This is a genomic window from Aestuariibaculum sp. M13, from assembly GCF_024723255.1.
Taxonomy (GTDB): domain Bacteria; phylum Bacteroidota; class Bacteroidia; order Flavobacteriales; family Flavobacteriaceae; genus Aestuariibaculum; species Aestuariibaculum lutulentum.
The window spans coordinates 1,119,959-1,235,301 of record NZ_JANIAC010000001.1 but is presented as its reverse complement, the minus strand read 5'-3'; the positions used below and the strand labels follow the sequence as shown (position 1 = coordinate 1,235,301).

Genomic DNA, 115,343 nt, shown 5'->3' with positions numbered 1-115,343 from the left:
TTATAAAACTCCACAATTGGAATTGCCTAATAATATTTCAAATTTAACACAATGCGATAATTCAGACTCAGGGTCTGATACAGATGGAATTGTTGTTTTTGATCTAACAGAAAAGGAACAATATCTATTGCTTAACGGAATAGATTCAGAAGTGCACTATAATTATTATACAGATGAAGACCTCAAACAGCCAATAGCTTCGCCAAATACCTTTGTTAATAGTCAAAGCTCGCAAACCATTTATGTGGAATGTGTTAGTAATTTAAATAGTGAATGTAAAGCAATAACGTCCTTTATAGTTGAAGTTTTAAAATTACCGTCGGTGACTCCAATTGTTGAACTAAAACAATGTGATGATGATTTAGATGGTCTTTACAGTGCATTTAATTTAAATGAAGTTATAAATGAAATAACTACTAATGCAGACGAAGAGAAAGTTTCATTTTACGAATCGGAGTTAAAAGCTGAAAATGATCAAGATCCAATAACTAATTTAACAACATATTCTAATAATACACCTAGTCTAGATGTGGTTTGGGCTAGAGTTGAAAATAAAAATGGATGTTTTAGGGTCTCAAAAGTTAATTTAATAGTAACTACAACAAAGATTCCATTGGATTTTAAAAGGGAGTTTTATACTTGTGATGATGATTTTGATGGGATTTCAAATTTTAGTTTTGAAACTGTTCATGATGAAATTGCCAGTCTATTTCCTGCAGGACAGGAATTAATAATTACTTATTACCGAAATGAACCTGATGCATTGGCTGAAGTTAATAAAATAGAGAATATAACAGATTATAGTAATATTGGATATCCTTATACACAAGATATTTATGTTAGGGTAGATAGTAAGCTAAATAACGATTGTTTAGGTTTAGGAGCACATATAACATTGCATGTTGAAGCTAATCCTGTTGCTAATCCAGTTACAATAACAAGAGAATGTGATGATGATTTTGATGGTAAATATCCTTTTGATGTATCTGAAGTAGAGTTAACCGTTTTAGGAAGTCAGTCTTTAAGTGATGTTTCCATTTTCTATTATGACGAAAATGATAATCCTTTACCTAGCCCTTTGCCTAATCCGTTTTTAACCTCTAGTCAAATTATAAAAGTTGTTGTAGAAAATAATAATATAGCTGATGGAAGTTGTTTTGATGAGACGACTTTAGAATTTATTGTAGATAAGAAGCCTGTAGCTAATATGGTATCAGATCTAATATCATGTGACGATGGTATAAATGATTCGGATGGGCTGCATGATTTTGATACATCATTAATAGAAAGTTCTGTTTTAAATGGACAAACAGGCATGGAGGTTCATTATTATAATAGTCTAGGTATAGAATTACCAAGTCCCTTACCAAATCCATTTAGGTCGAATACTCAAACTGTAACAGTTAAAGTAGTAAATCCCTTAAATTCTAATTGTATTGCATCTACAGATATTCAGTTTATAGTTAATCCTTTGCCTGATTTTACAATTGAAAATTATCAAATAGTTTGTTCATCAGACCCTACGTTTACAATTGTTCTAGATCCTTTAGAGTCAAATGCAAATGAAATTTTTAATTATGAGTGGGTGTATGAAGATGGTACAGTACTCTCTAATGCGCCTACTTTAACGGTGTCAACGCCTGGAACCTATTTTATAACTTTAACCAAGACTGATGGAACTGGGTGTTCTAGAACTAGAGATGTTTTTGTAAATGCTTCTGAATTAGCTAATATTATTCCAGAGGACATAGTTATAGAAGATGTTTCAAATAATAATAAAGTTATAATTAATACTAATAACTTAGGACAGGGAGAATATGAATATGCTTTAGATGATGAATTTTCAACTTTTCAGGATAGCCCTATATTTGAAAATGTTAGTTCAGGTATTCATACGGTTTATGTAAGAGATAAAAAAGGCTGTGGAACAGCTTCAATAGAAGTTTCGGTAATAGGTTTTCTAAGATACTTTACGCCTAATGGAGATGGTATTAATGATACTTGGTATATTCCTGGTGTTAATGATCAGTTTCAAATTCAAAGTGATATTTTTATTTATAACCGTTATGGTAAATTGTTAAAGCAGTTAAATCCAAGCTCTAATGGATGGGATGGTACCTTTAAAGGTGAAATGCTTCCTACAGATGATTATTGGTTCAGTGTTATTTTAGAAGACGGTAGAGTTTTCAAAGGGCATTTTGCTCTAAAACGTTAAAAAAGGAATTATTAAACGTACCTAATTTTATTTATTTAAGGGTGTGTTTAAAGGTGAAATGTAAAGATGCAGTCTTGTTAAGTATCTGATTATTAATATTTTGTGTTATATAGAAAAACCCAAGAGGGGGAGCAAAATTTAAGCCTTACAGAAATGTGAGGCTTTTTTTGTGAAGTAAATTTTATGACTTTATTAGAACTCTCGAAAAACATAAAAGGGAGCTTATAGCTCCCTTTTTTTGAATAGTAATTCAATATTTATTTTACACCTCCTATTTCACCACTTAAAATTTTAGCGCCTAAAATAGATTCAAGCATACTTGCTTGTTTATTATCTGTGCTGCCGCTAAATACGGTGTTAGGTAGTTGAAGGCCATTAGGGCCGGCTAAAGCTTTTGTACGTTGTACACTGGCATCTAATTCCATTTGTAATTGTTTTTCAGGGGTAATTCCGGCATTTACTTTTTTAGAAATTTCGTAAGCCTCAGCATCGGCAATAATTCTAATTTTTTCAGCCGATTTTTTTGCTGCGGCTAAAAGGTTAGATTCTTCCTGTTCTTTGTAAGAAGCGGTTTTTGCTGCAGTTTCTGCCGTAATAGTTTTTTCTAATTGTATTTTTTCAAGTTTTACGCGAGTTTCGGCTTTTTCACGTTCACCTTTTGCAATGGCTTTTTGTGTGGCATAATATTCTTTTTCGGCTTCTTGTTTTTCCAGTTGTGTTTGGGCAACCTGTTCTTTTTGATCTTTAAGTCGGTTGTCAAAACTTGCTTCCCAGTCAATACTCGTAACTGCAACTTGTTGTACTGTTAGTCCGTATCGTTTTAAAGAGTTCGAAGCATCTCGAATTGGATCTCCGTTTTTGTCTTTACGAATTCTGTATTTCTTCTCACGTTTTTCGTTGTTTATTTTTCCTTTCGCAACGGTTCTGGTAGAGTCTAAAGAGGTAATTGGGCTGATGTCAATATCTTCATAAACTTCTTCGGTTAAATACATTCCGTTTTCCATTTGATCTTTTAAATAATAATCAAATTGTGATGAAGCTCCTGAAATATAATCTTGCGCATCCATTAGTTTACAGGTGTTTTTTAAGGCTTGATCGTATACAGGGTAAATTCTTGCGTAAACAAGTTTGCTTTCCGATCGGTTTTTGTCGGCCATTTCTAAAAATAAATCTTCGTTATTGTAATCAATAGATACAATTAATGCAGCTGCAATATCTGCTTTAATAGCATCGGCGAATTCTCTGGTTTGTGCATTTCGGTGGTAGATACCTTCCTCAGCTCCGTTTTTATCGATAATTCGGTTGCCTTGTTTGTCGAATTCTATGATTTTATCCTGTAAAGCGATTTCAAAAGAAATAGGAATAGTTTTTCCCCACAGTTTTAGTTTTACACCTTGAGTGGTAACTGCTGCATCTCCTCCCCACAAATATTGAATGGCAGTTGCTGTTCCGGCAGGATTGTAGAAAAACATTCCGCTTAGACTAACAAAAAATATACCTAGTAAACCTAAGTAGATAGACTTCTTTAGAGTCCATAAATTAATTAACTTTTGAACAAGATTTGGAACTTTGGATTCCGATTCTGTTGAAGCATTAGATGAAAAAATGTTGATTGTAACAGCCAACAGAATAGCTAGTACAATTAAAGTAATACCAGTGATAGTCATGGTTAATAAAATTAAGTTAAGATGATAGTTTGTTTCAAAACCCTAAAAAGTAAGGTTTTATTGATTAGTTGTGGTTTTAAGAATTTTGTTACAAATGTTTTCGAAAATTCCTGTTTTTGGGGTAATGAAATATATTTTACAAAGCTGCTTTTATGGCTTCAACGGTTTTTTTACTATTCCCTATAAAAATGTTATTATCTATTATAATTACCGGACGACTTAAAAAGGTGTAATGCTCCAAAATGTAGTTTTTATAATCACGTTCAGTAAGATCTTGGTTCTTTAAATCCATTTCTTTGTAAAGTTTTGAACGTTTACTAAAAAGGGCTTCGTAGCTACCTGAAAGTGCATGCATCTCTTCTAATTGTTTAACGGTTATTTCTTCGGTTTTTATATCCTGTAAAATAAAGTCGGAAGGAAGATTTAACTCTTTTAAAATTCGTATACAGGTACTACATGTTTTTAGGTAATATACTTTTTTCATAATCCTATTTTTGTAAAAATTTATACCAAAATAAAAGTAATTTTGTCATTTAAAGTATATTTATCAAAAAAATAAGGTATGCAGTTTACATTAGACATTTTAGCTAAAACAAGACAATTTTTTGGACAGTTTTTAGAAAATACTTCACTTGAGGATTTAAATAAAGTTCCTGAAGGATTCAATAATAACATTATTTGGAATATTGGCCATATTGTGGTTACTCAGCAATTATTAGCATATAAGTTATCGGGTTTGCCAATGATGGTTGATGAGGTTATGATTTCAAAATATATGAAAGGAACAAAGCCTGAAGGAGTTGTTTCTCAAGAGGAAGTTAACAACATTAAAGCTTTGTTGCTTTCAACTTTAGAAAAAACAAAAGAGGATGTTGAAAATGGGGTGTTTAAAACGTTTAACAGTTATACGGTTTCTACAACTGGAAATACATTAAACACAATTGAAGATGCTTTCGATTTTATTTTATTTCACGAAGGTATGCATCTCGGTTATGTAATGGCTTTAGTAAGGGCTATTAATAGCTAATAAGGAATTGACCTCTTCGGCGGGAATTGTATATTCTATAATTCCTGCTGAATATGGTGCTATTTCGTAGGTGTTGTAAAGCATAATAAGTCCTTCTTCACTGAATCCTATATTTTGAGCAAGTTGAAAGTTTTCAGGTTCAAAAAGCGTATTTTTATCTTCAATCGATTTATCGAAATAGGTTTTGGCTATAGTTTCAAAATCCTTTTCATTATTAAACAGTTCTTCATTTGCAATTCGGTTGCCTGTTCGAGCGTCCAAATTTAAAAACGAAATAAGAACATTGCCGTGAGCACCGCCTGTATTTGTATAAGAGGTAATTGATATACTGATTAGTTCAGGTGATTGAAATATAACTTCGCCATCAATTTGAGCTTCCCAAGGGAAAGTGCTTTCAGGAAAATCTTTTGCAAAATCATTGTATTCGGTATTAAACTTTTCAATGTTTTCTTCAATTGAAGCTTCAGCATTAGGCGTTTCTTCTCCAATGTGTAATGATGCCGAAACAACTTTGTTTATTTCATTATTTATGTTTTTTGAAATCTCGTTGGAGCCCTCGGCTTTGGGAATGTTTATTTCAACTAATTTGTTATTGTCTGTAGTAACCGTAATAATTGAAAATGTTGTATTACTATCTTCATTACATGAAAACAATAATAAGACAATACAAAAGGCTGTGAGTAATGGTTTAAAAGACATGTCAAGAGGCTTAATTAAGATATATGATAAAGGTAACTATTGTTGAGAACTTCGGCAATAAATCTTAGTAAACTTGACAGTAAATAAAAGGGAACTAGTCCAGATAATATACATAGCCAAAGTTTAACCAAACCAACCAGTCGTTTTTACGGTCGTAGTTTCTCCAGTTGTGGTCAAATCCGTCAATCCAATCACTAAAGTAATATTGCCATCTTAAATCTATCATAAGATCAGATAAAATGCCAAGTTTGTAACGAGCTCCAATACTACTTACAACAGACCAAGTACTGCCACCGTCAATGTTAATTGGGTAAGGTGCTTCTCCTGCATTATAGGCATTGAACCAATAGGGGTAAAGGTTAGATTGGTCATAAATATCACCATAAGCATCAGGATTCGGATTATTATATCTGGTACTTGCTTTTGGATGGTAAGAGGTATAATGAACTCCTAAACTAACAAAAGGAGCGACTCTGTAAGCAAAGGCTTGAAATGAACGAATACTCAAAGGAAAATATTCCAATTGCATACCAATATCGAAATTCTCTGCTGCGCCACTATGTGCTCTTAGTTTGTCAGCTTCAACACTTGTTTTATCTGGAGCGACCCAAAAACCATGATGGTCCAAGCGTGTGTAGTTATATGAGATTTCACTTCGTAGTTTAAAATGGTCATTAAAATAAGTGTCGGTAGAGTAGCAGTTACAATCTGCAGTATAAGCAAAACTGATGTAATGAATGAGTCCAATGCCGATACCTGAATTGCCAAGGTTGGTAGCTTCTTCATTACGGCTTCCAAAATCTGATCGAAACTCCACGGGACCAATAATAGCACCAATTTCGTGAGAAAACCCAAGCTGAGAAAACATAGTTTGAGTTGTAACAAACATAAAAAAAAGCAGGGCTAAACACTTAAAGTTAAGCATGATAGTAGTTTGTTTAATGGAGCCATTGTTAAAACAAATATAAAAAAACTGCCCTTAGAAACAAATATTATAACTTGGTACAAGATTAAATGAAAAATATATGTTATCAAATTCAAAAAATAAATGCATTATTTTTAAAGATAACGTATATTTGTGGCGATAAATTGTATATTCAATAATTTGACGGCTTTTTTGAAGGGATTGAAACTCGTAAATAAAATTTCGTCTTAAACCAAAATTGAGCTTTTTATACAGTTTTTTGTTAAACTAAAACATTAAAGTAATTGATGAAAAGTAACATTGAAGCTTTTTTAGATCAAGTTAAAGAGCGTAATGGTCATGAACCAGAGTTTTTACAGGCTGTAGAGGAAGTAGCAGAAACAGTTATTCCTTACATTGTAGAGCATGATATTTATTATGGTAAAAACATTCTTTTAAGAATGGTTGAGCCAGAGCGTGTTATCACGTTTAGAGTTTGTTGGGTAGATGATGCAGGAGAAATACAGGTTAACAGAGGTTACCGTATTCAAATGAACTCCGCTATTGGACCGTATAAGGGAGGATTACGTTTTCATCCAACGGTTAATTTAAGTATTTTGAAATTCTTGGCTTTCGAGCAGGTATTTAAAAATAGTTTAACCACATTACCAATGGGTGGTGGTAAAGGAGGAAGTGATTTCGATCCTAAAGGAAAGAGCGATAATGAAATCATGCGTTTCTGCCACGCCTTTATGAGTGAATTATTCAGACATATTGGACCAAATACCGATGTTCCTGCTGGAGATATTGGTGTTGGAGCTCGTGAAATTGGATACCTTTTCGGAATGTATAAAAAACTAAGAAATGAGTTTACTGGGGTTTTAACTGGTAAAGGATTGTCTTGGGGAGGTTCGTTAATCAGACCTGAAGCAACGGGTTACGGTGCGGTATATTTTGCAGAAAATATGCTTAAAACTAAAAATGACACGATTGAAGGTAAAAATGTTGTGATTTCAGGTTCAGGAAACGTTGCGCAATATGCTGCCGAGAAAATTTTACAACTAGGAGGTAAAGTGTTAACCCTATCAGATTCTTCAGGATACATTTATGATGCTGATGGTATTGATGCTGAGAAGTTGGCATATGTTATGAATCTTAAAAACGTAAAAAGAGAAAGAATTAGCGAGTATGTTAAGGTTTATCCTTCTGCTCAATTTGTTGAAGGTAAAACACCTTGGGGTGTAAAATGTGATATTGCATTACCATGTGCTACACAAAACGAACTTCATGAAGAGGATGCAAAAATGCTTTTAGCAAATGGTTGTATCTGCGTTAGTGAGGGAGCAAATATGCCATCTACTAAAGAAGCAATTGTAGCATTCCATGAAGCAAGAATCTTATTTGCTCCAGGTAAGGCATCAAATGCAGGTGGTGTTGCAACTTCAGGATTGGAGATGACTCAGAACTCGTTACGATTCAACTGGACAAGAGAAGAAGTTGATAAGAAATTAAAAGAGATTATGGCTAATATTCACGATGCTTGTATTACTTACGGAAAAGGTGAAGATGGTTACATCGATTATGTAAAAGGTGCAAATATTGCAGGATTTGTTAAAGTTGCCGATGCTATGTTAGCACAAGGTGTTGTTTAATAGATTAACCTAATTAAATAGTTTAAAAGCTTTCTGAATTTCAGGAAGCTTTTTTATTTGAATTTATATGATTTTCAGGTAAAACTCGTTAGTAATAAATATATTTGACCAATTAAAAGGTTTATATGTTCAAAAAGTTAGTCCTATTTATATTTTTCATAATTCCTGTTTGTCACTTCGCTCAAGATTTTTCCGCATCTTGGCAAGGTCATTTTTCATATTATAACATTAAGGAAGTCGCTCAAGGGAACAATAAAGTTTATGCGGCTTCAGAAAATGCGATTTTTAGTTTAGATACAGAAACTAATCAATTAGAAGAAATTACAACGGTTAATGGTTTGTCTGGAGAAACTATTTCAACGATTTATTACAGTGATGTTTACGAACTTTTAGTTGTTGGGTATGAAAATGGCTTGATGGAAATTGTTTTTGATAATAGTGAGAATGTTTTAACCGTAGTAGATATTATTGATAAGCCAACAATTCCGCCAACAAGTAAAAGAATTAATCATTTTAGCGCTTATAATAATTTAGTATACATTTCAACTAATTATGGAATTTCAGTGTTCGATTTAGCACGATTAGAATTCGGAGACACTTATTTTATTGGTGATGGAGGTTCTCAGATTCAAGTAAATCAAACCACAATTTATCAGGATTATATATATGCTGCTTGTTCTGGAAGCAATGGAATAAGAAGAGCATTGACAACTAACACAAATCTAATTGATTTTAGTAATTGGGAAACAGTAACGACAGGGAATTTTACAGGAATAGAGTCTCAAACAGATGATTTATATGCAGTAAGGTCAGATAAAAGACTTTTTAGAGTAGAAAATGGTATTTTAACTGAATTATCATTATATCAAGATCAGCCATTGGATTTGCGAAAAGTGAATGAAAATATGATAGTTACAACTAAAAATCAAGTTTTTTTTTATGATTCGACCTTTAATCTTTTGTCTCAAGCGGTAGTAGATACAAATAATTTTCCAACTGAGTTTACGTCAGCGACAATTGGGGATAGCTATGTATACATTGGAACCAAAAATTTTGGAGTTTTAAAGACAGAATTATTAAACCCAGTTGCTTTTGAGGAAGTACATCCGCAAGGCCCACTTTTAAATATCCCTTTTTCCTTACAGGCAACACCTAATGGTGTGTGGGTTGTTTATGGAGAATATGATTTATTTTATAACCCTTATACTAATGGAGGACCACATAGGAGGGGTATTAGTCATTTAATTCGAGAAGAATGGATAAATACATCTTATAGCGATGTATTAGAAGCTAAATCTTTAAATTATATAGCTGTTAATCCTTTTAAAGATAGTCAGGTGTTCATTAGTTCTTTTTTCAATGGGTTGCTAGAAATAAACGAAGAGACTCCCACTTTTTTATATAACGAAACTAACAGTGGTTTAGAGTCGTTAGTGTTGTCTAATAATCCAAACTATATTGATGTTAGGGTAGGAGCAATTAGTTTCGATAATCAAGGAGTTTTATGGACAACCTCAGGTATAGTAGACAATCAACTTAAATCTTTTAATATTAGTAATAATAAATGGACATCATATACTTTGAATAAAATTATTCCAGATGCGTTTTCTAATAATGGATTTAAAGATATTATCGTTGATAATAATGGAACAAAGTGGATGACTGCAGGTTATTCATATGGTGTAATAGCTTTTAATGAAAATGGAGGAAATCCTTTGGTTAAAGGAATATATAAGGAAGAAGAAAATATGCCAGTTACTTTTGCTTCAGCCATAGCATTAGATAAAAGAAATCAACTTTGGATAGGAACATTTAGAGGGTTGCGTGTATTATATAATACTTCAAATTTTTTTGAAAATGACAATATTCAGGTTGATGAAATTATCATTGAAGAAGATGGTATTGCTAAAGAATTGTTGTATCAACAGTTTATTACAGATATAAAAGTGGATGGTTCGAATAATAAATGGATTGGAACTAGTGATTCTGGAATTTTTTATTTTTCATCCGACGGCCAGAAAACGATTTATCATTTTACGACAGACAATTCTCCGTTACCATCTAACAGCATTCGAGATATTTCGATAGATGATGTTAACGGTATTGTATATATAGCTACAACACGTGGATTGGTATCTTTTCAATCTGGAAGTTCTGGTGTTCTTGAAACTTTGGAAAATGCTTATGCTTATCCCAATCCTGTTAGACCCGGTTTTGATATTGTAGAAAAGAAAGTTAAAATTAAAGACATTTCAGAGAATGTTAATATCAAGATAACAGATATAGAAGGAAATCTAGTGGCCGAGGGGCAATCGAGAGTTAATCAGCGTTATAGTGGTTATAATTTGGAAATAGATGGAGGTACGGCTTATTGGAATGGTAAAAATTTAGCGAATAATGTTGTAGCTTCTGGAGTTTATTTAGTGATGCTTTCCGATTTAGATACCTATGAAACGAAAGTTCTAAAAATAATGGTAGTTCGATAATGCTTGTTACCACAAATGCCATTGTTCTTTCTAAACTAAAATATAAGGATAACGATTTAATTGTTACCTGTTACACACAGGAATTAGGTGTTGTAGGCTTTTTACTTAAAGGTGTATTAAAGAGTAAAAAATCTGTAAATAAAGTGGCTTATTTTCAGTTATTATCGCAATTGCAATTGATAATAAATTACGCAGAGAATCGCTCTTTGCAAATTGTAAAAGAATCTAAGCCTATTCATGTTTACTCTAGTTTACACACGCATATCTTAAAGAGTTCTATAGTCATGTTTCTGGCTGAGGTATTATATTCTGCTTTACGCGAAGAAGAGCAGAATGAAACATTATATAGTTACTTGGAAACAGCCCTTTTGTGGTTGGACGAACAGTCCGATTTTTCAAATTTTCATTTGTTATTTCTATTGAATCTTACAAAATACTTAGGATTTTATCCTGATACTTCAACTATCGATTTTCCATATTTTAATTTGGCTGATGGTATGTTTGATTTAAAGGAATATGGAAAGTCGTCGGTTTCAGGTGATAATTTAAAACTCTTAAAAGAACTTTTAGGCATGTCTTTTAACGATTTATCTTCTGTAAAAATCACAGGTAAACAACGCCAGTCGTTTTTGAATATGCTTTTACAGTACTACGAATTACATTTAGAAAGTTTCAGAAAACCTAAATCCCTAGAAATACTTAATCAAGTCTTTAGTTAAGGATATTTCAACAATAGTAGAATTATTATTTTAGTGCCTAAATGCAACAATCTAAAAAAACATATACGGTTCAGGAAGCTATTAGTAAGCTAGAGCATTACTGTGCTTACCAAGAGCGTTGTCATCAGGAAGTGGTTCAAAAGCTTATGCAAATGCATATGATACCTGAGGCAATAGATGTTATTGTTGTGCATTTACTTCAGCATAATTTTTTAAATGAATCTAGATATGCTAAACAGTTTGCCAGCGGAAAATTTAAAATAAAGCATTGGGGTAAGAATCGAATTTCATTTGAATTGAAGAAAAAGGATATTAGTAAAATAAATATTCAGGAAGCTCTTAATGACATTGATGATGAAGACTATTTGGAATTATTTAATACTATAGCAGAGAAGAAGGCCGAGAGCATTAAAGAAAATAATGTATATAAAAAGAAAAAGAAGTTTGCCGATTACTTTTTATACCGTGGTTGGGAATCCTATCTGGTTTACGACAAGGCCAACGAATTAATAAAATAAAAAAGGTTAAGCACTTGCTTAACCTTTTTTATAAACTATATTAAGTTTTTTTAACTATAAGCTAAAAGACATACCAAAACTAACAGTAAACTGGTTGTGTAACTTTTCAGCAGGGGTTAAATCTTCAGTTTTGTACTTTGCTAATGGAGTGTTTAATTCAGTGTAAACTCCGAAACCTTCAGTAAAGAAATATCGAGCTCCTAAATGACCACCAAAATTTTTAAGGCTTAAGTTTAGACCAGGGTATAAATCGAAGTTTTCATCAATGTTAATAACGTTTCCTAAGTTTGCATTAAAACGTCCTTTAAGGTCAAAACGATCACCAAAATCAGCGTCGATATCTTCATTTACCCCTAATGCATAAGCCGATGATAAACCAATTGAGATATTATCTCCAAGACCATAATCGTAAGTAAGGTTAATGCTTGTTGCATTATCTTGTAGGTTAACACCAACCTGAAATTTATTATCGTTAACACCATTGTAAGCTTGAGCGTTAGCAAATGTGAAGCTAAGAACGGCAACAGTTAATAAAATTAATTTTTTCATAATTTGATTTTAGATTTTTTTGGTAAACAAATATATTATAACTTTTATAAAACGACGTATTTATTTACAGTGCTTTGTGAGTTTTAACAATTGCCCGGTTATTTTTCCAGTCAATCCATTTCTGGCCACCAATGCGGCGCATGACATTGTCGAAGCTACGCATAAAAACTAGGTTAGAAACGGCTTTGCTGAAGTTTTTTGGGTTTCTTGCTATAGCACGCAAGCTCATTGAAAAACCAGGTGTTATATATCGCATATAGTGCCAGTAACCTTCAGGCATATATAAAACTTCACCATGATTTAATTCCGTTTGAAACCCTTTTGCTTTTTTTAGCATGGGCCATTTTTTAAAATCCGGATTATTAAAGTCAATATCTTCTCGGGTAATTAATGAATATGGTATTTTGTATAAATATTGATTTTGTTTCTGGTCGAATAGTATAATCTGTTTTTTACCTTCAAAATGAAAGTGAAAAATGTTTGCCAGGTCAATATCGTAATGCATAAAAGTGTACGAATCACGTCCTCCAAAAAATAACATTGGAATCCCTTTCATTAATCGTAAACCAAAGTCAGGAAAGGTAAAATCGTCTTGTAATTGAGGAATTTCCTTAATGGCATTCCATAAAAATATGCGGAATTTCGTTGGTTCGCGTTTTAGCAAATCTATATAGTCGCCAAGTTTCATTCTGGCATGAGGCTCGTTAAACCCTTCTTTATAATCTACAGGTCTGTCGTCATACAACGGAATGGTAATATCGCCACCAAGTTCCTTCATGTAATCTAAACTCCATTTGCTGTAAGCAGGCCAGTCTTCTATAAAACGTTCAATGACCACAGGTTTTTGTGGTAAAAAATAATGCTTTATAAAGTCCTCTTTAGTAATCGTTTTTACCCGAGGAATGTCTTGTAAGTTTAACGACAAGGTGAAAAAAATTTAGTGAGCCAAAGTTAAGAAAAGGTTATGGAATTTGGAATTAGAGTTTATCGATTAAATTCCTTTTTAATTATTATTTCACTTCAAAAAAGGTATCAAATAATTTGTAAAATTTTTCAGGTTCTTCTAAATATGGATTATGACCACTATTTTCAAACATTTCAAATTGAGCCTGAGGCATAAATGTTTTATATTGGATATTGAATTCTGGAGTTGAAACTCCATCGTATCGACCTGCAATAATCATAGTTTTAGCCTTTACATTTTTTAACTCTTGGCGATAGTCCTGATTAATCATACTTCCACTAACGTAAAAATCCCCATCTCGTCCAATAATAGTTTCATAAACATCGCTAGACCAACGTCTGTAAGGTTCATTAGGGTGATTGCCTTCAATATTTGTGTTGTGATAATAAATATATTTTGTAGGAAAGCTGGCGTAAAGTGATTTTAAGGGCTCCTGACTAGAAACATACCCCAATGCTCTTAAAGAATCTACTTGTTTCCATTTTTCAGGAAAGTGTGTTTTTGTGTAGTGGTTGTAGCTATCGCAATTAGCTTGCCACATCTCTCCTCCATGAAATCCACTTATAAGCAATAATTTGTCAACATTATTGGGATATTTTATACTATATGCTTGCGCTGGAACTGTTCCGTAGGAGTGTCCTACAATCGAAATTCTATCAAAATTTAATAGTTTTCTTAGTTGTTCAATTAGGTCTACATCATTTTCGACAGAATATTCCGAAAGATCTTTGGCATCGTCACTTTTTCCTCTGCCTAAGAAATCGAAGAATACTACTTTATGGCTTTTGTAATATTGTCCAAAGTTAGCTTGCATGTAATCATGAGAATTACCCGGTCCGCCGGGAAGAAAGAAAATGGGTTGTCCTTCTCCTTTAACTTCAACATTTATTTTATAGCCATTAATTTCATGAAATTTTGATTCGAATTTGCTGAAAATATCGGGGTCTGTTTGGCCATTTAATATAGAATTAAATAGGAATAGAAAGACGATGCTAAAAAGTATAGATGGATAATTCATGATATTTGTTTGGCATAAATATAAAGAAATAAAAAAGCCTTCTCTATAACAAGAGAGGGCTTTATATGTTAATTGTGTTTAATCTGTTATTTTAAAGATTTAGCTTTTTCTTTTGCTGATTCATTTCGTTCAATGGTATGCTCTGGTCTACTCCATTTGGGTTTTTCGCCTAAGTCCTGAAATTGCGAATCTTCAGCTTCAACGGTTTCTGGTTGCATCTTTTTTATAAATGGTTTTTGCGTGGTTAAACCAAGTAATTTGAACAATTCCATATCTTCATTAACATCCGGATTGGGTGTGGTCAATAGTTTGTCGCCAGCAAAAATGGAATTCGCTCCAGCAAAGAAACATAGGGCTTGTCCTTCTTGTGACATTTGTGTTCGACCAGCACTTAAGCGTACTTGTGTTTCAGGCATAACAATACGTGTTGTGGCAACCATGCGTACCATTTCCCAGATAGAAACCGGTTTCTGGTCTTCTAATGGTGTGCCTTTAACAGCTACCAAAGCATTGATAGGTACCGATTCTGGTTGCGGATTTAAAGTGGATAAAGCCACTAACATACCTGCGCGATCGTCTTCGGTTTCTCCCATGCCTATAATGCCACCGCTACAAACGGTAACATTGGTTTTTCTAACATTATTAATTGTTTTTAGGCGATCTTCGAAGCCTCGCGTAGAAATTACTTCTTTATAATAATCTTCAGAAGAATCTAAATTGTGATTATAAGCATACAACCCAGCTTCAGCTAATCGCTTCGCCTGATTTTCGGTAAGCATGCCTAAAGTACAGCAGACCTCCATATCCAGTTTGTTAATGGTGCGCACCATTTCTAAAACCTGATCGAATTCTGCACCGTCTTTAACATTACGCCAAGCGGCTCCCATACAAACACGGGAGCTACCAGACGCTTTGGCACGTAAAGCCTGAGCCTTTACCTGCGTAACGGACATTAAATCGTTGCCTTCTATTTTGGTGTGATAGCGTGCGGCTTGCGGACAATACCCACAATCTTCAGGGCAACCCCCTGTTTTGACAGAAAGTAAAGTGCTTACCTGAACGGTATTCGGATTGTGGTGCAACCGATGTACAGTAGCTGCTTCGTAAAGTAGCTCCATCAATGGTTTGTTGTAGATTGCTAAAATCTCTTTTTGTGTCCAGTTGTGACTTGCCGCCGCCATAATTATTTATTTAAAGTTGTAACGTAAACCAAATAATACATTACTTGGAGGCATTGGTACAATACCGGTCTCGATGTAATCGGCATCGAAAATATTGTTTGCTGTAATGCTTAATTCAACTTGGTTGAAATTAAAAATCGCCGATGCATCTAATACATTATAGCTTAATCCTTGGGTACGTTCAGCGTATTTATAAATCACATTAAAGTTGATGTTTTTTGTAATGCGAGTACTTAATCGTGATGTAAAATGGTGCTTAAGAGAATTGATGGAATATTTTGAGAAATCAAGGTTGATGTCTTCAATTTTGTCTTCCATAAAGGTATATCCAACCGATAAATTTTGCTTTAAGTTGTTAACTGTGAAATTGTAAGAGGTATTAACTTCAAATCCTTTAGTTTTAGAATCTCTAATGTTTTGTGCCATAAAAGGATCGTCTGTATTAGCTTTTACATAATCAATTAAGTTTTCGGCGTCTTTATAAAATAATGCAAACGAGGCATTGAATCTTGAAGAGAAAAATTTACCTCCAATTTCACCAGAAAGTGCTTCTTCAGGTTGTAAATCTTCATTTCCAATAGAAGAAGGGTCGCTGTAATATAAATCGGTGTAGGTTGGTACACGGTAAGTATAACCTACATTACCGTAAGCTCTAAAGGTTTCAGAGATTTTATATCCTAAATCTACACCAGGGAACGCATGAAATTTAAAATCTGAAAAGTAAGTTACAGCCACACCCGGTGTAATATCTAAATTTTCAATTTTAAAGCGATGTTCTAAAAATGCTGTAGCCATCAATCTGTCACGATCCCCTAAGGTGTTACTAGTCATGTAAATTTGTGATACATCAACACCCAATCCGGTAACCCCTAAATTTGAGGTGTAAGACGTATTGATTTCAGCACCTACTTTATTACTAATGTGTAAATTTCTGTAAAAACTTGGTTCATTACGTCTTAGCAAAAACATATCCTGATTGCGTTTCCAATACAATCTCGGTTTAATTTTTAGATTATTGGTTTGAAATGCTGTGGATAAGCCAATTAAACTGTTTTGAGTTTCTTCGTATTCGTGAAATGTTGCGTTTGAGGTATAGAAGTTTTCTGCACCAAATTTTCTTTCAAAGAAAGTTGCAAGCATTTCTATTGGAAGCGTATTTTTATTGAATACACTTTTTAAGAAATAGTTTGAATTATCGTAATCTGAATTGGTTCTGTAACCGTCAGAGGATAATTTCCCCATATGTGCAATATGTGAGGAGTTTTCTAAGTCAGACCCCACAGTCACCGATCCGTTTAACTGATTGAAAGAGCCTGTTTCTATATTAGCCGAAACACTATTTTTTAGTTGGTTTTTAGTTACAATGTTTATCGCTCCGGCAAAAGCGTTTTGACCAAAAGCTCTGGCAGCCGGTCCTTTTATAATTTCAATACGTTCAATAACTTCAATTGGTAAAGCGGCGTTCATGGTGTGATGTCCGGTTTGTGCATCGTCCATTTTTATACCGTCGATAAGTAAAAGGGTTTGATCAAAACTACCACCACGAATGTATAAATCGGCTTGGCTACCTCCCGTTCCTCGTTTTCTGATGTCGATTCCAGCTACTTGTTGAAGTAAGTCTGCCACGTTAGTAGCCGCGCTATTTTTAATATCTTCAGAAGATATAATATTTATGGTTCTTGAGTTTTCTTTAAAAGGTAAATCGATACGTGTTGAGGTAATGGTAACTTCCTGTAGCGAATCTATTTTAACAGGTTCATTTTGTGCTTTAGCGAATAAGCTAAAAAGCATTATAAATGAAATGAGAGTCAGTTTGTTTTTCATGATTAAGTTTAAATTTAAAAACAGTGCAAAAGTCGTAACTTAGCGGACTATTAAAGTAGTCCAGTTTGAAAACAGTAAATAGTCCGGTTGAAAGTCTTTTTGAAAAACTTATCACTTTTGATAAAGTATTACCGAAGCCCGTATATATGCAGGTTGCCGAGCAGATTATTAATTTAATTCAACGAGGCTATGTATTAAAAGGCACACTATTACCTGGAACACGTGTATTAAGTCAGTTGTTAAAAGTGCATAGAAATACGGCTGTTGCTATTTATGATGAGTTGGCTTCACAAGGTTGGGTAGAAATTCAACCAAATAAAGGTACTTTTGTTTTAGTACCGGAACAGCATACTGCTAAGATAACCGCACCAACACAACAAATTGATCAGGCATATACGTATTCAAAAACTACAGGTTTTCCTTTTCAAACGGCATTACATTTAGCGCCTACTACTCAAATTACGAATGCCAAATACAGTATTAGCGATGGAAAACCCGATTTAAGATTACATCCAGTTCATCAGTTTTCAAAGTGGTATAGTGCGGCCATGAAACGGAAATCGTTAATACCAAAATGGAATAGAGCAGGAGAGCAGATACATTCCATTTTCGAAAATCAGCTCTGTAATTATTTGAACGCAACACGCGGATTTCACATTAATCCGGGAAATATTGTGAATACCCGAAGTACCGAAATGAGTTTATATATCGTTTCGCAGCTGCTTATAAAACCTAAGGATGTGGTATTGGTGGGGCAGTTGAGTAATTACGAATCTAATATGATTTTTCAGGAAGTTGGTGCGATTATTAAAACGATTCCTGTTGATGAGGACGGACTGGATGTAGATTATATTAAAACGCATTTTGTAAAAGGGACTATTCGGTGTGTTTATGTTTGTGCACAACGTGATTATCCAACTACAAGGACGCTTAGTGCCGAGCGACGCTTAAAATTATTGGAATTGGCTAAACAATATGGTTTTGCGATTATTGAAGATGATTACGATTATGATTTTCAATACGAAGGCTCGGCCATGCTACCCATGGCGAGTGCCGATGCTAATGGTATGGTTATCTATCTTGGTAAGTTGGGGCAATCTCTATTTCCAAGTTTTCAAACAGGGTTTGTAGTGGCACCTGATAATTTAATTTCAGAAGCCAAAAACTATTTGCAATTACTCGATAAACAAGGTGATTTAATTCAGGAACAAATGTTGGCAGAATTAATTCATGAAGGCGAAATTTCTCGGCTAATAAAAAAGAATATTATTGTTTACAAGCAACGGCGTGATGTTTTATGCGAATTATTAAAAAATCATTTTGGTGATAACGTTAGTTTTGAAATTCCTTCAGGAGGTTTGGCATTGTGGTTGCAATTTGAACCAAAAATTTCTTTAGTAAAGCTTGCTGAAGCATCTGAAAAGCATGATTTGTTCATTCCAAAAACCATTTTATATCAGGATAAAAATACCTGTGCTATTCGTTTGGGATTTGGACAGTTAAATGAAGAAGAGATTGAGGTGGTAGTAGAGAAACTTTATAGAGCATACAGTCAAGTGGTATTAAAATAAAAAGCCTCATTAATTTAATAATGAGGCTTTTATGAAAGAGAGTATTATTACTCTTTATCTGTTGGAGATTCCTCGATATCAGTACTATCTGTTATCGTTGATTCCGATTTAACTTCAATATCTTTTCCTTTTAAATACTCAGGTAATTGCATACCGGCCATATTAAACATGTCTTGTAATGGTGGCACCGATTTATACATGCCAGAAAGGAAATTTGCAGTAGATGATTTGCCATCTTTAGTACTTCCATTATCCCAAACGGTAACTTTATCAATCTTGATATTTTTAATGGCTTCAGATTGTAATTTAACCAGCTCAGGAAGTTTGTCTGCAATCAATAATAACACAGCATCTCTTGAACTGTTTCCGGCAGCTTTTACAATTTCATCAAGACCGGCTGCTTGTTTGGTTAAGACCTCGTAAATACCTTGTGCTTCGGCTTGTGCTTTAAATAAAATCGCATCGGCTTCCCCTTTAGCGCGTCTTCTAATACGTTCTGCGTCAGCTTCGGCATCAATCTCTACTTTCTTTTTGTCGATTTCGGCAGGAACGATAATATCGGCCATTTGTGATGAACGCTCACGTTCTGCTCTGGCAGTTTCGGCTTCTTTTTCAGCAGCATAAGCTTCCTCTAATGCTTTTGCACTTTGTACTTTTTCTGATGCAATAGCTACACGTTCTGCTTCTGCTTCACGTTGACGACGTAACGAATCGGAATTAGCTACCGCGATTTTTGCGGTATTCTCACCTTCAACAGCTTGAGCATTGGCGGCAGCAACTTGAGTTCTTTCGTCTTGTACTGCATTTGCCTCACCAATAGAACCGTCTCTGTTTTTCTCGGCAACCGATTTACGAGCCGCGTTTATAGCGTGTGCAGCAGCTTCTTTACCTAAAGCTTCAATATAACCCGACTCGTCAACAATATCTGTAATGTTAACGTTAATAAGTTTTAAACCTACCTTTTTAAGCTCAGACTCGACACTTTGTGAAATATTGGTTAAGAATTTATCTCTGTCGGAATTGATTTCCTCAATGTCCATAGAAGCGACTACTAAACGCAACTGACCGAAAATAATTTCTTTAGCTAACTCTTGTACATCGTTCATTGATAAACCTAATAAACGCTCGGCAGCATTTTGCATAATACCAGGTTCGGTAGATACACCAATGGTGAAACGTGAAGGAACATTAACACGGATGTTTTGTTTTGACAGGGCGTTAACCAGATTGACTTCAATAGAAATAGGTGTTAAATCCAGAAATTCGTAATCCTGAATAACCGGAAAAATAAAGGCAGCACCCCCGTGAATACATTTTGCCGATTGTCCGCCAGCTACTTTACCATAAACCACTAAAATGCGATCGGAAGGACAGCGTTTATAACGGCGAATAAGTACAATAAAAAATACAAAAATGAACATGATGGCTGCAATAACAGCCATAGGAAGCCCAAAACTAAAGGCGTCCTGAGTAATAAGTGTTAGCATTAAATTAGTTATTAAGTTGTTCTACAATTAAAATTCCGTTATCGGTAACGTCTTTTACTTTTATTACGGTTCCCGATTTTAAGGTAGTTTGTGCATCGGTTAAGGCTTCAAGTTCACGTAAAGCGCCTTGAATACGAACATGAGCTTTACCAATAGACGAGCGGTTAGCACCGATAGTTAAATAAACTTCACCAACAGCACCTATAGCATTTTTAAAGTCAAGTGTACCACTATGATTTAGTTTTTTCATATAGTAAAACATGGCCGCCATAATACTCATCATTACTAAACCAGCAATTAGAGAAATAACAACGGTAAGCGGTTTTGATACACCTGCATCAATGCATGCAATACCACTCCACCCAAAAATGGTAAAGAATCCAACCAAATTTTTAAAAGTGATGAATTGAAAACCGATTCCCGTGTCGGTTTCTATTTCGGCATCCGTTTCAAGTTCTAATCCATCAGAATCTCCTCCAACAAAGGTTAGAATCATCATAATGATAAAAATTAGTGAAGCTACCAGAGCAATACCCCAGTAAATCTGAGGAAAGAGTTCTAAGCTGTAAAACCACTCGGTCATAATTAAAAGGTTTAAATTTTATGATTCAATATAAAACCTTTTTGTGGTTTTATATGACTAATTCGAAAGTAAAATCAACATAGATTTCATGAAATTCCTATATCTAAAATTAATGTGTTCTTAATTAGGTTAATAGGAGTCTGTAAAATTTTGGTTTTCGTTATATATGTAGGTGAAATCTGTGATTTGTTACAAGGATAACTTTTATTTTCAATTTTCATTAAAACTATCGATGATTCAAAAATGTTATCTTAGTCGTTTAAAATGTTGTAATGCGTAGAATTCTTTTCATTTTCCTTTTAGTTTCAAGTTGTTTTAGAATCAAGGCACAAGTGGCCTCAAACTATAATATTTCCTTTGAAAATGCCGGACATCACGAAGCGGTTGTTGACGCCGTTTTTACGGATTTAACGGAAAAAACTGTAGAATTTAGAATGAGTAGAACCTCACCAGGTCGTTATGCTTTGCATGAATTTATGAAGAATGTTTACGGCGTTAAGGTAACCGATGGTAAAGGAAAGGTATTAAAAACATCAAGACCCGATCCGTATTCCTGGGAGGTTTCCGGACATGACGGGACCATAAAAGTGCATTATATTTTATTCGCTAATCGAGGTGGCGGCACCTATTCTCAAATAGATGATACCCATGCGCATTTAAATATGCCGGCAACTTTTTTGTATGTGCCGAGTTTAGAAGATAAAGCTATGGAAGTCACTTTTAATGTGCGTGAAGATTTGAAATGGAAAGTTGCAACACAATTAAAGCATGTAAAAGACAATACCTACTACGCCGAAAACTTGCAGTATTTTATGGATAGCCCAACCGAGATAAGCAATTTTAGTGAACGTTCTTTTCAGGTAAACGGACAAACCATAAACTTCGTATTGCATCATAACGGCACTGAAGCGGAATTAGATGAATATTTTAACCGCGTTAAGAAAATTGTTCTAGAGGAAGAACAGGTGTATGGCGAATTGCCAAAGTTCGATTATGGTGAGTATACTTTTTTGGTGTGTTATATTTCTAACGCTTCAGGCGATGGTATGGAGCATAGAAATTCAACCATTGTTACCAACACACGTAGTTTGGCCGATGGCGGAATGGATGCGAATTTAGGAACAGTCGCTCACGAGTTTTTTCATTGCTGGAACGTAGAGCGTATTCGTCCTGATACCTTGGAGCCGTTCGATTTTGAAGAGGCTAATATGAGTGGAGAACTTTGGTTTGCCGAAGGATTTACCAGTTATTACACGACATTAACCTTATGCCGATCGGGTTTAATAAGTGAAGAGCAATATTTAAATGGTATTACAGGAACCTTTAATTATGTTTGGAATTCTCCGGCGAGACAATTTTTCAATCCTATTGAAATGAGTTATCAGGCGCCGTTTGTTGATGCGACTCGTTCAGTAGATCCTGTGAATAGAGACAATACATTCATTTCTTATTATTCATACGGAAATATGCTTGGCCTGGCTTTAGACTTGTCGTTACGTCAAAACGGATTAAATCTCGATGGTTTTATGAAACTGGTTTGGAACAAATACGGTAAAAATGAAAAGTCATATACCGTTGAAGATTTGCATAATACGTTAAATGAATATGCCGGAGAAGCTTTTGGATCTCACTTTTTTAAGAATTACATCTATAAAAGTGATATGCCAGATATGAAGGCTTTATTAAGTTCTGTAGGTGTGACTTTAACTCAGGATTTAGATAAACCCGATTTTGGAGTTTCAGTAAACGACGAAGGTTTTATTTCCAAAAACACCATTATCGGAACAGCAGCATATAACGCCGGACTGGAAGAAGGTGATAAAATTTTAAAGGTAGATGGAATAGATTTCACAACTTCTAATAACTTTAATGTTTTAATAGCTAGTTTAAAGCCAAATGATAGTATTCAAATTGAGTTTGAACGGTTTGGTGTGCCGAAGAGAACAAAAGTGACTTTACTACCAAACAGAGCATATAGCTTAAGCCTGTTTGAAGCTAACAATCTAAAGTTGAATGCCAAACAAAAAACGGCCAGAAAGGCTTGGTTGTCTTCTAAGCAATTAAACTAATAATTTGTACTTTTGAGTACATCCAATTATAAATATTCTATGAAATCAATAGTTTTCCTTTTATTACTTTTTATCACATCTGTATCGTTTGCTCAAAATAATTATATTGTTAAAACCGAAGATGGTCGCAGAGTTCTGTTAAAAGCTGATTACACCTGGGAATATATTGATGCCATGCCTAAGGATGTTCCCAAAAAGGATATTTCTGAAGCTATATCTGTAAAAGATGATGCTTGTAAATTGGGTGAAGGTTTTGAAGAACCTAAACTAAACAATAAAATTCAATCGCAGTTAAAGAAAGGCCGAGCGACTATTGATGATGTAAAAGCTAAAGTCGCTAAAGATTATAATTGTTCAGTAGAAGAGGTGATCCTGTTATCTGCCTCAGAGCAAAAATCTAAAGGCAGATATCAGTTTTGTGCCAATGGGAAAAAGGTCGATTATAAGCGAACCGGGTTTACCATTATTGAAGCAGGTAAATTATTTTAAGGCTTCAAATAGTTTTTCCATATCGTTTACAATAACCAATTCAACATCTGCGAAAGGTTGTTTTAAGGTTTCTATTCGAGATTTGAATGATTTTATGTCATTCTTCGATAGCTTTTCTTTTTGTGACAGCTTCAATAAAAACTTAGCACTTTCCGAAAGGTTAAACGATAAAGATTCCAGCGGTGCTATCTTAGGGCTTTTATCTATTTTTTGAAAAGCTTTATGGTTTTTTGACCAAGCTTCCAATAGTGTAATAATATCCGATTTGTGCGCTTCGTTAGGTGATTCAGTATAGTTTGTAACGGCTTTTTTAAATTTTAAAGCATCGTTGGCGTCTACATTACAGGCATCGGCAAATAGGGTGAAAGGCGAGTAGGTTTTATACTCGGTACCGCCTTCATTTCGGCTGTAAATTTTAAGTGGTTCACAAACATTAGAAAGTATTTCCAATCCTGAAATATCCTGATTATTACTCAGGTTTCTTAAAATTACCCCTTTGTTTCTAATATGGGTAATGCCAACCTCTTCCAATCTATAATTAATAACTTCTAAACGTTTCAGCATCTTATCAACATCCGTAATGTCTTTTTGTGACCATAAGCGCTCGGCTATGGCAGCTGTTCTTGGCCAGATTCTGGAGTCGATGGTTAATGGTGTTACCAGTTCGCTCCACATGGTGACTTCGCCACCTAAAATACGGTTTCGTTCGTCTTCGGTTAGTTGTACATCTCCAATCGGTTCGGTTTGGTAATGTTTCACCACAGATTCCATGCGGTCAATATAAAATCCGTTAGATAAAATGGTGTTATACCCTTTTTTAGCAGCTTCAATTAAGGTTCCGCCCTTTGCTAAGCCTTCATGTTCACCTCTCCACGAATGAATAATGGCTGTTTTCGGCATATTTGGTGTCATAATTTCATCCCAGCCAACCAGTTTTTTATCTAGTTTTTTCAGAATTTTTTCTAATCGGATATTAAAATAGGTTTGTAAATCGTGATTAGTAGCAAGATTATGTTCTTTTTTAAACTGTTGAATATGCTCGTTAGCATCCCAGTGTTTGCCTTCGTTTTCATCGCCGCCAATATGAAAATAACTGTCAGGGAATAAGGGGGCTATTTCAGTAAATAAGTTTTCTAAAAAAACATATACATCCTCTTTTGTAGGATCTAAAGTCGGATCGAAAACACCCGCATAACGTTCAATTTTATAGGTTGCTCCGGGTTTACTTCCAAGTTCAGGATAGGCCGTTAAAATGGCTGTAGCGTGACCAGGAACATCAAATTCCGGAATTACTCGAATGCCAAGAATAGAGGCATACTCTACAATGTCCTTGATTTGTTCTTGAGTATAGTATAGTCTGTCGGAAGCCAATTCGTGTAGTTTGGGATAGGTTTTCGACTCAATTCTAAAGCCTTGGTCGTCTGTTAAATGCCAGTGAAAGACATTCATTTTTACAGAAGCCATAGCGTCGAGATTGCGTTTTATAACGTCTATGGGATGAAAGTGTCTGGAAACGTCAATCATTAAACCACGCCATACAAAACGTGGGGCATCGGAGATAGAAACACCGGGTAGATAGTATTCAGAATTGGTGTTCGTTAATAATTGTAAAAGTGTTTCCAATCCTCGAATGGCCCCAACATCTGTATTGGCAACAAGTGTTACTTTGTTAGAATTTATATCTAATTGGTAAGACTCGTCATCTTGAATAATTAACTCAGCAGACTTTTTATAAGTTATTTGAATTGATGCTTGTTGATTGTTAGATAGTGGTACGGCGAAACCTTCATTTATAAAGACACCACTTCGGTTAGATAAACGTCTTAAAAATGAAGTGACGCCGTGCTGAACCCGTTTTTGATTTTTACCGTCAATAGACACGGTTAGGTTTTCATCTATAATGAAACGTTGGTTATTTTCCTGTATCGATTTTGGCCATGGCATTAAATTGTAGGTTTCCATTAAATTGGATTGAGAGAAACAATTTAAAGTGATTAGGTAAAGTATAGCAAGTAATCTAGTCATGTTAATTTTTAAAAGTGGTAGCGTTTAAAGGCTTCAATAGCCGCATATTCGGCTAAGCCTAAATCATTGTATTTTTTTGCAGTCAAGCGGTTGCGGTCTTCGGCACGTACCCAGAATTCTCTGGAATCGTCGCCTTGAAACATCACACCGTCTTTTTGCGATTGGTGGTAAAAAATAGCATGACGTTTTTTAAGCACCTGATCGGGACTCATAGGTATGGCCATATCAATTTCATATGATTCCCATTCATGCCAGGCGCCACGATACAACCAAACCCAACAGTCGTTCATGTGGGGTACTGATTTTAATTCTTCCAAAGCCATAAACAAGGCATTTAAACACACACGATGTGTACCATGCGGATCGGCTAAATCGCCGGCGGCATATATTTGATGCGGTTTTATGCTTTCAATCAGGTTACACATGATACTGATATCAGCTGAAGTTAAATGCCCTTTTTTAATGGTTCCGGTTTCGTAAAACGGAAGATCTAAAAAGTGTACATTTTCATCTTTTAAACCTAAATAACGTGTAGCACCAAGCGATTCGCCACGGCGTATTTTCCCTTTAAGGTTTCGCACTTCCAAGCAATCGATGTCGCTTTCTCGTTTTGTTTTTAGGTATGAAATAATTTTATCTATTTCTGAATTCGGTTCGAAAAGGTTTGCTATTTCTGCAAATTTTAATGTCTCTTCGTCTGAAACAGCAATGTTTCCTGAAGTTTGGTAAGCCACATGCACTTCGTGACCTTGCTCTACAAGGCGATCGAAGGTGCCTCCCATTGAAATGACATCGTCGTCGGGGTGTGGACTAAATATAATAATGCGCTTTTTTTCTGGTGTAGCGCGTTCAGGACGGTAGGTGTCATCGGCATTTGGTTTTCCTCCAGGCCATCCTGTTATGGTATGTTGTAATTGATTAAACATTTTAATGTTTAAATCGTAAGCAGTGCCTTCTTCGGTTAATAAGCCAGACATGCCATTATCGTTATAATCCTTATCAGTTAGTTTTAGAATAGGTTTATTTAGTAATTCACTTAGCCAAACCACAGCTTTTAATTTTAAAATATTGGTCCATAAGCAAGAAGTAACTAACCAAGGGGTTTTTACACGGGTTAGTTCTAAAGCAGCTTCATGGTCTAACACAAAGGTTGTGTTGTGGTGTTCCTGTAAATAGGTTGCTGGAATGTTTGGGGTTATGTCGCCCTCAATGGCTTGTTGTATAATTTCAGCTTTATTGTTTCCCCAAGCCAATAAAACAATACGTTTAGCACTTTTTATGGTGCCAATTCCCATAGTAATGGCTTTACGCGGAACGTTATCTATTCCTAAAAATGACGAAGCAGCATCAACACGTGTAATGTGATCTAAAGTGATGCTTCGTGTACCGGAGTTGAGGTGTGATCCGGGTTCGTTAAAACCGATATGTCCTGTACGTCCAATACCTAACAATTGAAAGTCTAATCCGCCATAAGATTTGATTTTCATTTCATAATCAATACAGAATTGATAAAGTTCGTCGGTAGGCACTTTGCCATCTGGAATATTAATGTTTTCTGAAAGTATATCTATGTGGTTGAACAAGTGTTCATGCATAAAGTAGTAGTAACTCTGAATATTATTTTTATCCATTGGATAGTATTCATCGAGATTAAAAGTAACTACATTAGAGAAACTTAAACCTTCTTCTTTGTGCATACGAACCAGTTCTTCGTAAACTTTAATAGGAGATGATCCGGTTGCTAAGCCAAGTATACATGGTTGTCCTTGCGACTGTTTATCACGAATTAATGTGGCTATTTCCTGAGCAACAATTAATGAAGCTTCATGAGAAGATTCGAAAATAACATTGTGAATTTTTTCAAAGCGCGTTTCTTCAAATTTTCCAGCCTCCCTGTAGGCGATACTTTTATAATCAGTAATATCTACTCTCATTTTCATCTGTTTTTTAAAAGCAAGCAGAACAATGTTCTGCTTGCTTGTTAAGAGCTCTCTTTCAAATTAAAAAACGCTCTGTTTAAACTAAACCAAAAAATATATGCTTATGAAAATCTTAAAAATTTGCAGCACCTGTATCCCACCATAATCTGGTGCCTCCGTTGTCTGGGCCTTTTAACATACCTACAGCAGTTTGTACATTAGCACCATTGGTGTTTTTTTCAACATCTACGAAGTTGATTCTACGGATTTGAATATCGGTATCTATTGTACCACCACTGTTATTTATAACTACAGGGAATACTCTTGGGTAACCAGTGCGTCTAAATTCACTCCAGGCTTCCTGACCATCAGGGAACATAGCAATCCATTTTTGAGTAATGATTTGCTCCAGTTTCTCTTCGTTGGTTCCAGCATCATCAAAAGCAATCGTAACATCACTTGGATACGTATAATCATTAGCAGCGTTTAATGCATCAACAAAATCGTTAGGTGTACTTGTACTATCAGCTAAATATGTGTCAACACCGCCAACACCAAATTGTGAAAATGATGCTTTAACTCCCATTTCGTAGTTTGTTTTTGCATCGCCTGCGCCTGCCCAGCCACGTAAAGCAGCTTCTGCTTTCAAAAAATAAACTTCGGCAGATGTCATCCATATTTTGTCGGTGCCTTCAACCACCTGACCAATAGTAGAGTGACTTCCGTATTGCCCTTTAGCTTCTATTTCAATACCTTGACGAATACCTTTGTAATCACCTAAAGACGCATCAGCAGGAGCGTTAAAGTATTTTTCAATTCTACCGTCGTTAAATCCTTTTAAGATAGATTCCATTTCGGCACTCATGCAAATGTCTCCCCATACATTACTAATGGTGTATACTGGGTGAACGAATCCGCCCATATCAATTAACATGTTTTCTGTTTCCATTAAACCAGCGTTACTCGATAAGGATTTTTCACCTTCGGTTTTGGCTAATGCCGCATCAACTTTCGATACGCGAATGGCTAAACGTAAACGTAATGAGTTTGCGAACATACGCCACTTAGCAATATCGCCACCTAAAGACGATTGATCGAAAGGAATGAATTGTGCATCACCTTCGTAAGCTTCAAGTCCGTCGATAGCTTCGCCTAATTGAGCAAAGAACGTTTTATAAGCGGTTTCCTGAGAATCGTATTCTCCAGTGGTTGCAAAGTCATTGAATTTTGAATATCTGATTGGTCCGAATACATCCGATACACGGTGCATGGCCATAACTTTAATGATGTCTCCTAAGAAGACAAATTTTTCTCCTGAAGGATCGCCGGTTAATTCAACCATTTGAGCAATGTCTCTGGCATATGGCATGACACCATTACCATTTTGAGAATCGTATGCATCTCCCCAAATGAAACCGTTCCAACCATTAACCAAAGCATAAGTCTGGTTATTAATGTTACCAGCAAAAGGCGTTGGAGCCGTCATATAACCTGAAAATATATCGGCATTCAGGTTTTGTTGTAACTGGTAGTTCCAGGCTGGTTCTACACGTATAACATTAGCGAACATTGGAGCAAAATTAGACCCGATGTGGTTGTTTTGTTGTGTTAACCCACCAACTAGTTCTTCACCATAAGGATCGGTATTTAAGTCTTCAAAGTGGTCGGTACAATTTGTTAAGCTTATGGCCACAACCGAAGCCAGAGTATATTTTAATATATTTTTCATCTTTCTTAGAAATTTATGTTAATGTTTAACCCTACGCTTCTTGTAGAAGGCTGGTTATAAATATCTACACCTTGTAATCCTAAACCGGTACTTGCTGCAATATTCGGATCGAACGGTGCATCTTTATAAAAGAAGAATAAGTTGTTTGCGATGATTGAGAAGTTAATATTATCAATAAAGCCACCTTGACTCATGATTAATTTGTAACCAACAGAAAGTTCTCTTAAGCTCACGTTTGTTGCATCATAAACATACTCACCTAATATACCTGCTCTTCCGCCAACAGCACTGTAGTAGTCTTGTGCCGTTATTTGAGAGGCATTTCCAGCTTCGTCAACCACATTAATCATTCCGCCATTATTATTTCTGGCATCGGCAGACGCTTGAGATACACCGTAATAATCGTTTACTGCTTCAGTAACACTCATAACATCTCCTCCAAATTTACCATCGATAAGGAAGTTAAAGTTGAAATTTCCAAAAGTGAAATTGTTGTTCCATCCTAATGTGAAATCTGGTTGTGCATGTGCTACTGTTTCAAAATCGGTAGACATTAATGATCCAGAATCATTGATTACAGGTGTGCCATTTTCATCTCTGATTAATGAACGTGCTTTTATACTACCAAAATCTTCTCCTTCAATTAAAGAATACTCATAACCATTTACACCACGAGCTGTTATTATAGCATCACCATTTTGTAAGGCAGGGTGAACAGATACGACTTTGTTATCGTTTTGAGCAAAGTTGAAAGCTGTATCCCAGTTAAAGTTATCTCCAACTACTGGTTTTCCGTTAAGCACAACTTCGAATCCTTTATTAGAAATCTCACCAGCGTTTACAATGTTTTGAGAATAACCATATGGGTTAGGTTCTGCCTGAATGTAGAAAATCTGGTTTGTAGTTTTAGTGTCATAGTAGGTAAAATCGAATCCTAAACGATTACCTAAGAAACGCCACTCAGTACCAAACTCTAAAGATTGTTGAAGCTGAGGTTTTAAAGTTTCACCTTCTTTAGGTCCAACAGATGGCTTAAGAATGTTTGATGAGGTTGCACTGATTTTATATAAAGGAATCGTTGCATAGTTTGGAATATCGGTTCCTACTTCAGCATACGAAACTCTCGCTTTAGCAAATGAAATAGCTTTTGGTAATTCAACCATATCACTAATAATTCCTGTTAAACCAACAGAAGGATAGAAGAATGAATAGCTATCTGTAAGTGCTAAGGTTGAAGACCAGTCGTTTCTTCCGGTTACATCTAAAAATAATAAGTTTTTATAACCAAAATTTACAGATGCAAATACCGACTGCATTTCTTTTCTACCAACACTTTGAGAGATGTTGTTAGTTGTTAAAAAGTTTGCAATAGTGAAATAGTTAGGGTATTTAAGACCAGCACCATCACGACCAGAATCTAAAAGAATTTGATCTCCAATGGTGTATTTTGTTAAACTGGTTCCTAATAGCCCAGAGAAAGTGAAATTATCTCCGAAATCTTTGTTGTAGTTCGCAATGAAATCGACATACTGTTGATTGTTTTCGGTTTTTTCTAAAATGTATCTTCCGTTATCACCAGAGTTTACAGGATCTGTTCCGGCGTATTGTTTTTTCTCGTAAGTAAAGAATGATTTATCGTAGCTAGCTCTCGATTGTAAAGAGAACGCATCGGTAATTTGATATTTTAATGAAGCGTTAATTAAAACACGTTGAGCGATATCTTTTCCAGGTGTTCTGTAAGCTAACCAATATGGATTTTGTTGAATGTTTTCATCAAACGATGTTGCGTACTGATCCATTTGATTTAAGGCCGTATTGAAATATTCAAATTTCTCTTTGTAACTATTTCTATCGATACCCACAGGGTTTAAATAGTGTCCTGTTAAAGGATTGGCATATAAGCCATTTGTAGGACGGTTCCAGATGCGTTGGTCTGATAAGTTTACACTTGCAGATACATCCATTTTTTCATTTAAAAACTTAGCTGTTTCCCTTAAAGTAATGTTGTTTCTTGTTAATCGGTTTTCAGGGATAACACCTTCACCAATAGTATTTGCATAAGATAAGTATGTCTGTGCTTTTTGGTTTCCAGCTGTTAACGATAAAGCGTTAATTGAAGTGAATCCTGTATTGAAGAACGATTCAGCATCGTTGTTTAAGCCAGATGTTTTAGCTCCCCACGATTTTGGGTCAGTTACATTTCCATTTTCTGCAATAGCCTGTCCAACAGAATTACTTTGGTATTCCGATTGTAATTTAGGTAAGGACATAACATTGTCGGCTGTAAAGCTTGAGTTAAAGTTTACAGTTAAAGCGCCTTCTTTACCTTTTTTAGTGGTAATTAAAATAACCCCGTTAGCACCTTGACTACCGTAAAGTGCAGAAGCCGATGCTCCTTTTAAAACGGTCATACTTTCAATGTCATCAGGGTTAATTAATGACATGGCATCACCACCATCACGGTTACCAGTCTGACTACCAAAAATATCGGTTCCAGGTTCGTTTCCGTTAGCGCCGTTACCTGAGTTTAACATAGGGATACCATCGATAACGTAAAGAGGATCGTTATAAGAAGTCGAGGCATTACCTCTTAAAACTACTTTAGTAGCTCCCCCTAAGCCAGATGAACTTCTGGCAATGGTAATACCGGCAGATTTACCAGATAAACTGTTAATTGGGTTGGTTTGTTTAACACGAGTAAGCTCGTCGCCACCAACTTCCTGAGCAGAATAAGTAAGTGCTTTTTTCTCTTTCTTAATACCTAAGGCAGTAACTACAACTTCCGCAAGTTGTTCGTTGTCTTCTGCTAATTGCACATTGATAGTGTTTGAATCGGCAACAGTTACCTTTTCAGTCGTCATTCCTAAGAAGGAGAATGTTAATACATCACCGGCTTTTGCCATAATGGTATATTTTCCATCGAAGTCGGTAAGTGTACCGGTAGAGGTGCCTTGAATAATTACGTTACCCCCGGCGATAGGCATACCGTCTGTTTTGGAGGTAACAGTTCCTTTAATTTCCTTTTCCTGGGCAAACAATTGTATGCTGAAGAATAAGAAGGAAAACAAGAGAGTTGTTTTTAAGTAATACTTCATAATTTTGAATGTTTAGTCTTGTTATTTGCTATCAATGTTATTTATTATAAAAATTGTTTTAAAAAAAAATATCTGAACTACATCATTTTACACACAGAAGACAGATAATTATCGATAAGCGATTTTGAGAATATAAACTCTTGATGAAATTATTGTTAATTAATTATTATATTCTTAAAATTGCTTTAGATAGTTTAATCCTTTTATCGATTTTTTAATAATAATTTAAACCAAGACCCTTGTTGAAGCTTAAGATAAAGAATACCATTTCACCTAAATATCATGTGCTTTTTTGGCTGTTTTACTTCATGTTTAATGTGGTAAGATGGGGGAGTTATTTTAACGATTACTGGTATTCTGTTAAATCTAATCTTGTAGAATTTCCAATTCATATTATCGTTGTTTATATAAACATTTACTACCTAATCCCTAGGTTAATTTTAAAGCGACGGTATTTAACTTATGTGCTAAGTCTGGTTTTTATGTTGGCCATGGTATATTTGGTAAGAACAGGCTTAAATTATGTTTTAGTAACCAAAGATATTTGGCCAGAAGCCGGAGGATCAGGTGAATTTATGCAGCTTAATCATATTATAGCTGTTGTTTTAGGGGAACTTTATGTGATAGGTTTTGTTTCTGCAATAAAACTGGTTATTGACTGGAGTCTGGAAAAGCGCCGTAATGAAAAGTTGGCAAAGCTTCAATTAAGTACCGAATTGAAATACTTACGAACCCAGATACAACCCCATTTCTTTTTTAATACCTTGAATAATTTATATGCACTTACGTTGAAAAAGTCTGATAGCGCGCCGCAAATGGTGATTAAAATATCAGATCTTATGCAATACGTGTTGTATGAAGTGAATAGTTCCAAGGCCGATTTATTAGAGGAAATCAATCATATTAATACCTATATTGATGTCGAACGTTTACGTTTTAATGAGCGTGTAGAATGTGAAATGGATATTATTGGTGATATTGAAGATGTAAGCGTGCCACCCCTGTTATTCCTGACGTTTATCGAAAATTGTTTCAAGCACGGATTAAAAGGTTGCGAAAATGTAAGGGTAAACATGAGTTTTGAAGTACTTAATAAAGACTATTTAGAATTTAAACTGTCGAATACTTTTAATGCCAAATCTAGTATAAACAATAATCAAGGTATTGGTATTGCCAATACCAAACGCAGGTTAAGCTTATTGTTTAATAGTGATTATGAGTTTAAAACTACTATAGAAAACAATGTGTATAACCTGTACTTAAAAATACCTATTCGATGAAAATAAAATGTGTAATCATTGACGATGAAGCCCTGGCTATTGAGGTGATTGAAGATCATTTAAAGAACTTCGATCATATTGAAATTGTCGGAACTTTTACCAATCCTTTGAAAGCCTATGGTGTTTTAGAGCAGGAAAAAATTGATGTGGTTTTCCTCGATATTAATATGCCGCAGCTTAACGGTTTTGCATTTATCGAAAATCTCAGTTATAAACCTCACATTGTTATAACAACTGCGTACAGGGAATACGCCGTAAAGAGTTTTGAACTTGATGTTTTAGACTATCTTGTAAAGCCAATTCCCTTTAATCGATTTTTAAAAACCATTAATAAAGTCTATCAGCAGGTATATTTAAATAGTTCTTCATCTGATATAGGATTTCAGCAGGAACCGCATTTATTTTTAAAGGTGGGTAAGAAATTAGTTAAGGTGAATTTGAATGATATTTTATACATAGAAAGTTTAAAGGATTATATTAAGGTTATAACGACGCTGGGTGATTACGTGGTACATAAGTCTTTGACGGCGATTTCGGAAGAATTACCACAATCCAATTTTCTGCGTGTTCATCGTTCTTATACCATTTCAATAAATAAAGTAAATTCGGTTGAAGGTAATATGGTAGAAATTTCAAATAGAAAGATTCCCATTGGAAGAAATTATGTGAAAATTACACGAGAACGCATTTTAAATACTGTTGAAGATTCTGAAAATTAAAGTGTTTTAAATGTCTGCAAGCCAAAGAATTCAATCAGTAGATTTGTTGAGAGGTGTGACCATTGTTGCCATGATTTTAGTTAATAATCCGGGTAGTTGGTCTAGTGTTTACGCTCCTTTGTTACATGCCGAATGGCATGGATTAACACCAACCGATCTTGTGTTTCCTTTCTTTTTATTTATTGTGGGAATATCGATTTACTATGCTTATAAAAATAAGAAAGGTAATATTCAGACCTATAAAAAGATTGGTATACGAAGTTTAAAGTTAATAGCTTTAGGTCTTTTTTTAAGGGCATTTATGCCAACGTTTCCTTTTATTCAGAGTTGGGAAAGCTTCCGTTTTATGGGTGTTTTACAGCGTATTGGTATTGTGTTTTTTATTACAGCAGTTTTGTATTTAAATTATAATTGGAAAGTCCTTTTAGGTATTGCACTTGGTATTTTGTTAAGTTATTGGTTGTTATTGGGATTTGTACCATTGCCAAATGGTATGGCTCCAAGCTTTGATAAAGTTGCCAATAATTGGTCTATGTACATTGATTCAATAGTTTTAGGAGGCCATATGTGGAAATCTGATTATGATCCTGAAGGCATATTAGGAACGGTGTCAGCAATACCAACATGTTTACTTGGCGTGCTAATTGGTAAGGTTCTAGATAAACCTATAGAGCGAAAAGCTTCAATATTAGTAGCAATAGGGTTATTGTTTTTGGTTGTAGGTTATGTATTTAGTTTTTGGTTCCCAATAAATAAAGCGTTGTGGAGTAGCAGTTTTGTATTGGTTACCGCTGGCTATGCTACAGTTATTTTGGCAATTATTTATTATATAGTCGATGTGAAACATTGGCATTTTGGTAGTGTTTTCAAAAAGGTTGGTATGAATGCCATAACTATTTATTTTCTATCAGGATTTATAGCAAAGAGTTTTTATTTAATTCCTGTAGGAGAACATTCCAATATTCATTCCTGGTTGTATTCAACGTTTTTTCAATATGATTTTTTAGAGGCTAAATTGGCATCATTATGTTATGCTCTAGTAGTTGTTTTGTTCTATTTAGGGCTAGGAAATTACTTGTATAAAAAAGGTGTTTTTATCAAGGTTTAAGCACTGTTTTTCATTTTAAGATGAACGATGTAGTGAAAGTCAATTAAATCATTTAAATGTGTATATTTGAGGGAAATGCATGCTTATGATAGTAAACGATTCTAATAGCTTAACTTTTTTTACACCCGAAGCATCAGGCGAACTTGGTGCAATATTTTTTGATACAGGTATTTCTTGTGGATTTCCTGCGCCGGCAGAAGATTTTAGCGAACAACGGTTATCTTTAGATAAAGAGTTGGTTAGAAATAGGGAAACAACCTTTTTTGCTCGCGTTAGTGGACAAAGTATGATAGGTGCAGGGTTAGAGGATAACGACTTACTTGTTATTGACCGTAGCCTTGAACCTCAAAATAACCGAATAGCAGTTTGTTTTTTAGATGGTGAATTTACAGTAAAGCGATTACGCGTAGAGCAGGGCGAAGTGTGGTTAAAACCTGAAAATCCGAATTACCCGATTATTAAAATTACTGAAGAAAACGAATTTATCATATGGGGTATCGTCACGAATGTGATTAAGAAAGTGTAACATTCTTCAAAAGATTTATAAAACAAAAAACGCGAAACTAAATGTTTCGCGTTTTTTTTATTCTGAATAAAGGAAGTTTTAGTCAACTAAAACAATCACTTTATTATCTTTCATTTCAACAGTACCAGATTTGATTTTTAAGGTTAAAACTTTGTCATCATCATGGTGAGGATTAACTTCAGAATGTAACGCATCAAAAACCAGGTGGCTTTGTGTGTGTGTATGAATTTTAATGGTTCCTTCAGTTAAAATAGACACGATTGCGGCGTGGTCATTTAAAATCTGAAACTCACCATTAATACCAGGTAATGCTACAGAATCAACTTCTGAGTTAAATAGGGTAGCTTCTGGTGATACAATTTCTAAATTCATAATGTTTTATAATTTTCTATTGAATATTAAGCTTCAGCTAACATTTTCTCTCCAGCTTCGATGGCTTCTTCAATAGTTCCTTTAAGGTTGAACGCTGCTTCTGGTAAGTGATCTAATTCACCGTCCATAATCATGTTAAATCCTTTAATAGTTTCTTTAATATCTACTAACACACCTGGAATACCAGTAAACTGCTCTGCTACGTGGAATGGTTGAGATAAGAAACGTTGAACACGTCTAGCACGAGATACAGCTAATTTATCTTCTTCAGATAACTCCTCCATACCAAGGATAGCAATAATATCTTGTAATTCTTTGTAACGTTGTAATAACTCTTTTACACGTTGTGCACAGTCGTAGTGCTCTTTTCCTAAAATATCAGCAGTTAAGATACGAGAAGTAGAATCTAATGGATCTACCGCAGGATAAATACCTAACTCAGCAATTTTACGAGATAATACCGTAGTAGCATCTAAGTGAGCAAACGTTGTTGCAGGCGCCGGGTCAGTTAAATCATCCGCAGGTACGTAAACCGCTTGTACAGATGTAATAGATCCTTTTTTAGTTGAAGTAATACGCTCTTGCATCGCACCCATCTCTGTCGCTAATGTTGGTTGGTAACCTACTGCAGAAGGCATACGACCTAATAATGCAGATACCTCAGAACCAGCTTGTGTAAAACGGAAGATGTTATCTACGAAGAAAAGTACGTCTTTTCCTTGTCCGTCTCCAGCGCCATCACGGAAATACTCAGCGATTGTTAAACCAGATAAGGCAACACGTGCACGTGCTCCTGGTGGCTCATTCATCTGTCCGAATACGAATGTCGCTTTAGATTCTTTCATTTTTGATTTATCTACTTTAGATAAATCCCATCCTCCAGCTTCCATAGAGTGCATAAAGTCTTCACCGTAACGGATAATTCCAGACTCTAACATCTCTCTTAAAAGGTCGTTTCCTTCACGAGTTCTTTCTCCTACACCAGCGAATACTGATAAACCACCGTGACCTTTTGCAATATTGTTAATTAACTCCTGAATTAATACTGTTTTACCTACACCAGCACCACCAAATAATCCAATTTTACCTCCTTTTGCGTAAGGCTCAATTAAGTCGATTACTTTAATACCTGTAAATAAAACTTCAGTAGAAGTAGATAAATCTTCGAATTTTGGTGCTTCTCTGTGAATTGGTAAACCAGCTTCACCAGCTTTTGGTAAATTTCCAAGACCGTCGATGGCATCACCAATTACATTGAATAAACGTCCGTAAACATCATCTCCAATCGGCATTTGTATAGGTGCTCCAGTTGCAACAACCTCAGTTCCTCTGCTTAAACCATCAGAAGAATCCATAGCAATTGTACGTACGGTGTCTTCACCAATGTGAGACTGTACTTCTAATACTAATGTAGAACCATCAGCTTTCTTAATTTCTAATGAATCATAAATTTTTGGAAGTTCTGAACCAGCTCCAAACTCAACGTCGATAACCGGACCTACTATTTGTGCAACTTTACCTGTAACTTTAGACATTACTTATATGTTTAATATTATGCGTTTTAATTCAATGAAAACACTTCTAGTTTTCGGCTGCAAAGATAATTTTTTTAATTTAAAAAGAAAGTTGTTTTTTCAGGTTTTTTAGAATAAAAAAACACCCTCATTTTGAAGGTGTTAAATTTTATTATTAAAAGTCTTGTTATTGCAGTGTTGGCGAATAATTCGTTGGGTAATTTCCTATATCAACCAATTGTCCTGAATCTACAAAATTAGAATTGTAGGTCGCATCTATAGCTTTCATAAATTCGTTAGCTAAATAAGCATAACCTCTGGCAGTTAAATGCACCCCATCTAAAGAAAAGGCTCCACCAACAACTAAATTAGAGGTTAAAGTATAATCTCCACTTGTTACACCGCCATTTGCCAATTGATTTAGTATAGAATTGGTATCTACCATTGCTAATCCGGCTTGTTGTCTTACATTATCAATAATAGCATTAAAGGTTGAAGTTGCGGTAGATATTTCTTCTTGTTCTTCAGGTGTTAAAACCCATTTATCGGCTAAAGGAATGGCAACTCCATTAACGGTTTGGGGATTTCCAGGAACAGCTTCGGTACCTATAAACGTTGAAGCCGTTAGCACTAATAAGTCATCTGCAGTTGCCTGTCTCATACTTACTAAAGCTGGATTTAAACCAGTTAAATCGGTTAAGTATTCATCCATAATAACCACTGCATTGGTTGTTCCAGCTTCAAATGTTATGGTTCTTTTAGCAATTTCAGCATCTGCTGCATCCTGGGTCATTAAACCATTTCCAACGAGATAGGCAAATGCTTGAACAATACCCGCATTGTAAGCACCGTAAGCCGATGTACTATTTAAGTAAGCTGCAGTTGCAGCATCTAATGGAATTGGATTGTGAGGTACTGTTGTAAAGTGTGGAATACTAATCACATCAGGAATATTAGCCACAACACCTTTTGCTCCTTGCGAGGTTAGTGTTGCAATAATAGCGCCGTAAGTTTGAGTAAACCCAACACCTATAGCGCCATCTAAAGGCGTAATTGGACTGCTGCCATCTCCTCCAGATAAGGCATAGCCTAAAACATCGTTATTTCCTATCCACAAAGAAAAGAATGTCGGCGATTGTGCCATAGCATCACCCAATACAGTAGCGGAGGTACTCGAAGCCATACGTACAAAGTATGGATTGGCTGTCATTGGGTCTGTTAGTAACCCTGAAGGATTTCCTAAGCCATCATATAATAAATGATAGGATTTTGCTCCCGGTACGCCCATATTATTAAATGGCCCTGTTGGATTATTTAATGCTAAATCTGTTGAAACGTTTATAGAACCAATTACAGATTCTAAGGAAGCAGGACCTGAGCCGTTAAAAACTAAACGAGGCTCAGCTATTCTTGTACCTCCGTAGGCTAATCCACCATAGTTGTCGTTCATTAAAGGTTGTTTAAATTCACCTCCTCCTGCTAATGCAAATTTTGAAGCCAGGATATTGGGAATTGAATTTTCCTGAGCGGCAATAAACAGAGCGTTATCGGTATAACCAGCCGTAAGTGAATTTCCTAAAGATACATAAGTTGAAAAATCGGCTGTTCCTGATGTTAATGCCGGAAGAATAACTTCTGCTTCTTCACGGTTAACATCTTCCAAATCGTTACAAGCTGTAAGCCCGGTTGTAATTAATAACAGGGCAATATATTTTAATTTCATGATTTTCATTTTATAAGTTATTAATTACCCACGAAGCGTAGTACATAGACCCGATGTAACCCGTACCAAAGGCGGTATAATATTCTTTGCCTGTTAGGTTTGTTCCTCCTATTTTAAACTGAGATTTTAGCTTAGGAACCGTATAACTAATTTGAGCATCTAACACATGAAATTCCGGAATGGCTCCATTTCCGAAGGTCGCTTCCCAATAGTAATCATCACTAAATCTATAAGAGATATTGAATCCTAAGTTTTTAATAACTTCCGGATTACCAAATGAAGCTTTGAATTTATGCTCTGGCGTATTGAAGAACGTAGTGAAGTCTGGATATTTACTTTGATCGAAATCTAATTTAGCATAGGTGTAACTACCGCTTAAATCGTAATTACCAAAAAGTTTAGTCGATACACTTATAGATGCTCCATATGAATTAACATTAGCAGGCGAATTGGTATATGTGCTATAGGCCTGGAAGTCACCATTCGAAATTGCAGCTACTGATAAGCCTCCATCTCCCACAGTTCCATAGTAAGGAGAAACCACAACTTCTTGTGAAAGGAAGTCTTTGTAAGAGTTGTAATAAGCACTAAAATCGATTACGAAATTGTTTATTTTTCCACGATAACCAATTTCACCTGAAGTTACTTTTTCAGGTTTAACAAGTTCTGGATTAGAAATTTCTAAAACACTTGGGTCTCCGGTTTCGCCTAATAAGGCAACTGAGCTTGATGTGTAAGAGTTGTTATAAGCGACAGCTCCTGTTTGGGTAATGGTTGCAGGCTGTCCGTACAGAGTTTGCCCTGTGGCGCTAACATTATAGGTTCTTGACCATCGGTCTAAATTCTCTGGTGCCGATCCTACCAAGATGGCACGTCCGGCATCAAGTCCGATGAACAAATCCTGAGTAGTTGGATTTCTAAACCCGGTTTGAACGGAGGCTCTAATGTTATGGTCTTTATTAATCGTTAAACCTGCAGAAAGTCTTGGAGAATAAAATCCATCGAAAAATTCGGATTTATCATAACGAATAGACCCGGTTAATTTCAGATTTAAACTTTCATTTAAATCAAAGGCTTTCTGAATTTGGGAGTAAATACCATATTCTGAGTAATCAATGGTTCCGTCGGTGTCAGTATAAATAGTTCCGAAGGAGTTTAAACTGTATTTTCTGTATGAACCACCAACCTGAATTTCAGCCCAGTCTATCAAATGGCTAAAGTTGTAATTGGCATCGGTATGGTAATATTCTGAGGCATCCTGAAATTTTGATCCGGTAGATAAATCAGGGTCATTAATACTTTTGTTAAACGCTGCGATATATTGTGGAGTTCCAGGAAGGTAACGTCCTGTATCTGCAACAGACCTAGCCATAGCATGTGCCTGTTCTTCGGTAGCGCCACCAAGAGTTGCCTGGACAAAAGTTCCCGCATATTCACCAAACCAGGTTTCATCGTCCTTCCATGCACGGTTAATGTTTATTCCTGTAAATACCATGTCGTAAGAGTCTCCCGCTTTATCGGTTACAACATAGGTTCTAACGAAAAAATTATCGTTTTTAACTTCTAATTTATGTTGCTGTTGAAAGAAACCATCAATATAGTAGCGATTGGTGCCCTGATACAAGGTTGTTCCTGTACCTACTTTTCCAACATACTGAATTTCGAAATCGTTAGCCCAAGGTCTGAAATATAACCCCCAGTCGGCTTTAACACTTTCAGCATTATAATCGGTTAAATACTTTTCGTTATATCCTGTTCTACTAACATCTACTGAAGGCACAAGGGCATTAGCGCCACTTGGTAAAATACCTAAGCCTTCTAAAGCAACGGCCACTTCTTTTATATTCGTAGAAACTTCATCACCATAAACATTAATACCGTCGTAATTTGGATTTAATCTGGTGCCTCCAGGTGTCATTTTATCAGCTTCACTGGTTGCGGCCCAGTCTGTACCTTTTAAATATCCGAAATTCACTTTTGCAGCAAAGTGTTCTGTGAATTTATGAGCAGCTCTAAAACTAACATCAGTATATGGGTTGTCACCTGCGGCTTTTTGCGAAGTGATACCGCGTTTTACTGAAGCACTAATACCGTGGTGTTTAAACGGATTTTTACTTCTCATGAATAAAATACCGTTGAAGGCATTTGCTCCGTATAGTGCTGAAGAGGCACCAGGAAGTAGCTCAACGCTTTCCACATCAGTTTCAGTCATTCCCACTAAATTTCCTATAGGGAAGTTTAAGGCAGGAGTGGAGTTGTCCATACCGTCTACCAATTGCATAAAGCGATTGTTGGCAAATGTGGCAAATCCGCGCGTATTAACCGATTTAAAGGTTAAACTATTGGTGTTGATATCAACGCCTTTTAGATTTTCAAGGCCATCATAAAAATCAACAGATGTTGTATTCTTGATATCTCTTAACCCAAAACGCTCCACGGTAACGGGCGATTCAAAAATACGTTCAGGAGTTCGCGATGCTGAAATAACCACTTCATCTAATGAGGTTCCTTCTTTTAAAATGAAGGTAATTATTTGCCCGTCTTTTGTTATTTCTTCTGTAGCCGTATCAAAACCAACACTACTGGCTTGAACTTTAAACGGCGGAGTCATATTTACAGTTAAACTGAAATTTCCATCAAAATCACTCACGGTTCCTGTAGAGGTTCCTACAACCACCACGTTCGCTCCTGGAAGCGGAAGGTTGTTGTCATCCTTAACAATACCGGAAATTTTTGTTTGTGCATTGGATACAAAACACCATAGCAACAACAAGACAGGGAGAATTGTTTTCATTTAAAATTAGTTAAGTTTTAGTTTAGTAAGACACAAAAATCAATTGCGTATTGATAAAAATATAAAAAATTATGCATGCATAGTATATTTTGCAAAAAAAATCATGAAATTTTATCTATTCCATAATAGCTGTCGGAAAAATATAAAAAAAGCGCCAAAAGTAATTTTATTTTTGGCGCTTTTTAAAAATGTATTGTTGTTTTTTATTCTACGGTAACCGATTTGGCTAAATTACGAGGTTGATCCACGTTTTTACCTAATAAAACTGCAATATGATATGATAACAATTGCAGCGGAATTGTAGTTAATAAAGGTGATAATGATTCTAAAGTTTCAGGAACTTCAATCACGTGATCGGCAAGTGCTCTTACCTGTTCATCGCCTTCGGTGACAATTCCGATAATTTTTCCTTTTCTAGACTTAATCTCCTGAATGTTGCTCACTACTTTTTCGTAATGCCCTTTTTTGGTTGCGATAACGACGATTGGCATATTTTCGTCAATCAAAGCAATTGGTCCGTGCTTCATCTCTGCAGCCGGATAACCTTCAGCATGGATATATGAAATCTCCTTAAGTTTTAAAGCGCCTTCAAGTGCTACCGGAAAATTGTACCCGCGACCTAGATATAAACAGTTGCGTGAATCTTTATATAAATCTGAAATCTCTCTAATATGGGCATCGGCTTCTAAAGCTTTTTCCACCTTTTTAGGAATCATTTCTAGTTCTAATAAATGCTGACGGAATTCAGAACTACTAATAGTTCCTTTAGCTCTGGCCAACCTTAATGCCATTAGTGTTAATACAGTAATTTGGGTTGTAAAAGCTTTGGTTGAAGCTACTCCAATTTCTGGTCCCGCATGAGTGTAAGCACCTGCATCAGTTTCGCGAGCAATAGAAGATCCTACAACATTACAAACACCAAAAACAAATGCGCCTTTAGACTTGGCAAGTTTTATAGCAGCTAATGTATCGGCAGTTTCACCAGATTGTGAAATGGCGATAACAATATCGTTCTCGTTAATGATGGGATTTCTGTATCTAAACTCTGAAGCATATTCTACTTCAACCGGAATTCTTGCTAAATCTTCAAAGATATATTCAGCAACTAAACCAGCGTGCCACGACGTGCCACAAGCTACAATTATGATTCTGTTAGCATTAAGGAATTTCTTCATGTTATCCTCAACACCTGCCATTTTAATAATAGCTTCGTTTCTTAACAATCTACCGCGATAGGTATCGGTAATGGCTTTAGGTTGCTCGTGAATTTCTTTTAACATGAAATGCTCGTAACCCCCTTTTTCTATTTGTTCAAGATTTAGTTTTAATTCCTGAATATATGGATCGACTAAAGAATCGTCTTTAATTTTTCTGACTTTAATCTCACGATGCAGTCTCACAATAGCCATTTCTTCATCTTCCAGGTAAATGGCATTTTTAGTGTATTCTAAAAATGGAGAGGCATCGCTGGCGATAAAGAATTCGTCTTCACCAACACCAACCGTTAACGGACTTCCTAATCGCGCAATAACAATTTCATCCGGGTTGTTTTGGTCAAAGACAGCAATAGCGTAAGCTCCGATAACCTGATTTAACGCAATCTGTACTGCTTTACCAAGTTTTACATCTTCTTGCTTTTGAATGTCTTCAATAAGATTGATTAAAACTTCGGTATCAGTATCCGATTTAAAGGTATAACCTCTGGAGATTAATTCTTTCTTAAGCGATTCGTAATTTTCAATAATTCCGTTATGAATTATCGCCAGATTTCCTGAGTTTGATACATGAGGATGAGAATTGACATCGTTTGGGACACCATGCGTTGCCCAACGCGTATGACCAATTCCAATGTTTCCAAATGTGTTGTTTTCGTTTTTACAACGTTCTTCTAAATCGGAAACCTTTCCTTTTGTTTTAGATATTCTAAGGTTATCGCCATCATAAAGCGCTACCCCAGCACTATCGTATCCTCGATATTCAAGGCGTTTTAAGCCTTCAATAATGATAGGATAGGCTTCACGCTTGCCTATATATCCTACAATTCCACACATAAATCTTATTCCTTAGGTTCAGTGAAAAATACTTCTAATTTCATTTTTACAGTTTCAGAAACATTATCGTTCGTTCCGTGTAAAATGGTCCCTCTTGGTGTAATAATGGAAGCAGCAGGTACATTTGTTACTTCGCTACCTTCACTATCTAATATTTTAGCATTTGTGGTTGAGTTTACATTAGTCGATAAAACCAAACCAACTTTCGTATTTGTTGAATCTCTTAATAAAATATTATTCAAATGTTCTGTGATGCGGATTTTGTATTTAGCTTGTCCGTTTTCGTCGTTTTCTCTGCGTTGCCCTAAATGTACAACAATAGAATTGAAAGGATCTGCTGTATTAGAAATTGGATCTACAGAATAGTCAATTAAAGGGATGTTGTTGTTAACATCATAAGCGTATAGGCGATCGTATTTGTGGAAATCTCCATCTCCTCCGGTATTCATACTCTGGTCTTCATAAACGATTAATTGCGCATCGTTAATTAGACGTTGTAAAATATAGTTGCCTCTTTCGTCTTTTTTGTATTCTCCGCTTTCAAGTAAAACTCTGTGGTTGTCAATAAATGTTTTTAAATCTTCATCTGTTGGGAATAAATCTACAACAGCCATGGAGCCTTCTGTACCCTTTAAATATAATTTCTCATCGCCTTCTGTTGAGTTGCCATCCGCAAGAGTTTGTAAATTATAGTTATTGATAAATGTATTTAACCGTTTACCAGAAAAACTAAGAGTATAAGTGCTGTTAGACTTCGTTGTTGTTGCATTATCACCAGTTCCTGTTGTGGTATTATACGAATAGTAAATAACGATATTAGCATCAGAAGAAGCTAAGTTTAACATAAGCATATGTCCATCAGCAGAGATAGTTTCAGCTTTAAAGTATAATCCTCTGAAATAGTTTCTAAAGGCACTTGCATTTGAAAGCACGTCGTTATCTTCTTGATCAATGATGTGTGATTGCCAAAAATCTGTATCTAATTTTACGCGAAACGAAGGCGCTAAATTAGTGCTTGAAGTTACTTCATTATCTTCATCTCTTGTAACCAATAGAATTCTCTTTGCACTTGGTATAAATGAAGGAATTGCTAAGATGGTATCAGTCGTGTATTTATGGTCATCAAAATTAATTGTAGACGATCCGTTTAAAGCAAAATTATCAGTAACATTTATTTCACCATCTGCTTTTGAGTAGTAATATTGAACGTCGCCTAGCTCTGCCGTTGGGTCAAAATCTCTTAAGAAATATTCATTTTTAAAAACGGTTAATTTAATAGGAGCTTCGGCATTGCCATATAAAGAGTCGCCAATGGTATATTCGTTTAACCCTTCGTCGTCTAGACCTTTAATTCTGCTGTAGTAAGGAATGGTCATCACTACAGAATCAATAACGGTATCGTCACCAAAATCCGGACTGTAACTAGAAGGTGTAACCTGTGTTACTATACTTGCAGTGGTTTGACCAAAAGCAGGATCGTTAAAAACACCAAGAAGGTTAGATGTTAATCCATCTATTTGTAACGAGTTTAATTTTTTGTTATATGCTAGTATGGGTAAGGACTCTCTATTGGTTTGAAAGTTGGTATTGTCATCTCCAAGTACATCACTTTCTACAGATGCAAAGTCTTTATCGCAAGCCAAAAAGGAAGAGATGATTACTGAACAAACTGCACAAAATTTAAGGGCGCTAATGGTCTTTTTCATATATAGTTTTGAAAGAATATTTGGTTACTTATAACACGTGTTCATTAAAGAATGTTGTGTAAGCGGTGCCAAATTCATCTTTTGGTTTGTATTCTAAAGTAGGTTTGTTCGATGCGTCTACATAGGCTTTTAAATCTGCAGGAATTTCCTCAGATCCAATAATAAGCGCATCAGAATAATCAACAGCTACTTTCATTAAATTCACGTACGAAGGCTCTTCAAGCACTTTGATGGCATCTTCGTTAATATTGTCAAATTTAACTTTATTAACCATATCTTCATTTAATGAATTGTTAAAACTTTGACTGTAAACTGAGGTTACAATCTTACTTTCATTAAATAAAGGCTCATCTTTATAGTACTCTTTCAGATAGATTGGTAATAGGGATGCTAACCAACCGTGAACGTGAATAATATCTGGAGACCAGTTTAGTTTTTTAACAGTTTCGATAACGCCTTTGGCAAAAAAGATGGCACGTTCGTCGTTGTCAGGAAATAAGTTTCCGTCTTCATCGGTCAACGTTGCTTTTCTTTTAAAATATTCGTCGTTATCAATAAAATACACCTGGATGCGCTCTTTTGGTATCGATGCTACTTTAATAATAAGTGGCATGTCTAAATCGTTAATCACTAAATTGATACCAGAAAGTCTTATAACTTCATGTAATTGATGTCTTCTCTCGTTAATGTTGCCGTATCGTGGCATAAAAATCCTTATTTGCCCACCTTGTTGATTGACTAATCTTGGTGCTTCAAAAGACATTGAAGAAATTTCGGTTTCCGGTAAATAAGGCACTACTTCAGATGATACATACAATATCCTCTTATCTTTCATGTGTTTTTATTTATTGCTTTATAAGTACTTAATTGTGTTAAAAAGGGATTAGCCTAAATAACTTTTATTTTTGGTTTATTGTTAGTGGCCTAAAGCAACAATAATGCGGTATTCCTGCGATTTTAGAAATACAATTTACTTGTTTTAATAGGGCGCTGCTTTTTTTAATTCAAAATAAAAAACACGCAAAAGTACAAAAATTTATGCAGATTGCTTGTAAAATCTTAAGTTTGCACCCGCTAAATTTAAATCGAACCGTGGAAGTTTATTCAGAAAAACAACAAATTACGAAAGTATTAAGTGCTTTTAAAGACCAAAACTTAAGCATTGGTATGGTACCAACTATGGGAGCCTTACACCAAGGGCATTTGGCATTGGTAGAAAAGGCATTACAGGATAATGACAAGGTTGTTGTTAGTATTTTTGTGAACCCGACACAGTTTGATAATAAAGATGATTTACAGAAATACCCAAGAACATTAGAACGTGATGTAGAACTGTTAGAGGGTGTAAGTAAAAATGATATCTTGGTTTATGCACCAACGGTTGAAGATGTTTACGAAGAAAAACTGGAAGCCGAGCATTTTGATTATGACGGATTGGAACATGAAATGGAAGGACGTTTTCGTGATGGACATTTTGATGGCGTTGGAACCATAGTGAAGCGTTTATTTGAAATTGCAAAACCGGATAACGCTTATTTTGGAGAAAAAGATTTTCAGCAGTTACAAATTGTAAAAAAACTGGTTGAAAAATATAATATACCTGTAAATATTGTGGGTTGCGATATTTTCAGAGAAGATTCTGGTTTAGCGATGAGTTCTCGAAATACACGTTTAAAGCCGGAATATCTTGAGGTAGCGCCTTTTATTTACAAAACTTTAACAGCTGCCAAAGATTATTTTGGTACAAAAAGTGCTGAAGAGGTGACACAATGGGTTGAAAAAGAGTTTAAAAGTCAGGAGTTGTTGGAATTGGAATATTTTATCATCGCCGATGTTGTAACTCTTAAAACCGTAACAGAAAAAGAAAATAACAAACAATACAGAGCGTTTATTGCAGTATATGCAGATGATATAAGACTGATTGATAATATTGCTCTAAATTAATTACCTTTGCCACATGCAAATTCAAGTCGTAAAATCTAAGATTCACAGAGTTAAGTGTACCGGTGCGGAACTTAATTACATTGGTAGTATTACTATTGATGAGGATTTAATGGAAGCTGCCAATATTATACAAGGCGAAAAAGTTCAAATTGTAAATAACGACAATGGTGAGCGTTTGGAAACGTATTGTATTCCTGGTCCTCGTAATAGTGGAGAAATTACCCTTAACGGTGCAGCAGCCCGTAAAGTGGCGGTAGGAGATACGTTAATTCTTATCACTTACGCTATTATGGATTACGAAGAAGCTAAAACCTTTAAGCCTTCTTTAGTATTCCCAGATGAAGCAACAAACTTATTAAAATAAAATATTCAATTATTTGAAGCTGAAGATAACCAAGGTCTTAAAAGTAGTACTTCCTTTATTGTTAGGGGTGTTTTTAGTCTGGTATTCGTTGTCTAAAGTTTCCATAAATGAAATTTTTCAATACCTAAAAGAATCTGATTATGTTTGGATTCTTTTAGGTGTTTTTTTAGGGCTTCTAAGTCATATGTCCAGAGCGTATCGCTGGAGGTTTCAGTTAGATCCCATGGGATATCATGTTCGGTATGCGAATAGTTTTATGGCGGTGTTTGCTACCTATTTAATAAATTATACCATTCCCAGAGCCGGCGAAGTAGCTCGTGCTTCAATTCTTTCAAATTACGAAGACGTCCCGTTCGAAAAAGGGTTTGGAACCATTGTCGCCGAACGTATTGCCGATTTAATTGTTATGATGGGAATTATTATCGTGACGCTTTTTCTTCAATTCGATTTTATTTACGGCTTTTTTATTGAGCGATTAGATCCTGTGAAAATAGGTGGTTTAGCTGTCATTGGAATTTTAGGGTTATTACTGTTTTTTAATTATTTAAAGCGAAGTGATTCCAAATTTGCTCAAAAAATAAGAACCTTTGTTTCTGGTTTATTGGAAGGTTTACTGAGTATTTTTAAAATGAAGAAAAAGTGGGCTTTCATTTTTCATACCCTGTTTATCTGGGCGATGTACGTGCTCATGTTTTATGTCACGTCGTTTGCAATTCCCGATTTAAAAGGTATTTCTTTAGGAGTTGTTTTAGTAGGTTTTATTTCTGCAAGTTTTAGCATAGCAGCTACAAACGGTGGCATTGGGTCTTATCCATTGGCGGTTTATGCAGCTTTTTCATTATTTGGAATTGCTGAAGAACCTAGTATTGCATTTGGGTGGATTATGTGGGCTTCTCAAACCCTTATGATTATCATTTTTGGAGGTCTTTCATTATTTTACTTACCAATCTACAACCGAAAAAACAAAGCCTAACTCGTTTTTTAGTTGTAGTTTATTTCATAACTTGCCCTAATAAATCTCAAATCATTTTTTATCATGAAATGTATACTTTCTGTTTTAGTACTGTTAGTTTCATTAAATGTTACGCAGGCTCAGGTAAAATTCGAGAAAATTGAATCGTCAAGATTAGGCGATACCCGTGAAATTAAAATTCAGTTACCTCGTGGTTACGGAAGTGATAAAAATAAAACCTATCCGCTGTTTATCGTTTTTGATGGTGATTATTTGTTTGAAGCCGTAGTTGGAAATACAGATTATTACTCGTATTGGGAAGATATGCCGGAAGCTATTGTTGTAGGTGTTAATCAGTATGGTAAACGTTATGATGATTGCCTGTATTCCGAGCAAAATTCATTACCCATAGAATCTGGAGCAAGTTTCTTTGAATTCGTAGGCATGGAGTTAATTCCTTATATTCAGAATAAGTACAAAATAGGTAATTTTAAAGTGGCTGTAGGTCATGGGGAAACGGCTAATTTTATTAATTACTTTTTATTGAAACCACAACCAATATTCCAAGGGTATATTGCCATGAGTCCGGTTTTAGCTCCGGGTATGATTAAGTATTTACCAGGGCAGTTGAGCAAAACAGCTTCAAAAATATTTTATTATTTGTCGTATACCAATAACGATATAGGTTCTGTAAAAGAGATGGCTAAGGTGTTAAATCAAGACATGTCTACAGTGAATAATAAAAACGTCGTTTATAAATATCAGGGGTTTGAAGGGCCTTCACATTATTCGGCTCCGGCACATGCCTTACCAAATGCGATTGAAACTATTTTTAGTGTGTATAAGCCAATTAGTAAACAGGAATATCAGGATGTTATATTAAAGTTAGAGGATTCTCCGGTGGCTTATTTAGAAGCAAAATATCAGTCGATTTATGATTTATTCGGAATAAAAAAGCCAATTTTAGTAAACGATTTTAGAGCTATTGCTGCAGCAATAGAAAAGAAGGAAACTTTTGAAGATTTTGAAAGATTAGGGGATTTGGCGCGCGATGCCTATCCTGATACGTTGTTAGGAAACTACTATTTAGCTCGTTTTTATGAAGAAACAGGTGATGCTAAAAAAGCAATGAAAACCTATCAGTCTGCTTATATTTTGGACGAAATAGGAGGGATTACTAAAGATTTAATGGTAGAAAAAGCAGAGGCAATTAAAGCAGATTTTGGATATTAATGGTGAAAGTTAAAACAACGTTTTTTTGTCAGAGTTGTGGCTCACAATATGCTAAGTGGCAGGGGCAATGTAATGCGTGTAAAGAGTGGAATACAATAGTTGAAGAGGTTATTCAAACACCTGAAAAAAGTGACTGGAAATCGCCGACTTCTTCGGTTAAAAAGGCTGCGGTCCCTTTACGTGTCAAAGATATTGATGTGTCAAAAGAACCTCGATTAGATACCACTGACGGGGAGTTTAATCGTGTGCTTGGAGGAGGTTTAGTTCCTGGGTCGTTAACACTCTTAGGGGGAGAGCCTGGTATTGGAAAGAGTACGTTGCTGCTTCAAATTTCATTGAAATTACCTTATAAAACCCTTTATGTTTCTGGTGAAGAGAGTCAGAAGCAAATTAAAATGCGTGCCGAGCGTATTAATCCGAATAACAATAATTGCTACATTTTAACGGAGACCAAAACGCAGAATATCTTTAAGCAGATTGAAGCTTTAGAGCCCGATGTGGTGATTGTCGATTCTATTCAAACCTTGCACAGTGATTATATAGAATCGTCTTCAGGAAGTATTTCTCAAATTAAAGAATGTACTACTGAGCTGATAAAATTTGCAAAAGAAACGGCAACGCCTGTTATTTTAATTGGTCACATCACGAAAGATGGCAATATCGCAGGACCAAAAATTTTGGAACACATGGTTGATACAGTGCTTCAGTTTGAAGGCGACAGAAATCATATTTTCAGAATATTAAGAGCAAATAAAAACCGGTTTGGGTCAACCAACGAACTCGGAATTTACGAAATGCAGGGTTCTGGTTTACGTGAGGTTACTAATCCTTCCGAAATTCTTATTTCTAAAAAAGATGAAGAACTTTCAGGTAATGCAGTCGCTGCCACTTTAGAGGGTATGCGCCCGTTAATGATTGAAGTTCAGGCGTTGGTAAGTACCGCTGTTTATGGTACGCCACAGCGTAGTGCAACGGGATTTAATGCGAAACGATTGAATATGTTACTGGCAGTTTTAGAAAAACGAGCTGGGTTCAGACTTGGAGCAAAAGACGTCTTTTTAAACATCACCGGAGGTATTACAGTAGATGATCCAGCAATTGATTTGGCGGTGGTTGCATCCATTTTATCATCAAACGAAGATGTGGCTCTGGAAAAGGATTTTTGTTTTGCAGCCGAGGTCGGTTTGTCGGGAGAAATTCGTCCGGTACAACGTGTGGAACAACGCATTTTAGAGGCCGAAAAATTAGGATTTTCAACCATTTTTGTATCGAAATACAATAAGATTTCTCTTAAGAATACGGCGATAAAAATTCAAATGATATCAAAAATTGAGGATCTGGTAGGTTTTATTGTTTAATTTACTTCTAATCGGCACGACTATTTTGTCAAAATTCCTTAATTTCGCACCTCGAAATGAAAATTGATAAAATGAGTTCTAAATTCCCTGAATATAAAGGTCTTGACTTGCCAAAAGTAGCAGAAGAAATTCTTAACTATTGGCAGGAAAACAATATTTTTGAAAAGAGTGTTTCTACAAGAGAAAACAACGAATCGTTTGTGTTTTTTGAAGGACCACCTTCAGCAAACGGTCTTCCAGGAATACACCACGTTATGGCGCGTGCCATTAAAGATATTTTCTGTCGTTATAAAACACAAAAAGGATATCAGGTAAAACGTAAAGCAGGTTGGGATACACATGGTCTTCCAGTCGAGCTTGGTGTTGAAAAGGAATTAGGAATTACTAAAGAAGATATTGGTAAGACTATTTCTGTTGAAGAATATAACGAAGCATGTCGTAAAGCAGTAATGCGTTACACTGATATTTGGAATGACTTAACAGAAAAAATGGGGTATTGGGTAGATATGGAAGATCCATACATTACCTACAAACCAAAATACATGGAATCTGTTTGGTGGTTACTAAAACAGATTTACTCTAAAAACCTGTTATACAAAGGGTATACCATTCAGCCGTATTCTCCAAAAGCGGGTACCGGATTAAGTTCGCATGAGTTGAATCAGCCGGGAACCTATCAGGATGTTACCGATACGACAATTGTTGCACAGTTTAAAACGAAACAAGAATCGTTACCTGAGTTTTTACAAAATGAAGGCGATATTCATTTCCTAGCCTGGACGACTACACCTTGGACCTTACCAAGTAACACGGCATTAACCGTTGGGCCAAAAATTGACTACGTTTTAGTTGAAACTTTCAACCAGTATACTTTCGAGCCGGTTAAAGTAGTGTTAGCTAAAAAATTAGTAAGCTATCAGTTTGCTGGAAAATTCAAACAAGTTGAGGATCAGTCTGAAGTTGCAGCTTACAAAGAAGGTGATAAAAAAATACCATACTACATCGTTAAGGAGTTTGTTGGTAGTGATTTAGTAGGAATTACTTACGAGCAATTATTACCATATGCGTTACCAAACGACAATCCTGAAAATGCGTTTAGAGTTATTTCTGGGGATTTCGTAACTACCGAAGACGGAACAGGTATCGTACATACAGCACCTACTTTTGGTGCCGATGATGCCTTGGTAGCAAAACAAGCTACACCGGAAGTACCACCTATGTTAGTGAAAGATGAAAACGGAAACTTAGTGCCGTTAGTAGATTTACAAGGTAAATTCAGACCAGAAATGGGTGAGTATGCTGGTAAATACGTGAAGAATGAGTACTATGCTGATGGTGAAGAACCAGAAAAATCGGTTGACGTAGAAATCGCTATTCAGTTAAAAACAGAAAATAAAGCCTTTAAGGTTGAAAAATATAAACACAGTTACCCGAACTGTTGGAGAACCGATAAACCAATTCTTTATTACCCATTAGATTCTTGGTTTATTAAAGTTACCGATGTTAAAGAACGCATGTTCGAGCTTAACGAAACCATAAACTGGAAACCAAAAGCAACAGGAACAGGTCGTTTTGGGAACTGGTTGGCAAATGCGAACGACTGGAACCTATCACGTTCACGTTACTGGGGTATTCCATTACCAATCTGGAGAACAGAAGATGGTAAAGAGGAAATCTGCATCGGATCTGTAGAAGAGTTAAAAGCCGAGATGGCTAAAGCCGTTGAAGCCGGTGTAATGACTGAAGATATTTTCCAGAACTTTGAAGTTGGAAATAATTCTGAAGAAAACTACGCGCAAATCGATTTACATAAAAATATCATTGATGAAATTGTTCTAGTTTCTTCATCAGGACAGAAAATGTTCCGCGAAAGCGACCTTATTGATGTATGGTTCGATTCTGGTGCGATGCCTTATGCGCAGTGGCATTATCCATTTGAAAACAAAGAGTTAATAGACAACGGAGCATCTTATCCTGCAGATTTCATTGCTGAAGGGGTAGACCAGACCCGTGGTTGGTTCTATACACTTCACGCTATTGGAACTATGGTTTTTGATTCTGTAGCTTATAAAAACGTTGTGTCGAACGGACTGGTATTAGATAAGAACGGACAAAAAATGTCGAAACGTCTTGGTAATGCTGTCGATCCGTTTGAAACCTTAGGAAATTACGGTGCCGATGCGACGCGTTGGTACATGATTAGTAATGCGAATCCTTGGGATAACTTAAAATTCGATTTAGAAGGTGTAGAGGAAGTAAAACGTAAATTCTTCGGAACATTATATAACACGTATTCGTTCTTCACATTATATACAAATCTGGATAACTTCACATACGCTGAAGCCGATATCCCGTTAGAAGAACGTCCGGAAATAGACCGTTGGATTCTTTCAGAATTACATACGTTAATCAAGAAAGTTGACGAATTTTACGCAGAATACGAACCAACCAGAGCCGCGCGTGCCATTTCAGATTTCACTCAGGATTACGTAAGTAACTGGTTTGTGCGTTTAAGCAGAAGACGTTTCTGGAAAGGTGATTACGAAAAAGATAAGATTTCGGCGTATCAAACGTTATATACCTGTATGGTAACCATTGCTAAGTTGGGTGCGCCAATTGCGCCTTTCTTTATGGATCGTTTGTATTTAGATTTAAATTCTGTAACCAAGAAGGAAGAATTTGACAGTGTTCACTTAGCTGATTTCCCGAAATACGACGAATCGTTTGTTGATAAGTCATTAGAAAGAAAGATGGAAAGTGCTCAAACTATCTCATCTTTAGTGCTTTCGCTAAGAGCTAAAGAGAAGATAAAAGTGCGTCAACCGCTTCAAAAAATCATGATTCCTATCGACAGCGAAACTCAGAAAAATGAGATTTTAGCAGTGGCAGACCTTATAAAGTCTGAGGTTAACGTTAAAGAGATTGAAGTTTTAGAAGATGCATCAGATATTCTAGTAAAAAATATAAAACCAAACTTTAAAGTGTTAGGTCCAAGATTTGGGAAAGACATGAAAGCTGTGGCTCAGTTAGTTAATAACTTTACTGCCGATGATATCAAAAAAATCGAGCAAAATGGTATTTTAGACGTAGATATCAATGGAAAAAGTATTACTTTAGAGCGTGGAGATGTAGAGATAACATCTCAGGATATTGAAGGATGGTTAGTAGCAAATGAAGGGGCTTTAACAGTTGCACTGGATGTTGCCATAACCGACGACTTAAGAAAAGAAGGTATTGCGAGAGAGCTTATTAATCGTATTCAAAACTTAAGAAAAGATTCAGGCTTCGAGCTTACCGACAGAATAGACGTAATCCTTCAGAATGACGAGCAAGTTGCTAATGCTGTAGGTGCGAATATGGCATATATTAAAGCTGAAACATTAGCGAATGAACTCGAGATAATTGATGAATTAGAAAATGGTATAGATGTTGTGTTTGATGATGTAAATACCAAATTGTTTATACAAAAGCATTAAAGTTATGAGTTTAGATTTAAATGTTAGATATTCTGACAAGGATTTAGCGGAGTTCAAAGAACTTATTCAAGAGAAAATTGTTAAAGCACAGCACGATTTGGAGCTTATTAAAAGTGCGTATATGAACGACCATACCAATGGTACCGAAGATACGTCACCTACTTTTAAGGCTTTTGATGAAGGTAGTGAAGTAATGAGTAAAGAGTCGAATTCGGCTTTAGCAATTCGTCAGGAAAAATTTATTCGCGACTTAAAAAATGCGCTTATTAGAATTGAAAACAAAACATACGGGGTATGTCGTGTTACTGGTAAGTTAATTAATAAAGAGCGTTTAAAATTAGTCCCTCATGCGACCTTAAGTATCGAGGCCAAAAATATGCAACAATAAATCTTAACGTATACAATATTAACGTCTCGGTTTAATTATCGGGGCGTTTTCTTTTATAAAGACACCTCTTTAAGTTACAGCTAAACTATTTATGTCCTTAAAAAAATCAATAGTCTTAATCTTCATTATTTTGCTTGTCGATCAGGTAAGCAAAATTTATATTAAAACACATTTTAAATTACAGGAGAATATTGAGATTTTTAGTTGGTTTCAAATCTATTTTATTGAGAACGACGGGATGGCCTGGGGTACAAAAATTAGTGACTTTACTTCCTTTATTTCAGAACGGACTGCAAAAATAGCGTTAACCGTTTTTAGAATAGTTGCCATTTTTGGTATTGGTTATTGGCTATACGATGCAACTAAAAAGCAAGGATCTAAAATTTTAATTTTGGCCATAGCACTAATCTTCGCTGGTGCTTTAGGAAATATTTTAGATTCGGTATTTTATGGAGTTTTGTTTGATGATAGTTTTAATCAGGTAGCACAGTTTTTACCCGAAGCCGGCGGTTACGATTCACTTTTACACGGAAAAGTAGTCGATATGCTTTATTTTCCTCTGTTTTCGGTCGATTTACCCGAATGGTTTCCAATTTCAGGAGGAAAACGTTTTAATTTCTTCGAACCTGTATTCAATATTGCCGATGTGGCCATAAGTACGGGTTTTATCATGCTTATTGTTTTTAATAAAAAAGCTTTCCCTAAAAACAATAAATAAGCAAAAAATACGTATATCTACTTATTTAAAAAGTTATAGAGTTTTTTAACTTTATAAATTAATTAATCCAATTTTAAAATCTCTCAACTAAATGAAAGGAAAATCCCTCCTCCTTCTATCATTATTGCTATTATCATATTTCAATGTTTTCTCTCAACATACCTATGACATTGTTTTTCCAAGTACCGATAGAGATCAGAAATGTAAAACGTGTTTTGATGCTTTCAGACAAAAGCCTAAAGAGGTAAAGTTCTCTGTTAAACGCGATGGCGCCAAGCTGTTTTTTGAAGTTAACGACAACGATTGGTTCAATACCTTGTTTGTTAATTCAGGAGATGGTATAGCTGTCGATATTGTTGTAAAGGATCGTTACGCTTGCGCTGAAGAAACTATTGCAAATACTCAATTAAGAGGTTTTTTATTAAAACCTGTTTATGCACAAGCTTTAAAAAGTGGATTAAGGACTTCTGGCGAAAATCGTTTTAGTGTTTTTATTGGAAATATTCCTGAAGGTTTGCTTAATGATGAGATGGAGTTTAATATTTTGTTTTTAAGCAATAAGAACTTGTGTCAATATTATGTGATTTACGATTTGGAATCTTACGCTTGGGATTTACTGGATATGGGAATGTATCTTGACGATTTAACTTACGACACTAAAAAAATAGAATCGGAAACAGGTGAAGCGTATTCCATACGAAATAAAACCATGAAGTTTATTATCCCGTTTCAAAAGAATAAGTCAAATTATTCTCAAGCCGATATAAAACCAATTTACGACTCGTTGCGATTAACCGATTTTAATATAAAAACCATCGACATTAAAGCTTATTCTTCTATTGAAGGCATTCCGCAACGTAATATTGAATTGCAGGAATTGCGTGCCAATAGTATTGTGGCAGCTTTACAAACGTTTCAAAAATCGACAATAAAGACAAATGTGACGGCTTCAGAAAACTGGGTGGAGTTTTTTAATGATATTAAAGGAACCAAATACGATTATTTGTCGAACCTTACCAAAAAGGAAGTGCGTTCCAAGATTGAAGGTGCGGTTTCCAGAGAGATGGAACCTATTTTGAAAAATCATAGGAAAGCGGTTATTGAATTGGAGTTGGAAAAAAAGGATAAGTATAGTACAGCATCAGCCGACCAATTATTAGCCAAGTTTAATGCTGCAGTTACAGCTAATAATTTAACTGAAGTCGAGGAGTTGCAAAATTCGATTTTCGAGAAAATACGATCTAAAGAAACGTCTTCCGATATTTTAAATAAAATGGAGATCCCACTTCAGGATAAGTTTGTGAAGATTTTTAATAAGAATTCGGCTTATAAATATATGAACGATTTTAGAGAAGCCTTAACCGTTTATGATGAATTGGAGAAGCTTGAAAAGTTAGTGCCAAAAGATGCTGGTGTTAAATATAATATTATGGCGGTAAAGATTAAGTTATGGCGTTATAATGCTATTGAAATTGATGAGGTATCACTTAAAAATGAAATTAATGCACTTAAAAATTACGGCATCGGTAGCGGACTCATTGCCCGAATGTTGGTTAATTATCACATTATAAAAGCCGAAAATTATATGCGTTCCAGAGATTATGCCAATAAGGATCAATCGGTTCAGTATATAAATGGTAACTATAAAAAGTTCCCACTTTCAGATTACGATTATTTGAGTTTAGCGCAGTTTTTTAGTTTTTATGCGAATACCGATTTAGCTGTTGAATTGTTAGAACGAAAAGCAAGAAGTATTGATATCGATGAAGACTTATTGTTTTACTATTTGAATTTAACTTTAGTTGATCCCGACTTAACCAAAGATCCTGATTACAGAACGGTATTGCTTAATGCTACCAACATGAATAAACAGCGTTTTTGCGAATTGTTTAATGCGGTTGAAAAGGGTGGTGTTACCTTTCAGTTGTTGGAAGATGAGTATTTAAGAAAAAACTATTGCGAAAGTTGTAATAATTAAAACGTGTAAATGTTTTTAGGTGTTACACAATAGTCTAATGTAATGTCGTTGTTGTGAACATCTTGAATTTGAAGTTCGGCATCAAAAAAAGATAATCCTATTTTTATAGTTTCGGGTTTACATTGGCTTAAAAAGCGATCGTAAAATCCTTTGCCGTAACCTACACGATTCCCTTTTTGGTCAAAGGCTAAAAGCGGAATAAAGACCACGTCAATTTTATTTGCAGCAATTTCAATACCGTCAACAGGTTCGGGTATGTTGTAGCTGTTCTTTTTTATTAATGTGCTATCGGTTAAAAGATAATTAATCATCTCTCCAGTTTTAAAATCACTTTTCGATACGACAATGTGTTTGTCTTTACCGGATAGGATGTTTAAAATAAAATCGGTGTCTACTTCTTTTTGTTCAGATATAGCTAAGAAGATATGATAAAACGAATAGTCCCAAATAGGAAGTTTCAATAGCTTATTGGCAATTTCTAAACTAAGGTCTTCAATATCGTTTACCGATAAATTGTTGCGAAGCAGTTTATAGGTTTTACGTAAATCCGATTTGAGCATGTTTGAGCTTTTAGCGTTTTAATTTTTTTGAAATATGAAAAAGGGCATCACCTTGATATACGATGGGCGCTTCATTTACATTAATTATAAAGCCTGAATTTGTTGCTTTTACTTCGTGGTTTAATTTGCCGTATGGATCTGTAATATGTCCTAAAATATCACCTTTCTTTACCTGAGACCCAATAGGGATGGAAGCACGAAACATTCCGGAAAAGCTGGCACGAATCCATCGGCTTTCATTAATAAATACCGTTTCTTTTTTAGGTTTTGAAGATTTCGATTTCAGATTCAGCATTCCAAAATGACTCAGTAAGCGTTTGGAACCATTAACGCCTGAATTCGTAACCGATTCATCAATGTGAAACGATTTTCCGCCTTCAAAAAGGAGCATGGGCTTGCCTAATTTATAGCAGGTATTTCTGAACGATTTGTTTAGATTCTTTGAATATAAAACAAACGGAGCTCCAAAAACCTTAGCTAAATCATTTAACTGTTTGTTTTCTTTAGTAATACGTATTTGCGGAGCATTAAAACGTCCTGAACCTCCCGTATGAAAGTCGATAATATAGTCGACATAAGGTACAATCTCATTAATGAGCTTATGGGCAACGCGACTTGCTAATGAACCATCAATGCTTCCGGGGAAAACACGGTTTAAATCACGGCCATCGGGGAATTCACGCTTTAAGTTTATAAAACCAAAAACATTAATAACCGGAATACAAATAATGGTACCGCATTTAGGTTTATTAATGCCTTTAGCTATAAGTTGTCTTACAATTTCAACGCCATTAACTTCATCTCCATGGATGCCTGCTGTAAATAATACAACAGGTCCAGGTTTTTTAGCACGTTCAATAATAACAGGAACATTAACCGGTGATGAGGTGTGAAGGTTGGCCACATCAAAATTAACTTCTCTGCTCTCCCCTGGAAAAATGCGGGTGTCGAGAATGGTTAAAATATCCGGTTTAGTAGTGTTCATATAGTTATTTACAGGCGACGATTTCTTTCAATATAGGTAATAATGTTTTTTGCGATATTTTTTCCGGTTGCTGCTTCAATACCTTCAAGACCGGGAGTTGAATTGACTTCTAATAGTAAAGGACCACGAGCCGATTGTAGCATATCGACACCACAAACAGGTAGTTTAAGTACTTTTGAAGCGTTCATAGCCAGACGTAATTCGGCTTCGTTTAGTTTTATAATATCGGCTGTTCCGCCACGGTGTAAATTGGAACGGAATTCACCTTCCTTACCTTGACGTTTCATAGCACCTACAACTTGTCCGTCTACAATTAAAGCACGAATATCGGCACCTTTGGCTTCACCAATAAATTCCTGAACAATCACACGGGCTTCCAAGCCATTAAAGGCTTCTAAAACCGATTCGGCTGCATTTTTAGTTTCAGCTAAAACCACTCCTAATCCTTGTGTGCCTTCTAGTAATTTTATAATTACTGGTACACCCCCAACATGTTCGATAACTTCTTCAACATCGCGCGAGTAGTTTGTGAAAACAGTTTTAGGCATACCAATCCCGGCTTTACTAAGACGCTGCAAGCTACGCAATTTATCGCGAGAGCGCTGGATGGCGTCCGATGTGGCAATAGTAAATACCCCCATCATTTCAAATTGACGTACTACAGCACAACCATAAAATGTGATGGATGCCCCAATACGCGGAATTACCGCATCGACATAATCTAAATAACGATCTTTGTAAAATATGGTAGGTTTTTCCTTTTCAATAATGATGTCACATTTTAAAGGGTCAATAATTTCAATTTTATGACCTCTTTTTTCGCCTTCTTCAATAAGTCTTTCTGTTGAGTATAGATTAGGATTTCTAGAAAGAATAACTATGTTCATTTGTTTTTATAATTATAGGAAACATTTTCTAAATCTACATCAACTAAAAATTTGCGTTTTAAAAACTGTCTTCCAATTAATACGGGGAATCTCATGTCGTCGCGTGTGCTTAAAGTTAAGTTAATCTTGTAAGATTTACCAAAAAAGATAACCTCAGATTTAATTTTATATCTGTTTTCTTTAAAGCCGTTGCTGCTTTTTACGTTGGTTCGCGAATACTCGTCGAAAACGATTTCGGTTTTCCCGAAATTTTCATGAACGTCGCTATGAAACGTAACTTTAAGGGTTTTGTTCTCTTCAACAATTTCAGAACAATGAATTGCAGAGGTATAGGCACCCGTGTCAACCTTAACGTTGATGTCGAATAAGCCTAATTTAGGGAAGCTTATAATGTCTGCCCTGCCTATAATTTTTTTGCTCATCTTGTGTTTTTAAATATGGGTGCAATGTACCAAATTAGTCGATTGAAAAATGATTTGCCCATAAAAGTTTGACAGATTTAATATAGTGAATTTTATCAATAAAAAATTAAATAATTACCTTTGAATTGATGGACAAACCTGCTCTAGAAATACAACTAAAAACCCTGCCAGATCAGCCGGGGGTTTATCAGTATTATGATGCTAACGGTACCATTATTTATGTAGGTAAAGCTAAGAATTTAAAGAAACGAGTAAGTTCTTATTTCACTAAAACACATGATAATGGTAAAACAAGAGTGCTTGTAAAGAAAATTGCAAGCATAAAACATATTGTGGTTGAAACTGAGACCGATGCACTGTTGTTGGAAAACAACTTGATTAAAAAGTATCAGCCCAGATATAACGTCATGCTTAAAGATGACAAGTCTTATCCGTGGATCTGTATTAAGAAAGAACGGTTCCCCAGAGTGTTTTCTACCCGTCGTGTATTTAAAGATGGTAGCGAATATTTCGGACCATACACCAGTATGAAAACCGTTTCGACCTTACTTGATTTAATTAAAGGATTATATTCGTTGCGTACCTGCAATTACGATTTATCGGAAGCTAAGATTGACGCCGGAAAATATAAAGTCTGTTTGGAATACCATTTAGGAAACTGTAAAGGGCCTTGCGAAGGTTACGAGAGTGAAGACGTTTACCAGGGGCATATTCAGGATATAAAAGAAATTTTAAAAGGAAATTTTAAAGATTCACTCAATCAGTTTCGGGAGCAAATGAATGCCTATGCCGCTGATATGCAGTTTGAAGAAGCGCAACGCATCAAAGAAAAGATTGAAGTTTTAGAGAACTATCAGGCGAAGTCAACTATTGTTAATCCGAAGATTAGTAATGTTGATGTCTTTTCCATTGTTAGTGATGAAGGCTATGGTTATGTCAACTTTCTGCAAATTTCTTATGGATCAATCATTCGCTCACATACACTGGAAATTAAAAAGAAACTGGACGAAAGTGATTTAGAACTGTTGGAGTTAGCCATTACCGAAATCAGACAACGATTCAATTCAAAATCAAGAGAAATTTATGTGCCTTTTGAAGTTGATTTAGGTGATGATATTAAAGTAACGGTTCCTAAACTCGGAGATAAAAAGCATATTCTGGATTTATCGGTTCGCAATGCGAAATATTATCGCATGGAACGTTTTAAACAGATTAAAATTACCGATCCAGACAGGCATGCCAATCGTATTATGGCGCAAATGAAGGCCGATTTACGCTTGCATGAAGAACCCAGACATATTGAATGTTTTGATAACTCCAATATTCAAGGAACAAATCCGGTAGCGGCATGTGTGGTTTTTAAAAATGGAAAACCAAGCAAAAAAGATTACCGCCATTTTAATATAAAAACAGTTGAGGGTCCCGACGATTTTGCATCGATGGAAGAGGTGGTGTATCGTCGTTACAAACGGTTATTGGATGAAGAGCAACCTTTACCGCAACTTATCATTATTGATGGAGGAAAAGGGCAACTCGGTTCGGCTTTGAAAAGTTTGGATGCTTTAGGTTTGCGCGGAAAAATTGCCATTATAGGTATAGCGAAGCGTTTGGAAGAGCTGTTTTATCCTGGAGATCCGGTGCCTTTGTATCTGGATAAAAAAAGCGAAAGTTTGAAAATTATTCAGCAATTGCGAAATGAAGCACACAGGTTTGGAATTGAACATCATAGAAACCGTCGCAGTAAAAATGCATTGAACACAGAACTTGAAACTATTTCTGGGATAGGTGAAAAAACAATCGTAGATTTATTAAAGCATTTTAAATCGGTAAAAAGAGTCGCTAATGCCAAACTTGATGAGTTAGAAGCTGTGGTTGGAACTTCAAGAGCCGAAAAAATATATAACTATTACCATAATAATTAGCTTGAATATGAGATTCATTTTAACAGTGTGCTTTATTTGTATTTGTTTTGCAGGTTTTTCGCAAAACATACAAAACGAAGATGTTAAGGTGGGGTTGGTATTGAGTGGAGGTGGAGCTAAAGGCTTGGCGCATATTGGGGTTTTAAAAGTTTTAGATAGTTTAGGTGTTAAAGTCGATTATGTTGCAGGAACGAGTATGGGAGCGGTTGTTGGAGGGCTTTATGCTTCTGGATATACAGGCAAACAGCTCGATTCCGTTTTCAGAGAAATAGATTTTGACAAGTTGATAAACGACGACATTCCAAGATCGTCAAAGGCTTTTTTTGAGCGTAATAATTCTGAAAAATACGCTGTTTCACTTCCGTTTGAAGATTTTAAAATTAAATTACCTTCGGCATTATCAAGAGGACAGAATACTTATAATTTAATTGCAAAATTAACCTTACATGCTAACGAAATGGAAGATTTCGATAAGTTGCCAATTCCATTTTTCTGTATTGCCACAAATGTTGAAACAGGTCAGCAGGTTGTTTTAGATCATGGCAATCTGGCGCAGTCGGTTATGGCAAGTGCAGCCTTACCTTCGTTATTTCAACCGGTAACCATTAACGATGAGGTTTTGATAGATGGAGGTGTCGTTAATAATTATCCTATTGACGAATTGCGAGCTAAGGGTATGGATGTTATTATTGGAGTCGATGTCCAGGATGGATTGGCAAGTAGAGACGAGTTGGGTTCTGCTCTTGATGTTTTACTTCAGATTAATAACTTCCGAACCATTCATGATATGAAGGAGAAGGGGAAACAGACCGATGTCTATATTAAACCTAATATCAAGGAATATTCGGTAGTGTCGTTTGATGAAGGTTCAAGTATAATTGAAAATGGAGTTCAGGCAGCCTTGGAGAAACAATTCGATTTAAAAATACTCATTCATAAAAATGCAAAACCTCATAATACTTCAATTGAAATCAAGCCGCAGGATTCTATTGCCATCAAGAGTATTGTAGTTCGTGGAAATGACAAATATACCCGTGCTTATGTTTTAGGGAAGTTAAAGTTGAAAAATAATGAAACTGTTAGTTATGATAAGTTTACTAAGGGAATAAATAATTTAATAGCAAGTGATAATTTTGATTCGTTTGAATATAAATTCAAAAAGCGACCGGGAACGGAAGGTTATGATTTGGTCACTTATTTAAAGGAAACCAAAACAACCACATTTTTAAAGTTAGGGCTGCATTACGATGAATTATATAAAAGTGCAGCGTTAGTAAATCTAACTAAAAAGCGTTTGTTTTTTGATAGTGATTTGGCTTCGTTAGATTTTATTCTGGGTGATAATGTGCGTTATAATTTTGAGTATTTTATCGATAAAGGCTTTTACTGGAGTATTGGCATAAAGTCCAGATTTAATCAGTTTAACAAAAGTATCAATGCGCAATTGCTGTTAGATAACGATTTTATTGTTGAACAAGACCTTAATAAAATAGAAACAAGCTTAGAAGATCAAACCAATCAAATTTATGTGCAAACCCTGTTTAGAAAAGATTTTGCTTTGGGGATGGGGGCAGAACATAAACGTCTTGAAATGAAATCGGAAACGCTATTGGTCGATAATCAGAAAAGAGAGGCTGTTTTTGAAAGCACCGATTATTTAAGTGTTTTTGGAACTTTAAAATTAGATAGTTACGATAATAAATATTTTCCAAAACGAGGATTGTATTTTGATGGCGATTTACACATGTATTTATGGGCTTCAAGTTTTAATGAAAATTTTGAAGATTTCACCATTGCCAAAGCAGATATGGGTTATGCTTTTAGTGTTTCTAAAAAACTGGCGTTTAACATTCAGTCAAGTGGTGGATTTAAAGTAGGAGACAAGTCTACTAAATCTTTAGATTTTGCTTTGGGCGGATACGGAAACAACTTTATAAATAATTTATCGCCGTTTCTTGGTTACGATTTTATTGAGTTAACGGGAAACAGCTTTGTTAAAGCTACTTTTATTGCAAATTTTGAGCTGTTCAAAAAACAGTACATCACATTGGAAGGAAACTTTGCCAATATTGAAGATGATATTTTCGATTCTGGTGAGTGGTTTACACTTCCGGATTATAGTGGTTATGCCTTAGGTTATGCTATCGATACCTTTTTGGGGCCGGTACAGGTTAAATATAGTTATTCACCCGAACTAAAGCACGGGCAATGGTATTTTAATGTTGGTTTTTGGTTTTAAAAACTGATAAATAATTATTATTTGCATCTTTTTTTTGCGATATTTGTAAAGCTATGCAGGTATTTTGGCAAGACTTATTACTGTTTTTACACTTCCTCATCAAGAGAAATCCTGAGTGAATGGAGTTTTGTGTCTATGTATTATATGAAGTTTAATTGATTTAAACTTTTACTTTTCTTTTTAACTATAAACTTACAAATAATGCCTTTTTATCATAAATTAGGGAGCATTCCGCATAAGCGTCACACACAGTTTAGAAAACCTGATGGTAGCTTGTATTATGAGCAATTGTTTGGTACTATTGGTTTCGACGGGATGTCTACAAACAGTTATCATGAGCAACGCCCAACACAGTTAAAAGCTATAAAAAATCAATATAGTGTGGCGCCTAAAATTGCGAAGTCTAACAACATTCAATCGTACCGTTTCCGTGGGTTTCAGGTGAAGCCTGAGTCAGACTATTTAGATAGTAGAAAAACAATTTTAGTCAATAAGGATTGCGCCATTATTCTGGCAGCACCACAGCAATCAACTAACGATTACTTTTATAAAAATACTGATGCCGACGAGCTGATATTTATTCATAAAGGCTCAGGTAAACTGCGAACACATTTAGGAAATCTCGATTTCAAGTATGGTGATTATTTATTAATCCCACGTGGAATCATTTATAAAATAGATTTTGATACTGAAGATAATCGACTGTTCATAGTAGAGTCACATCGTCCAATTTATACACCAAAGCGTTATAGAAACTGGTTTGGGCAATTATTAGAGCATTCACCGTTTTGCGAGCGTGATATAAGACGTCCGGAAGAATTGGAAACCTACAATGAAACAGGCGACTTTTTAATCAAGGTTAAGAAGCAAGGCGAGATTATAGAAATGGTTTATGCCACCCATCCGTTCGATGTGGTTGGTTATGATGGCTACAATTATCCGTATGCGTTTTCTATTTATGATTTCGAACCCATAACAGGTCGTGTACACCAACCGCCACCGGTACATCAAACTTTTGAAACCGATGCCTTTGTGGTTTGCAGTTTTGTGCCAAGATTGTATGATTATCATCCGCAAGCCATTCCGGCACCATACAATCATAGTAATATTGATAGTGATGAGGTGTTGTATTATGTAGATGGCGATTTTATGAGTCGTAACGATATCGAAGCAGGCCATATTTCATTACATCCTGCTGGTATTCCACATGGTCCGCATCCGGGAGCTACTGAGCGCAGTATTGGTAAAACTGAAACTGAAGAACTGGCCGTTATGGTCGATACGTTTAAACCGCTTATGGTTACCGAAGAAGCTATGAAAATTGCTGACGACGATTATTATAAATCCTGGTTGGAATAAGAATAAAACTAAATTAAACTCATAAACAGAAATATTAAACTAATGAGCAAAGACATTAAATCCGTTGATTACGGTTTAGAAAAAATATTTAAAGGAGCGAAGGATTTTCTTCCGCTTTTAGGAACAGATTATGTCGAATTTTATGTGGGTAATGCTAAGCAGGCAGCCCATTTTTACAAAACAGCATTCGGCTTTCAGTCGTATGCTTACAAAGGATTGGAAACCGGTTCGAGAGAAACTGTGAGTTATGTGTTAAAACAAGACAAAATCAAGTTGGTACTCACCACACCGCTAAATAGTAGATCTCCAATTAACGATCATATTGTAAAGCACGGCGATGGTGTAAAAGTTGTAGCCCTTTGGGTGGATGATGCAAGACAGGCGTATAAGGAAACAACCAGTCGAGGAGCAAAATCTTTCATGGAACCTACTGTTGAGACCGATGAATATGGAGAGGTTGTGCGTTCAGGAATTTACACTTATGGTGAAACCGTGCATATGTTTGTTGAGCGTAAAAATTATACCGGCACATTTATGCCGGGATTCCGTGAGTGGAAATCAGATTATAATCCGGATTCGGTAGGTTTAAAATACATCGACCATATGGTTGGAAATGTAGGCTGGGGACAAATGAATACCTGGGTAAAATGGTATGAAGATGTTATGGGGTTTGAGAATTTCTTATCGTTCGACGATAAACAAATTCATACTGAATATTCTGCCCTTATGAGTAAGGTGATGAGTAATGGCAACGGACGTATTAAATTCCCGATTAATGAACCGGCCGAAGGCAAGAAAAAATCACAGATTGAAGAGTATCTTGATTTTTATGAAGGTGCAGGTGTACAGCATATTGCTGTCGCAACCGATGATATTATTAGTACGGTATCAAGTTTGAGAGCAAGAGGTGTAGAGTTCTTATCAACGCCTCCAGAAGCGTATTATGCAGCGGTACCAGAACGATTACAGGCGCACGATCATCAATTGCGCGAAGATATTGAAACTTTAAAAAGTCTGGGTATCATGATCGATGCCGACGAAGAAGGGTACTTATTACAAATTTTTACTAAACCGGTTGAAGACCGACCAACATTGTTTTTCGAAATTATCCAACGTATGGGTGCTAAAGGTTTCGGAGCAGGAAATTTTAAAGCCTTGTTTGAATCTATCGAGAGAGAACAGGCCAACAGAGGGACGCTTTAATTATAATTTTAAGTTTGATGAAGAGCTATCATTTATTTGATAGCTTTTTTTGTTTTCGGGTGTAACAATTTAACTTAAAGGTCTTCTTAATATTACAGGGCGAACCACTAATTTTTATATTTTTGGAATAGTAATTGTAATTCCATAATTAAAACGCAATAAAAACTTAGTTGAAAAGTTAATTACAAGCACCCGAATCACATGAAAAAAACACTACTTATATTATCCGTTTTACTAACCATGCCGCTCTCATATGCTCAGCAGGAGTCTTCCTTTGGCACCGGAGAATGGTTTAAGTTTAAAATGAGTTATAGTGGATTTTTAAAGGCAGGTAACGCAACACTTACGGTTAAAGACGCAAAGATAGATGGTAAGGACGTATATCATGTAGTAGGTAAAGGCTGGACCACCGGAATGATTAAATGGTTCTTTAGAGTAGAAGATCTTTATGAAAGTTACTTCGATAAGGAAGCTATTAAGCCTTATAAATTTATTCGTAAAATAGATGAGGGTGGCCACATAAAAGATATTGAAATTAATTTCGATCAAACTAAGAATAAAGCCCATGTGTTTAATAAAAAGCACAATACCAAAAGGGTTTTTGATACGCCTGTGAATGTTCAGGATATGGTATCGACGTATTATTACTTACGTGATAATATAGATATTAAATCCTTAAAAAAAGGTCAGGAAATTAGAACTGATATGTTTTTCGATGAAGAAAACTATGGTTTTAAATTAAAGTATTTAGGTGAAGAAGTTATTGAAACCGATTTTGGGAATGTTCTTGCTTTAAAATTCAGACCATATGTTATGGCAGGTCGTGTGTTTAAAGAGGAAGAAAGTTTAACGCTTTGGGTTTCAAAAGATAAAAATAAAGTACCTTTACGAATCAAAGCAGACCTTGCTGTAGGGTCGTTGAGAGCAGACTTAGAAGCTTACAAAGGCTTGAAACATTCATTTAAAATTATAGCTGGAAAAAACTAGAGACTTTGGATAAAAAAATAACCAATCAACTAAAGGAAAAATATGAGGCAATAGACCAGGATGTCGAAGATTATCTGGAAGGTTTGTTGCAAAGTAAGCCTTTAAACTATTGGGATTATATTCAAACCGATGCCTTATTAAATCTTCAGGTACAACGCACCACGTTTAAAGATGAAATGGTATTTATCATGTATCATCAGGTAAACGAATTATTGTTTAAAATGATACTTTGGGAAATCGATCAGGTAGCTAAAACTAAAAAAGTTGAAGCCGATTTCTATACTACAAAAATCATGCGTATTAGTCGCTATTTCGATATGCTAACCTCGTCTTTCAGTATTATGAAAGACGGTATGGATTTAGAGCAGTACAATGAGTTTAGAAAAACCTTAACGCCAGCCAGCGGATTTCAAAGTGCGCAGTACCGAAAAATAGAATTCGCTTCTACTGAATTAATCAATCTAATCGACAAGCGTTTTAGAGATACAATTGACAGAAATTCGTCTTACGAGAATGCTTTTGAACATTTATACTGGCAGGCAGCAGGAAAAGACTATAAAACAGGTAAAAAGAGTTACACTTTAACAGTTTTTGAAGAAAAATACAAAGACGAATTCATTAGATTTACCAAATTTTATTATAAAAACAATTTATACGCGAAATATAAGGCGCTTCCAAAGGAGGCTCAAGAAAATGAAGCGTTAATAAAAGCCATGCGTCATTACGATTATACCGTTAATATTAAATGGGTTATGGCACATTATAATACAGCAAATCATTATTTAAATATTGGCGGAAAGACCGCCGAAGCAACAGGAGGGAGTGAATGGGTAAAATACATGCACCCGAAATATCAAAAGAGAATATTTTTTCCAGAGTTATGGACAGAGCAAGAAAAAGAAAATTGGGGAACAGATATTTAACAATTATACCGCTATTGGCCTTAGGGTTGGTAAGCTGCAAAGACAAAGAAAAACCGGTAGTAGAGCAAAAGGAGATAGCTATAGTTGAACCAAAAGAACACATAGAATTCGGATTTAACTTTAACGATTATGTAGTTAAACGCGATACAGTAAAATCGGGAGAGAGTTTTGGCCAGATTTTAGAACGTAATAAAATAGGATACCCTCAAATTTTTCATATCGCTGAAACAGCAAAGGAGACTTACGATATTGCAAGATATCTTCAAAAAGGGAGGCCTTATACGTTACTGTGTTCTAAAGATTCGTTAGAGATTCCTGAAAAGTTTATTTATCAGCCAAGTGTAGAGGAGTATATTGTAGTTAGTTTTAAAGATTCGATTCACGCCTACAAGAGTAAAAAGCCAATAAAGTATGTAGAAAAAGTCTACACAGGTGTTATTAATAGTAACATTTCGCAAACTTTAGATGACGATGGCTTAAGTTTGGTTTTAGCCTATAAAATGTCTGATATTTATGCATGGACTATCGATTTTACAAGACTTCAAAAAGGCGATCGTTTCAAAGTTATTTACACCGATAAGTATATCGATGATACCATTTATGCAGGTATTAATAGAATAAAGGCAGCTTATTTTGAGCATAATAGCGAACCTTTTTATGCTTTTAGATTTAAAACCGATAGCGTTAAAGGGTTAACCGATTTTTATAACGAAGAAGCAAAAACATTACGTCGTGCATTTTTAAAAGCACCAGTTGAGTATAAAAGAATTTCTTCGCGTTATAATTTAAACAGAAGAATCGCTTTGTATGGTAATAAAGTACGTCCGCATAAAGGAACTGATTTTGCAGCGAATATTGGAACTCCAATTGTTGCTACAGCAAGTGGAAAGGTTACAAAATCAAGTTATACCGGCGGAAATGGTAATTATGTAAAGATTCGTCATAACAAGGTATATGAAACGCAGTATTTACACATGCAGAAACGTAAGGTAAAAGCAGGTGATTATGTGAAACAGGGCGATGTTATTGGTTGGGTAGGTATGACCGGAAATACGTCGGGGCCTCATGTGTGTTACCGTTTCTGGAAAAATGGTGTTCAGGTCGATCCGTTTAGACAAAAATTGCCGGAAGCAGAACCTATTGCCGATAGTTTAAAAGACAAATATTTAGAGTTTATAAAACCAATAAAATATCAACTTGATAATACAAACTTTAAACCTCAAAAACTTGAGGAAGACGAACTAAAACAACCAGAAATCAGACAAGCAACTTCTTAATTATGGCATTACCAAACATTAATCCAACCGAAACAAAGTCTTGGAAAAAACTTCAAGATCATTTTGAGAACATAAATGATGTGCACATGAAAGATTTGTTTGCTCAGGATGACGAGCGAGCAAATAAGTTCACTATTAAATGGGACGACTTTTATGTCGATTATTCTAAAAACCGAATAACCGAAGAAACTATAAAATATTTGTTAGAGTTGGCCGATGAGGTAAAATTAAAAGAGGCCATAAACAGTCAGTTTTCAGGAGAAACCATCAATCAAACCGAAGGGCGTGCCGTATTGCACATGGCTCTTCGTGCGCCTCAGTCTGCCGATTTTAAGGTAGATGGTGTAAATGTGATGCCTGAAATTTATGAGGTAAAAAAGAAAATTGAAAAGTTTACTAACGATGTAGTAAACGGACACCTAACGGGGTATACAGGAAAAACGTTTACCGATATTGTTAATATTGGTATTGGGGGATCAGATTTAGGACCGGCAATGGTTGTAGATGCGCTTCAGTATTACAAAAATCATTTAACCACACATTTCGTGAGTAATGTGGATGGTGATCATGTAAATGAGGTGATTAAAAAACTGAATCCTGAAACTACTCTTTTTGTAATTGTATCTAAAACCTTTACAACTCAGGAAACGCTTTCAAATGCTAATACCATAAAAACATGGTTTTTAAAATCAGCCGATGAAACAGCGATTGCTCAACATTTCGTTGCTGTATCCACCAATATTACGAATGTAAAAGCTTTCGGAATTGATGAAAATAATATTTTCCCGATGTGGGATTGGGTTGGTGGTCGTTTCTCGCTTTGGAGTGCGGTAGGTTTATCTATTAGTTTATCTATTGGTTATAATAATTTTGAAAACCTGCTGAAAGGTGCTCATAAAATGGATGAGCATTTTAAAAATGAAGATTTCAGCCAAAACATTCCGGTTATTTTAGCTTTAATAAGTGTGTGGTATAACAACTTTTTTAAAGCTGAAAGCGAAGCTATTATACCGTATTCGCAATACCTTAATCAGTTTGCAACCTATTTGCAGCAAGGTATTATGGAAAGTAATGGTAAAAGTGTTGATAGAAATGGAAACCCGATTGACTACCAAACCGGAACGATTATCTGGGGAGAGCCAGGAACCAATGCGCAGCATGCCTTTTTCCAATTAATACATCAAGGAACTAAATTGATTCCTTCCGATTTTATTGGTTTTACTCATTCGTTACATAATAACAAAGATCACCAGGATAAATTAATCTCCAACTTTTTAGCACAAACCGAAGCTTTGTTAAACGGAAAGACTAAAGAAGAAGTTTTAGCTGAAGGAACTACAGGTAGTTTGGTGCCTTTTAAAGTGTTTGAAGGTAATAAGCCTACAAATACGGTGTTTATTAACAAGTTGTCACCAGAGAGTTTAGGAAAATTAATAGCCATGTATGAGCATAAGATATTTGTACAAGGTATTATCTGGAATATCTTTAGCTATGATCAATTTGGGGTAGAATTAGGTAAACAATTAGCTAATAAAATTTTACATGAATTTAACAATAGTGCGGATTCTAAACATGATTCCTCAACACAGAATTTGTTGAATTATTATAAAGGAAATTCGTAAAACACAAAGAATTTCTCATCATAAATATGAAAACGCGTCAGTATATTTAATACTGGCGCGTTTTTTTTATCAACAATCGTTAAAATAATTAACATATTGGTAATGAATGTTTTCTGATTATCCGTATTTTTATGTCGACTAATTCAAATAATTAATTATGAAAAAAACCACTCAGTTTATAATGCTCGCGGTGGCATTATTATTTACTTCAGTTATTTTGGCACAAACTACAATTAAAGGGGTAGTTGTAGAAGCTGGAATAAACATGCCTCTTCCAGGCGCTAATGTTATAGAAAAGGGGACAACCAACGGAGTTGTAACAGATTTCGATGGAAACTTTACATTAGAAACGGAATCAAGTTCAGGAGAAATTTTAATCACTTATGTGGGGTATACTACAAAAACGATAGCTTTCTCTAAAGGCGGAGATTTAGGCACCATATCTATGGAGTCTAGTCAGGTAGGTTTACAGGAAATTCAAATTATAGCATCTGTAGCTGTAGATAGAAAAACACCTGTGGCTGTGTCTACAATTAAATCGGAAGAGATTTCCTTAAAATTAAGTACTCAAGAGTTCCCTGAAATTTTAAAAGCTACGCCAGGTGTTTATGCAACTCGTGCCGGTGGTGGTTATGGTGATGGTAGAATTAATCTTCGAGGATTTGATTCGGAGAATGTCGCTGTAATGATTAATGGGGTTCCTGTTAATGATATGGAAAACGGAGCTGTATACTGGTCTAACTGGGCTGGTTTAGGAGATGTTACATCGTCTATGCAGGTTCAAAGAGGTTTAGGGGCATCGAAAGTTGCCGTATCTTCCGTTGGTGGTACCATTAATATCATTACTAAATCTACCGATGCAGAACAAGGTGGAAATGTATATTCAAGTATTGGTAATAATGGTTATTTAAAATACGGAATGACCTATTCAACCGGATTAACCGAAAAAGGTTTTGCAGCAACTGTTAGTGCTTCTAAAATTTCTGGTGATGGTTATGTTGATGGAACCGAGTTTTCAGGATATAACTATTTTGTGAGTTTAGCACAACAGTTAAATGAACAACACAGGTTAACATTTACTGCTTTTGGAGCACAGCAAACACATGGTCAGCGTTATAATCGTTCAACAATTGCAGAATTGTTAGATACCGATTCTGGACCTAAAAAAGCGAATAAAGACTGGGGTTATAAAAATGGAGAAGTATACCATCAATCATTTAACTTCTACCATAAGCCACAAATCTCTTTAAATCATTTATGGGAGATTAATGAGAATTCTGCTTTATCTACTGCTTTATACGCATCATTTGGATCAGGGGGTGGTCGTAGAGATGAAGGTTCTAAAATTGGATCTAGCGAATATCGTATTGGAGGTTCAGGCTTACAACCTATAGATTTCGATAGAGTTATTGAAGAAAATATAGCTAACGGAGCAGCTGGTTCTACAGATATTATTTCGTCTTCCAGAAACTCTCATGAATGGTATGGTTTATTGTCAACTTATAAAAATAAAATCAACGATCAGTTAACCATTTCAGGTGGTTTAGATGGACGTTATTATATAGGGTCTCATTGGTATGAAGTTGATGATTTATTAGGTGGACAATTCTTTTTAGATAATGAAACTGATACTTTTGCGTATGGAAAGCCATTACGTGTTGGTGATAAATACAATAAAGATTACGATGGTGTGGTATTGAGAACTGGACTTTTTGGACAGGCAGAATATCAATTAACAGATGCGTTAAATTTCTTCGTTGCTGCTGATATTTCTAACAGCAGTTATAAGCAAAAGGAATTTATGAACAGTGAACTTACAGGAAGTCGTTCTTCAGATTATGTAGACTTCTTAGGCTTTGGTGTAAAAGGTGGTGGTAACTACAATTTAGACATTAATAACAATGTATTCGTAAACATTGGTTACTTCTCAAAAGCCCCATTTTTAGATAATGTATTCTTAGATGAAGATGGTAACGTTCCTAATGCCGATGCAGTAAATGAAAAGGTATTTAGTGCTGAGTTAGGCTATGGATACAGAAGTGAAAAGTTATCTGCTAATGTAAATATCTATTATACGAAATGGTTAGATAAGGCTTACAGTGGATCGCTTCAAGGCGCAAACGATGAATTATATTTTTACAATTTATTAGGTATCGATGCTTTACACCAAGGTATTGAGGTAGATTTAAGATATAAATTAACAGATAAATTATCATTTACAGGGATGGCTTCATTAGGAGACTGGAAATGGAAAAGTAATACATCTGCCCAGGTGCAAGATCAAGGTGGTACTGTTATAGATGAAGTTGTTGTAATTGCCGATGGTATTAAAGTGGGTGATGCAGCACAAACAACATTTGCTTTAGGTGCTAAATATAAACTTGCTCCTAAATCTTCAATCTACGCTGATTATAACTTTGCCGGAGATAACTATGCTTCATACGACGTTACAAACAGATCTAGTGCCGATTTACCAGACGTTTGGAAATTACCTGATTTTGGACTTTTCGACCTGGGTTTAACTCATGCTTTTGATATGGGTGGGTTTGAAGCCGTATTAAACGGTAAAATTAATAACGTGTTTAATACTGAATATATTTCTGATGCTAATGATGTTGATGGTACAGCATCTACTGCTCTAGTTTACTATGGTGCAGGAAGAACTTACAGTGTTGGTTTAAAACTTAATTTTTAAAAAGAACGATGAAAAAGATATATTATTTATACACGATATTGTTAGGAGCAATCATGGTTGGTTGTAATCCTATGGAAGATATTCATAATGAAGCTAAATCGGGAGAAACCGGTGTTGTTGAAGAAGTGTCAATTACTTTAACGGACGACGATTATGACGAGTTGGATTTAGCCTACGGAAGTTTCAATTCCGAAGATGAAGCTAAAGAGTTGTTACCAGGCTATTTAGGTGAGCTTTATCCATATTTATCAGATGGATCTTCAATTACCGTTGCCTATATGCTTTATGTAGGAGCTGCAGAAGGGGTAAGCGATTTGACAGGTTCAGATATTTATGAGTTGTCAAAAACAGATTATGCATCTGCAGGAAGTGATGCTTTTGGGTTTTACCCGAATGTTGATGCAACATCTATGATTCCGGATATTTTAGATGCTCAAATTGCAAGTCCTGAAGAAGGGCAAATAGTTTTAGCAAAATACGACCAATATTTAACCACACCGGAAGTAGGATTAGCCGATGTCGTGGCTTACGATTTTGCCGGAAGCCTTGAGGGGTGGACGCCTGCGGAAGGAGTCGGAAATTATGAAGTTTGGACATCTAATTCCAGTTATGTACAAGGAAATGCTTATGGCAGTGCCGAAGATAATACAGAATGGTTGGTGTCTCCATCTATCGATTTATCAGGAGAAAGCGATTTAAAATTCCAAATTGCACATGCAATAAAATATGCCAGCGATTTATCATTACTTCAAATTTTAGTTTCTACCGATTATTCTGGAGATGTAGCTACGGCGACATGGAATGAAATAAGTTTGGCAACGGCAGCAGGGGTTGACGATTATACAGCCTTATCTGAAGATTACGATTTTTCAGCTTATGACGGACAAACTATAAATATTGCATTTAAATATTCATCTTTAGGTACAGATGTTGGACGTTGGAGAATATCTGGTTTAGCAATTAAAACCTTAGGTGTTACTGGAGATGCAAACTCTAAAGGAGAGTATTTTATATATACTGGCGGTGCATGGGAGCTTATGGAAGGTGTTTATTATTTAAGTTCTGAAGATTTCGATTCTATGGGAGAAGGCTCTGGTCAGCCGGGTCAGTATAACAATTTTGGAAGTTCTATTCCTCCAAACAATTATTTACCAACTTTTATGAGCTTAAAGTTTCCTTATGGTCAAGAGGATGAAGAGAAGTTTGTAATTTATGATTATTATTCAAGCTCTAGCGGTGCTCAAAGACGCGGTAACTTATACACAGTAATTGATGGTATTTGGACCGGTGCTGAATCTACTATTGAAACAACATTACAGTTTGGTCTAGAAGACGGTGTTTGGGTTCCAGATAATACTATTCGTTACACATTGGTTCCTTCAGATTATGATTTAATCGTGGAATCATTAAGCAGTAAATATTCAGCAGCGACAACAAGTATGGATAATTATGGAAACTTTGAAAGACGTCCTGGAAATGCTGCAGAATGGACTGATGCTATGATTGCTGAAGCTATGGATTATGTGCTGAATGAATTAGATCCATCAGCGGAGGAAGGTCAAAAATATCTTGTAACTTTTGATATTTATAACGGATCCAGCGGAACTGAAAGCCTGTTGGTTATTAAGACCGATGGTGTTTGGCAACTTCCAACAGAATAATGGGATTTAATCTTAATAAATCTAGAAACCGCTTCATTTGAAGCGGTTTTTTTATGTTTTTAATTAGTACATTTGCTATTCAAAATTTAAAATAAAAAATTCATGTTCTACGAAGTTGTAAAAAGTCTGCACTCTTATTGGGCGTATTTAGTGTTTATTGTTTTAATTATTACGGTTGTAAATGCTATAATTAAAGTAACAGGTAAAAAGGAATACGAAGCAAAAGATTTCAGATTAGCACTTTTTACATTAATTCTAACACACACTCAATTATTAATCGGTATGATTCTGTATGTGGTTTCGCCAAGATTAGAATTGTGGGGACAATTGGGAGGTGAAGTTATGAAGAACCCTATTGCTCGTTTGTATTTGGTAGAACACCCTTTTGTAAATATTTTGGCGATAGCTGCCATTACCATAGGCTATTCTAAACATAAAAAGAAATTAACGTCTCAGGCTAAGCTAAAACCAATTGCCATTTTTTACTCTATTGGTTTAGTGTTACTATTATCAAGAATTCCATGGGATGCTTGGATAGGATAAAAAAGCATAAACAAAAAAGGCAGCTATTAGCTGCCTTTTTTGTTTTTTAATCCACTTCTTTTATCACATAAACATATACAGGAAAATGGTCGCTATAACCATCGGTAAAACCACCGTTGGCAAAACTGCGTAATGGATAGCCTTTGTATTGCCCCTTATTACCTATTAAATAGTTTTTGTTGAAAATACCGGCTTTATACAATCGAAAAGAGGAATAATCTTTTTCTAATAGAGGTTTGGTCATCATGATCTGATCAAATAAACTCCAGGCATCACGATAAGCTGTGGTTCCTAAACCTTCTTTAAAATAGGTTTCATAAGGATTATAGATGCCTTTTAGTTTTACTTTGTCGCGGTCTTTTTCAGCTTTTAAAACATCTTTTACACTGGCATTGGTAGGGTCGTCGTTTAAATCGCCCATAATAAATACTTTGGCATAAGGGTCAATGACTTGTAGGGAGTCTACCAAATGCTTAGTTAGTTTTGCCGCTGCCACACGTTTAGGTCTGCTTCGTGCTTCACCACCGCTTCGCGATGGCCAGTGATTTACAATAACGCTAATAGGGTCGTCTTCTAATTTTCCGCTAACAACTAATTGATCTCGAGTATAAACGCGTTTTCCATTTTGATCGTCGTAAATTTTTAATTCGTTACTGGTTGATGCTGTTGGTGTAAATAACTTTTTTTGATATAATAAAGCCACATCAATACCTCTGGCATCAGGCGAATGGTAATGAACAATACCGTAATCTTTGTCTACCAGTAAGGAATCGTTAACTAAGTCTTCAAGAACCTCACGATTTTCAACTTCTGAAACGCCAATAATTGCTGGAGAATTATGAGTAACTTCATTACCAATATCGGCAATAACCTTCGCCATATTTCTCACTTTTTTCTTATAAACCTCAGAACGATTCGTTTTTAATTCCATCATCGGGCTGGCTTCGTCAAATTTATTCGGATCATTTATGGTGTCAAACAAATTTTCGAGGTTATAAAATGCTATGGTATGGACTTTAAAGTTTTTTTTAGACTGTGCAAAACTTAGGCTTGTTGCCACTAAAATGGAAGTGAAAGTTAAGAGTATAAGTTTGTTCATTACAAAAAGGTTACGTTAATGTTATTTTGGCTACAAAGTTCTTATCAAATTTAAATATTAATTAGAAATAATGTAAATTAGTAGGATTAAATTGCTGTTAAATAGCATATTGACTAACTCTTATTATTAAGTATGAAAAAAAAACTACTCATGTCTTTTCTCGGGTTTTTTTCAGTTTTCATCACTTTTGCACAACAAACCATTATTACCGGTAGTGTTAAAGATGGTGTTTCCTTTAATCCTATACCCGATGTAACCATTTCAGTTGAGAAAACAATTTTATCGGCACAAACTGATGCTAAAGGAAAATTTGTTTTTTCGGGTAATGTTCCGCTTGGGGAACAAATGTTAAACGTATCGAAACCCGGATACATCACCAAGAGATTTCCCATTGTTGTAAATGAAAACAGAACGGTCGACCTTTCAGATATCACTCTGGATGTTGACATGACCACTTCCGAAGGGTTATTTACCATTACCTTGTCTGATGACGAATTAAATGATGATACCAGCGGTGCTGATAATATTTCTGGACTGTTAATGTCGTCGTTAGATGTGTTTCAACGTACGGCAGCTTTTGAATTTAGTTCTTCCTTTTTTAGAGTTCGGGGCTTGGATTCCGATAATGGTTCGGTATTGATTAACGGTGTCGAAATGAATAAAATGTATAACGGAAGGCCGCAATGGAGTAACTGGGGTGGACTAAATGATGTTGTTAGAAATCAGGAATTAACCACAGGTTTAACACCTTCGGCCTATAATTTTGGAGGAGTTTTGGGAACAACAAATATTAATACCAGAGCCACAAATTACAGACCAGGAGGGCAATTAACATATTCGTCATCTAATCGAAGTTATACCAACAGATTGATGGCAAGCTATTCAACTGGCTTAATGGATGGCGGTTGGGCTATGACGGTGATGCTGTCAAGACGCTGGGGTAACGAAGGCTATCAGGATGCTACGTTGTACGACTCTAATTCCCTTTTTGCCTCTATCGAGAAGGTTATTAACGATAAGCACAGTATTAATTTTACGTCAATTTATGCGCCAAACCGACGTGGAAAATCGGCGCCGAACACCCAGGAGGTTTTCGATTTAAAAGGTATAAAGTACAATGAATACTGGGGCTGGCAAGAAGGAGAAAAACGGAACTCACGTATTAAAGAAGTAGAAGAGCCTATTTTAATGTTGAATCATTACTGGGATATTTCAAGTAAAACCACGTTAAATACAAATATTGGTTATCAGTTTGGAAAAACCGGAAACAGCCGACTAGATTATGGAGGAACACGTCTTAATGATGATGGTTTTCCTGTTGGAGGAGGCTCTAACCCGAGTCCGGCATATTACCAAAAATTACCAAGTTTTTGGTTAGGATTAGATGATGGACCAAATTATACAAATGCTTATCTCGCTGAACAGGAATTTTTAAACGATGGTCAGATTGACTGGAACAGTTTGTACCAAACCAATTTAGAAAATATCGGTAATTATTCAACTTACGCCCTATACGAAGACAGAAACGATGATAAACAATGGACATTTAATTCCATTCTAAATTCAGAATTAAATGAAAACATTGTATTAAATGCTTCAGTAAATTATAAGAAACTAAAATCTGAGAACTTTGCTGAAATCATCGATTTATTAGGAGGTAACGGTTTTTTAAATGTCGATTCTTTTGATGGTTTTCAGTTCGATTTACAAAACCCGAACCGTATAGCTATTGAAGGCGATAAGTTTAAATACAACTATAATCTTTATGCAAATGTGTTATCGGGGTATGCTCAGGCACAGTTTAAATACAATAAAATCGATTTTTATGTAGCGGGAAGCATTTCAAAAACCGATTATCAACGGGAGGGGTTGTATGATAACGAAGCCAATACAGGTAATTCCTTAGGAAAAGGAGAAAAATTAGATTTTACTGGAATAGGAGCTAAAGGTGGATTTACTTATAAATTTACCGGGAAGCATTTGTTTGATGCCAATGCGGGTTATATTACTCGTGCACCATCCTTACGAAACACCTTTTCTAATGCTCGGGTTAATAATAACATTGTGCCTGATATTACCGAAGAAAAAATCACTTCGTTCGATGCGAGTTATATCTTCCGTTCCCCAACGATTAAAGCACGGGTTACCGGATTCTATATTAAAACGGAAGATGCCAACGAAATCTCGTTTTATTATGCCGATGGGGTAACAGGCTTTACAGAAAGTTCTGAGTTTGTGAGTGAAATTCTTCAGGGGATTGATAAAAAACATTTAGGAGTTGAAACCGGTATTGAAGCTCAGGTAACACCAACGATTAAATTAAAAGGTGCGGCTTCTATCGGGCAGTATACTTACGATAATAACCCTAATTTAATTTTAACGGCCGATGCCGCCACAGCGCCTCAGGGACCTGCAAGTATGAAAGATTATAAAGTGGCAGGTGGTCCGCAAGGAGCGTATTCTGTTGGGTTTGAATATCGCGATCCGGATTACTGGTGGTTTGGTGCAACCGCAAATTTTTTCACAAATACTTATGTAGATATAAGTCCGTTAAACAGAACGGCTAATTTTTATAAAGATCCGGTAGACGGGTTACCTTTTAATGATTACGATGAGGACATTGCCAGAGAATTGTTAAAACAAGAACAGTTTGATGATTATATGGTAGTAAACCTTATTGGGGGTAAATCTTGGAAAATAGACGATTATTATGTTGGGTTCTTTGCAAGTATTGGTAACGTGCTGGATAAAGAATATAAAACAGGTGGTTTTGAACAGGGACGTGCAGCCAATTACAGAGAGTTAAGAGACGATGTAAATAACGATACTAGGGTATTCGGACCAAAATACTGGTATGGGCGTGGTGCAAATTATTTCCTTAATCTTTATTTCAGATTTTAAAGTATAAAAACATAAAGTATATGAATTGCGAAGCATTCAAAACAAATAAAAAAAATAATATCATGAAAACGACGAATATATATATAACCTTAGCATTAAGTTTTGTGCTAGTCTTCACCTCCTGTGTGCACGACGACGATTATTCTATTCCTAATTTAGAAATAGAAGAACCTAATATTACTGCCAATACAACCATTTCTATTGTAAAAGATATGTATGCAGGGAGTTTGGTAGATTTCGACGAAGCTAATAATGGTGGAGAATTAATCATTGAAGGTTACGTGGTGTCTAACGACGAGGCGGGTAACTTTTATAAAGTGCTAATTATTCAGGATAAACCTGAAGATCCAACCGCTGCGATTCAGTTAGATGTAGATGTTACCTCCTTGTATGCCTTATACAAACCGGGTCAAAAAATCTATGTGAAGTTAAACGGTTTAGGTATGGATGAGTTAAATAGTGTATTACATATTGGAGCGATTGAAGGGACCAGTGTTGGCAGAATTTCAGCATTTAATTACGATGATTATATTGTGCGTTCTGCTGAAGTAGCTACTATTGTTCCAAAAGTTATTACCCCATCTGAGTTTAGCGACAATTATATAAACATGTTGGTTCAAATTGATAATATGCAGTTAAATAGCTCTGAAGTGGGAGAGCCTTATGCCAATGCTGATAATACGTTTACAGTTAACAGATATTTGAAAAACTGTGATGATAATTCTCAAACTATTATTAGAAATAGTGGTTTCGCCGATTTTAAAAATGAATTATTTCCGGTGGGTCAAGGTGCTATTGTAGCGGTTTTTAGCAAGTATAATTCCGATTATCAGCTGTTCATTCGTGATACCGAGGATGTGATGTTCGATGGAAGCCGTTGCGATCCGTTATTTGAAGATTCTTTCTCTTCCGGAAATTTGAATAAATGGACAACCTACAGTGTTGTTGGAGATCAGGTTTGGTATTACAATACCTTTGGAAATCCAAACGATAGTGCTACAATGTCGGGTTATAGTAGTGGTAATAAAGACAATGAAGACTGGTTAATTTCAAAAGCCATTGATTTATCAAGCGTAACTTCTGCAACCTTAACGTTCCAGACGGTGAAGCGTTATGCCGGTAACGACATTGAATTGTATATGTGTACCGACTATATGGGAGGCGATCCTACAACCGATGGTACCTGGGTGCAACTGACTGCCGATTTCGATACCAATATAAATAGCTGGTCCTCATGGACCGATTCTGGCGATGTCGATGTATCGGTCGCTGCCGGAGGAAATCTGTTTATTGCGTTTAAATATACATCTACCACTTCGGCTTCTTCAACCTATGAAATAGATAATGTTCAGGTGTTTGGTGAATAGTCTGTTGAAATTTAAATCATATAAAAGAAACCGCCCTTTCAGGCGGTTTTTTTTATGTCTTAGTTTTTCTTAAAAATAGCGTATACCGGAAAATGGTCGCTGTAACCACCGTGATATTTAGTGCCTACATACGTTCTGAATGGTGTGCCTTTAAATTTTCCATCAAATTGTTTTAAAAAGTCTTCATCGAAAATATTCGCGGAATAAAATTCTAAGCTATTAGGGGTGTTTTCGAAGAAGTTTGTAGAAATGATAATCTGGTCGAACAAATTCCATTGGCGGCTATGGTACGTTGTTCCCCGGCTATACGAGCGAAGCGTTTCCATAGGGTTGTACAGGTTTTGTGCCTCAACCAACGATTTAATACTTATGCTTGATGGATCGTCGTTAAAATCGCCCATAATAATAAGTTTGGCTTCAGGTTGTACTTGTCTTAATTCATCAATAACTTCACTTAAGCGTTTTGATGCCACAATGCGTTTAGGCTCTGTTTCTTTTTCACCTTCGCGCCTCGACGACCAGTGATTAACAAGTATCTGAACCGGTAACCCATCTAATAAACCAGAAACCAGTAAAATGTCTCGGGTATAATCCTGAGATCCATCATCGTCAAATAAAGTTATGGTATAGGTTTCAGAATTGGTGACTTCAAATACATCACGATCGTAAATTAACGCCACATCAATACCGCGCTCGTCGGGTGAGTTATAATGTACATAACCGTAATTATAATCTTGTAAGTGTTTGAATTCTATTAATGCTTTTATGGCGGTAGCATTTTCAACTTCTGCGATTCCAATTAATGCCGGATGTTTTCCAGTTTCCTTCCGACCGATATTAGAAATGGCATAACTTAATTTACGTAGCTTATTTTCATAACGCTTTGGTGTCCACTTTTTTTTAGAAATGGGTAAAAAATCGTTGTCGTTGGTATATTGATCGTCGTAAATATCGAACAGGTTTTCAAGATTGTAAAATGCCGTAGTGTGTAACTCGGGTCTTACTTCAACATCATCAAAATCGGTCATAGTATGCTTTTATTTCGGACTAAAAATATAAAAATTAAAATGGATGCAATTATGTAACTTTGCATATTATTTATAAGTATGTTAGAGAAAAAAGATATAAACTTAGAGAAAGCTGTACTAATTGGTATTGTAACTAAAGATCAGGATGAAGCCAAATCTAAAGAGTATTTAGATGAGCTAGAGTTTTTAACTTATACCGCTGGTGGTGAAGTTGTAAAACGCTTTACTCAGAAAATGGATATGCCAAATTCTAAAACTTTTATTGGTACAGGTAAGATTGAAGATGTTAAAGAGTTTATTGAAGAAAATGATATAGGTACAGCCATTTTTGATGACGAATTATCGGCAGCTCAGGAGCGTAACATTAGTAAAATATTAAATTGCAAGGTATTAGATCGAACCAATTTAATTCTTGATATTTTTGCGCAGCGAGCGCAAACCAGTTATGCCCGTACACAGGTGGAGTTGGCACAGTGTGAATACTTACTACCACGTTTAAGAGGTATGTGGACCCACCTTGAGCGTCAAAAAGGGGGTATTGGAATGCGTGGACCTGGTGAAACCGAGATAGAAACCGATAGGCGTATTGTTCGTGATAAAATTTCCTTACTTAAAGAACGTATAAAAACCATCGATAAGCAAATGTCTGTGCAACGCGGTAATCGAGGAGCTATGGTACGTGTGGCCCTTGTTGGATATACCAATGTTGGGAAATCGACTTTAATGAATGTAATAAGTAAAAGTGAAGTGTTTGCCGAAAACAAGCTGTTCGCTACGCTTGATACGACCGTTAGAAAAGTGGTGATTCAGAATTTACCGTTCTTATTAAGTGATACCGTAGGATTCATTCGAAAATTACCAACACAGCTGGTAGAGAGTTTTAAAAGTACACTTGATGAGGTTCGTGAAGCCGATTTATTATTACATGTAGTCGATATTTCACATCCTAATTTTGAAGAACATATCGAGTCAGTAAATAAAATTTTGGGAGAGATTGACAGTGTCAATAAGCCTACCATTATGGTGTTTAATAAAATTGATGCCTATAAGCCAGAACCATTTGAAAGTGATGATGAGCTTGATATCGAACGCACTAAAAGACACTATTCGCTGGAGGAATGGAAGAAAACCTGGATGAGTAAAATGGGGGAGAATGCCTTATTTATTTCGGCTGTAAATAAAGAAAATTTAGAAGATTTTAAAAAGCGAGTGTATAATGAAGTGCGTGAAATTCATATCACCCGTTTCCCTTATAATAATTTTCTTTACCCTGATTACGACGAAAATATCGATTCCTAACGTATATAATCCAGGAACCCAAAAAGGTTAGATTAATGAAATTACTATTAAAGCGAAAGTGGATTAGATGGGCGGTAATAGTAGGTGTTTCGGTTGTTGGCTTTTTTGCACTTATTTATGCGAGTGTATTTTTAGGTGTTTTTGGAAAGTTACCAACAAAGGAAGATTTAAGTTCTATTAAACAAGCCGAAGCAACGCAGCTACTTGATAAAGATGGTAAGCTTATCGGCAAGTATTACATTTACGATAGGCAACCATTGGAATTTGAAGATATTCCAAAAAATATAATTGATGCCTTAGTAGCTACTGAAGATGTTCGATTTTATGAGCATGACGGTGTCGATAATGTGAGTTTACTGCGTGTATTCGTTAAGAACATTATTCTTCGAGATAAATCTGCAGGTGGCGGAAGTACCATAACCCTTCAATTGGCTAAAAATTTATTCGGAAGGAAAAATTACGTTGTATTTAGTATGCTCATTAATAAGTTTAAGGAGTCTATTATTGCTAAACGTATCGAGGATATTTATTCTAAAAACGATATCCTCACCATGTATTTAAATACGGTACCCTTTCCTGATAATACCTACGGAATTGAAAGTGCTTCACGAAAGTTTTTCAATAAGCCAGCCATTGATTTAAATTATTCTGAGGCAGCTGCGTTAATAGGAACTTTAAAAGCCACCAGTTATTATAATCCAAGATTACATCCAGACCGCACGCAATCGCGCAGAGATGTGGTGTTTCAGCAAATGTATAAGTATGATTATTTAACAGAAGCCGAAGCTGATTCGTTAACTACTCAGGAACTGGTTTTAAATTACAAATCCTTTAATCACGATGTAGGTCTTGCTCCTTATTTCAGAGAAACTGTAAAAAAGGAACTCAAAGCAATATTAGATACATTGAAGAAACCGGATGGAGAACCTTACGACTTGTATCGAGACGGGCTGGTGGTTCATACTACTTTAGATTCCACAATGCAGGCTTTGGCTGAGGCGTCCATGACAGAACACTTAACCAGTTTACAAAAGGCACATGAGCTGTCATACGGGAAATATGCACCCTGGAACACAAAGAAAGTCGTTAATGCAGCTATAAAAACCTTACCAGCTTATAAAGCGTACAAAAGTAAGGGCTTAACCGATAAGCAGATTCAGGATTCTTTATCGGTAAAACGAAAAACCGAATTGTTCGAATGGAGAGGTGACACCATAAAAAATGTTTCAACTATTGATAGTTTAAAACATTACCTAAAATTTTTAAATACAGGTATGCTATCTATTGAGCCACAAACTGGAGCCATTAGAACCTACATTGGTGGTATTGATTACCGATTTTTTAAATACGATCACGTGTCGCAAAGTGAGCGTCAGGTGGGATCGACGTTTAAACCCTTTGTTTACACGGCGGCGATTGAAGACGGTATGAAACCGTGCACTTATTTTTCATTATCGGCAGTCACCTACACCGATTTTGACGACTGGACGCCTACCAATGCAGGAATAGATGAAAACGATGAGTATCTCAATTACAATCTGGAAACCGCTTTAAGTCAGTCGGTAAATACCATTGCCGTTAAGGTACTGAATAAAGTTGGTATTGAAAAGGTTGTTGAGCAAGCCGCTAAAATGGGCATTCAAAAGGAATTACCCGAAGAACCTTCTTTAGCTTTAGGCGTTGCTGAAATTAATCTGAAAGAATTAACCGGAGCTTACGCCAGCTATGTAAACGATAGTAAGCCAGTAAAACCGTATGCGATTACAAAAATAACCGATAAAAACGGACATGTTATTGCAGAGTTTAAACCAGATATAGCCGAAGAACAAGCCTACAGCGATTACACGCGCGAGGTGATGTTACAAATTATGCAATCGACGGTTAATACCGGAACCGCTACTCGTTTGCGTTCAAGTTATAATCTAACAAGCGACATTGCGGGAAAAACGGGAACCACGCAAAATAATAAAGATGGTTGGTTTGTTGGCATTACACCTAAACTGGTTACAGTAACCTGGGTTGGGAACGATAATCATAGCATTGGGTTTCGAACTACAGGTATTGGTCAGGGAGCAAATTCGGCATTGCCCATTTTTGCCAGATTTTATCAAAAACTAAATGCTGACTCCAATTTTAATGGAATCACTAAATCGAAGTTTGAAACACCTTCAGATGAAGTTTTACAAGACCTGGATTGTGAACCCGAAAAGCGCGATGGGTTCTTAAAACGATTGTTCGGAAACAAGAAAAAGGAACGTAAGTTTAAGAGGAAGTAGTGTTTTTTGTTAAAGTATTAGATTTTATTTTTTTCATCTAAATACTTTTCTTCTGAAATTGATTCAATAGAATCGATATTACCTTCTCTATTAATAAACACTTTAGTATACTGAGTCAAATGACTTGATGATTGATCGATTGAAGGGTCTATAACTGGGGTAGCTTCGACAACAATTTTTTCTTTTCCATATATGTAAGGAATATACCAGAATTTAGAATAAACAGTTCCATTCATTAAAGCGACACATCTAGGAAAGGCATCAATAGTGTTGCTAATGGCTCGATCAATTCTTACCTTTTTAGTAGGAAAAAGTATAATGATACTTGCTTTGTCTTCTCCTTCTGTTTTCTCAGAAGATTTTTTTAGTGAAGCTAATTTCTCAAGTTCTATATCCTTCGTTGAAACAATTGTAAAGTTAAATAAGTTTCTAGAGCATCCGGTTAGGAATGTACAAGCAATTATCAAAATGATAAATCTTTTCATTAGATATTTCAGTTATTATTGTAGAATTTGACTAAGTTTTTAGCGCGGCAAATATAATTTTAATTCTTACAAAAAAGCGGTTGATTTAAATTTAAATCAACCGCTTTTTTTTAATATTATATGTTCTTGGTTTAGAACTTATAACTTAAACCAAAGGTGTAATAGCTTTGTAATTTATTGTCTAAATCGTCAAATCCTGTAGCTGTGGCAGGGTCTTGTGCTAAAGCAAAATCAAGAGCTTCCTGTCTGTTGTTACGTAAACCAAAATCGAAACCAACACCAATCATTTTCCATAGCGTGTAGCTAAACGAGTTGGTCCAGGTCCAGTTTGAGTAGTCGTTACTCTTATAACTCTGGAACATCGATAAGTTGGTTTTAAAGTTTACAGCACCAAAAGTTCTGGTGTAATCGGCAACAATTTTAGCCCCCAGAGACGATTCGTAAATGGTTTCTCCTTTGCTAAACACAAAGTTGTAGTTTAACGGGTGAATAACCACAACTAAATTGTTAATTGGTGTCCAGGTGGCACCAATACCCAAATCTAAATATCCCGGATTGTTAAAGTTGTCTAACAAGGTGGTGCGGTATTCCATTAATCCGGAAGCCGCCAACGATTTGGTAATGTTTCTACCGTAAAGCGACGATATGTTAAACACATCTGTCGTTGGGTCGAAACTACTATCGTCATTCGGGTCGTCTTTATCGTCTAATTTTACCCAGTTTAGGTTCGTAGTTAGGGCATTTCTCCAAAAGAATTTCTCCTGAATTAAATTTGCGTAAGCATTTAAAGTAAAGCCTATATTTCCCGACTGATTGTTTGGTGTGCCTTGTGAATACCAATTGCTAAAGTTCGAGAGACTTCCCCCAATAGTACCAAAGGCACCTTTTCTCCAGCCCGGTAGGGCATCTATTTTTGCTTGTATGGCTTTAACTTCGGCAGCTAGGGCGTCGGCTTCAGCTTTTTTTTCTTTCTTTTGAGCTTCAAGTTCTTCTTTTGTTTGCGCATTAACTGATATCATACCAATAAATAATGCCAAGAGTAAAAGTGTTTTTTTCATATTGGTTTGTTTATGAATGGAGTATAAATATAATTTTAAATTAAAAGACTTACAACAGATACCGTAAATCTTACGACTTAAGACACTAGTTTTTTACGATGGTCACTTAAAATTATTTGTTTTTATAAAGCGGAACCGAAGAACAGGCCTCTCCATACATGATAGATTTTGCTACTGGTTTTAATTTTGAAGCCAGCATGATGTAGGCATTTTGTGGTACTGGTTTTTTAGAACAGCCTTTAATGATAATCGGCTTATCAGCGTATTCACTTACCTCTAAATTATTGATGATGTTTTGGTAAACACTGGTTTCTAAATCTTCTAACGAACCAATAACAATATGCTTAGCGAAAGGCTCTAAATGTAAACTGATAAGCATAAAAGCCCAACCCGGAATAATAGCATCGCTACTGCAAGATAAAGCCACATAACAGTTTTCGTATTTCGACCAGTCATGGGCAGCAACCTGATCTCTAAAATCTTTTTCACGAAGTACAAAGCCTTCAAAAAGCCAGTCTTTAATATCGAAAACGATACGTGGCCCTTTTGGATAGTAGTCTTCAAGGTCAATAGTTACCAGTTTGCTGTTCGCTACGCGATTTATAATCTCATCTGCCATAATGCAAATTTAAATAAATTAAAAAGAGTTATTGTAATAATTTGTAGGTCTCGACTGCGCTCGACCTGACACTGTTTTTTTATTGATACCCTTCAGCCTGAAGCGAGAACAAATGCGCATATAAATCGTTGTTTCTCATAAGTTCTTCGTGGGTGCCGAGTTCCAGAACTTTGCCATCTTCTAAAACCAGAATGCGATCGGCTTGTCTTACGGTACTAAAACGGTGTGAAATAATGATGCTGGTTTTGCCTTCGGTAAGGCCAATAAAACGTGTAAATACATCGCTTTCCGCTTTGGCATCTAAGGCAGAAGTTGGTTCATCTAAAATCATCACTTCGGCATTTTTCATATAGGCACGGGCCAAAGCAACCTTTTGCCATTGCCCGCCAGAAAGGTCTTGTCCGTTGGCGAAACGTTTCCCTAATTGCTGATTGTAACCATGTTTTAATTCGTTCACCACCGAATCGGCTAAACTTAATTCGGCAGCGTTTTCAATTTTTGTCTGGTTATCCAGTTCATCGATATCCCCAATTGCAATATTTTCTTTAATAGTAAATTCATATCTAAAGAAATCCTGAAAAATCACCCCAAAAAAGGCTTGGTATTCTGCTTTGTTAAATCGGTTAATGTTAATGCCATCTAACAAAATATCTCCCGAAGTTGGTTCGTAAAAGCGCAATAACAATTTGGTTAACGTGGTTTTACCGGCGCCATTTTGCCCTACAAAGGCCAATTTTTCTCCAGCTTTAAGGGTGAAATTAATGTCTTTTAAAATCTCATGATCTGAACCAGGATATGAGAAATGCACATTTTTAAATGTGAATCCTTCTTTTATTTTCTTCGGAAGCGGCATATCTTCTTCGGTTTTCGATGCAACTGAAATGTCAATAAAATCGAAATAATCTTTTAGGTATAAAGCACTTTCAGAAATTCGTGTGAAACGTGAAAAGAACTCTTGAAGGTTTTTCATTAAACGGTTGAAAGACCCTGATAAAAACGTAAGTTCACCAATAGAAATGGCACCTGAAAGTACACGGTAAATAATAAACACATAAGCGCCATAATAACTTAAAGAACCCAAAACGTTGAATAAAAATCCTAAAGCCGAGCGTTTAACGGCCAAGGTTCGGTTAAGTTCGTAATATTCTTCCGAAAGGTTTTTAAAGCGATCGACAATAAAATCGGTTAAACCAAAAAGTTTAATTTCTTTAGCGGTTTTGTCGTTGGCGCCAATAAAACGTAAATAGTCTAACTGGCGGCGTTCGGCAGTCCAGCTTCGTGCCAGAGAGTATTCTTGTTGGCTAAAACGAACTTCGTTAATAAACGATGGAATAATACTCAGGATTAACAGTAAAATTAAATACGGTTCGAAGTACACCAATCCGGCAATTAAAGTGGCTATCGAAACGGCACTTTGCGCCTGGCCAAGCACATTACTCATAAGGCCAACACGGCCTGTAGTTTGTGTTCTGGCGCGTTCCAGTTTATCATAAAATTCAGAATCTTCTAATAAACTAATATTAATTTGATTCGTTTTTTTTATGATGGTTACCGAGGTGGCAATATTGTATTCGTCGCCCAATAATCCGTCGGTTAACGAAATGGCTCTACTTATTAAATCGGATAAAATAACTAAAGCAAATTCAATGGCAACGTAAGTCCAAAGTTGGGTATAGTCGCGAACATCAAGAGCAATTTGATGTATAATTTCGTCGATAATTAATTTACCAACCCATAAAACAATAACGGGGAGTAGCGCGCCAATAAGTCGGCAAAATGCCGAGAGCAGGAATAGTTTTTTATTGACATTCCAGATTTCTTTAAAGAACCTCGGAATGTATGTAAGTGCATTAAAAGACGACTTTAAATTTGTTTTTTTACCGCCGTCTTTTAATGATTTAGGTGTGCGTTTAGCCATCTAAAATTTATTATTAAAGCATGCCCAATTCTAATTTGGCTTCTTCACTCATTAAATCCTGAGTCCATGGCGGATCGAAAGTAATTTCTACCTCGGCACTGTTTACATCGTTTAATGATTTTATTTTTTCTTCAACCTCAAGAGGTAACGTTTCTGCTACAGGGCAGTTAGGTGTGGTTAAAGTCATTAAGATTTTAACATCGTAATCTTCATTTACAAAAACATCATAGATTAACCCTAATTCATAGATGTCCACAGGAATTTCCGGGTCGTAAATGGTTTTTAAAACGTTAACTATTTTTTCGCCTAAATCGGCAGTGTCAATTGCTTCGCTCATATTTTGAATGTTTAAAGGCTTAGTCGGATTCCGATAAGCGACTTAACGAATATTATTATTTTATTTGTGTCTGGTATGCGATGGCATACATTTTAAGTTGTTTTATCATACTAACCAAACCGTTGGCTCGGGTAGGTGATAAGTGTTCTTTTAAGCCAATTTTGTCTATAAAACTCATATCGGCATCGATAATGTCTTTTGGGTGCTGGTTTGAAAAGACACGAATTAAAATAGCAATAATACCTTTAGTAATGATGGCATCACTATCGGCAGTAAATTCTACTTTATCGTCCTGCATTTCGGCATGTACCCAAACTTTACTCTGGCAACCTTTAATAATATTGCTATCGGTTTTATATTGCTCGTCAATTAGGGGTAAGTCTTTCCCTAAATCAATCATATATTGGTAACGTTCTTCCCAATCTTCAAACATTGAGAACTCGTCAATAATTTCATTCTGAATTTCTTCTATAGTCACAATCTCAAATTTTATGTAAAAATACAATAAGAAAATTAGCTATTCAATGTTTTCTGTAATAGATAGTATTTCTTTAACAAGTTCGGCGATTTCCTGTGGCGGATTACCATGATCGAACGGCTGACTTTCATAAACCGAATCCTGATAGGTGATTTTAAGTTTTGCGATGGCAGCAGCATCATACATACGTTTATCTGAAGGGGCTTTTAAATTTGGAATATAGGGAATATCGACAGTTTTTAAGGTGTTGTAAATGGAAGTCCAGTTTTCTTCAGAACAGGGTTTTACTAAAGCTTTGGAGGCTCTTTTTTTTTGAAATGATATTTCTTTTTTATTGATAATGATGTTCTTATATGTACCTCTTGATATTGCTGAATACTCTATAGAAATAGTATCCTGGTTTATGTTTGAGTCGTTACAGCCATTTAGATTTAGAGTGATAGCGATAATCAAGGTTAATAGTTTCATAGCTCAAGTTTTGTTATTTAATAATACAAAAAAGACGCCAAAGTTGGCGTCTTTTATAATTTTATGAGGGTTTTATTTAGTTTCCAACCATAGATGCTCTTGAGCCTCCATCGGTAAATATGGCACGCATTCTGTTGGTTTGACCATCGGTAAACATATACATACAGGCATCGTCGGTATAATCCATATAATTCATGGTCATATCAGGAGTTTGACAACTAACTGAAGGGTAGGTAGGGCAACCGTAGTTGGCACCTCCGGCGCTTGGTGTATCTTCCACAAAATCATCTTGACGACATCTGCCGTCACCCCAGATATGTCTGAGGTTTAAGTAGTGACCAACTTCGTGAGTTGCAGTTCTACCTTCGTTATATGGAGCAGCCTTTCCACCAGGTAAACTTTCATGTAATAAAACAATACCGTCGGTTGCTAAATTGCCTCCAGGGAATTGGGCATATCCTAAAATACCTCCGCCAATATTACAAACCCAGATGTTTAAATGTGTTTCTGGAGTTGTTGGGGGATATGCGGCTTTGACTGCATCATTGGTTCCCCAAGAACTTTTTGGATCGTCATATCTGTAGGTGCCCGCCAAGGTGAAATGAATGTCAGTTGTGGTAACATCGTTAATGAAGTCCGTAGCTCCACTTGGTAGTTGGTTTGTGTTTTTGGTGTTAAAATCATCATTCAATACTGCGATTTGTGAACTTATCTGCTGATTAGAAACTGCGTTAGCATCTGGCAATACAATATGTACATATACAGGAATATTGATTGAACCTAAGCCGTCTTCTACAAGTGTTACATCAACATCTGTGCTTCCGGTATCTCCACCGCCACCACCAGGATTGGTAGGTTTTCCTTTAGCTGTTATGAATTTACGGGTATGATACTCAATAGCGTACATTTTTTGTTCTAAACCCGGATTTTCCTGAAGCTGACGGTTAAGGACGTTCATGGTGTAGCAAGGGGTGAGCGTGTTTTTTGAAGTGGCTGATTTTGCTATGGCATCATCAAACTCGGTGTAAACATAAAAATCACTCATGTCAATTTCTTGTTCCTGAGTGAGTTCGTTTTTTTCGCTCTCACAGGCCACAAATAGTAATCCTAAAGCAGCCATGCTTAAAATTAATTTTTTCATTTTTTAAATTTAATTTGAATTAGTCGGCTTTGAAGATAGGACATTTTTAGAGTTTAATCACTCTATAGAGAAAATTATTGTTAATAATTCGACAAAATACATGTTTTTGTTAATTATATAACAATTATGAAAGAAAAATAGTGTGGCACTAATTGTTACTGATTTAAAAATCAGTTGAATAAATAAAAAAGAAAATGATTCAGAATTTAAGAAAGCATCATTTTAGCTTTTTTAACACCAGTAACTAAAGCATCGATTTCTGCTTTGGTGTTATAAAAGGCAAAAGAAGCTCTAACCGTACCAGGAATACTGTAAAAATTCATGATAGGTTGTGCACAGTGGTGACCCGTACGCACAGCAATGCCTAATTTGTCTAAAATGGTTCCTACATCGTATGGATGAATACCATCCAGATTAAACGAAATTACAGATGTTTTGTGTTTTGAAGTACCGTAGATGGTTAAGCCTTCTATGGTTAACAATTGTTTGGTCGCGTATTCTAAAAGTTCGTGTTCGTAGGCTGCTATTGCATCGAATCCAATAGCATTCATATAATCAACGGCAGCTCCAAAAGCGATACCACCACAAATATTTGGGGTTCCAGCTTCGAATTTATGAGGTAAATCGGCGTAAGTGGTTTTTTCGAAGGTCACTTCGGCAATCATTTCGCCTCCACCTTGATACGGTGGTAATTTTTTTAACCATGCTTCTTTACCATAAAGCATACCCTGACCTGTTGGTCCACACATTTTATGTGCAGAAGCAACGTAAAAATCAACATCAAGTGCCTGTACGTCGGGTTTGATATGTGGTGTTGATTGTGCACCATCAATTAAAACAGCGGCACCAACTAAGTGCGCTTGTTTGATAATATATTCAATAGGATTTATGGTTCCTAAAGCATTAGAAATATGATTGACGAAAACCAGTTTGGTTTTATTTGAAAGCAGATTGTCGAATTCAGAAATCACCAATTCACCATCCTGATTCATTGGGATGACTTTTAAGGATGCTCCTGTGCGTTCGCAAAGCATTTGCCAAGGCACAATATTACTGTGGTGCTCTAAAGCTGAAACGATAATTTCATCGTCTTTTGTTAATAGTGATGAAAATCCGTTAGCAACTAAATTGATACCATGTGTAGTACCTGATGTGAAAATGATTTCGTGCGCATGTTTCGCATTGAAATGCGCCTGAATTTTTTGTCGGGCCTGCTCGTATTTATCGGTGGCTTCCTGACTTAACGTATGTACACCACGATGAATGTTGGCATTGTAGTTTGAGTAATAGTCTACAATGGCATCAATAACCTGTTGAGGTGTTTGCGAAGTTGCAGCATTATCAAAATATACTAAAGGTTTACCGTTTACTTTTCGTGAAAGAATAGGGAAGTCTTTTCGTATGGTTTCTACATTAAACATAGTTGGTGAGTTTAGCCCCGATAGAGGTATTTGTTGAAGCTCTTCCCGACAGGTGTCGGGAAAGCGACTACCGATAGCGGGAAAAGCTTCAAAATAATTTTACAGATCGAATCCGATATTAACGCCTAATTTGTTAGCGATAAGCTTGGTGATACGTTGTTTTATTTCTGGAATCTTTACCGAACTTAAAACGTTATTACTGAACGCATACATTAAAAGTCCTTTGGCTTCTTTTTCTGGAATTCCGCGTGAACGCATGTAGAACATAGCGCTTTCGTCTAACTGACCAATCGTACAACCGTGAGAACATTTTACATCGTCGGCAAAAATCTCTAATTGTGGTTTGGTGTTAATCGTCGCTTTATCGCTAACTAAAATGTTATTGTTAGCCTGGAAGGCATTGGTTTTTTGCGCTTCTTTTTCAACAACAACTTTACCATTAAATACGCCAACGGCATTATCGTCGAAAATACCTTTGTAATCCTGGTGGCTTTCGCAGTTAGGCTCGATATGGTGTACTAAAGTGTTGTGATCTACATGTTGTTTATCGCCAATAATAGTCACACCTTTTAGCGTAGAATCGATACGTTCTCCGTTTTGGAAGAAGTTAAGGTTGTTACGTGTTAATTTACCTCCGAAACTAAACGTATGCACAGAAGCATGACTTTCGCGTTTTTGGTTGATAAAGGTATTATCAATCAATGACGCATTAAGGTTGTCATTCTGAATTTTGTAATAATCAACAATAGCGCGTTTATTAGCAAAAATTTCAGTAACACTGTTGGTTAAAACCGGGTTATCGGTTAAACTTTGGTGACGCTCGATGATTTGTACGTGAGAATTCTCGTCAACAACAATTAAGTTACGAGGTTGTAGCATAGTAGCCGCTTCACTTCCTGTAGAAAAATGTACAATTTGAATTGGTTTTTCTACCACTTTGTTTTTTGGAATGTGAATGAAAGCACCTTCGCTTGAAAATGCTGTGTTTAAAGATGTTAAACTGTCTTTGCTCGCTGCTTTGTTAAAGTAATTCTCGATAATCAAACGGTATTTAGGTTTGCTTAATGCCGCAGACATTAAACATACATCCATACCATCGTGCGTAGTTTGCGATAGGTGTGATGAATATTTACCATCGATAAAAACAATTTTATAACTGTCGATATCGTGAATGAAATATTTTTTTACATCGCTATATTCTACAGCAACTTCCTGTTTAGGGAAAATGCTATAGTCTTGTTTTAAAATACTGTTTAAAGAGGTATATTTCCAGGCTTCGTCTTTTTTAGATGGAAAACCTTGTTCCTCGAATATTTTGATAGCATCGGTTCTAACATCGTGAACGTACGCATCGACATCGACACGGTTTTCGAAGGCTAGAAATGATGATACTAATTTATCTTTTAAATCCATTTGCTCGGTTTATTTAGCGTTCACTTCTTCTTTAATCCAGTCGTAACCTTTCTCTTCTAATTCGTGAGCTAATTCTTTTCCTCCAGATTTAACAATACGTCCGTTGTATAAAACGTGAACGAAATCCGGTACGATATAATCTAATAAACGTTGGTAGTGTGTAATAACTACAACCGCATTATTTTCATTTTTTAATTTATTAACTCCGTTAGCAACAATACGTAACGCATCGATATCTAAACCAGAGTCAGTTTCATCAAGAATAGCTAATTTAGGATCTAACATAGCCATTTGGAAAATCTCGTTACGTTTCTTTTCACCACCAGAGAAACCTTCATTTAAAGAACGCGATAAAAATTTACGATCGATTTCTAAAAGCTCCGATTTCTCACGGATTAATTTTAGCATGTCTTTAGCAGGCATTTCTTCTAATCCTTGAGCTTTACGAGTTTCGTTAATAGCAGTTTTCATGAAGTTTGTTACTGAAACTCCAGGAATTTCTACAGGATATTGAAACGATAAGAAGATACCTTTGTGTGCGCGCTCTTCAGCAGCTAATTCGTCAATATCTTCACCTTCAAAAATGATGCTACCATCGGTAACTTCGTACTCTTCTTTTCCAGCGATTACAGATGATAAGGTACTTTTACCTGAACCGTTTGGTCCCATTATAGCGTGTACTTCACCTGGTTTTACTTCAAGGTTAATACCTCTTAAAATCGCTTTATCCTCAACACGAGCGTGTAAATTCTCAATTTTTAACATAACTATTCTTGTCCTAGTTTTACAACATTGTTACTCTCTGGATTGGGTTTAGAAACGTTTAATATTTCAACCACTTCAACTTTATTATCCCAAAGAATTTTATCGTCTTTTTTATTTGTGATTTTTCCTCTTATTTCTACCGGAACCATATCGGTAGGTTCCTGTTTATATTTTTCGGCAAGCTTATTAAGCTCTTTCATTTTATCGGTAATAAATACTCCATAAATATCGGCATGTGTTTGTATTACGGCTGCACCATCGAAATACACAAAGTCACCTTTTAAAAGGGTTAACCCATCGCTTTGTTTCGCGGTTCTTTCAGGGCTATCGGCTGTGATTGTTTCTTCGGTAGTTTCTGTTTTTTTATCGCTTTTACACGCCGTTAAAACAGAAAGAGTTAACAGTAAAACAAATGTTTTTTTCATGCTATAGAGATTTATCCAACACTTCCTTCTAAGCTAATTTCTAATAATTTTTGAGCCTCAACAGCGAATTCCATAGGTAACTTATTAAGTACCTCTTTACTGAATCCGTTTACGATAAGCGCAATCGCTTTTTCGGTATCAATACCACGTTGGTTACAATAAAAAATCTGGTCTTCACCAATTTTACTTGTTGTAGCCTCGTGCTCGATTTGAGCCGTTTTATTTTTAGCTTCGATGTACGGGAAGGTATGTGCACCACACTCGTTACCCATAAGTAAACTGTCACATTGCGAGAAGTTACGAGCGTTTTCGGCACGACTTGCAATTTGTACTAATCCACGGTATGAGTTTTGTGATTTACCTGCTGAAATACCTTTTGAAATAATGGTAGATTTTGTGTTTTTACCAAGGTGAATCATTTTCGTGCCAGTATCGGCTTGCTGGAAGTTGTTAGTTACCGCTATTGAGTAAAACTCACCAACCGAATTATCTCCTTTTAATACACATGAAGGGTATTTCCATGTTACAGCACTTCCGGTTTCTACCTGTGTCCAGGAGATTTTTGCGTTCTTTTCACATAAACCACGTTTGGTAACAAAGTTGTAAACCCCACCTTTACCTTCTGCATTTCCAGGGAACCAGTTTTGTACGGTACTGTATTTAATTTCAGCATCGTCTAAAGCAATAAGCTCAACAACGGCAGCATGTAGTTGGTTTTCATCACGACTTGGTGCTGTACAACCTTCAAGGTAACTTACGTAACTGCCTTCATCAGCAATCACTAAAGTTCTTTCAAACTGACCAGTTCCAGCCTGATTGATACGGAAATACGTTGATAATTCCATCGGGCATCTAACGCCTTTTGGAATGTAACAGAAACTTCCATCACTAAATACCGCACTGTTTAATGCCGCGTAGAAGTTATCTGTTTTGGGAACTACAGTTCCGATATATTTTTTAACTAATTCCGGGTGTTCTTTAATTGCCTCAGAAATCGAGCAGAAAATAATACCTTGTTCAGCTAAGGTTTTCTTGAAGGTAGTAGCTACCGATACAGAATCGACAACCACATCCATAGCTACACCAGCTAATTTCTTTTGTTCATCTAAAGAGATACCTAATTTTTCGAAAGTTGCCAGTAATTCTGGATCAACCTCGTCTAAACTATCGTATTTAGGCTTTTTATTTGGTGCTGAATAATACGAAATAGCTTGGAAATCTGGTTTTTCGTAGTGTACGTTAGCCCATTCCGGCTCGGTCATACCTTGCCAGATACGAAATGCTTCTAAACGCCACTCGGTCATCCATTCCGGCTCCTCTTTTTTTACAGAAATAGCACGTACTATGTCTTCATTTAAACCAACAGGGAATGTTTCAGATTCAATATCGGTGTAAAATCCGTATTCGTATTCTTTAGTCTTAAGTTCTTCTCTTAAATCGTCTTCAGTATATTTACTCATCAGTCTTCAATTATAGATTTAAAGTGAAAAAGATTCACCACAACCACAAGTTCTGTTGGCATTCGGGTTGTTAAATACAAATCCGGTACCGTTTAAACCTCCGGAATATTCCAGAGTCGTTCCTATTAGGTATAAAAAGCTTTTTTTGTCAACAATAATTTGAACACCATTGTCTTCAAAAACTTTATCGTCTTCCACTTTTTCTTTATCAAACTTTAAATCGTAAGATAGCCCAGAACAACCGCCACTTTTTACCCCAACACGGATATAATCGGTAGTCGGGTCAAAGCCATCTTCCTGCATAAGCTCGATAACTTTTTTCTTAGCTGTTTCAGAAACTTTTATCATAATTATCTATATAAAAATATATATTGTCAAAATTGACTGCAAATATACAATATAAGTCGCGGATTACCATAGAGCCTAACATTATATTAGTATATAGTTTTATAGGTTTTTCTTATTGTTTGAAAAATCAGGTGTTTGTTGTATATTTTTAGTTATTAGGCGAATAATTTGAATTTTTATTAGGCTTTTGATATTCCATTATCTAAATAAGCTTCTTATTTTTGCAGCATGATAGAAGATAAAAACCAGCAGCGTACAGATTTAAGTACTTTAGGAGAGTTTGGATTGATAGACCACCTGACTAAGAATTTTGTTATAAATCATAAATCGACCGTAAAAGGTATTGGTGATGACGCCGCGGTGCTTGATTTTAAGAAAAAAGTTGTTGTAACAACCGATTTATTAGTTGAAGGCGTACACTTCGATTTAAGTTATATGCCTTTAAAACACTTAGGTTATAAGTCGGTGATTGTGAATCTATCTGATGTGTATGCTATGAATGCTACGGCTACACAAATTACCGTATCTATTGCAGTTTCGAATCGTTTTCCTTTAGAGGCTTTAGAAGAAATTTATGCAGGTATTGAAACGGCTGCCAAAATTTACAATATTGATGTTATTGGAGGAGATACAACATCTTCAAATAAAGGCCTTTTAATTTCTGTAACGGCTTTAGGTGAAGTAGAAAATGAGGTATACCGCAGTGGAGCAAAACCTAACGATTTATTAGTGGTTACCGGAGATTTGGGAGCAGCGTACATGGGGTTACAAGTGTTAGAACGCGAAAAGGAAGTGTTTAAAGTTAACCCTAATATTCAACCGGATTTAGATCAGTATACATACTTAATCGAGCGTCAGTTAAAACCTGAAGCTAGAAAGGATATTGTTAAGTTGCTTAACGATTTAGATGTGAAGCCAACATCGATGATTGATATTAGCGACGGCTTGTCTTCTGAAATTATGCATATCTGTAAGCAAAGTAAGGTAGGTTGCGATTTATATGAATCTAAAATTCCTTTAGATCCTCAGGTGATTTCTACATGCGAAGAATTTAATATTGATAGTACTACAGTGGCTCTAAACGGGGGCGAGGATTATGAATTGTTAATGACGATTTCTCAAGACGATTATCCTAAAATTAAAGCAAATCCTAATTTAACCATTATTGGTTATATGACCGAGGAAAGTGCTGGAATGCATCTGGTAACAAGGGCAGAAACTAAAATTCCTATTAAAGCTCAGGGTTGGAAAAACTTTAACGAGTAATTAATTTTTAGGTATTTTTTTTTTTTTTTTTTTTGAAGCCTGATGTTTTAATAGAGGCGTAGGGAGATGTGTTTAGAGTGTTGTGAACCCTAAATTTTGTCGGAATAAAAAGCAAATTGGAATTCAGGAGGTTAATATACAGAAGAGGCGATAACTTTTCTTTGTTTACGTTCCATTCTTGAGTGGTGAATACGCTCTAAAATAGCGTTGATTTCCTGAAACTTTGGTGTTAATTCAATTAAATTGCCGTTGCTATTTGTAGTTAACTGCTTTTTGCAATGTGAACAGGTGTATTCTTTAACATGATACGTCACTTGCTTCGTTACTTTGTAGTTATGGCCGAAAAGACTACAGTACATTTTCGGTATAAATGCTGGGGTGTTTGTAGTTGTTTTCATGGTTTTTGTGGTTAATTTGTTGATTTAAACTTAGTTAAAAAAAGCAAACAAACGACAAAATGCTATAAATTTTCGATGAAATGCAATGTGTTAGATGAAAATTCTTTCATATTTTCAATATGAGCCATATGTCCGTCTGGAAATTCAACAACTTTTACATCTCTGTGTTTGGTTTGACTGATTAGGTTATTATAGTCAAGAACAGGGTCTTTTTTACTGATCATCATGAGTTTATCAAATTCATGAGCTTCCAGAATATGTTCCCGGTTTGGTCTTATTTTCATCCCTTCCAGAGCTGCAATAATCCCTTGAAGCGGTGTTAGCAAAGCATTGTCGACAACCTCTTTTATCTTTTCCGCGTATATTTTTCTGTTTTTTGGTCGGAATAAATTATTAACGGCAATCCTTATAAAGGTTCTATGGTTTTGTTTTACCGCTTCAATGGCTCGGTCTCTACCTAATTTCCTTTCAGGGTTGTCTTCTTTAGCTGTAGAATTCATTAAACAAATACCATTTACTCTTTTAGGATGTTTCTCAGCGAATGCTAAAGCTACATAGCCTCCCATAGAATGTCCGATAAATGTTGCTTTTTCAATATTTAAATGATTTAATAACGCTTCTACAGTTTCTGCCATAAGTTCCATAGAATGAACATATCCCAGACATCCGGTTTCACCATGACCTAAAAGGTCTATACAAATTATACGATGCTTTTTTGAAAATTCCGGAAGGAAAGGCTCCCACATGGTTTTGTTTTCTAAAAAGCCGTGAAGTAAAACTATCGCGTTGCCTGTCCCGTTATCGGTATAGCTTATTGAAGTGTTTTTGTAAACTAAATTCATAAACGGAGTTAAGCTTTAACCTTTTTAATGGCAGCAAAGGCTTTGTCTACAAATTCGTCTTCAACTAATATAGTAAACTCGTTTGTGGTTGAAATCACTTCATATAAAACAATGCCTTCCCAGGCTAAACGTTTAAAGAAGTGATAGTATAAACCTGCAATTTTAGAGTTGTCTTCCGGAAGGTTAACACAAATGGCCGATAACCCTGTTTGCGATGCTAAAAACGTTTCGTTACCTAAACATTCTTTAACAAAACCATCTAAACTGCTAGAAACAATCAGATTACTTTCGTGAATACCGCGGGTAAAGGTGTAGAATAATTTCGGTTCCTGATTGATGCGTTCTAAAATCTTGGCGTGATTATCAATAATCGTATCAGAATTTTTAACTGTAAAATCGGTTAGGTTTGAGCGTACGGTAATATCTCCCAAATTTTGCATTACCTTTTTCATCTTTACCGAATTGGATAATGTTGTTGGCGGATTATAACGTCTTAAAGCCATCATAATAGCGCCAGGTTTCACGTCTTTCTTTAGCATTTTACTAATAGGTTCGGTGAGCTCGATAGCTAAGGCGCTAAAATTTATTATGTTCCGCGAAAGCGCTTCCTCTAAATAAGGTTGTGTTATTAAAATGTCTTCAACACAGTTTGATACAGTCTTCATGTTAATTATTTAACAATATGTGCAAAAGTAAACATATTTTTTAATAAATATCTTTTTTATAGAAAGGAGTTATAGTTTAGCACTCAAAATAATGAAAATGAAGCTGGTAATAGGAATTTTCAACATAGTGAAAAAGTATTAGCCAGTAAAGAACACTAAATACATTAAGTATTCATTAATATGAAAGTATTAAAATTTGGAGGGACCTCGGTAGGGTCGGTAGAGAGTATTAGTAATGTGAAAAACATTATTAATGATGGAGATAAGAAAATTGTGGTATTATCGGCAATGTCTGGTACGACCAATCATTTAGTGTCTATAGCCAAGGATATTGAAGAAGGAAATGTTAGTGAAGCGGCTAATAAAGTAAATAGCCTTCATGAAACATATAAAGTAGTTGTAAATAACCTGTTAAATACCAATACAGAATTAAATGCCGATGTTCAGGCTTATGTTTCTGAAGTATTTGCTTTGTTGTTAGGAGCTACTGAAAAAGCCTTTACTCAAGTTTTAGAAAATGAAATTTTGGCACAAGGTGAAATTTTATCTACTTATATGGTAAATGCTTACTTAAAGCAAGAAGGTGTAAGTTCTACTTTATTGCCGGCTTTAAGTTTTATGCGTATTGATGCTGAAAAAGATCCGGATTTAAATTATATAAAATCGCATTTAAAAACGGTTTTAGAAAATGCTGAGGATGCTGAGATTTATATCACTCAAGGATTTATTTGTTTAGATGCTGAAGGTGAAATTTCTAACCTGCAACGTGGCGGAAGCGATTATACTGCGACTATTATTGGAGCAGCTATTATAGCTGAAGAGGTTCAAATCTGGACCGATATTGACGGTATGCATAACAACGACCCGAGATATGTTGAAAATACGAGGCCAATTTCAAATTTATCGTTTGATGAGGCGGCTGAGTTAGCGTATTTCGGAGCGAAAATTTTACATCCACAAACGGTAACGCCGGTAAGAGAAGATAATATTCCGGTGCGTTTAAAGAATACAATGAACCCTGAGGCTCATGGTACTTTAATTAACAATGATCATTCTGAAGTTGGTATTAAAGCTATTGCAGCAAAAGATGGTATCACTGCTATTAAGATTAAATCGGCGCGCATGTTAAATGCTCACGGTTTCTTAAAGAAAGTATTCGAAATATTTGAAGTTTATAAAACGTCAATCGATATGATTACAACTTCAGAAGTTGCTGTGTCGTTAACCATTGATGATGATAAAAACTTAGACAAGATTTTAGTTGAATTAGAAAAAATTGCAACTATTGAGGTCGATAAGGGACAAAGTATCGTATGTTTAGTAGGACACTCTGTGGTGAATCACCACGATACTTATAAGTTGTTCCAGATTTTACAAGATGTAAAAATTAGAATGATTTCATACGGGGGAAGTAACAATAATATTTCTCTATTAATCAATTCTAACGATAAAATAAAAACACTTAGCAAGCTAAACGATTATTTATTTGAATTAGTCACTCTGTAAATTATAATTTTAGTATTGTTAAAAAGGGTCGTTGCAAAACGACCCTTTCTTTTTTTTATAGTATTTAGATTGATGAATTAACTGTTCATTAAATCTTCAATTTCTTCAACTTCAATCGGGATGTTAGCCATTAAGTTTAATGGTTCTCCTTTTTCTTGAACTACAACATCGTCTTCTAAACGAATTCCGAAACCTTCATCAGGAATGTAAATACCAGGTTCAACAGTAAATACCATATTGGCTTGCATTGGTTCGGTTAAAATACCGTAATCGTGCGTGTCTAATCCCATGTGGTGAGATGTGCCGTGCATAAAGTATTTTTTATAAGCTGGCCAGTCTGGATTTTCGTTTTGTACATCGGCTTTGTCTAAAAGTCCTAAACCTAATAATTCCGAAGTCATCATTTTACCAACTTCAACGTGGTAGTCGGCCCAAATAGTTCCTGGCACAAGTAGTTTTGTAGCTTCGTTTTTAACACGTAATACAGCATTATAAACCGCTTTTTGTCTGTCGTTAAAACGACCGGAAACAGGAATTGTTCGACTTAAATCACTGGCATAGTTTGCATATTCGGCTGCAGTGTCAAATAAAATTAAATCACCGTCTTTACATTGCTGGTTGTTTTCAATGTAGTGTAACACATTGGCATTATTTCCTGCAGCAATAATTGGGGTGTAAGCAAATCCTTTTGAGCGGTTGCGTAAAAATTCGTGAGCCATTTCAGCTTCTATCTCGTATTCCCAAACACCTGGTTTTACAAATCCTAATACGCGACGAAATGCTTTTTCGGTAATATTACAGGCGTTTTGAATTAAGTCAATTTCAATCTGGTGTTTTACCGAACGTAGACGTTGTAAAATAGGATTGCTTTTCGCTACGCTGTGCGCTGGAAAAGTTTCCTTTAACCATTTGTTGAAACGATCTTCACGTGTTTGTGTTTCCACATTCGAGCGGTAGTGTTCGTTAGTGTTTACATAAACCGTATCACACTGTGACATTACTTCTTTGAAAATCTTGTTGAAATCCTGTAACCAGTATACGGTTTTGATTCCTGAAGTTTTAAAAGCCTGTTCTTTATCAAGTTTGGCACCTTCCCAAATAGCAATATGTTCGTTAGTTTCTGTTAAGAATAGTATTTCACGGTGTTTTGGGTTAGGACAATCCGGGAATAAAAGTAAAATACTTGATTCCTGATCGACACCGCTTAAATAAAAAATATTGCGATCCTGTTGAAACGGCATCGTACTATCGGCACCTATAGGGTAAATATCGTTAGAATTGAAAACAGCCAAACTATTCGGTTTCATTTGAGCTGTGAAATTCTTTCTGTTGTGAATAAATAGAGCGTTGTCTATTGGATGATATTTCATGTTCTGGAATATTAGATTTTGTGATTGACACAAAAGTAAAAAAATCAAATGTTAATAAATGTTATAATTGGAAATAAGGTACTTAGGTGTTTAATGGGAAATGAAATAGAAGGTTGATATTTAGGAAATTAAAGAAGTTGTAACATGTAAATTATGTAATCGATTACATAATTGAGTTTCAGTTTTTTTGTGATTCTTCTAAAGCGAATACTAAAGATTTGTTAAAGGAAATACTTAGGAATACTTGTTTAAGGTTTAAAGGGGTTGATTATTAAGGTGTTTTTATGCTGAAAATCTACGTATTTGCTTCTTTAAAACCATTCTAAATACGTAATAAAACAGACCTTAAAACTTGTCTAAATTAGGTGTCCTCATTACATTTGCATCCAGTATTAAACTAACTTCAAAATAATGAGCGGATTTTTTAAATCTTCGATTGGAAGAAAAGTAGCGATGGCATTATCGGCTTTCTTCCTAATGATTTTCTTATTTCAACATTTTGTAATAAACCTTTTATCTGTTTTTAGTGGTGACATCTTCAATGAAGTATCTCACCTTATGGGAACTAACTGGTTAATTCAATTTGTAATGCAACCAGTTTTAATTTTTGGTGTGGTATTCCACTTTATCATGGGATTCATCTTAGAAATTAAAAACAAAAAAGCACAAGGAGTAGCCTATGCTAAAAATAATGGAGCTGCAAACTCAACTTGGGTTAGTAGAAACATGATTTATAGTGGTTTGGTTATTTTAGCTTTTATCTTACTTCACTTTATCGATTTCTGGTTTCCGGAAATTAACACAAAGTACATTCAAGGCGATTGGTCTGGGGTACACGAAGGTGTTGAAGGGTACAGATATTTCCATGAATTACAGGAGAAATTTGTTAACCCGGCAAGAGTAGCTGCTTACGTAGTTGCGTTTGTGTTTTTAGCATTACACTTGTTACACGGTTTTACATCGGCATTCCAATCTATGGGAGCTACGGCTGGAAGAAAGAAAACATTACAAAACATTGGTAAAGCATATTCAATTATTATCCCAGCAGGATTTGTAATTATTGCGTTATACCATCATTTTAATCATATCCATTAATCTTAGATAATATGGCATTAGATTCAAAAGTACCAAAGGGTCCAATTAAAGATAAATGGACAGAGTATAAAAATCATATTAACCTGGTTAACCCGGCTAACAAACGTCACATCGATGTTATTGTTGTTGGTACTGGTTTAGCAGGAGGATCTGCAGCTGCTACTTTAGCAGAGTTAGGTTATAACGTAAAAGCATTTTGCTACCAGGATTCACCTCGTAGAGCACACTCTATTGCGGCACAAGGTGGTATTAATGCAGCGAAGAACTACCAAGGTGATGGTGACTCAACTTACAGATTATTTTACGATACTGTAAAAGGTGGAGATTACCGTTCTCGTGAGGCTAACGTTTACCGTTTGGCTGAAGTTTCAGCAAATATTATCGACCAATGTGTGGCTCAAGGGGTTCCTTTCGCCCGTGATTATGGTGGATTATTAGATAACCGTTCGTTCGGTGGTGTATTAGTATCACGTACATTTTACGCTAAAGGACAAACTGGTCAGCAGTTATTATTAGGAGCTTACTCGGCAATGAACAGACAAATTGCTCGTGGTAAAATTCAAATGTACAACCGTCACGAAATGCTTGATGTCGTAAAAGTTGATGGTAAAGCGCGTGGAATTATTGCTCGTAACTTAATTACAGGTGAAATTGAAAGACATTCAGCGCACGCTGTCGTTATAGCAACAGGAGGATACGGAAATGTTTATTTCTTATCAACCAATGCTATGGGATCTAACGCAACGGCTGCCTGGAAAATACATAAAAAAGGTGCGTATTTCGCAAATCCATGTTATACGCAAATTCACCCAACATGTATTCCACGTTCAGGAGATTATCAGTCTAAATTAACATTAATGTCTGAGTCTTTACGTAACGATGGTCGTATCTGGGTTCCTAAAAACATGGAAGACGTCATGGCTATTCGCGAAGGTCGTAAAAAACCAACCGATTTATCAGAAGACGAAAGAGATTATTACTTAGAGCGTCGTTACCCAGCGTTTGGAAACTTAGTACCTCGTGACGTTGCATCTCGTGCTGCAAAAGAGCGTTGTGATGCTGGTTACGGAGTTAATGCAACTGGTGAAGCAGTTTATTTAGATTTCGCTTCAGCTATCGAGCGTTACGGAAAAGAGCAGGCTAGAATTCAGAATATTGAAAACCCTTCAGCTCAAAAAGTATACGATTTAGGAAAAGCTATCGTAGAAGCAAAATATGGTAACTTATTCCAGATGTATGAGAAAATCGTTGACGAAGATCCATACAAAACACCAATGATGATTTATCCTGCAACACACTATACCATGGGTGGTGTTTGGGTAGACTATAACTTAATGACTACAGTTGATGGTTTATACTGTATTGGTGAGGCAAACTTCTCTGATCACGGTGCTAACCGCTTAGGAGCTTCTGCTTTAATGCAAGGTTTAGCTGATGGATATTTCGTATTACCATACACCATTGGAGATTACTTATCAAATGATATTAGAACCGGAAAAATTCCAACGGACACTAAGGAGTTTGATGAAGCAGAAAAAGAAGTTAAAGACAGAATCGATTTCTTCGTAAATAACAAAGGACAACACTCAGTAGACTACTACCACAAGAAATTAGGGCAAATCATGTGGGATAAATGTGGTATGTCTCGTAACGAGCAAGGATTAAAAGAAGCGATGGCTGAAATTAAGGAATTGCGTGAAGATTTCTGGAAGAATGTAAAAGTTCCTGGAAGTGCTAACGAAATGAATCCTGAATTAGAAAAAGCGGGTCGTGTTGCAGATTTCCTTGAGTTAGGAGAGTTATTCGCTAAAGATGCTTTAAACAGAAACGAGTCTTGTGGAGGTCACTTTAGAGAAGAATCTGTGGAGTTGGATGGTGAGCAAAAAGGAGAAGCTAAACGTAACGATAAAGAGTATGCTTATGTAGCTGCCTGGGAGTACAAAGGCGAGCCTGCTGATGCTGTTTTACACAAAGAAGAATTAGAGTTTAATGATATAGAACTAAAACAACGTTCGTACAAATAAAAAAGACATTATGAATTTAACACTTAAAATTTGGAGACAAAAAGACTCGAATGCAAAGGGTCAAATGGTCGATTATAAAGTTACTGATATTTCAGAGCATATGTCTTTTTTAGAAATGATGGATGTTTTGAACGAACAACTTATTGCTGGTGGAGAAGAGCCTGTAGCGTTCGATCACGATTGTCGTGAAGGTATCTGTGGGATGTGTTCTATGTATATTAACGGTGAAGCACACGGACCAGACAGAGGCGTAACTACTTGTCAGTTACACATGCGTATGTTTAAAGATGGTGATACTATTACTATCGAGCCATTTAGAGCTGCTGCATTTCCTGTAATTAAAGATTTAGTTGTAGACCGTACCGCTTTCGATCGTATTCAACATGCAGGAGGTTATATTTCTGTTAATACTTCAGGTAATACTCAGGATGCTAACAATATTCCAATCTCTAAGCATGCTGCCGATGAGGCTATGGATGCTGCGACTTGTATTGGTTGTGGTGCTTGTGTGGCAACTTGTAAAAACTCAAGTGCTATGTTATTCGTTGGTGCTAAAGTTTCTCAGTATGCCTTATTACCTCAAGGTCAGGTTGAAGCTGCCGATCGTGTACGTAACATGGTTGCTCAAATGGATTTAGAAGGTTTTGGTAACTGTACAAATACTGGAGCTTGTGAGATTGAGTGTCCTAAAGGTATTTCTTTAGACAACATCGCAAGAATGAACAGAGAGTTAATGAAAGCGCAATTCTAAAAATTGTTTTTTCAACATATAAATGAAAACCCAGGCTTAGGCTTGGGTTTTTTTGTTTAGCTTTATCAGGTTAATTTTTTGTGATGTATAAACTATTTTGCATAGCTGTAATTTGTTTTTTGTCGTTTGCTGATGGATTCGCTCAGACGAAAAGTCAAATTTATGAACCCGCTTTTTTCGAGGAAACGCTGCTGAAGAATGTCGAAAATTTGTCTTCTGATGCTTTTGAAGGACGCAGAACTGGAACGCGAGGCGGAATCAAAGCTAGAAGATATATCATTCATGAATTTCAAAAATTAGGTGTTCAGCCGCTGTTAAAAAGCAAGTATGAACAGCCATTTTCTTTTGATTTTAAAGGTACATATTATGAAGCTGCAAATGTTTTAGGACTAATAAAAGGCGAAAAGTATCCAGATAAATATATTGTTGTTAGTGCCCATTACGACCATGAAGGTATTAAGCAAGGAGTAATTTATAACGGAGCCGATGATAATGCCTCAGGTGTTGGAGCTTTATTCAGTTTTGCCGAATATTTTAAATATCACGCGCCACAATACTCCATTATTTTAGCGGCTTTTGATGGAGAGGAATTAGGATTACAAGGGGCGAAATACTTTGTTAATAATTCCAAAGTGCCATTAAAAAAAATCGTATTTAACATCAATATGGATATGATAAGCCGTAGTGATAAAAATGAACTTTTTGCTGTTGGAACTTCCCATTATCCGTTTTTAAGATCGGTAATTAAGGGTATAAAGACTCCGGAAAACTTTAAACTATCAATGGGGCATGACGAAGGGAATTGGAAAGAGGACTGGACCCATGCTTCCGATCATGCACCATTTCATAAACAAGGCATTCCTTTTTTATATTTTGGGGTAGAAGATCATAGCGATTATCATGAACCGACTGACGATTACGAGAATATTCAGCCGGCTTTTTATACTAATGCGGTTAAAGTTATTATTTCTGTATTTGAAAAATTAGATCAGTTATCGCTTTAAGAATTTCTATTTTTTTAATGATCATGCCCACCACCTTCTTCGGCTAACAACATAAATCCACCCTGGGTTAACAAGGTTTTATTCATTAAATCTTCATAGTTTAAAATTTCGGCATAGGTTTCATTTTCTAAGCCGATATTTAGCTTAACTTTCTCAAAGCTATACTTGCCATTTTCTTCATGTTCTAAAACCAAAACATACATGGCATTTTCATATTCAATAAGTGCGTCTTTGGGTAATGCAGATTTTTCTTCGGAGTTACTTATAATATGAGCTTCAACAAACATACCGACAATAAAGTTAGCCTGCTCTTCATTTAAAATATGGGCATGTATTTTTATTACTCGGTTTTTTTCATCAACCGTAGTGCCTACTAAATGCACTTTGGCCTCAAAAATCTGGTTGGATGCTTCAGGTATTTTAAAGTTTATTTTTTGTCCTTTTTTAATGTTTAAAATGTCTTTTTCAAACACCGATAATTCTAAATGGATATGGTCTGTATCTATAATTTCCATAATCATATCGGAAGGCGATACGTAAATGCCATTACTAACTTCCACCTTTGTAATATATCCGTTAATAGGAGAATATAAATTAACCGTAGATGTCAATTGGCCTTGTTCAACCAATGCAGGACTTATGTTTAACATGCTTAATTTCTTCTTTAAACCATTGTATTCAGCAAGCGCACTTTTGTATGTACTCTCAGCTTTCAGGAAGTTTTTTTGGGACGTTATATTCTCATCGAACAAACTTTTTTGTCTTGTGTATTCCGATTTTAGATAATTTAATTGTTCAGAAATCTCTAAATACTGTTGTTGTAGTTCAATAAATTCAGGATTTTCCATGCTCACCAACAGTTGTCCTTTTTTAACCTGGTCGCCAATTAAAAGTGGCGTTTTAGTTATGTAACCACCCATGAAACTACTTACTGTAGCCTTGTTATGTGGAGGTACGTCAATTATACCACTTACATTAATAGTGTTGTTGAAGGTGTGTTGTTCTAATTTGCCGAGTTTCATGTTTTCGGTTTCGAACTGTTTTTGTGTTACAGTAAGATGTTCTTCGAGAACTTCTTCAGTAACAGAATTTGTGTTCTTTTCTGAATTTTTACAGGCCATTACCGTGAATAGCGCAATAAGTATATGTAAGTTTTTCATCTTTCTTTATTTTACAATAAGGTGGTTAATGGTAATGATGGTCTGGTTGTAATGATTTAAATTTTCCAGATAATTCAATTGAATATCGGTAGCGGTTTCAATACTTTGGATGTACTGAAAGAAATCAATTTCACCTTCCTTGAAACTTCTGTTGGCAGTTTTTATAATTTCTTTAGATAAAGCCTTGCCTTCATTTTCGTAATAATTAATGGACTCGTTGTATTGTTCCAATTGTGATAACAGTTTTTGGTGTTCGGTTTTTAATGTTACCTTGTAATTTTCCTGTTCTGCAACCGAGGCTTCCCGGGCTAATTTAGAAGCTTTTATTTTAGAGGCATTTCCGCTAAAAAGAATAGGGATTTTAATACCGAATTGATAACCAATCATGTTGTCGTTTAAGGAACTGTTGGAACCTTGAAAGTACTCTACACTTAAATCGGGTAACAGGTTTTGTTTTTCTTGTTGATTTAAGGCCGTGTAATAATCGTTATACGAATCGTAATATGCTAAGCCAATATTATCCTCGACAGATATGTTTTGTAATTCCAGTTTTTTAAAATTCGTGTCAATCTCCAGAAGCGTATCCACCTGAACCACTTTTTTTAATTGTTCGTTGGCCGAAGCCACTTCAAGAAGTGATTGTCTGTATTTGGTTTGTAACTGCTTTTGCTTCGATTTGGCACTTATCATTTCCAGGTAATTGGTTTCACCAAGTTCAAAACGGCGTTCGGCAGCTTTCGAAAAATTTTGATACAAGCTATCTAAAAAACGGTAAGATTCAGCTTTATTTTGAGCATAACATAATTGATAATAGGCTATAGAAACATCGCGTTTTAAGTTTTCCAGTTGTATATTATAATTTGTGTTTTGAAGGTTGTATTTGGCTTTGTTTACTTTTTTGTCTGCAAAATACAAGGTTGGGAATTTAAAATCCTGACTCACTCCAAAAACCTTTAACGGAACACCGTTTATCGCCATATTATTTTCGTCGTAGCTGTAATAGATTTGTGTTTTGTCGAAATCAAAAGCACTTCCAATAAGCGCTTTGCTTTCCTCGGTTTTTAGCGACGACGCTTTTAAACCTGCGTTATTTTCAATCGCCAGATTAATGGTTTCATTAAGCGATAAAGGTGCTGTTTGTGCATTCATTTTAAAACAGAATAAAAGAATGACAACCGAAGCGATACCGTTTTTATTCATTTTAATATGTTTTTTTTCTTCAAACCAGGCATAAAGTACAGGTAATACAATTAAGGTTAAAACTGTAGCCGTAATTAATCCGCCAATAACAACTGTGGCTAATGGACGCTGAACTTCGGCACCTGCATTCGTAGAAATAGCCATAGGAAGAAAACCTAAGGCCGCCGCCGAAGCGGTTAATAAAACAGGGCGTAAACGTTCTATAGTACCTCGTTTTATACGTTCTTCAATATCCAGAACACCTTCTTCTTTTAGTTCTTTAAAATGTTCTATTAGTACAATACCATTAAGTACAGCGATACCAAAAAGAGCAATAAACCCAATACCAGCCGAAATACTAAAAGGCATGTCACGAAGCCATAACAGGAAAATCCCTCCAACAGCCGAAAGTGGAATCGCAGAATACACCATGGCAGCTTCTTTTATAGAACCAAAGGCAAAATGTAGCATAATAAAAATGAGAATTAAGGCTACGGGAACAGCTACCATTAAACGGTCTTTAGCGCTTTGTAAATTTTCAAATTGTCCGCCGTAAGTCACACGGTAGCCCACCGGAAGTTTGACTTTAGTGTCGATTATATGCTGAACATCATCAACTACCGATTGTAAATCGCGGTTTCTAACATTTATTCCAATTACAATTCTACGTTGGGTATTATCGCGAGATATTTTAGCTGGGCCGGTAGTGTATTTAATGTCGGCAAGTTCGCTCAGTGGAATTTTAGCTCCGGCTGGGGTGTCGATGTATAAATTTTGAAGGTTTTCAATATTGGTACGTTTATTTTTGTCTAATCGAATCACCAAATCGAATCGTTTTTCACCTTCAAAAATATTACCAACAGTGGCGCCTGCAAAGCCCATGGTAATAATTTGATTCACATCGGCAATGTTCAGTCCGTAGCGCGCAATTTTACTTCGGTTAAAATTAACTGTCATTTGCGGAAGACCTTCAACTTTTTCAATAACAATATCGGAAGCACCTTCAACATCATGAATCAGTGATTTTATTTCGTTGGCTTTACTCGCTAGAACCGATAAATCTTCACCGAAAATTTTAATAGCCACATCAGCTCTAACTCCGGTAATAAGTTCATTAAATCGCATTTCAATGGGTTGTGTGAATTCCACTTCCATGCCAGGAATGATACTTAAAGCTTCCTTGAATTTATCGGCGAGTTCATCTTTACTTTCGGCAGACACCCACTGGTCTTTTGGTTTTAATTTAATAATCACATCGCTTTCTTCCATACTCATCGGGTCGGTAGGGACTTCGGCAGCGCCAATTCGGCTCACCACCTGATCGACTTCCGGGAAATTATCTAAAAGTGTTTTTTCAATTTTGGTAGTAATTTCAATAGTTTTTTTAAGAGAGGTTCCGGTTTTTAAAACTGGTTGAATAACAAAATCACCTTCATCTAAAGTGGGCACAAATTCGCCACCCATAGTTGTGAAAATATAAATGCTGGATGCCAAAAGTAAACCTGAAGCTGCAATCACTATTTTTTTGTGTTGCAAAGCCCAGTGAATGGAAGGTTTATAAAATGTGTTAAGACGGTTCATCAATTTCACCGAAATATTCTTCTCACTGTGTTTTACAGGTTTTAAGAACATAGAGGAAATAACCGGAACATAAGTTAAACACAATAACATGGCACCTATTAAAGCAAAGCTGAATGTAAGGGCCATAGGTTTAAACATTTTACCTTCAACGCCACTTAAAGATAGAATAGGAATAAATACAATAAGAATGATGAGTTGTCCGAAAATGGCAGAATTCATCATTTTTGAGGCACTTTTTTGTGTGATTTGATCTATTTTATCTTGTCGGTCATCTTTTGATAACGCGTTAATTTTAGAACTCTGACTTGTAATTTGGA

91 protein-coding genes (2 of these 91 running past the window's edge) are annotated in these 115,343 nt (G+C 35.7%); 43 read left to right on the top strand and 48 right to left on the bottom strand.

Annotated features, from left to right (window positions below):
* Positions 1–2,215, top strand: the 3' portion of a protein-coding gene (locus NO995_RS05230) for a T9SS type B sorting domain-containing protein (protein WP_258226564.1). Its footprint begins 1,142 nt before the window's first position; only the last 2,215 of its 3,357 coding nucleotides appear in the window; the start codon falls outside the window, past its left edge; it ends in the stop codon at positions 2,213–2,215.
* Positions 2,216–2,472: 257 nt separating this feature from the next.
* Here the strand turns inward: NO995_RS05230 and NO995_RS05225 are convergent, their stop codons facing one another.
* A complete protein-coding gene (locus NO995_RS05225; protein ID WP_258226563.1) occupies positions 2,473–3,882 on the bottom strand; it encodes an SPFH domain-containing protein in 1,410 nt (469 codons plus the stop codon).
* Between the two features lie 136 nt (positions 3,883–4,018).
* Positions 4,019–4,366, bottom strand: coding sequence for an arsenate reductase family protein (locus NO995_RS05220; protein ID WP_258226562.1), 348 nt, complete (start codon positions 4,364–4,366; stop codon positions 4,019–4,021).
* Between the two features lie 78 nt (positions 4,367–4,444).
* Between NO995_RS05220 and NO995_RS05215 the strand changes: the two genes are divergently transcribed.
* Entirely contained in the window at positions 4,445–4,909 is a 465-nt protein-coding gene (locus NO995_RS05215) for a DinB family protein (RefSeq protein WP_258226561.1), read from the top strand.
* On the opposite strand, the gene NO995_RS05210 is transcribed toward NO995_RS05215, so the two are convergent.
* Entirely contained in the window at positions 4,886–5,608 is a 723-nt protein-coding gene (locus NO995_RS05210; protein WP_258226560.1) for a DUF3298 and DUF4163 domain-containing protein, read from the bottom strand. The two genes, NO995_RS05215 and NO995_RS05210, sit on opposite strands and share 24 nt — an antisense overlap.
* 94 nt (positions 5,609–5,702) lie before the next feature.
* Positions 5,703–6,476, bottom strand: a complete 774-nt coding sequence (locus tag NO995_RS05205; protein WP_258226559.1) for a glutamate dehydrogenase — start codon at positions 6,474–6,476, stop codon at positions 5,703–5,705.
* Between the two features lie 344 nt (positions 6,477–6,820).
* Here NO995_RS05205 and gdhA point away from each other — a divergent pair, with 344 nt between their 5' ends.
* The 4 genes from gdhA to NO995_RS05185 all read left to right on the top strand — a co-directional run bounded on the left by gdhA (position 6,821) and on the right by NO995_RS05185 (position 11,887).
* The gene (gene gdhA / locus NO995_RS05200; RefSeq protein WP_258226558.1) at positions 6,821–8,164 is read left to right on the top strand and encodes an NADP-specific glutamate dehydrogenase; all 1,344 of its coding nucleotides are present in this window, start codon (positions 6,821–6,823) and stop codon (positions 8,162–8,164) included.
* Positions 8,165–8,289: 125 nt separating this feature from the next.
* Positions 8,290–10,650, top strand: coding sequence for an ABC transporter substrate-binding protein (locus tag NO995_RS05195; RefSeq protein ID WP_258226557.1), 2,361 nt, complete (start codon positions 8,290–8,292; stop codon positions 10,648–10,650).
* A complete protein-coding gene (recO, locus tag NO995_RS05190) occupies positions 10,650–11,369 on the top strand; it encodes a DNA repair protein RecO (protein WP_258226556.1) in 720 nt (239 codons plus the stop codon). Before NO995_RS05195 ends, recO begins: the two co-directional genes overlap by 1 nt.
* 41 nt (positions 11,370–11,410) lie before the next feature.
* Positions 11,411–11,887, top strand: coding sequence for a regulatory protein RecX (locus NO995_RS05185; protein WP_258226555.1), 477 nt, complete (start codon positions 11,411–11,413; stop codon positions 11,885–11,887).
* Positions 11,888–11,941: 54 nt separating this feature from the next.
* Here the strand turns inward: NO995_RS05185 and NO995_RS05180 are convergent, their stop codons facing one another.
* The 5 genes from NO995_RS05180 to NO995_RS05160 all read right to left on the bottom strand — a co-directional run bounded on the left by NO995_RS05180 (position 11,942) and on the right by NO995_RS05160 (position 17,423).
* Entirely contained in the window at positions 11,942–12,436 is a 495-nt protein-coding gene (locus tag NO995_RS05180) for a porin family protein (RefSeq protein WP_258226554.1), read from the bottom strand.
* 64 nt (positions 12,437–12,500) lie between these two features.
* Positions 12,501–13,361, bottom strand: coding sequence for a cupin-like domain-containing protein (locus tag NO995_RS05175; protein WP_240572277.1), 861 nt, complete (start codon positions 13,359–13,361; stop codon positions 12,501–12,503).
* An 85-nt stretch (positions 13,362–13,446) separates the two neighbouring features.
* Positions 13,447–14,418, bottom strand: coding sequence for an alpha/beta fold hydrolase (locus NO995_RS05170; RefSeq protein WP_258226553.1), 972 nt, complete (start codon positions 14,416–14,418; stop codon positions 13,447–13,449).
* Between the two features lie 86 nt (positions 14,419–14,504).
* Positions 14,505–15,599 carry a biotin synthase BioB gene (bioB, locus tag NO995_RS05165; protein WP_258226552.1) on the bottom strand — a complete coding sequence of 365 codons (1,095 nt, stop codon included), beginning with the start codon at positions 15,597–15,599 and terminating at the stop codon, positions 14,505–14,507.
* Between the two features lie 6 nt (positions 15,600–15,605).
* Complete coding sequence (locus NO995_RS05160) at positions 15,606–17,423, bottom strand: TonB-dependent siderophore receptor (RefSeq protein ID WP_258226551.1); 1,818 nt, start codon at positions 17,421–17,423, stop codon at positions 15,606–15,608.
* Positions 17,424–17,488: 65 nt separating this feature from the next.
* Between NO995_RS05160 and NO995_RS05155 the strand changes: the two genes are divergently transcribed.
* Positions 17,489–18,994: a PLP-dependent aminotransferase family protein gene (locus NO995_RS05155; protein ID WP_258226550.1), complete on the top strand. Its 1,506-nt coding sequence runs from the start codon at positions 17,489–17,491 to the stop codon at positions 18,992–18,994.
* A 47-nt stretch (positions 18,995–19,041) separates the two neighbouring features.
* Here NO995_RS05155 and NO995_RS05150 read toward each other — a convergent pair whose 3' ends face one another.
* Together NO995_RS05150 and NO995_RS05145 are read right to left on the bottom strand one after the other, a co-directional pair.
* Complete coding sequence (locus NO995_RS05150) at positions 19,042–20,481, bottom strand: flotillin family protein (protein WP_258226549.1); 1,440 nt, start codon at positions 20,479–20,481, stop codon at positions 19,042–19,044.
* A gap of 4 nt (positions 20,482–20,485) precedes the next feature.
* On the bottom strand, positions 20,486–21,064 hold the full coding sequence (locus NO995_RS05145; protein ID WP_258226548.1) for a hypothetical protein: 579 nt from the start codon (positions 21,062–21,064) through the stop codon (positions 20,486–20,488).
* Positions 21,065–21,336: 272 nt separating this feature from the next.
* Between NO995_RS05145 and NO995_RS05140 the strand changes: the two genes are divergently transcribed.
* Positions 21,337–23,133, top strand: coding sequence for a M61 family metallopeptidase (locus NO995_RS05140; RefSeq protein ID WP_258226547.1), 1,797 nt, complete (start codon positions 21,337–21,339; stop codon positions 23,131–23,133).
* Positions 23,134–23,172: 39 nt separating this feature from the next.
* The gene (locus tag NO995_RS05135; protein WP_258226546.1) at positions 23,173–23,622 is read left to right on the top strand and encodes a DUF3157 family protein; all 450 of its coding nucleotides are present in this window, start codon (positions 23,173–23,175) and stop codon (positions 23,620–23,622) included.
* Here NO995_RS05135 and NO995_RS05130 read toward each other — a convergent pair.
* The 4 genes from NO995_RS05130 to NO995_RS05115 form a co-directional block, all read right to left on the bottom strand.
* A complete protein-coding gene (locus NO995_RS05130; protein WP_258226545.1) occupies positions 23,614–25,647 on the bottom strand; it encodes a beta-N-acetylhexosaminidase in 2,034 nt (677 codons plus the stop codon). The two genes, NO995_RS05135 and NO995_RS05130, sit on opposite strands and share 9 nt — an antisense overlap.
* A gap of 8 nt (positions 25,648–25,655) precedes the next feature.
* Positions 25,656–27,581: a glucosamine-6-phosphate deaminase gene (gene nagB / locus NO995_RS05125; protein WP_258226544.1), complete on the bottom strand. Its 1,926-nt coding sequence runs from the start codon at positions 27,579–27,581 to the stop codon at positions 25,656–25,658.
* 118 nt (positions 27,582–27,699) lie between these two features.
* Positions 27,700–29,295: a RagB/SusD family nutrient uptake outer membrane protein gene (locus NO995_RS05120; protein WP_258226543.1), complete on the bottom strand. Its 1,596-nt coding sequence runs from the start codon at positions 29,293–29,295 to the stop codon at positions 27,700–27,702.
* 5 nt (positions 29,296–29,300) lie between these two features.
* Positions 29,301–32,390 carry a SusC/RagA family TonB-linked outer membrane protein gene (locus NO995_RS05115; protein ID WP_258226542.1) on the bottom strand — a complete coding sequence of 1,030 codons (3,090 nt, stop codon included), beginning with the start codon at positions 32,388–32,390 and terminating at the stop codon, positions 29,301–29,303.
* Positions 32,391–32,632: 242 nt separating this feature from the next.
* On the opposite strand from NO995_RS05115, the gene NO995_RS05110 reads away from it, so the two are divergent.
* The 4 genes from NO995_RS05110 (at position 32,633) to NO995_RS05095 (ending at position 36,023) form a co-directional block, all read left to right on the top strand.
* Positions 32,633–33,670: a sensor histidine kinase gene (locus NO995_RS05110; protein ID WP_258226541.1), complete on the top strand. Its 1,038-nt coding sequence runs from the start codon at positions 32,633–32,635 to the stop codon at positions 33,668–33,670.
* A complete protein-coding gene (locus NO995_RS05105; protein ID WP_240572260.1) occupies positions 33,667–34,389 on the top strand; it encodes a LytTR family DNA-binding domain-containing protein in 723 nt (240 codons plus the stop codon). The genes NO995_RS05110 and NO995_RS05105 overlap by 4 nt, the downstream gene beginning before the upstream one ends.
* A 10-nt stretch (positions 34,390–34,399) precedes the next feature.
* The gene (locus NO995_RS05100; protein ID WP_258226540.1) at positions 34,400–35,497 is read left to right on the top strand and encodes an acyltransferase family protein; all 1,098 of its coding nucleotides are present in this window, start codon (positions 34,400–34,402) and stop codon (positions 35,495–35,497) included.
* Positions 35,498–35,582: 85 nt separating this feature from the next.
* A complete protein-coding gene (locus NO995_RS05095) occupies positions 35,583–36,023 on the top strand; it encodes a LexA family transcriptional regulator (RefSeq protein ID WP_258226539.1) in 441 nt (146 codons plus the stop codon).
* A gap of 78 nt (positions 36,024–36,101) precedes the next feature.
* Here the strand turns inward: NO995_RS05095 and NO995_RS05090 are convergent, their stop codons facing one another.
* The 7 genes from NO995_RS05090 to NO995_RS05060 form a co-directional block, all read right to left on the bottom strand.
* Positions 36,102–36,395, bottom strand: coding sequence for a F0F1 ATP synthase subunit epsilon (locus NO995_RS05090; protein WP_188214463.1), 294 nt, complete (start codon positions 36,393–36,395; stop codon positions 36,102–36,104).
* A 26-nt stretch (positions 36,396–36,421) separates the two neighbouring features.
* Positions 36,422–37,930: a F0F1 ATP synthase subunit beta gene (gene atpD, locus NO995_RS05085; protein WP_240572257.1), complete on the bottom strand. Its 1,509-nt coding sequence runs from the start codon at positions 37,928–37,930 to the stop codon at positions 36,422–36,424.
* A gap of 166 nt (positions 37,931–38,096) precedes the next feature.
* Complete coding sequence (locus NO995_RS05080) at positions 38,097–39,632, bottom strand: G-D-S-L family lipolytic protein (protein ID WP_258226538.1); 1,536 nt, start codon at positions 39,630–39,632, stop codon at positions 38,097–38,099.
* Positions 39,633–39,642: 10 nt separating this feature from the next.
* Complete coding sequence (locus NO995_RS05075) at positions 39,643–42,426, bottom strand: TonB-dependent receptor (RefSeq protein WP_258226537.1); 2,784 nt, start codon at positions 42,424–42,426, stop codon at positions 39,643–39,645.
* A gap of 203 nt (positions 42,427–42,629) precedes the next feature.
* Entirely contained in the window at positions 42,630–44,477 is a 1,848-nt protein-coding gene (gene glmS, locus NO995_RS05070) for a glutamine--fructose-6-phosphate transaminase (isomerizing) (RefSeq protein ID WP_258226536.1), read from the bottom strand.
* Between the two features lie 5 nt (positions 44,478–44,482).
* Positions 44,483–46,183 carry a DUF4270 domain-containing protein gene (locus tag NO995_RS05065; protein WP_258226535.1) on the bottom strand — a complete coding sequence of 567 codons (1,701 nt, stop codon included), beginning with the start codon at positions 46,181–46,183 and terminating at the stop codon, positions 44,483–44,485.
* Positions 46,184–46,211: 28 nt separating this feature from the next.
* Positions 46,212–47,018, bottom strand: coding sequence for a glycogen/starch synthase (locus tag NO995_RS05060; RefSeq protein WP_240572249.1), 807 nt, complete (start codon positions 47,016–47,018; stop codon positions 46,212–46,214).
* A 257-nt stretch (positions 47,019–47,275) separates the two neighbouring features.
* On the opposite strand from NO995_RS05060, the gene panC reads away from it, so the two are divergent.
* From panC to NO995_RS05015, 9 genes are all read left to right on the top strand, one after another.
* On the top strand, positions 47,276–48,127 hold the full coding sequence (panC, locus tag NO995_RS05055) for a pantoate--beta-alanine ligase (RefSeq protein WP_258226534.1): 852 nt from the start codon (positions 47,276–47,278) through the stop codon (positions 48,125–48,127).
* Positions 48,128–48,140: 13 nt separating this feature from the next.
* Entirely contained in the window at positions 48,141–48,491 is a 351-nt protein-coding gene (gene panD / locus NO995_RS05050; RefSeq protein WP_188214471.1) for an aspartate 1-decarboxylase, read from the top strand.
* A 13-nt stretch (positions 48,492–48,504) separates the two neighbouring features.
* Positions 48,505–49,464 (top strand): lysylphosphatidylglycerol synthase transmembrane domain-containing protein, encoded by a 960-nt coding sequence (locus NO995_RS05045; RefSeq protein ID WP_258226533.1) that lies wholly within the window; start codon positions 48,505–48,507, stop codon positions 49,462–49,464.
* A gap of 63 nt (positions 49,465–49,527) precedes the next feature.
* Complete coding sequence (locus NO995_RS05040) at positions 49,528–50,676, top strand: alpha/beta hydrolase (protein ID WP_258226532.1); 1,149 nt, start codon at positions 49,528–49,530, stop codon at positions 50,674–50,676.
* A complete protein-coding gene (radA, locus tag NO995_RS05035; protein ID WP_258226531.1) occupies positions 50,676–52,034 on the top strand; it encodes a DNA repair protein RadA in 1,359 nt (452 codons plus the stop codon). Before NO995_RS05040 ends, radA begins: the two co-directional genes overlap by 1 nt.
* 71 nt (positions 52,035–52,105) lie before the next feature.
* Complete coding sequence (gene ileS, locus NO995_RS05030) at positions 52,106–55,510, top strand: isoleucine--tRNA ligase (protein WP_258226893.1); 3,405 nt, start codon at positions 52,106–52,108, stop codon at positions 55,508–55,510.
* Positions 55,511–55,514: 4 nt separating this feature from the next.
* On the top strand, positions 55,515–55,898 hold the full coding sequence (locus tag NO995_RS05025) for a TraR/DksA C4-type zinc finger protein (protein WP_188222823.1): 384 nt from the start codon (positions 55,515–55,517) through the stop codon (positions 55,896–55,898).
* A 91-nt stretch (positions 55,899–55,989) separates the two neighbouring features.
* Positions 55,990–56,616 carry a lipoprotein signal peptidase gene (locus tag NO995_RS05020; protein ID WP_240572243.1) on the top strand — a complete coding sequence of 209 codons (627 nt, stop codon included), beginning with the start codon at positions 55,990–55,992 and terminating at the stop codon, positions 56,614–56,616.
* A gap of 91 nt (positions 56,617–56,707) precedes the next feature.
* Positions 56,708–58,594: a hypothetical protein gene (locus NO995_RS05015; protein ID WP_258226530.1), complete on the top strand. Its 1,887-nt coding sequence runs from the start codon at positions 56,708–56,710 to the stop codon at positions 58,592–58,594.
* Here the strand turns inward: NO995_RS05015 and NO995_RS05010 are convergent.
* From NO995_RS05010 to NO995_RS04995, 4 genes are read right to left on the bottom strand one after another with little or no spacing between them, the layout of a single operon-like run.
* Entirely contained in the window at positions 58,591–59,154 is a 564-nt protein-coding gene (locus NO995_RS05010) for a 5-formyltetrahydrofolate cyclo-ligase (RefSeq protein ID WP_240572241.1), read from the bottom strand. The two genes, NO995_RS05015 and NO995_RS05010, sit on opposite strands and share 4 nt — an antisense overlap.
* A gap of 10 nt (positions 59,155–59,164) precedes the next feature.
* Positions 59,165–60,139: a succinylglutamate desuccinylase/aspartoacylase family protein gene (locus NO995_RS05005; protein WP_240572240.1), complete on the bottom strand. Its 975-nt coding sequence runs from the start codon at positions 60,137–60,139 to the stop codon at positions 59,165–59,167.
* Positions 60,140–60,147: 8 nt separating this feature from the next.
* Entirely contained in the window at positions 60,148–61,026 is an 879-nt protein-coding gene (gene rimK / locus NO995_RS05000; RefSeq protein ID WP_240572239.1) for a 30S ribosomal protein S6--L-glutamate ligase, read from the bottom strand.
* Positions 61,023–61,448 (bottom strand): RimK/LysX family protein, encoded by a 426-nt coding sequence (locus tag NO995_RS04995; protein WP_240572238.1) that lies wholly within the window; start codon positions 61,446–61,448, stop codon positions 61,023–61,025. Before NO995_RS04995 ends, rimK begins: the two co-directional genes overlap by 4 nt.
* Positions 61,449–61,576: 128 nt before the next feature.
* Here NO995_RS04995 and uvrC point away from each other — a divergent pair, with 128 nt between their 5' ends.
* The 11 genes from uvrC (at position 61,577) to NO995_RS04940 (ending at position 77,879) form a co-directional block, all read left to right on the top strand.
* Positions 61,577–63,370, top strand: coding sequence for an excinuclease ABC subunit UvrC (gene uvrC / locus NO995_RS04990; protein WP_258226529.1), 1,794 nt, complete (start codon positions 61,577–61,579; stop codon positions 63,368–63,370).
* A gap of 7 nt (positions 63,371–63,377) precedes the next feature.
* Positions 63,378–65,609: a patatin-like phospholipase family protein gene (locus NO995_RS04985; RefSeq protein ID WP_258226528.1), complete on the top strand. Its 2,232-nt coding sequence runs from the start codon at positions 63,378–63,380 to the stop codon at positions 65,607–65,609.
* Positions 65,610–65,810: 201 nt separating this feature from the next.
* Complete coding sequence (locus NO995_RS04980) at positions 65,811–66,968, top strand: homogentisate 1,2-dioxygenase (protein WP_258226527.1); 1,158 nt, start codon at positions 65,811–65,813, stop codon at positions 66,966–66,968.
* 42 nt (positions 66,969–67,010) lie between these two features.
* A complete protein-coding gene (gene hppD / locus NO995_RS04975) occupies positions 67,011–68,171 on the top strand; it encodes a 4-hydroxyphenylpyruvate dioxygenase (RefSeq protein ID WP_258226526.1) in 1,161 nt (386 codons plus the stop codon).
* A 201-nt stretch (positions 68,172–68,372) separates the two neighbouring features.
* Entirely contained in the window at positions 68,373–69,158 is a 786-nt protein-coding gene (locus NO995_RS04970) for a DUF3108 domain-containing protein (RefSeq protein WP_240572234.1), read from the top strand.
* Positions 69,159–69,163: 5 nt separating this feature from the next.
* The gene (locus NO995_RS04965) at positions 69,164–70,081 is read left to right on the top strand and encodes a tryptophan 2,3-dioxygenase family protein (protein WP_258226525.1); all 918 of its coding nucleotides are present in this window, start codon (positions 69,164–69,166) and stop codon (positions 70,079–70,081) included.
* A complete protein-coding gene (locus NO995_RS04960; protein ID WP_258226892.1) occupies positions 70,039–71,358 on the top strand; it encodes a peptidoglycan DD-metalloendopeptidase family protein in 1,320 nt (439 codons plus the stop codon). Before NO995_RS04965 ends, NO995_RS04960 begins: the two co-directional genes overlap by 43 nt.
* A gap of 2 nt (positions 71,359–71,360) precedes the next feature.
* A complete protein-coding gene (pgi, locus tag NO995_RS04955) occupies positions 71,361–72,980 on the top strand; it encodes a glucose-6-phosphate isomerase (RefSeq protein WP_258226524.1) in 1,620 nt (539 codons plus the stop codon).
* Positions 72,981–73,137: 157 nt separating this feature from the next.
* The gene (locus NO995_RS04950) at positions 73,138–75,675 is read left to right on the top strand and encodes a TonB-dependent receptor domain-containing protein (protein ID WP_240572231.1); all 2,538 of its coding nucleotides are present in this window, start codon (positions 73,138–73,140) and stop codon (positions 75,673–75,675) included.
* Between the two features lie 8 nt (positions 75,676–75,683).
* The gene (locus tag NO995_RS04945; protein ID WP_258226523.1) at positions 75,684–77,336 is read left to right on the top strand and encodes a DUF5017 domain-containing protein; all 1,653 of its coding nucleotides are present in this window, start codon (positions 75,684–75,686) and stop codon (positions 77,334–77,336) included.
* A 102-nt stretch (positions 77,337–77,438) separates the two neighbouring features.
* On the top strand, positions 77,439–77,879 hold the full coding sequence (locus tag NO995_RS04940) for a hypothetical protein (protein ID WP_240572229.1): 441 nt from the start codon (positions 77,439–77,441) through the stop codon (positions 77,877–77,879).
* A gap of 46 nt (positions 77,880–77,925) precedes the next feature.
* Here the strand turns inward: NO995_RS04940 and NO995_RS04935 are convergent, their stop codons facing one another.
* Positions 77,926–78,978 (bottom strand): endonuclease/exonuclease/phosphatase family protein, encoded by a 1,053-nt coding sequence (locus tag NO995_RS04935; protein ID WP_258226522.1) that lies wholly within the window; start codon positions 78,976–78,978, stop codon positions 77,926–77,928.
* Between the two features lie 132 nt (positions 78,979–79,110).
* Between NO995_RS04935 and NO995_RS04930 the strand changes: the two genes are divergently transcribed.
* Entirely contained in the window at positions 79,111–81,879 is a 2,769-nt protein-coding gene (locus tag NO995_RS04930; RefSeq protein WP_258226521.1) for a TonB-dependent receptor, read from the top strand.
* 62 nt (positions 81,880–81,941) lie between these two features.
* Positions 81,942–83,246, top strand: a complete 1,305-nt coding sequence (locus NO995_RS04925; protein WP_258226520.1) for a DUF5689 domain-containing protein — start codon at positions 81,942–81,944, stop codon at positions 83,244–83,246.
* A gap of 59 nt (positions 83,247–83,305) precedes the next feature.
* Here the strand turns inward: NO995_RS04925 and NO995_RS04920 are convergent, their stop codons facing one another.
* Positions 83,306–84,274 (bottom strand): endonuclease/exonuclease/phosphatase family protein, encoded by a 969-nt coding sequence (locus NO995_RS04920; RefSeq protein WP_258226519.1) that lies wholly within the window; start codon positions 84,272–84,274, stop codon positions 83,306–83,308.
* Between the two features lie 78 nt (positions 84,275–84,352).
* Between NO995_RS04920 and hflX the strand changes: the two genes are divergently transcribed.
* Together hflX and NO995_RS04910 are read left to right on the top strand one after the other, a co-directional pair.
* Positions 84,353–85,573, top strand: coding sequence for a GTPase HflX (hflX, locus tag NO995_RS04915; protein WP_258226518.1), 1,221 nt, complete (start codon positions 84,353–84,355; stop codon positions 85,571–85,573).
* 35 nt (positions 85,574–85,608) lie between these two features.
* Positions 85,609–87,849 carry a transglycosylase domain-containing protein gene (locus tag NO995_RS04910; protein ID WP_258226517.1) on the top strand — a complete coding sequence of 747 codons (2,241 nt, stop codon included), beginning with the start codon at positions 85,609–85,611 and terminating at the stop codon, positions 87,847–87,849.
* 17 nt (positions 87,850–87,866) lie between these two features.
* Here NO995_RS04910 and NO995_RS04905 read toward each other — a convergent pair whose 3' ends face one another.
* The 14 genes from NO995_RS04905 to NO995_RS04840 form a co-directional block, all read right to left on the bottom strand.
* Complete coding sequence (locus NO995_RS04905) at positions 87,867–88,334, bottom strand: hypothetical protein (protein ID WP_258226516.1); 468 nt, start codon at positions 88,332–88,334, stop codon at positions 87,867–87,869.
* A 131-nt stretch (positions 88,335–88,465) separates the two neighbouring features.
* Complete coding sequence (locus tag NO995_RS04900; RefSeq protein ID WP_258226515.1) at positions 88,466–89,392, bottom strand: DUF3078 domain-containing protein; 927 nt, start codon at positions 89,390–89,392, stop codon at positions 88,466–88,468.
* A 112-nt stretch (positions 89,393–89,504) separates the two neighbouring features.
* On the bottom strand, positions 89,505–90,011 hold the full coding sequence (locus NO995_RS04895) for a DUF2480 family protein (protein ID WP_258226514.1): 507 nt from the start codon (positions 90,009–90,011) through the stop codon (positions 89,505–89,507).
* Between the two features lie 79 nt (positions 90,012–90,090).
* A complete protein-coding gene (locus NO995_RS04890) occupies positions 90,091–91,929 on the bottom strand; it encodes an ABC transporter ATP-binding protein (protein WP_258226513.1) in 1,839 nt (612 codons plus the stop codon).
* A 13-nt stretch (positions 91,930–91,942) separates the two neighbouring features.
* On the bottom strand, positions 91,943–92,266 hold the full coding sequence (locus NO995_RS04885; protein ID WP_188214502.1) for a DUF59 domain-containing protein: 324 nt from the start codon (positions 92,264–92,266) through the stop codon (positions 91,943–91,945).
* 55 nt (positions 92,267–92,321) lie between these two features.
* On the bottom strand, positions 92,322–92,744 hold the full coding sequence (locus NO995_RS04880; RefSeq protein ID WP_240572217.1) for a SufE family protein: 423 nt from the start codon (positions 92,742–92,744) through the stop codon (positions 92,322–92,324).
* Positions 92,745–92,783: 39 nt separating this feature from the next.
* Positions 92,784–93,212 (bottom strand): hypothetical protein, encoded by a 429-nt coding sequence (locus NO995_RS04875; protein ID WP_258226512.1) that lies wholly within the window; start codon positions 93,210–93,212, stop codon positions 92,784–92,786.
* A 76-nt stretch (positions 93,213–93,288) separates the two neighbouring features.
* Complete coding sequence (locus tag NO995_RS04870; protein WP_258226511.1) at positions 93,289–94,353, bottom strand: zinc metalloprotease; 1,065 nt, start codon at positions 94,351–94,353, stop codon at positions 93,289–93,291.
* 206 nt (positions 94,354–94,559) lie between these two features.
* On the bottom strand, positions 94,560–95,774 hold the full coding sequence (locus NO995_RS04865) for an aminotransferase class V-fold PLP-dependent enzyme (RefSeq protein WP_258226510.1): 1,215 nt from the start codon (positions 95,772–95,774) through the stop codon (positions 94,560–94,562).
* Positions 95,775–95,873: 99 nt separating this feature from the next.
* Positions 95,874–97,187 carry a Fe-S cluster assembly protein SufD gene (sufD, locus tag NO995_RS04860; RefSeq protein ID WP_258226509.1) on the bottom strand — a complete coding sequence of 438 codons (1,314 nt, stop codon included), beginning with the start codon at positions 97,185–97,187 and terminating at the stop codon, positions 95,874–95,876.
* Between the two features lie 9 nt (positions 97,188–97,196).
* Entirely contained in the window at positions 97,197–97,952 is a 756-nt protein-coding gene (sufC, locus tag NO995_RS04855; protein ID WP_258226508.1) for a Fe-S cluster assembly ATPase SufC, read from the bottom strand.
* Between the two features lie 2 nt (positions 97,953–97,954).
* The gene (locus NO995_RS04850) at positions 97,955–98,377 is read right to left on the bottom strand and encodes a hypothetical protein (protein WP_240572211.1); all 423 of its coding nucleotides are present in this window, start codon (positions 98,375–98,377) and stop codon (positions 97,955–97,957) included.
* A gap of 11 nt (positions 98,378–98,388) precedes the next feature.
* Positions 98,389–99,837: a Fe-S cluster assembly protein SufB gene (gene sufB, locus NO995_RS04845; RefSeq protein ID WP_240572210.1), complete on the bottom strand. Its 1,449-nt coding sequence runs from the start codon at positions 99,835–99,837 to the stop codon at positions 98,389–98,391.
* Between the two features lie 18 nt (positions 99,838–99,855).
* Complete coding sequence (locus NO995_RS04840) at positions 99,856–100,185, bottom strand: iron-sulfur cluster assembly accessory protein (RefSeq protein ID WP_240572209.1); 330 nt, start codon at positions 100,183–100,185, stop codon at positions 99,856–99,858.
* A 228-nt stretch (positions 100,186–100,413) separates the two neighbouring features.
* On the opposite strand from NO995_RS04840, the gene thiL reads away from it, so the two are divergent.
* The gene (thiL, locus tag NO995_RS04835; RefSeq protein ID WP_258226507.1) at positions 100,414–101,451 is read left to right on the top strand and encodes a thiamine-phosphate kinase; all 1,038 of its coding nucleotides are present in this window, start codon (positions 100,414–100,416) and stop codon (positions 101,449–101,451) included.
* Positions 101,452–101,582: 131 nt separating this feature from the next.
* Here the strand turns inward: thiL and NO995_RS04830 are convergent, their stop codons facing one another.
* The 3 genes from NO995_RS04830 to NO995_RS04820 form a co-directional block, all read right to left on the bottom strand.
* Entirely contained in the window at positions 101,583–101,849 is a 267-nt protein-coding gene (locus tag NO995_RS04830; RefSeq protein ID WP_240572207.1) for a hypothetical protein, read from the bottom strand.
* A gap of 62 nt (positions 101,850–101,911) precedes the next feature.
* On the bottom strand, positions 101,912–102,691 hold the full coding sequence (locus NO995_RS04825) for an alpha/beta fold hydrolase (protein ID WP_258226506.1): 780 nt from the start codon (positions 102,689–102,691) through the stop codon (positions 101,912–101,914).
* 8 nt (positions 102,692–102,699) lie between these two features.
* Entirely contained in the window at positions 102,700–103,356 is a 657-nt protein-coding gene (locus NO995_RS04820) for a hypothetical protein (RefSeq protein WP_240572205.1), read from the bottom strand.
* Positions 103,357–103,536: 180 nt separating this feature from the next.
* Between NO995_RS04820 and NO995_RS04815 the strand changes: the two genes are divergently transcribed.
* Positions 103,537–104,862 carry an aspartate kinase gene (locus NO995_RS04815; protein WP_258226505.1) on the top strand — a complete coding sequence of 442 codons (1,326 nt, stop codon included), beginning with the start codon at positions 103,537–103,539 and terminating at the stop codon, positions 104,860–104,862.
* Between the two features lie 77 nt (positions 104,863–104,939).
* On the opposite strand, the gene NO995_RS04810 is transcribed toward NO995_RS04815, so the two are convergent.
* Positions 104,940–106,232 (bottom strand): aminopeptidase P family protein, encoded by a 1,293-nt coding sequence (locus NO995_RS04810; RefSeq protein ID WP_258226504.1) that lies wholly within the window; start codon positions 106,230–106,232, stop codon positions 104,940–104,942.
* A 411-nt stretch (positions 106,233–106,643) separates the two neighbouring features.
* Here NO995_RS04810 and NO995_RS04805 point away from each other — a divergent pair, with 411 nt between their 5' ends.
* The 4 genes from NO995_RS04805 (at position 106,644) to NO995_RS04790 (ending at position 111,106) form a co-directional block, all read left to right on the top strand.
* Positions 106,644–107,327 carry a succinate dehydrogenase cytochrome b subunit gene (locus tag NO995_RS04805; protein WP_258226503.1) on the top strand — a complete coding sequence of 228 codons (684 nt, stop codon included), beginning with the start codon at positions 106,644–106,646 and terminating at the stop codon, positions 107,325–107,327.
* Positions 107,328–107,338: 11 nt separating this feature from the next.
* The gene (locus NO995_RS04800) at positions 107,339–109,351 is read left to right on the top strand and encodes a fumarate reductase/succinate dehydrogenase flavoprotein subunit (protein WP_258226502.1); all 2,013 of its coding nucleotides are present in this window, start codon (positions 107,339–107,341) and stop codon (positions 109,349–109,351) included.
* Between the two features lie 10 nt (positions 109,352–109,361).
* Positions 109,362–110,102 (top strand): succinate dehydrogenase/fumarate reductase iron-sulfur subunit, encoded by a 741-nt coding sequence (locus tag NO995_RS04795; protein WP_240572200.1) that lies wholly within the window; start codon positions 109,362–109,364, stop codon positions 110,100–110,102.
* An 83-nt stretch (positions 110,103–110,185) separates the two neighbouring features.
* Entirely contained in the window at positions 110,186–111,106 is a 921-nt protein-coding gene (locus NO995_RS04790; RefSeq protein WP_258226501.1) for a M28 family peptidase, read from the top strand.
* A gap of 14 nt (positions 111,107–111,120) precedes the next feature.
* Here NO995_RS04790 and NO995_RS04785 read toward each other — a convergent pair whose 3' ends face one another.
* Together NO995_RS04785 and NO995_RS04780 are read right to left on the bottom strand one after the other, a co-directional pair.
* Complete coding sequence (locus tag NO995_RS04785; protein ID WP_258226500.1) at positions 111,121–112,266, bottom strand: efflux RND transporter periplasmic adaptor subunit; 1,146 nt, start codon at positions 112,264–112,266, stop codon at positions 111,121–111,123.
* Positions 112,267–112,272: 6 nt separating this feature from the next.
* Positions 112,273–115,343 carry the 3' portion of a CusA/CzcA family heavy metal efflux RND transporter gene (locus NO995_RS04780; RefSeq protein ID WP_258226499.1) on the bottom strand. The gene runs 1,246 nt beyond the window's last position, so 3,071 of the gene's 4,317 nt are visible here — the last part of the coding sequence; the start codon falls outside the window, past its right edge; the stop codon is at positions 112,273–112,275.

Coding starts and splice junctions, on each gene's coding strand:
- NO995_RS05225 (WP_258226563.1), bottom strand. CDS start 3,882: ATGACTATCACTGGTATTACTTTAATTGTACTAGCTATTCTGTTGGCT.
- NO995_RS05220 (WP_258226562.1), bottom strand. CDS start 4,366: ATGAAAAAAGTATATTACCTAAAAACATGTAGTACCTGTATACGAATT.
- NO995_RS05215 (WP_258226561.1), top strand. CDS start 4,445: ATGCAGTTTACATTAGACATTTTAGCTAAAACAAGACAATTTTTTGGA.
- NO995_RS05210 (WP_258226560.1), bottom strand. CDS start 5,608: ATGTCTTTTAAACCATTACTCACAGCCTTTTGTATTGTCTTATTATTG.
- NO995_RS05205 (WP_258226559.1), bottom strand. CDS start 6,476: ATGTTTTCTCAGCTTGGGTTTTCTCACGAAATTGGTGCTATTATTGGT.
- gdhA (WP_258226558.1), top strand. CDS start 6,821: ATGAAAAGTAACATTGAAGCTTTTTTAGATCAAGTTAAAGAGCGTAAT.
- NO995_RS05195 (WP_258226557.1), top strand. CDS start 8,290: ATGTTCAAAAAGTTAGTCCTATTTATATTTTTCATAATTCCTGTTTGT.
- recO (WP_258226556.1), top strand. CDS start 10,650: ATGCTTGTTACCACAAATGCCATTGTTCTTTCTAAACTAAAATATAAG.
- NO995_RS05185 (WP_258226555.1), top strand. CDS start 11,411: ATGCAACAATCTAAAAAAACATATACGGTTCAGGAAGCTATTAGTAAG.
- NO995_RS05180 (WP_258226554.1), bottom strand. CDS start 12,436: ATGAAAAAATTAATTTTATTAACTGTTGCCGTTCTTAGCTTCACATTT.
- NO995_RS05170 (WP_258226553.1), bottom strand. CDS start 14,418: ATGAATTATCCATCTATACTTTTTAGCATCGTCTTTCTATTCCTATTT.
- bioB (WP_258226552.1), bottom strand. CDS start 15,599: ATGGCGGCGGCAAGTCACAACTGGACACAAAAAGAGATTTTAGCAATC.
- NO995_RS05160 (WP_258226551.1), bottom strand. CDS start 17,423: ATGAAAAACAAACTGACTCTCATTTCATTTATAATGCTTTTTAGCTTA.
- NO995_RS05150 (WP_258226549.1), bottom strand. CDS start 20,481: ATGCTAACACTTATTACTCAGGACGCCTTTAGTTTTGGGCTTCCTATG.
- NO995_RS05145 (WP_258226548.1), bottom strand. CDS start 21,064: ATGACCGAGTGGTTTTACAGCTTAGAACTCTTTCCTCAGATTTACTGG.
- NO995_RS05140 (WP_258226547.1), top strand. CDS start 21,337: ATGCGTAGAATTCTTTTCATTTTCCTTTTAGTTTCAAGTTGTTTTAGA.
- NO995_RS05135 (WP_258226546.1), top strand. CDS start 23,173: ATGAAATCAATAGTTTTCCTTTTATTACTTTTTATCACATCTGTATCG.
- NO995_RS05130 (WP_258226545.1), bottom strand. CDS start 25,647: ATGACTAGATTACTTGCTATACTTTACCTAATCACTTTAAATTGTTTC.
- nagB (WP_258226544.1), bottom strand. CDS start 27,581: ATGAGAGTAGATATTACTGATTATAAAAGTATCGCCTACAGGGAGGCT.
- NO995_RS05120 (WP_258226543.1), bottom strand. CDS start 29,295: ATGAAAAATATATTAAAATATACTCTGGCTTCGGTTGTGGCCATAAGC.
- NO995_RS05115 (WP_258226542.1), bottom strand. CDS start 32,390: ATGAAGTATTACTTAAAAACAACTCTCTTGTTTTCCTTCTTATTCTTC.
- NO995_RS05105 (WP_240572260.1), top strand. CDS start 33,667: ATGAAAATAAAATGTGTAATCATTGACGATGAAGCCCTGGCTATTGAG.
- NO995_RS05100 (WP_258226540.1), top strand. CDS start 34,400: ATGTCTGCAAGCCAAAGAATTCAATCAGTAGATTTGTTGAGAGGTGTG.
- NO995_RS05095 (WP_258226539.1), top strand. CDS start 35,583: ATGATAGTAAACGATTCTAATAGCTTAACTTTTTTTACACCCGAAGCA.
- NO995_RS05090 (WP_188214463.1), bottom strand. CDS start 36,395: ATGAATTTAGAAATTGTATCACCAGAAGCTACCCTATTTAACTCAGAA.
- atpD (WP_240572257.1), bottom strand. CDS start 37,930: ATGTCTAAAGTTACAGGTAAAGTTGCACAAATAGTAGGTCCGGTTATC.
- NO995_RS05080 (WP_258226538.1), bottom strand. CDS start 39,632: ATGAAATTAAAATATATTGCCCTGTTATTAATTACAACCGGGCTTACA.
- NO995_RS05075 (WP_258226537.1), bottom strand. CDS start 42,426: ATGAAAACAATTCTCCCTGTCTTGTTGTTGCTATGGTGTTTTGTATCC.
- glmS (WP_258226536.1), bottom strand. CDS start 44,477: ATGTGTGGAATTGTAGGATATATAGGCAAGCGTGAAGCCTATCCTATC.
- NO995_RS05065 (WP_258226535.1), bottom strand. CDS start 46,183: ATGAAAAAGACCATTAGCGCCCTTAAATTTTGTGCAGTTTGTTCAGTA.
- NO995_RS05060 (WP_240572249.1), bottom strand. CDS start 47,018: ATGAAAGATAAGAGGATATTGTATGTATCATCTGAAGTAGTGCCTTAT.
- panD (WP_188214471.1), top strand. CDS start 48,141: ATGCAAATTCAAGTCGTAAAATCTAAGATTCACAGAGTTAAGTGTACC.
- NO995_RS05040 (WP_258226532.1), top strand. CDS start 49,528: ATGAAATGTATACTTTCTGTTTTAGTACTGTTAGTTTCATTAAATGTT.
- radA (WP_258226531.1), top strand. CDS start 50,676: ATGGTGAAAGTTAAAACAACGTTTTTTTGTCAGAGTTGTGGCTCACAA.
- ileS (WP_258226893.1), top strand. CDS start 52,106: ATGAGTTCTAAATTCCCTGAATATAAAGGTCTTGACTTGCCAAAAGTA.
- NO995_RS05025 (WP_188222823.1), top strand. CDS start 55,515: ATGAGTTTAGATTTAAATGTTAGATATTCTGACAAGGATTTAGCGGAG.
- NO995_RS05020 (WP_240572243.1), top strand. CDS start 55,990: ATGTCCTTAAAAAAATCAATAGTCTTAATCTTCATTATTTTGCTTGTC.
- NO995_RS05015 (WP_258226530.1), top strand. CDS start 56,708: ATGAAAGGAAAATCCCTCCTCCTTCTATCATTATTGCTATTATCATAT.
- NO995_RS05010 (WP_240572241.1), bottom strand. CDS start 59,154: ATGCTCAAATCGGATTTACGTAAAACCTATAAACTGCTTCGCAACAAT.
- NO995_RS05005 (WP_240572240.1), bottom strand. CDS start 60,139: ATGAACACTACTAAACCGGATATTTTAACCATTCTCGACACCCGCATT.
- rimK (WP_240572239.1), bottom strand. CDS start 61,026: ATGAACATAGTTATTCTTTCTAGAAATCCTAATCTATACTCAACAGAA.
- NO995_RS04995 (WP_240572238.1), bottom strand. CDS start 61,448: ATGAGCAAAAAAATTATAGGCAGGGCAGACATTATAAGCTTCCCTAAA.
- uvrC (WP_258226529.1), top strand. CDS start 61,577: ATGGACAAACCTGCTCTAGAAATACAACTAAAAACCCTGCCAGATCAG.
- NO995_RS04985 (WP_258226528.1), top strand. CDS start 63,378: ATGAGATTCATTTTAACAGTGTGCTTTATTTGTATTTGTTTTGCAGGT.
- NO995_RS04980 (WP_258226527.1), top strand. CDS start 65,811: ATGCCTTTTTATCATAAATTAGGGAGCATTCCGCATAAGCGTCACACA.
- hppD (WP_258226526.1), top strand. CDS start 67,011: ATGAGCAAAGACATTAAATCCGTTGATTACGGTTTAGAAAAAATATTT.
- NO995_RS04970 (WP_240572234.1), top strand. CDS start 68,373: ATGAAAAAAACACTACTTATATTATCCGTTTTACTAACCATGCCGCTC.
- NO995_RS04960 (WP_258226892.1), top strand. CDS start 70,039: ATGGACAGAGCAAGAAAAAGAAAATTGGGGAACAGATATTTAACAATT.
- pgi (WP_258226524.1), top strand. CDS start 71,361: ATGGCATTACCAAACATTAATCCAACCGAAACAAAGTCTTGGAAAAAA.
- NO995_RS04950 (WP_240572231.1), top strand. CDS start 73,138: ATGAAAAAAACCACTCAGTTTATAATGCTCGCGGTGGCATTATTATTT.
- NO995_RS04945 (WP_258226523.1), top strand. CDS start 75,684: ATGAAAAAGATATATTATTTATACACGATATTGTTAGGAGCAATCATG.
- NO995_RS04940 (WP_240572229.1), top strand. CDS start 77,439: ATGTTCTACGAAGTTGTAAAAAGTCTGCACTCTTATTGGGCGTATTTA.
- NO995_RS04935 (WP_258226522.1), bottom strand. CDS start 78,978: ATGAACAAACTTATACTCTTAACTTTCACTTCCATTTTAGTGGCAACA.
- NO995_RS04930 (WP_258226521.1), top strand. CDS start 79,111: ATGAAAAAAAAACTACTCATGTCTTTTCTCGGGTTTTTTTCAGTTTTC.
- NO995_RS04925 (WP_258226520.1), top strand. CDS start 81,942: ATGAAAACGACGAATATATATATAACCTTAGCATTAAGTTTTGTGCTA.
- NO995_RS04920 (WP_258226519.1), bottom strand. CDS start 84,274: ATGACCGATTTTGATGATGTTGAAGTAAGACCCGAGTTACACACTACG.
- hflX (WP_258226518.1), top strand. CDS start 84,353: ATGTTAGAGAAAAAAGATATAAACTTAGAGAAAGCTGTACTAATTGGT.
- NO995_RS04910 (WP_258226517.1), top strand. CDS start 85,609: ATGAAATTACTATTAAAGCGAAAGTGGATTAGATGGGCGGTAATAGTA.
- NO995_RS04905 (WP_258226516.1), bottom strand. CDS start 88,334: ATGAAAAGATTTATCATTTTGATAATTGCTTGTACATTCCTAACCGGA.
- NO995_RS04900 (WP_258226515.1), bottom strand. CDS start 89,392: ATGAAAAAAACACTTTTACTCTTGGCATTATTTATTGGTATGATATCA.
- NO995_RS04895 (WP_258226514.1), bottom strand. CDS start 90,011: ATGGCAGATGAGATTATAAATCGCGTAGCGAACAGCAAACTGGTAACT.
- NO995_RS04890 (WP_258226513.1), bottom strand. CDS start 91,929: ATGGCTAAACGCACACCTAAATCATTAAAAGACGGCGGTAAAAAAACA.
- NO995_RS04885 (WP_188214502.1), bottom strand. CDS start 92,266: ATGAGCGAAGCAATTGACACTGCCGATTTAGGCGAAAAAATAGTTAAC.
- NO995_RS04875 (WP_258226512.1), bottom strand. CDS start 93,212: ATGAAACTATTAACCTTGATTATCGCTATCACTCTAAATCTAAATGGC.
- NO995_RS04870 (WP_258226511.1), bottom strand. CDS start 94,353: ATGAAAAAATTAATTTTAAGCATGGCTGCTTTAGGATTACTATTTGTG.
- NO995_RS04865 (WP_258226510.1), bottom strand. CDS start 95,774: ATGTTTAATGTAGAAACCATACGAAAAGACTTCCCTATTCTTTCACGA.
- sufD (WP_258226509.1), bottom strand. CDS start 97,187: ATGGATTTAAAAGATAAATTAGTATCATCATTTCTAGCCTTCGAAAAC.
- sufC (WP_258226508.1), bottom strand. CDS start 97,952: ATGTTAAAAATTGAGAATTTACACGCTCGTGTTGAGGATAAAGCGATT.
- NO995_RS04850 (WP_240572211.1), bottom strand. CDS start 98,377: ATGAAAAAAACATTTGTTTTACTGTTAACTCTTTCTGTTTTAACGGCG.
- sufB (WP_240572210.1), bottom strand. CDS start 99,837: ATGAGTAAATATACTGAAGACGATTTAAGAGAAGAACTTAAGACTAAA.
- NO995_RS04840 (WP_240572209.1), bottom strand. CDS start 100,185: ATGATAAAAGTTTCTGAAACAGCTAAGAAAAAAGTTATCGAGCTTATG.
- thiL (WP_258226507.1), top strand. CDS start 100,414: ATGATAGAAGATAAAAACCAGCAGCGTACAGATTTAAGTACTTTAGGA.
- NO995_RS04830 (WP_240572207.1), bottom strand. CDS start 101,849: ATGAAAACAACTACAAACACCCCAGCATTTATACCGAAAATGTACTGT.
- NO995_RS04825 (WP_258226506.1), bottom strand. CDS start 102,691: ATGAATTTAGTTTACAAAAACACTTCAATAAGCTATACCGATAACGGG.
- NO995_RS04820 (WP_240572205.1), bottom strand. CDS start 103,356: ATGAAGACTGTATCAAACTGTGTTGAAGACATTTTAATAACACAACCT.
- NO995_RS04815 (WP_258226505.1), top strand. CDS start 103,537: ATGAAAGTATTAAAATTTGGAGGGACCTCGGTAGGGTCGGTAGAGAGT.
- NO995_RS04810 (WP_258226504.1), bottom strand. CDS start 106,232: ATGAAATATCATCCAATAGACAACGCTCTATTTATTCACAACAGAAAG.
- NO995_RS04805 (WP_258226503.1), top strand. CDS start 106,644: ATGAGCGGATTTTTTAAATCTTCGATTGGAAGAAAAGTAGCGATGGCA.
- NO995_RS04800 (WP_258226502.1), top strand. CDS start 107,339: ATGGCATTAGATTCAAAAGTACCAAAGGGTCCAATTAAAGATAAATGG.
- NO995_RS04795 (WP_240572200.1), top strand. CDS start 109,362: ATGAATTTAACACTTAAAATTTGGAGACAAAAAGACTCGAATGCAAAG.
- NO995_RS04790 (WP_258226501.1), top strand. CDS start 110,186: ATGTATAAACTATTTTGCATAGCTGTAATTTGTTTTTTGTCGTTTGCT.
- NO995_RS04785 (WP_258226500.1), bottom strand. CDS start 112,266: ATGAAAAACTTACATATACTTATTGCGCTATTCACGGTAATGGCCTGT.